The organism is Nitrobacter hamburgensis X14 (assembly GCF_000013885.1).
GTDB classification, from domain to species: Bacteria; Pseudomonadota; Alphaproteobacteria; order Rhizobiales; family Xanthobacteraceae; genus Nitrobacter; species Nitrobacter hamburgensis.
The window spans coordinates 1-115,343 of sequence record NC_007964.1 but is presented as its reverse complement, the minus strand read 5'-3'; the positions used below and the strand labels follow the sequence as shown (position 1 = coordinate 115,343).

At 64.5% G+C, this 115,343-nt stretch carries 97 protein-coding genes, 1 tRNA gene and 2 pseudogenes (1 of these 100 running past the window's edge); 40 read left to right on the top strand and 60 right to left on the bottom strand.

Annotated elements, in window-relative coordinates:
• Together lptE and leuS are read right to left on the bottom strand one after the other, a co-directional pair.
• A protein-coding gene (gene lptE, locus NHAM_RS00495; protein WP_011508707.1) for an LPS assembly lipoprotein LptE crosses the window boundary here: on the bottom strand, positions 1-135 show its 5' end (the start). It extends 450 nt beyond the left edge of the window; the window shows 135 of its 585 coding nt (coding positions 1-135); the start codon lies at positions 133-135; the stop codon falls past the left edge of the window.
• The gene (leuS, locus tag NHAM_RS00490) at positions 122-2,758 is read right to left on the bottom strand and encodes a leucine--tRNA ligase (RefSeq protein ID WP_011508706.1); all 2,637 of its coding nucleotides are present in this window, start codon (positions 2,756-2,758) and stop codon (positions 122-124) included. The genes lptE and leuS overlap by 14 nt, the downstream gene beginning before the upstream one ends.
• Positions 2,759-2,911: 153 nt before the next feature.
• On the opposite strand from leuS, the gene NHAM_RS00485 reads away from it, so the two are divergent.
• Positions 2,912-3,616, top strand: coding sequence for a glutathione S-transferase family protein (locus tag NHAM_RS00485; protein ID WP_011508705.1), 705 nt, complete (start codon positions 2,912-2,914; stop codon positions 3,614-3,616).
• A 33-nt stretch (positions 3,617-3,649) separates the two neighbouring features.
• Complete coding sequence (locus tag NHAM_RS00480) at positions 3,650-4,327, top strand: YggS family pyridoxal phosphate-dependent enzyme (RefSeq protein ID WP_011508704.1); 678 nt, start codon at positions 3,650-3,652, stop codon at positions 4,325-4,327.
• A 119-nt stretch (positions 4,328-4,446) separates the two neighbouring features.
• Here the strand turns inward: NHAM_RS00480 and NHAM_RS00475 are convergent, their stop codons facing one another.
• Positions 4,447-5,019: a L,D-transpeptidase family protein gene (locus NHAM_RS00475; RefSeq protein ID WP_081434923.1), complete on the bottom strand. Its 573-nt coding sequence runs from the start codon at positions 5,017-5,019 to the stop codon at positions 4,447-4,449.
• A 217-nt stretch (positions 5,020-5,236) separates the two neighbouring features.
• Between NHAM_RS00475 and NHAM_RS00470 the strand changes: the two genes are divergently transcribed.
• Positions 5,237-5,923, top strand: a complete 687-nt coding sequence (locus NHAM_RS00470; RefSeq protein WP_011508702.1) for a response regulator transcription factor — start codon at positions 5,237-5,239, stop codon at positions 5,921-5,923.
• A gap of 84 nt (positions 5,924-6,007) precedes the next feature.
• On the top strand, positions 6,008-6,457 hold the full coding sequence (locus NHAM_RS00465; RefSeq protein WP_011508701.1) for a cyclic nucleotide-binding domain-containing protein: 450 nt from the start codon (positions 6,008-6,010) through the stop codon (positions 6,455-6,457).
• A 69-nt stretch (positions 6,458-6,526) separates the two neighbouring features.
• Here the strand turns inward: NHAM_RS00465 and NHAM_RS00460 are convergent, their stop codons facing one another.
• From NHAM_RS00460 to NHAM_RS00440, 5 genes are all read right to left on the bottom strand, one after another.
• Positions 6,527-7,342 carry an exodeoxyribonuclease III gene (locus NHAM_RS00460; RefSeq protein ID WP_041358541.1) on the bottom strand — a complete coding sequence of 272 codons (816 nt, stop codon included), beginning with the start codon at positions 7,340-7,342 and terminating at the stop codon, positions 6,527-6,529.
• Between the two features lie 142 nt (positions 7,343-7,484).
• Positions 7,485-8,234, bottom strand: coding sequence for an outer membrane lipoprotein carrier protein LolA (locus tag NHAM_RS00455; protein WP_430707712.1), 750 nt, complete (start codon positions 8,232-8,234; stop codon positions 7,485-7,487).
• Between the two features lie 512 nt (positions 8,235-8,746).
• Positions 8,747-11,254, bottom strand: coding sequence for a DNA translocase FtsK (locus NHAM_RS00450; protein ID WP_011508698.1), 2,508 nt, complete (start codon positions 11,252-11,254; stop codon positions 8,747-8,749).
• A 12-nt stretch (positions 11,255-11,266) separates the two neighbouring features.
• Entirely contained in the window at positions 11,267-12,538 is a 1,272-nt protein-coding gene (locus tag NHAM_RS00445) for an aminotransferase class I/II-fold pyridoxal phosphate-dependent enzyme (protein ID WP_011508697.1), read from the bottom strand.
• Positions 12,539-12,746: 208 nt separating this feature from the next.
• A complete protein-coding gene (locus NHAM_RS00440; protein WP_011508696.1) occupies positions 12,747-13,967 on the bottom strand; it encodes a ubiquinone biosynthesis hydroxylase in 1,221 nt (406 codons plus the stop codon).
• Positions 13,968-14,125: 158 nt separating this feature from the next.
• On the opposite strand from NHAM_RS00440, the gene tesB reads away from it, so the two are divergent.
• The 4 genes from tesB (at position 14,126) to NHAM_RS00420 (ending at position 17,609) form a co-directional block, all read left to right on the top strand.
• Positions 14,126-14,986 (top strand): acyl-CoA thioesterase II, encoded by an 861-nt coding sequence (gene tesB / locus NHAM_RS00435; protein WP_011508695.1) that lies wholly within the window; start codon positions 14,126-14,128, stop codon positions 14,984-14,986.
• A 147-nt stretch (positions 14,987-15,133) separates the two neighbouring features.
• On the top strand, positions 15,134-15,472 hold the full coding sequence (locus NHAM_RS00430; protein ID WP_011508694.1) for a P-II family nitrogen regulator: 339 nt from the start codon (positions 15,134-15,136) through the stop codon (positions 15,470-15,472).
• 411 nt (positions 15,473-15,883) lie between these two features.
• Positions 15,884-16,222 carry a P-II family nitrogen regulator gene (locus NHAM_RS00425; RefSeq protein WP_011508693.1) on the top strand — a complete coding sequence of 113 codons (339 nt, stop codon included), beginning with the start codon at positions 15,884-15,886 and terminating at the stop codon, positions 16,220-16,222.
• Between the two features lie 37 nt (positions 16,223-16,259).
• On the top strand, positions 16,260-17,609 hold the full coding sequence (locus tag NHAM_RS00420) for an ammonium transporter (RefSeq protein WP_011508692.1): 1,350 nt from the start codon (positions 16,260-16,262) through the stop codon (positions 17,607-17,609).
• Between the two features lie 282 nt (positions 17,610-17,891).
• Here the strand turns inward: NHAM_RS00420 and NHAM_RS00415 are convergent, their stop codons facing one another.
• From NHAM_RS00415 to NHAM_RS00405, 3 genes are read right to left on the bottom strand one after another with little or no spacing between them, the layout of a single operon-like run.
• On the bottom strand, positions 17,892-18,089 hold the full coding sequence (locus NHAM_RS00415; RefSeq protein WP_011508691.1) for a Trm112 family protein: 198 nt from the start codon (positions 18,087-18,089) through the stop codon (positions 17,892-17,894).
• A gap of 41 nt (positions 18,090-18,130) precedes the next feature.
• Entirely contained in the window at positions 18,131-18,805 is a 675-nt protein-coding gene (locus NHAM_RS00410) for an LON peptidase substrate-binding domain-containing protein (protein WP_011508690.1), read from the bottom strand.
• 57 nt (positions 18,806-18,862) lie between these two features.
• Positions 18,863-19,795 (bottom strand): thioredoxin family protein, encoded by a 933-nt coding sequence (locus NHAM_RS00405; protein WP_011508689.1) that lies wholly within the window; start codon positions 19,793-19,795, stop codon positions 18,863-18,865.
• A 96-nt stretch (positions 19,796-19,891) separates the two neighbouring features.
• Between NHAM_RS00405 and NHAM_RS24370 the strand changes: the two genes are divergently transcribed.
• From NHAM_RS24370 to NHAM_RS00390, 4 genes are all read left to right on the top strand, one after another.
• Positions 19,892-20,044, top strand: coding sequence for a hypothetical protein (locus NHAM_RS24370; RefSeq protein ID WP_157043484.1), 153 nt, complete (start codon positions 19,892-19,894; stop codon positions 20,042-20,044).
• Positions 20,035-20,109: transfer RNA gene (locus tag NHAM_RS00400), tRNA-Gly, on the top strand. Before NHAM_RS24370 ends, NHAM_RS00400 begins: the two co-directional genes overlap by 10 nt.
• Before the next feature lie 453 nt (positions 20,110-20,562).
• A complete protein-coding gene (locus tag NHAM_RS00395; protein WP_011508688.1) occupies positions 20,563-22,290 on the top strand; it encodes a PAS domain-containing protein in 1,728 nt (575 codons plus the stop codon).
• Positions 22,291-22,592: 302 nt separating this feature from the next.
• Positions 22,593-24,833, top strand: coding sequence for a DUF2235 domain-containing protein (locus tag NHAM_RS00390; RefSeq protein ID WP_011508687.1), 2,241 nt, complete (start codon positions 22,593-22,595; stop codon positions 24,831-24,833).
• Between the two features lie 61 nt (positions 24,834-24,894).
• Here NHAM_RS00390 and NHAM_RS00385 read toward each other — a convergent pair whose 3' ends face one another.
• On the bottom strand, positions 24,895-25,668 hold the full coding sequence (locus NHAM_RS00385) for an alpha/beta hydrolase (protein WP_011508686.1): 774 nt from the start codon (positions 25,666-25,668) through the stop codon (positions 24,895-24,897).
• 230 nt (positions 25,669-25,898) lie between these two features.
• Between NHAM_RS00385 and infC the strand changes: the two genes are divergently transcribed.
• The 5 genes from infC (at position 25,899) to pheT (ending at position 31,133) form a co-directional block, all read left to right on the top strand.
• Positions 25,899-26,438 (top strand): translation initiation factor IF-3, encoded by a 540-nt coding sequence (gene infC / locus NHAM_RS00380; protein ID WP_086008296.1) that lies wholly within the window; start codon positions 25,899-25,901, stop codon positions 26,436-26,438.
• A gap of 327 nt (positions 26,439-26,765) precedes the next feature.
• Positions 26,766-26,966 (top strand): 50S ribosomal protein L35, encoded by a 201-nt coding sequence (gene rpmI, locus NHAM_RS00375; RefSeq protein ID WP_011508684.1) that lies wholly within the window; start codon positions 26,766-26,768, stop codon positions 26,964-26,966.
• A 69-nt stretch (positions 26,967-27,035) separates the two neighbouring features.
• Complete coding sequence (gene rplT / locus NHAM_RS00370) at positions 27,036-27,395, top strand: 50S ribosomal protein L20 (RefSeq protein ID WP_011508683.1); 360 nt, start codon at positions 27,036-27,038, stop codon at positions 27,393-27,395.
• Positions 27,396-27,576: 181 nt separating this feature from the next.
• Entirely contained in the window at positions 27,577-28,683 is a 1,107-nt protein-coding gene (gene pheS, locus NHAM_RS00365; protein ID WP_011508682.1) for a phenylalanine--tRNA ligase subunit alpha, read from the top strand.
• Entirely contained in the window at positions 28,680-31,133 is a 2,454-nt protein-coding gene (gene pheT / locus NHAM_RS00360; RefSeq protein ID WP_011508681.1) for a phenylalanine--tRNA ligase subunit beta, read from the top strand. Before pheS ends, pheT begins: the two co-directional genes overlap by 4 nt.
• Positions 31,134-31,373: 240 nt before the next feature.
• Here the strand turns inward: pheT and NHAM_RS00355 are convergent, their stop codons facing one another.
• Both NHAM_RS00355 and NHAM_RS00350 read right to left on the bottom strand, forming a co-directional pair.
• Entirely contained in the window at positions 31,374-32,045 is a 672-nt protein-coding gene (locus NHAM_RS00355) for an ATPase (protein ID WP_011508680.1), read from the bottom strand.
• The gene (locus NHAM_RS00350; protein ID WP_041358537.1) at positions 32,042-33,478 is read right to left on the bottom strand and encodes a flavin monoamine oxidase family protein; all 1,437 of its coding nucleotides are present in this window, start codon (positions 33,476-33,478) and stop codon (positions 32,042-32,044) included. The genes NHAM_RS00355 and NHAM_RS00350 overlap by 4 nt, the downstream gene beginning before the upstream one ends.
• A 189-nt stretch (positions 33,479-33,667) precedes the next feature.
• Here NHAM_RS00350 and NHAM_RS00345 point away from each other — a divergent pair, with 189 nt between their 5' ends.
• From NHAM_RS00345 to NHAM_RS00295, 11 genes are all read left to right on the top strand, one after another.
• Positions 33,668-34,603 (top strand): YiiX/YebB-like N1pC/P60 family cysteine hydrolase, encoded by a 936-nt coding sequence (locus NHAM_RS00345; protein WP_011508678.1) that lies wholly within the window; start codon positions 33,668-33,670, stop codon positions 34,601-34,603.
• Entirely contained in the window at positions 34,600-35,094 is a 495-nt protein-coding gene (locus NHAM_RS00340; RefSeq protein ID WP_011508677.1) for a peroxiredoxin family protein, read from the top strand. The genes NHAM_RS00345 and NHAM_RS00340 overlap by 4 nt, the downstream gene beginning before the upstream one ends.
• A 98-nt stretch (positions 35,095-35,192) precedes the next feature.
• Positions 35,193-35,933 (top strand): sulfate transporter family protein, encoded by a 741-nt coding sequence (locus tag NHAM_RS00335; RefSeq protein ID WP_011508676.1) that lies wholly within the window; start codon positions 35,193-35,195, stop codon positions 35,931-35,933.
• Between the two features lie 182 nt (positions 35,934-36,115).
• Entirely contained in the window at positions 36,116-37,093 is a 978-nt protein-coding gene (gene sppA, locus NHAM_RS00330; RefSeq protein WP_011508675.1) for a signal peptide peptidase SppA, read from the top strand.
• Positions 37,094-37,261: 168 nt separating this feature from the next.
• Positions 37,262-37,567 carry an integration host factor subunit beta gene (locus tag NHAM_RS00325; protein WP_011508674.1) on the top strand — a complete coding sequence of 102 codons (306 nt, stop codon included), beginning with the start codon at positions 37,262-37,264 and terminating at the stop codon, positions 37,565-37,567.
• 85 nt (positions 37,568-37,652) lie between these two features.
• Positions 37,653-38,000, top strand: a complete 348-nt coding sequence (locus tag NHAM_RS00320; protein WP_011508673.1) for a lipopolysaccharide assembly protein LapA domain-containing protein — start codon at positions 37,653-37,655, stop codon at positions 37,998-38,000.
• Positions 38,001-38,277: 277 nt separating this feature from the next.
• On the top strand, positions 38,278-38,955 hold the full coding sequence (locus tag NHAM_RS00315; protein ID WP_011508672.1) for a phosphoribosylanthranilate isomerase: 678 nt from the start codon (positions 38,278-38,280) through the stop codon (positions 38,953-38,955).
• A 147-nt stretch (positions 38,956-39,102) separates the two neighbouring features.
• Complete coding sequence (trpB, locus tag NHAM_RS00310) at positions 39,103-40,347, top strand: tryptophan synthase subunit beta (RefSeq protein ID WP_011508671.1); 1,245 nt, start codon at positions 39,103-39,105, stop codon at positions 40,345-40,347.
• The gene (trpA, locus tag NHAM_RS00305) at positions 40,344-41,180 is read left to right on the top strand and encodes a tryptophan synthase subunit alpha (protein ID WP_011508670.1); all 837 of its coding nucleotides are present in this window, start codon (positions 40,344-40,346) and stop codon (positions 41,178-41,180) included. The genes trpB and trpA overlap by 4 nt, the downstream gene beginning before the upstream one ends.
• Before the next feature lie 186 nt (positions 41,181-41,366).
• Positions 41,367-42,311 (top strand): acetyl-CoA carboxylase, carboxyltransferase subunit beta, encoded by a 945-nt coding sequence (gene accD, locus NHAM_RS00300; RefSeq protein ID WP_011508669.1) that lies wholly within the window; start codon positions 41,367-41,369, stop codon positions 42,309-42,311.
• Positions 42,308-43,636 (top strand): bifunctional folylpolyglutamate synthase/dihydrofolate synthase, encoded by a 1,329-nt coding sequence (locus NHAM_RS00295; RefSeq protein WP_011508668.1) that lies wholly within the window; start codon positions 42,308-42,310, stop codon positions 43,634-43,636. The genes accD and NHAM_RS00295 overlap by 4 nt, the downstream gene beginning before the upstream one ends.
• Positions 43,637-43,879: 243 nt before the next feature.
• Here NHAM_RS00295 and trxA read toward each other — a convergent pair whose 3' ends face one another.
• The 11 genes from trxA to ubiE all read right to left on the bottom strand — a co-directional run bounded on the left by trxA (position 43,880) and on the right by ubiE (position 61,142).
• Positions 43,880-44,200 carry a thioredoxin gene (trxA, locus tag NHAM_RS00290; RefSeq protein WP_011508667.1) on the bottom strand — a complete coding sequence of 107 codons (321 nt, stop codon included), beginning with the start codon at positions 44,198-44,200 and terminating at the stop codon, positions 43,880-43,882.
• 98 nt (positions 44,201-44,298) lie between these two features.
• Positions 44,299-47,790, bottom strand: a complete 3,492-nt coding sequence (gene addA, locus NHAM_RS00285) for a double-strand break repair helicase AddA (protein ID WP_041357512.1) — start codon at positions 47,788-47,790, stop codon at positions 44,299-44,301.
• On the bottom strand, positions 47,784-50,933 hold the full coding sequence (gene addB / locus NHAM_RS00280; protein ID WP_011508665.1) for a double-strand break repair protein AddB: 3,150 nt from the start codon (positions 50,931-50,933) through the stop codon (positions 47,784-47,786). The genes addA and addB overlap by 7 nt, the downstream gene beginning before the upstream one ends.
• Before the next feature lie 98 nt (positions 50,934-51,031).
• The gene (locus NHAM_RS00275) at positions 51,032-51,754 is read right to left on the bottom strand and encodes a nucleotidyltransferase family protein (RefSeq protein ID WP_011508664.1); all 723 of its coding nucleotides are present in this window, start codon (positions 51,752-51,754) and stop codon (positions 51,032-51,034) included.
• A gap of 266 nt (positions 51,755-52,020) precedes the next feature.
• Complete coding sequence (locus NHAM_RS00270) at positions 52,021-52,341, bottom strand: PilZ domain-containing protein (RefSeq protein WP_011508663.1); 321 nt, start codon at positions 52,339-52,341, stop codon at positions 52,021-52,023.
• A gap of 99 nt (positions 52,342-52,440) precedes the next feature.
• Complete coding sequence (locus NHAM_RS00265; protein WP_011508662.1) at positions 52,441-53,964, bottom strand: bifunctional tRNA (adenosine(37)-N6)-threonylcarbamoyltransferase complex ATPase subunit type 1 TsaE/phosphotransferase; 1,524 nt, start codon at positions 53,962-53,964, stop codon at positions 52,441-52,443.
• Entirely contained in the window at positions 53,961-56,477 is a 2,517-nt protein-coding gene (locus NHAM_RS00260; protein WP_011508661.1) for a PAS-domain containing protein, read from the bottom strand. The genes NHAM_RS00265 and NHAM_RS00260 overlap by 4 nt, the downstream gene beginning before the upstream one ends.
• A gap of 381 nt (positions 56,478-56,858) precedes the next feature.
• The gene (gene dut, locus NHAM_RS00255; protein ID WP_011508660.1) at positions 56,859-57,317 is read right to left on the bottom strand and encodes a dUTP diphosphatase; all 459 of its coding nucleotides are present in this window, start codon (positions 57,315-57,317) and stop codon (positions 56,859-56,861) included.
• Positions 57,314-58,753 carry a bifunctional phosphopantothenoylcysteine decarboxylase/phosphopantothenate--cysteine ligase CoaBC gene (coaBC, locus tag NHAM_RS00250; RefSeq protein ID WP_011508659.1) on the bottom strand — a complete coding sequence of 480 codons (1,440 nt, stop codon included), beginning with the start codon at positions 58,751-58,753 and terminating at the stop codon, positions 57,314-57,316. Before coaBC ends, dut begins: the two co-directional genes overlap by 4 nt.
• Positions 58,754-58,815: 62 nt before the next feature.
• Positions 58,816-60,384: a 2-polyprenylphenol 6-hydroxylase gene (gene ubiB / locus NHAM_RS00245; RefSeq protein ID WP_041357509.1), complete on the bottom strand. Its 1,569-nt coding sequence runs from the start codon at positions 60,382-60,384 to the stop codon at positions 58,816-58,818.
• Positions 60,381-61,142 (bottom strand): bifunctional demethylmenaquinone methyltransferase/2-methoxy-6-polyprenyl-1,4-benzoquinol methylase UbiE, encoded by a 762-nt coding sequence (gene ubiE / locus NHAM_RS00240; protein WP_011508657.1) that lies wholly within the window; start codon positions 61,140-61,142, stop codon positions 60,381-60,383. The genes ubiB and ubiE overlap by 4 nt, the downstream gene beginning before the upstream one ends.
• Positions 61,143-61,233: 91 nt before the next feature.
• Between ubiE and mutM the strand changes: the two genes are divergently transcribed.
• Positions 61,234-62,115 (top strand): bifunctional DNA-formamidopyrimidine glycosylase/DNA-(apurinic or apyrimidinic site) lyase, encoded by an 882-nt coding sequence (mutM, locus tag NHAM_RS00235; RefSeq protein WP_011508656.1) that lies wholly within the window; start codon positions 61,234-61,236, stop codon positions 62,113-62,115.
• 42 nt (positions 62,116-62,157) lie between these two features.
• Here the strand turns inward: mutM and NHAM_RS00230 are convergent, their stop codons facing one another.
• On the bottom strand, positions 62,158-63,504 hold the full coding sequence (locus tag NHAM_RS00230; protein WP_011508655.1) for a serine protease: 1,347 nt from the start codon (positions 63,502-63,504) through the stop codon (positions 62,158-62,160).
• 221 nt (positions 63,505-63,725) lie between these two features.
• Here NHAM_RS00230 and NHAM_RS00225 point away from each other — a divergent pair, with 221 nt between their 5' ends.
• Complete coding sequence (locus NHAM_RS00225; protein WP_011508654.1) at positions 63,726-64,526, top strand: HesA/MoeB/ThiF family protein; 801 nt, start codon at positions 63,726-63,728, stop codon at positions 64,524-64,526.
• Positions 64,527-64,673: 147 nt separating this feature from the next.
• Here the strand turns inward: NHAM_RS00225 and NHAM_RS00220 are convergent, their stop codons facing one another.
• On the bottom strand, positions 64,674-65,675 hold the full coding sequence (locus NHAM_RS00220) for a 2-hydroxyacid dehydrogenase (RefSeq protein ID WP_011508653.1): 1,002 nt from the start codon (positions 65,673-65,675) through the stop codon (positions 64,674-64,676).
• Positions 65,676-66,233: 558 nt separating this feature from the next.
• On the opposite strand from NHAM_RS00220, the gene NHAM_RS00215 reads away from it, so the two are divergent.
• The gene (locus tag NHAM_RS00215; RefSeq protein WP_430707711.1) at positions 66,234-66,719 is read left to right on the top strand and encodes an SH3 domain-containing protein; all 486 of its coding nucleotides are present in this window, start codon (positions 66,234-66,236) and stop codon (positions 66,717-66,719) included.
• A gap of 96 nt (positions 66,720-66,815) precedes the next feature.
• On the opposite strand, the gene irrA is transcribed toward NHAM_RS00215, so the two are convergent.
• On the bottom strand, positions 66,816-67,295 hold the full coding sequence (gene irrA, locus NHAM_RS00210) for an iron response transcriptional regulator IrrA (protein WP_049769394.1): 480 nt from the start codon (positions 67,293-67,295) through the stop codon (positions 66,816-66,818).
• A gap of 788 nt (positions 67,296-68,083) precedes the next feature.
• Between irrA and fabA the strand changes: the two genes are divergently transcribed.
• The 3 genes from fabA (at position 68,084) to fabI (ending at position 70,931) form a co-directional block, all read left to right on the top strand.
• Positions 68,084-68,608: a bifunctional 3-hydroxydecanoyl-ACP dehydratase/trans-2-decenoyl-ACP isomerase gene (gene fabA / locus NHAM_RS00205; protein WP_011508650.1), complete on the top strand. Its 525-nt coding sequence runs from the start codon at positions 68,084-68,086 to the stop codon at positions 68,606-68,608.
• 85 nt (positions 68,609-68,693) lie between these two features.
• Positions 68,694-69,917, top strand: coding sequence for a beta-ketoacyl-ACP synthase I (fabB, locus tag NHAM_RS00200; protein ID WP_011508649.1), 1,224 nt, complete (start codon positions 68,694-68,696; stop codon positions 69,915-69,917).
• A 180-nt stretch (positions 69,918-70,097) separates the two neighbouring features.
• Positions 70,098-70,931 (top strand): enoyl-ACP reductase FabI, encoded by an 834-nt coding sequence (fabI, locus tag NHAM_RS00195; protein ID WP_041357505.1) that lies wholly within the window; start codon positions 70,098-70,100, stop codon positions 70,929-70,931.
• A 154-nt stretch (positions 70,932-71,085) separates the two neighbouring features.
• On the opposite strand, the gene NHAM_RS00190 is transcribed toward fabI, so the two are convergent.
• The 3 genes and pseudogenes from NHAM_RS00190 to katG all read right to left on the bottom strand — a co-directional run bounded on the left by NHAM_RS00190 (position 71,086) and on the right by katG (position 74,505).
• Positions 71,086-71,682 carry a glutathione S-transferase family protein gene (locus NHAM_RS00190; RefSeq protein WP_011508647.1) on the bottom strand — a complete coding sequence of 199 codons (597 nt, stop codon included), beginning with the start codon at positions 71,680-71,682 and terminating at the stop codon, positions 71,086-71,088.
• A gap of 7 nt (positions 71,683-71,689) precedes the next feature.
• Positions 71,690-72,133: pseudogene (locus NHAM_RS00185) on the bottom strand (GNAT family N-acetyltransferase).
• Between the two features lie 182 nt (positions 72,134-72,315).
• Positions 72,316-74,505, bottom strand: a complete 2,190-nt coding sequence (gene katG, locus NHAM_RS00180) for a catalase/peroxidase HPI (RefSeq protein WP_011508646.1) — start codon at positions 74,503-74,505, stop codon at positions 72,316-72,318.
• A gap of 254 nt (positions 74,506-74,759) precedes the next feature.
• On the opposite strand from katG, the gene NHAM_RS00175 reads away from it, so the two are divergent.
• Positions 74,760-75,665, top strand: a complete 906-nt coding sequence (locus NHAM_RS00175) for a LysR substrate-binding domain-containing protein (protein ID WP_011508645.1) — start codon at positions 74,760-74,762, stop codon at positions 75,663-75,665.
• Positions 75,666-75,878: 213 nt separating this feature from the next.
• Here the strand turns inward: NHAM_RS00175 and pnp are convergent, their stop codons facing one another.
• The 18 genes from pnp to tsaB all read right to left on the bottom strand — a co-directional run bounded on the left by pnp (position 75,879) and on the right by tsaB (position 95,767).
• Complete coding sequence (gene pnp / locus NHAM_RS00170) at positions 75,879-78,041, bottom strand: polyribonucleotide nucleotidyltransferase (RefSeq protein ID WP_041357504.1); 2,163 nt, start codon at positions 78,039-78,041, stop codon at positions 75,879-75,881.
• Between the two features lie 326 nt (positions 78,042-78,367).
• Entirely contained in the window at positions 78,368-78,637 is a 270-nt protein-coding gene (rpsO, locus tag NHAM_RS00165; protein WP_011508643.1) for a 30S ribosomal protein S15, read from the bottom strand.
• A gap of 2 nt (positions 78,638-78,639) precedes the next feature.
• Positions 78,640-79,878, bottom strand: coding sequence for a tRNA pseudouridine(55) synthase TruB (truB, locus tag NHAM_RS00160; RefSeq protein WP_011508642.1), 1,239 nt, complete (start codon positions 79,876-79,878; stop codon positions 78,640-78,642).
• Between the two features lie 5 nt (positions 79,879-79,883).
• Positions 79,884-80,297, bottom strand: coding sequence for a 30S ribosome-binding factor RbfA (gene rbfA / locus NHAM_RS00155; RefSeq protein WP_011508641.1), 414 nt, complete (start codon positions 80,295-80,297; stop codon positions 79,884-79,886).
• Between the two features lie 135 nt (positions 80,298-80,432).
• The gene (gene infB / locus NHAM_RS00150) at positions 80,433-83,039 is read right to left on the bottom strand and encodes a translation initiation factor IF-2 (protein ID WP_011508640.1); all 2,607 of its coding nucleotides are present in this window, start codon (positions 83,037-83,039) and stop codon (positions 80,433-80,435) included.
• Between the two features lie 67 nt (positions 83,040-83,106).
• Positions 83,107-83,772 carry an RNA-binding protein gene (locus tag NHAM_RS00145; RefSeq protein WP_011508639.1) on the bottom strand — a complete coding sequence of 222 codons (666 nt, stop codon included), beginning with the start codon at positions 83,770-83,772 and terminating at the stop codon, positions 83,107-83,109.
• Positions 83,773-83,847: 75 nt separating this feature from the next.
• Complete coding sequence (gene nusA / locus NHAM_RS00140) at positions 83,848-85,458, bottom strand: transcription termination factor NusA (protein ID WP_011508638.1); 1,611 nt, start codon at positions 85,456-85,458, stop codon at positions 83,848-83,850.
• Between the two features lie 3 nt (positions 85,459-85,461).
• Entirely contained in the window at positions 85,462-86,253 is a 792-nt protein-coding gene (gene rimP / locus NHAM_RS00135; RefSeq protein WP_011508637.1) for a ribosome maturation factor RimP, read from the bottom strand.
• A 328-nt stretch (positions 86,254-86,581) separates the two neighbouring features.
• A complete protein-coding gene (gene trmB / locus NHAM_RS00130) occupies positions 86,582-87,349 on the bottom strand; it encodes a tRNA (guanosine(46)-N7)-methyltransferase TrmB (protein WP_011508636.1) in 768 nt (255 codons plus the stop codon).
• 37 nt (positions 87,350-87,386) lie between these two features.
• The gene (locus tag NHAM_RS00125) at positions 87,387-87,806 is read right to left on the bottom strand and encodes a helix-turn-helix domain-containing protein (RefSeq protein WP_011508635.1); all 420 of its coding nucleotides are present in this window, start codon (positions 87,804-87,806) and stop codon (positions 87,387-87,389) included.
• 198 nt (positions 87,807-88,004) lie between these two features.
• Positions 88,005-89,624: an apolipoprotein N-acyltransferase gene (gene lnt / locus NHAM_RS00120; protein WP_041358533.1), complete on the bottom strand. Its 1,620-nt coding sequence runs from the start codon at positions 89,622-89,624 to the stop codon at positions 88,005-88,007.
• Between the two features lie 2 nt (positions 89,625-89,626).
• Entirely contained in the window at positions 89,627-90,751 is a 1,125-nt protein-coding gene (locus NHAM_RS00115) for a hemolysin family protein (protein WP_011508633.1), read from the bottom strand.
• Positions 90,752-91,261: an rRNA maturation RNase YbeY gene (gene ybeY / locus NHAM_RS00110; protein ID WP_041358531.1), complete on the bottom strand. Its 510-nt coding sequence runs from the start codon at positions 91,259-91,261 to the stop codon at positions 90,752-90,754.
• 64 nt (positions 91,262-91,325) lie between these two features.
• Positions 91,326-92,375: a PhoH family protein gene (locus NHAM_RS00105; RefSeq protein ID WP_011508631.1), complete on the bottom strand. Its 1,050-nt coding sequence runs from the start codon at positions 92,373-92,375 to the stop codon at positions 91,326-91,328.
• A 4-nt stretch (positions 92,376-92,379) separates the two neighbouring features.
• A complete protein-coding gene (miaB, locus tag NHAM_RS00100; protein WP_011508630.1) occupies positions 92,380-93,801 on the bottom strand; it encodes a tRNA (N6-isopentenyl adenosine(37)-C2)-methylthiotransferase MiaB in 1,422 nt (473 codons plus the stop codon).
• A gap of 182 nt (positions 93,802-93,983) precedes the next feature.
• Positions 93,984-94,433: a Fur family transcriptional regulator gene (locus NHAM_RS00095; RefSeq protein ID WP_011508629.1), complete on the bottom strand. Its 450-nt coding sequence runs from the start codon at positions 94,431-94,433 to the stop codon at positions 93,984-93,986.
• Between the two features lie 156 nt (positions 94,434-94,589).
• Entirely contained in the window at positions 94,590-95,072 is a 483-nt protein-coding gene (locus tag NHAM_RS00090) for a GNAT family N-acetyltransferase (protein WP_011508628.1), read from the bottom strand.
• Entirely contained in the window at positions 95,069-95,767 is a 699-nt protein-coding gene (gene tsaB, locus NHAM_RS00085) for a tRNA (adenosine(37)-N6)-threonylcarbamoyltransferase complex dimerization subunit type 1 TsaB (protein WP_011508627.1), read from the bottom strand. Before tsaB ends, NHAM_RS00090 begins: the two co-directional genes overlap by 4 nt.
• Positions 95,768-96,070: 303 nt before the next feature.
• On the opposite strand from tsaB, the gene NHAM_RS00080 reads away from it, so the two are divergent.
• A complete protein-coding gene (locus NHAM_RS00080) occupies positions 96,071-97,201 on the top strand; it encodes a DUF2778 domain-containing protein (protein ID WP_011508626.1) in 1,131 nt (376 codons plus the stop codon).
• 29 nt (positions 97,202-97,230) lie between these two features.
• Here the strand turns inward: NHAM_RS00080 and NHAM_RS00075 are convergent, their stop codons facing one another.
• The 5 genes and pseudogenes from NHAM_RS00075 to murJ form a co-directional block, all read right to left on the bottom strand.
• The gene (locus NHAM_RS00075; RefSeq protein WP_011508625.1) at positions 97,231-97,806 is read right to left on the bottom strand and encodes a NifU family protein; all 576 of its coding nucleotides are present in this window, start codon (positions 97,804-97,806) and stop codon (positions 97,231-97,233) included.
• Between the two features lie 178 nt (positions 97,807-97,984).
• Positions 97,985-98,479, bottom strand: coding sequence for a universal stress protein (locus NHAM_RS00070; RefSeq protein WP_011508624.1), 495 nt, complete (start codon positions 98,477-98,479; stop codon positions 97,985-97,987).
• A gap of 243 nt (positions 98,480-98,722) precedes the next feature.
• Positions 98,723-99,833 (bottom strand): annotated as a pseudogene (locus NHAM_RS00065) (IS5-like element ISNha7 family transposase).
• 271 nt (positions 99,834-100,104) lie between these two features.
• Complete coding sequence (gene trpS, locus NHAM_RS00060) at positions 100,105-101,148, bottom strand: tryptophan--tRNA ligase (protein ID WP_011508621.1); 1,044 nt, start codon at positions 101,146-101,148, stop codon at positions 100,105-100,107.
• A 95-nt stretch (positions 101,149-101,243) separates the two neighbouring features.
• Positions 101,244-102,803, bottom strand: a complete 1,560-nt coding sequence (murJ, locus tag NHAM_RS00055; RefSeq protein ID WP_041357499.1) for a murein biosynthesis integral membrane protein MurJ — start codon at positions 102,801-102,803, stop codon at positions 101,244-101,246.
• Between the two features lie 120 nt (positions 102,804-102,923).
• Between murJ and NHAM_RS00050 the strand changes: the two genes are divergently transcribed.
• On the top strand, positions 102,924-103,925 hold the full coding sequence (locus NHAM_RS00050; protein ID WP_011508619.1) for an adenosine kinase: 1,002 nt from the start codon (positions 102,924-102,926) through the stop codon (positions 103,923-103,925).
• 6 nt (positions 103,926-103,931) lie between these two features.
• On the opposite strand, the gene NHAM_RS00045 is transcribed toward NHAM_RS00050, so the two are convergent.
• Positions 103,932-104,852 carry a pirin family protein gene (locus NHAM_RS00045; RefSeq protein WP_011508618.1) on the bottom strand — a complete coding sequence of 307 codons (921 nt, stop codon included), beginning with the start codon at positions 104,850-104,852 and terminating at the stop codon, positions 103,932-103,934.
• 250 nt (positions 104,853-105,102) lie between these two features.
• On the opposite strand from NHAM_RS00045, the gene NHAM_RS00040 reads away from it, so the two are divergent.
• Both NHAM_RS00040 and NHAM_RS00035 read left to right on the top strand, forming a co-directional pair.
• On the top strand, positions 105,103-105,387 hold the full coding sequence (locus tag NHAM_RS00040) for a DUF1330 domain-containing protein (protein WP_011508617.1): 285 nt from the start codon (positions 105,103-105,105) through the stop codon (positions 105,385-105,387).
• Positions 105,388-105,447: 60 nt separating this feature from the next.
• Complete coding sequence (locus NHAM_RS00035; RefSeq protein ID WP_011508616.1) at positions 105,448-106,194, top strand: DUF4336 domain-containing protein; 747 nt, start codon at positions 105,448-105,450, stop codon at positions 106,192-106,194.
• 29 nt (positions 106,195-106,223) lie between these two features.
• On the opposite strand, the gene NHAM_RS00030 is transcribed toward NHAM_RS00035, so the two are convergent.
• A complete protein-coding gene (locus NHAM_RS00030; RefSeq protein WP_245269963.1) occupies positions 106,224-106,742 on the bottom strand; it encodes a hypothetical protein in 519 nt (172 codons plus the stop codon).
• Between the two features lie 373 nt (positions 106,743-107,115).
• Between NHAM_RS00030 and NHAM_RS00025 the strand changes: the two genes are divergently transcribed.
• Complete coding sequence (locus NHAM_RS00025; RefSeq protein ID WP_011508614.1) at positions 107,116-108,249, top strand: FUSC family protein; 1,134 nt, start codon at positions 107,116-107,118, stop codon at positions 108,247-108,249.
• A 194-nt stretch (positions 108,250-108,443) separates the two neighbouring features.
• Here the strand turns inward: NHAM_RS00025 and gyrB are convergent, their stop codons facing one another.
• The 4 genes from gyrB to dnaA all read right to left on the bottom strand — a co-directional run bounded on the left by gyrB (position 108,444) and on the right by dnaA (position 115,237).
• Positions 108,444-110,885, bottom strand: coding sequence for a DNA topoisomerase (ATP-hydrolyzing) subunit B (gyrB, locus tag NHAM_RS00020; RefSeq protein WP_011508613.1), 2,442 nt, complete (start codon positions 110,883-110,885; stop codon positions 108,444-108,446).
• A gap of 298 nt (positions 110,886-111,183) precedes the next feature.
• A complete protein-coding gene (gene recF, locus NHAM_RS00015) occupies positions 111,184-112,323 on the bottom strand; it encodes a DNA replication/repair protein RecF (protein WP_011508612.1) in 1,140 nt (379 codons plus the stop codon).
• Between the two features lie 164 nt (positions 112,324-112,487).
• Positions 112,488-113,606, bottom strand: coding sequence for a DNA polymerase III subunit beta (gene dnaN / locus NHAM_RS00010; RefSeq protein WP_011508611.1), 1,119 nt, complete (start codon positions 113,604-113,606; stop codon positions 112,488-112,490).
• Positions 113,607-113,809: 203 nt separating this feature from the next.
• A complete protein-coding gene (gene dnaA / locus NHAM_RS00005; protein ID WP_011508610.1) occupies positions 113,810-115,237 on the bottom strand; it encodes a chromosomal replication initiator protein DnaA in 1,428 nt (475 codons plus the stop codon).
• Positions 115,238-115,343 lie beyond the last annotated feature (106 nt).

Genomic DNA, 115,343 nt, shown 5'->3' with positions numbered 1-115,343 from the left:
GGCGTGTTCGGCATACATCGGACGGAAGCAACCGGCCGTCAGGGCGGCCAGCACTGCGACGACGCCCAGCCGTGCCGCGATGCGCGGACTAAGCCATGATCGAGCCGGTCGAGCCGACAACCTACCCCACCACATTCACGATCCTCTGCGGGACGATGATGATCTTGCGGGCTGGCTTGCCGCCCAGCGCCTGTCTTACCGCATCGAGCGCCAAAACGGCAGTCTCAATTTCCGGATTCGGCGCGCTGCTCGCCACCGTGACCTCGCCTCGCTTCTTGCCGTTGACCTGCACCGGCAGGGTCACGGTGTCTTCAACCAGCAAATCGCGCTCGATTTGTGGCCAGCGGGCCTCCGAAACCAGGCCGGTGTGCCCCAGCGCGTGCCAACATTCCTCGGAGAGATGCGGCATCATCGGGCTGAACAACTGGACCAGAATGGTGGCCGCCTCGCGCAGGCTCCAGGCGATATCCGGCGCAAGGTCGGAGGTGCGGGTGCCGAAGCGGGCAAGGGTCTCGGCCAGCGTGTTGGCGAACTCGCGGATGTTGGCGAGGCAGACGTTGAAGTGCAGCCGTTCGATGCCGGTGGACACCTTATCCAACGCTCCGTGGGCCGCCTTGCGCAGCGCCAGCGCATCGGTGCCGAACGTTGCCGGCTTGTCCCGTGGCGCGGCCTTGCCGGCCTCGGCCGATTCGTTGACCAGCCGCCACAGCCGCTGCATGAAGCGTGACGCGCCCTGCACGCCTTCCTCGCTCCAGATCACGTCGCGGTCCGGCGGCGAATCCGACAGCATGAACCAGCGCGCGGTATCGGCGCCGTAGCTGCCGATGATGTCGTCGGGATCGACGGTGTTGCGCTTCGACTTCGACATCTTTTCGACCGCGCCGATCTCGACCGGCTCGCCGGTTGAGATCAGCGTGGCGCGGCGGCCGTTGCCGACAGCCTCGATCCCGACCTCGTCGGGCGAGGCCCAGCCGCCGTCGGCCTTGCGGTAGGTCTCGTGCACCACCATTCCTTGCGTGAACATGCCCTTGAACGGCTCGTCCATACTGAGGTGGCCGGTGGCCTTCATCGCGCGGGTGAAGAAGCGCGAATAGAGCAGATGCAGGATCGCGTGCTCGACGCCGCCGATGTATTGATCGACCGGCATCATGCGGTTGGCGATTTCAGGCGTGGTCGGCGCGGTCTCGTTCCACGGATCTGTGAAACGCGCGAAGTACCACGACGAGTCGACGAAGGTATCCATGGTGTCGGTTTCGCGCGTGGCCCTGGCCCCGCATTGCGGACAGGTGACGTGCTTCCATGTCGGATGATGGTCGAGCGCGTTGCCGGGTTTGTCGAACGTCACATCCTCCGGCAGCGTCACCGGCAGATCGTTCTCCGGCACCGGAACCACGTCGCACTTGGGGCAGTGGATCACCGGGATCGGACAGCCCCAGTAGCGCTGCCGCGAGATGCCCCAGTCGCGCAGGCGGAAGTTCACCTTGCGCTCGCCGACCGGCATGTTGCCGCGCATCTCGCTTTCCAGCCGCTTGGCAACCTCCTTCTTCGCCGCCTCAGCGGTCATGCCGTCGAGGAAGCGTGAATTGATCATGCGGCCGTCGCCGTCGTAAGCGGTGTCGGTGATGACGAGCGTCTTCGGGTCCTGCCCCTCGGGGCAGACCACCGGCGTGTTGCCGAGACCGTACTTGTTGACGAAGTCGAGGTCGCGCTGGTCGTGCGCCGGGCAGCCGAAAATGGCGCCGGTGCCGTATTCCATCAGGATGAAATTGGCGACATAGACCGGCAGCGTCCAGTCCGGGTCGAACGGATGAATCGCGCGGATGCCGGTGTCGAAGCCCATCTTCTCCGCGGTGTCGATCTCGGCCTGCGCGGTGCCGCGCCGCTTGCACTCGGCGATGAATTCGGCGAGCGCGGGATTGTCTTTCGCCGCTGCTTGCGCCAGCGGATGATCCGGCGCGATTGCCATGAACTTCGCGCCGAACAGCGTGTCGGGACGCGTGGTGAAAATCTTCAGCTCACCCTCACCGTTCGGCGTCGTTGCCGGGTCGAGCGCGAAGCGGAGCAGCAGGCCCTCGCTGCGGCCGATCCAGTTGCGCTGCATCAGCCGCACCTTGTCCGGCCAGCGGTCCAGCGTGTCGAGCGCCTCTAACAGTTCCTGCGAATACTTCGTGATCTTGAAGACCCACTGGTTCATTTCGCGCTGCTCGACCACGGCGCCGGAACGCCAGCCGCGCCCGTCGATCACCTGCTCGTTGGCGAGCACGGTCATGTCGACCGGATCCCAGTTGATCTTGCGCTTCTCGCGCTCGGCGAGACCGGCGCGAAGGAAGTCCAGAAACATCTTCTGCTGGTGTTTGTAATAAGACGGATCGCAGGTCGCGAATTCCCTCGCCCAGTCGAGCGACAGCCCGATCGACCGGAGCTGCTTCTTCATTGCCTTGATATTGTCGTAGGTCCAGGCCTTGGGCGCGACCTTGCGCTCGATCGCGGCGTTCTCGGCGGGCAGGCCGAAGGCATCCCAGCCCATCGGATGCAGCACATTATAGCCCTTGGCGCGCATGTAGCGCGCGATCACGTCGCCAAGTGTGTAGTTGCGGACATGGCCGATGTGGATGCGCCCGGACGGGTAGGGGAACATCTCCAGCACGTAGTATTTTTCGCGCGGATCGTCGTTTTTGGTCGCGAAGATCGCCTGCTGGTCCCACGCGGCTTGCCAGCGCGGTTCGGCGTCACGGGCGTTGTAACGGTCAGAGGTCATGGAATCGCAGCGTTTTTTCGTGATTTGCGGGCGCTCGACTAGGCCATGAAAGCGGACCGGGGGTCAACGGGGCGGACGCGCGTTGCGGTGCGGTTTGCAACCGGTGTGGTTTTGCGGTGTAAGCGGGAGACCCCCGCCTTCCGGAGTGACCCAATGGCCGACCTCTCAGCTTTTCCGATCACCCGCCGCTGGCCGGCCGCCGATCCGGGTCGCTTGCAGCTCTATTCGCTGCCGACGCCGAATGGCGTGAAGGTCTCGATCATGCTGGAGGAAACCGCGCTGCCCTACGAGCCGCATCTGGTCGATTTCGGCAAGGACGACCAGAAGACGCCGGAGTTCCTGTCGCTCAATCCCAACGGCAAGATCCCGGCTATTGTCGATCCCGATGGCCCCGGCGGCAAGCCGTTCGGCCTGTTCGAGTCCGGGGCGATCCTGCAATATCTCGCCGAGAAGACCGGACAATTCCTGCCGGCTGACCCGGCCCGTCGCTGGCAGACCATCCAGTGGCTGCACTTCCAGATGGGCGGCGTCGGGCCGATGTTCGGGCAGGTCGGGTTTTTTAACAAGTTCGCGGGCAAAAAATTCGAGGACAAGCGACCGCGCGATCGCTACGTGGCGGAATCGAAGCGGCTGCTCGGCGTCATGGACGGGCATTTGGCGAATCGCCAATGGTTCGTCGGCGACGACTACACCATCGCGGATATTGCGATGTTCGGCTGGGTGCGCAATCTGATCGGGTTTTACGAGGCGCGCGAGATCGTCGGGTTCGACCGGTTCGGGAATGTTGCGGACTGGCTGGAGCGGGGTCTGGCGCGGCCGGCGGTGCAGCGCGGCCTCGGGATTCCGGCGCGGGGGTAGGCGGGGCGGCTTGATCAAGGCGGCTGAATTAAAATGACCACTGACAACGCGGCGCCCGCAACAAGCGGTCTTGCTTCGGTTGAAGCCGAGATCGTCCGCGCCTGCCGGGATGCACGGTGCGAACGCTCTTCGGTGACGCTGGTGGCGGTGTCGAAAACCTTCGATACGGACGCGATTGCGCCGGTGATTGCCGCAGGCCAGCAGGTTTTCGGGGAAAATCGCGTGCAGGAGGCCCAGCGTAAGTGGCCCGAGCTGATGGCCGCACATCCCGGCATCGCGCTGCATCTGATCGGACCGCTGCAGTCCAACAAGGCGAAGGACGCCGTCGGATTGTTCGATGCCATCCATTCGGTCGACCGCCCGAGTATTTGCGCGGCGTTGGCCAAAGAAATCGCCAGCCAAAACCGGCGGCCGGATCTGTTCGTGCAGATCAACACGGGGGAGGAACCGCAGAAAGCCGGCGTCGCGCCATCGGATGCCGACGCCTTTATCGCGGCCTGCCGCGATACCTACGGGCTGACGATCTCGGGGCTGATGTGCATTCCGCCGGCCGACGATGCGCCGGCGCCGCACTTCGCGCTCACCGCCAAGATCGCGAAACGCAACGGGTTGACGCAACTTTCGATGGGCATGAGCGCGGACTTTGCCATAGCGATCGCCCTGGGCGCGACCCATGTGCGGGTCGGCTCGGCGATTTTCGGGACGCGGTAGAGACCATATCTTTGATGAAATTCAGTCTTCGTCATGCCCGGACTTGATCCGGGCATCCATCCGCTCTTCAAGCCCGGCAATGACGACGGCAATAGCGTTTCCATCTCAATGTGAATTACTTACCCGATCACAATTTTCGTGCGGGGGCCGATCCGCCGCAGCAGCAGCCGCAGCATCGCCGACCGCGTCATCGCCACGCATCCGGCGGTCGGGCCGAAGTTGTCGCGCGCCAGATGCAGGAACACGGCGCTGCCGCGCCCGGCGATTCGAGGGCGGGTGTTGTGGTCGATCTCAATGATGAAGTCGTAGAGATGATCGTCGCGCGTCAGCCGGTCGCCGCTCGCGTCGCGCGTCAGCCGGATTGGCCGGTTGTAGTGCCGGTCGGCCGGATCTTCACACCAGGCATCAGTGGGCGTGATGGGGCGCACCGGCAGGAACGTGCGCGGCCGCGGGTGCCGGTCGGGGCGCCACCATAGCCGGATAGGCCGGAAAATCCCCCGCGGCGTGCCGCCGTCGCCCTCGCGTTTGTTGGCGCGGATGCCGCCGCGGCCGAGCGCCACCGGAAAAGCCCGACCCTCCGCGATCAGCCAGCCCCGCTCCGGCCGGCCGGCCGCGGCCCGGACATGGATCGCCGCAAGTGGCCGATCACGGGAATGTGTGGTACAAGACGTTGAAAAACCTGAGTTTTGCATGGAATGAGGAGGTCTCGCCCACTCTGCGGCAGAAACATCGGTCCTGCACGTCACCACAGGAACATTCATCCAAATTCCCGCCGGTTCTGGAGTAGACTCCGTTCAGATGGTGAATCGCTACTAGTTCATACGCCCGGCCGAATCACGACTTACACGACCTTATGAAGTGTGGCCGGCGTTTCCGCCGGCTGTTCTCGCCGCCAGGAGGATCGCATAGATGGCTAACGCCCGCAAAATCCTGATCGTGGACGACGATACCGATCTGCGCGACACGCTGGTCGAGCAACTGTCGCTGCATGAGGAATTCGAGGCCTCCGCCGTTGACACGGGCGCGAAGGGCGCCAGCGCCGCCAAGGCTCATTCGCCCGATCTGGTGCTGATGGACGTCGGCCTGCCCGATACCGACGGGCGCGAGGTGGTGCGCAGCCTGCGCAAGGGCGGCTTCAAGGCGCCGATCATCATGCTCACCGGTCACGACACCGACTCGGACACGATTCTGGGCCTTGAATCCGGCGCCAATGACTATATCGCCAAACCGTTCCGCTTCGCGGTGCTTTTGGCGCGCATCCGCGCGCAGTTGCGTCAGCACGAGGCCAGCGAGGACGCGGTGTTTTCGGTCGGGCACTACAGTTTCCGGCCCGGCTCCAAGATGCTGACGACCGCCACCGCCAAGAAGGTGCGGTTGACCGAAAAGGAGACCGCGATCCTGCGCTTCCTGTACCGCGCCGGCCAGATGCCGGTGTCGCGCGAGACGCTGCTGCAGGAGGTGTGGGGCTACAACTCCGGCGTCACCACCCACACGCTGGAAACCCACATTTACCGGTTGCGCCAGAAGATCGAGAAAGACGCCGCCAATCCGGAGATTCTGGTGACGGAAGCGGGTGGCTACAAGCTGGTGCCGTGATACTTTTGGGTTGACGATTCGTATCAGCTCTCGTCAAAACAGCTTTTGGACGGTCCCCCGCATGGATCGCCGCACTGGTCTTGCATGTCGATCGACGATGACGTTGTCCTGCTTGAGCGCGTTCCGACTCTGCGCCTGTTGGGCGCCGAGGCGTTGCGCGTGCTCGCCATCGGCGCCGAACAGCAGCAGTTCGCCCGCGGTTCGATCCTGTTTCGCGCCGGCGACGAGGCGGACGCAGGATACGTCGTTCAGGAAGGCGGCTTTCGCATTCATGTCGAGGACGGCCGCGATCGGGAAGTCGTCGCCGAACGCGGCACGCTCATCGGCGAGTTGGCCCTGATCGTCCCGATGTCGCGGCCGGCCACCGCGACCGCGCTGGAATATTCGATGGCGATCCGCATTCCGCGCACCCTGTTCCTGCGCGTGCTCGACAGCGATCCCGCCGCCGCCCGCCGCCTTCGCGACGAACTCGCCAATCGCACCCGGCAAACGACCGGCGATATCCTGATGGCGTCGGCGAAGCTGAGTGGCTGAAATAGACAGCGCTTCCGCATCTCCCTCCCCGCAAGGGGGAGGGATGCGTGGCGCGCTCTGCTTGCAACGTCATACCTCGATCACCGCCGTCACCGGCACATGATCGGACGGACGCTCCCAGCCGCGGGCGGCGCGGGTGATGCGGAAGTCCCGGATTCCGCCGCGCAGCGCCTCCGAAACCCAGATGTGATCGAGCCTGCGGCCGCGATTGGCGGCAACCCAGTCGGCGGCGCGATAGCTCCACCACGTATAGACTTTCTCCGACATCGGAATCCGCGCGCGCGCGATGTCGACCCAGTTGCCGTGACTCTGCAAGCCGAGCAGCTTCTCGCATTCGACCGGCGTGTGCGAGACGATCTTCAGGAGTTGCTTGTGCGACCAGACGTCGTGCTCATGCGGCGCGACATTGAGGTCGCCGACCAGGACATGGCGGTCGCCGTCGCGCGGATGCAGCGGTGTGCAGGCTTTCATCTCGTCGAGGAATTGCAGCTTGTGGGCGAACTTCGGGTTGAGCGCGGGGTCGGGAATGTCGCCGCCCGCCGGCACATAGAAGTTGTGCAGCACCAGCGGCGCGGCGAGACCCGCCTCGCCGCCGAGGGTCACGCCGACATGGCGTGAATCGATCTTGTCGCAGAAGGTGCGGATGTTGCTGGCGTCGAACGGCAGCTTCGAGACCACGGCGACCCCGTGATAGCCCTTCTGCCCGTTGAGCGCGACGTGCTCATAGCCGAGCCGGCGGAAGCGTTTCAGCGGAAAGGCGTCGTCGGGGCATTTGGTCTCCTGCAGGCACAGCACGTCCGGCCGTTGCGCTTTCAGAAACTTCGCAACGAGATCGATGCGCAGCCGCACCGAATTGACATTCCAGGTCGTGAGGGTGATCTGCATGGATTTCTGGCGAAGCCGTCGACAAGTTTGCTTGCCGTCATACGCGGGCTTGACCCGCGTATCCATCACTATTCGACCCTTGAGATTTTTGGATGGATCACCGGCTCAAGCCCGGTGATGACCCTGTGCGCGTCGCCGCGCTTCAATTGTTCGAGGTCGGATACCGGGTATAGTCGATCTTGAACAAGGCGGGATCGAGCTTCGCCGTGGTGTTCAGATTGTAGATCGCCACCGTGGTGTCGTACCCTTGCGGATCGGTCACGGTCCACTGCTTGAGCTTGCCGTCCTTGGCGCCGACCATCAGCATCAGGCGGGAGGTTCCGATCAGCGCCTGCTTTTCCTCGATGGTGACGCTGATGTAGAGATCGTCCGACGTCACGCTGACGACGTTGGTGTCCTTCATCAGGTCGATGCGGTCCGACAGCAGATAGCGCAGCGGCGTCTGCGACAGCGGATAGATATCCTGGGTCGCGAGCTTGGTGTCGCGAACGACGAGCGACGAACCGTCGGAGATCATCGCGATCGGCGACGGAGGGTCGTATTCGAACCGCACCTTGCCCGGCTTCTGAATGTAGAATTCGCCGGTCGAGCGGCTGCCGTCGGGACCGACCTGCACGAAGTTTCCGGCAAGCGTGCGCAGCGACGACAGATAGGCGCTGACTCGCGCCGCCGCCGCCTTCTGATCGGCGCTGAAGGTTGCGAAAATATTTGCCGGTACGTTGCGGCGCCGGTCGGGAATGATCGGGTCGGGCGGCTGCGTCGTCCCGGTGACCTCCGGTTCGACGGTGTCCAAAAGTTTCGCCACGGGCGCGACGTCGCGCGCCTTGGGGGCCGGTCGCGGAATCGGAATGGCTTGTGCGAGAGCGGGCGGAACTAAAAGACTTGCGGTCAGCGCCGCAGCGAGCCAGACCCTGCCGGGGCGCGCGCGAATGCGGATCGGACGGCGGGCCGCGGATGAATGTGTCACGTGTCTGCTCAATGTCTCGTCCTGTCCGTCCGATGCGGTCCTTTTACAGCGCTTTGCGCCGCCGCGGATATCGCTTTTTCCCGGGCGAGGTCTAACAGATATCGCCGCCGCGCTAGTGTGGTGGTTCAGAAGTTCGCTCATTCCCCTGGCGAGTCCGTCAAGCGAACTTCTGAACCCAAACCACACTAGAATCATAAGGTTGCTAGAGCCTCGCTTCTGATGGAATCAGAAGCGAGGCTCTATGATTTGATTTGACGCGTTTTCTTCACGCGAACCGGTATCCACTTCGCTCGAAAACGCTCTAGTGCCCCTTTGATTCCGAAGTTCGCATCAAAGGTTGCTGCAAGGATATGCGAACTTCGGAATCGGGGCACTAGCGCGGCGCTGTGGCGATTTCGCGACTCCGAAGCGGGAGCACCCATCGTGCCGGTCATGCGTCAGAACTGGCCTTCTTCTTCTTCGATCAGGATTTCGCGCTTTCCTGCGTGATTGGGCTGCCCGACGATGCCTTCCAGTTCCATGCGCTCCATCAGCGAGGCGGCGCGATTGTATCCGATCTGGAGGCGACGCTGGATATAGCTCGTCGAGGCCTTGCGGTCGCGCTTCACGATCGCCACCGCCTGCGAGAACAGATCGCCGCCGCCGTCGCTGCCCATACTGGTCCCATCGAACACCGCGCCGTCCTCGTCGGTCGGCTCTTCTGCTGTGACCGCCTCGAGATATTCCGGCTGACCCTGCGTCTTGAGGTGGCGAACCACCTTCTCGACCTCCTCGTCCGACACGAAAGGTCCGTGCACGCGCGAGATGCGGCCGCCGCCCGCCATGTAGAGCATGTCGCCCTGGCCGAGCAGTTGCTCCGCGCCCATTTCGCCTAGGATGGTGCGGCTGTCGATTTTCGATGTGACCTGGAAGGAAATGCGGGTCGGGAAGTTGGCTTTGATGGTGCCGGTGATGACGTCGACCGACGGGCGCTGCGTCGCGAGGATGACGTGCAGGCCGGCGGCGCGCGCCATCTGCGCCAGCCGCTGCACCGCGCCTTCGATGTCCTTGCCTGCGACCATCATCAGGTCCGCCATTTCATCCACGATGATGACGATATAGGGCAGCGGCTCGAGGTCGAGCTTCTCTTCCTCGTAGATCGCCTTGCCGGTTTCCTTGTCGAAGCCGGTGTGTACCGTGCGCGTCAGCTCTTCGCCCTTGCCCCTGGATTCGACGAGGCGCTGGTTGTAGCCGTCGATGTTGCGCACGCCGAGCTTGGACATTTTCTTGTAGCGCTCTTCCATCTCGCGCACGGCCCACTTCAGCGCCACGACCGCCTTCTTCGGATCGGTCACGACCGGCGTCAACAGATGCGGGATGCCGTCATAGACCGACAGTTCGAGCATCTTCGGATCGACCATGATGAGACGGCATTGATCTGGCCGCAGCCGGTACAGCAGGCTGAGGATCATGGTGTTGATCGCGACCGATTTGCCCGAGCCCGTGGTGCCGGCGATCAGAAGATGCGGCATCCGCGCAAGGTCGACGATGATGGATTCGCCGCCGATATTTTTGCCGAGGCACAGCGGCAACTTGGCGACGGTCTCGCTCGCCTCCTTCGCGGTGAGCAGTTCGCGCAAGTAAACTTTCTCGCGATGCGCGTTCGGCAGCTCGATGCCGATGGCGTTGCGGCCGGCGACCACCGCGACGCGCGCCGACAGTGCGCTCATGGAGCGGGCGATGTCGTCGGCAAGGCCGATGACGCGCGACGACTTGATGCCGGGCGCGGGCTCCAGTTCGTACAGCGTGACGACCGGTCCCGGATTGGCTTTCAGGATTTCGCCGCGCACGCCGAAGTCGCCGAGTACGCCTTCGAGTGCGCGCGAATTGGCTTCCAGTTCGGATTTGCTGAGCGGCTGGCGATCGGCGGCGCGCGGCGCGGACAGGACGTTCACCGACGGCAGATCGAACTTGCCGGATTTTTTCGCCGGCTGACGAGGAGCGGCCTTGCGGCGCGGCGCGCGGACGACCGGCGCATCGTCGTCCTCCGTGTCCTCATCGTCCGTGTCCGTGTCCGTGTCCGTGTCCGTGTCCGCGTCCGCGTCCTCGTCGTCGATACCGCCGTGAGCCGGCACCAGGGATGGCGCGGTGGGTCCGCCGCTGAGGTTCGGTTCGTGGCGCTCGAACGCCAGCGCCGCCGTTTTCCGCGGCGCGCTCGACACCAGCGACTTGTAGGCCAGCGTCAGAAGCGCCCCGAGCCGGAGGCGCTTGAACCGCGCTTTCGCGCTCATCAGCGCATGAACCGCCCAGCCCAGCGAGACCGAGGCGTGGTCGCCGCCGTCATCGAACGGGGCGTCGTCGTCGTCGATCCCGGCGGACTCGTCGCGAGGCCGCGACCCCATTCCGCCGGCCCAAAGGAACGTCGCGGCCATGACCGCCAGAAAAATGGCGCCGAACACGATGCGCTGCAGCACGCTCGCCGGGCCGAACAGAATCGCAGGCGCCCGCACCAGCGCATCGCCGACCACGCCGCCCAGTCCCGTCGGCAGCGGCCATGCGCCGTTATGCGGCCAGCAACTGGCGAAGCCGGCGGCGGCACTGGTGCAGAGAATCCAGCAGGCGAGACGGGTAGCCTCGCGATCGAAGGGGCGATGGGTCAGCATCCGCCAGCCCCAGATCGCCACCGGCAGGATCAGCATGATCGCGCCGAGACCGAGAATCTGCATCAACAGATCGGCGCCGATCGCACCGGGATAGCCGAGGACGTTGTGGATCGCGCGCGAGGTGGCGTGGCTGAGGCTCGGATCCTGCACCGACCATGTCATCAGCGCGGCCGCCGCAGAACCGGACAATCCGATCAGGCCGAGCCCGGTCAGTTCGCGTAAGCGACGCGCGAGCGGGTCGCGGATCGACGGCGGTAAATGATCGACGATGGGAAGGAGGCGTTCGATCGCTGCCATGCTCATGGGGCCCCGCGACTAACCGAGAGTTTTCACCAGCCGGTGCAACGCCTCGGCCGTGGTTTCAGTGTCCGGCACCAGCGCCAGACGGATATATCCTGCGCCGGGATTGCTGCCGTCGGCTTGCGGACGCGCCAGATAGCTGCCGGGCACGACGCGCACGCCGGCCTCTTTGTAGAGCTTGACCGCCGCGGCCTCGTCGCCGCCATGGGCGGACACATCCAGCCAGACGCAGAAGCCGCCGGCGGGTCTGGCATAACCATAGCGATGGCCGAGGATCCGGTCGGCGAGATCGAACTTGATGCGGTAGAGCCTGCGGTTCTCCTCGACATGCGCCTCGTCGCCATAGGCTGCCACGGCGACATGCTGCAGCGGCACCGGCACCTGGGGAGCCGCGACGTTGCGCAGTTCATGAAACGCTGCGAGGAAATTCCGATCGCCGGCGGCGAAGCCGACCCGGATACCCGGCAGGTTCGAGCGTTTCGACAGCGACTGGAACGCGACGACGTTGGCATAGTCCGGTCCCGCGCATTCCAGCGCGCTGCCGGGCGGTGCCTGCGTGTAGATTTCCGAGTAGCATTCGTCCGAGAACACGAGGAAGCCGTGACGGCGCGCCAGCGCTATCAGGCGTGTGAAGTAATCGGATGAGGCCACCGCGCCTTGCGGGTTGGCGGGGGAGGCGAGATAGATCGCGACCGTCCGCGCCAGCGTGGCCTCATCGAGCGCATCGAGGTCGGGCAAAAAACCGTTGGCGCGCGTCGTCGGCAGGAAAATCGTCTCGCAATGGGCGGCGCGGGCGCCGGCGCCATAGGCCGGGTAGAACGGGTTCGGCACCAGAATGGCCGGCACGCCCTTGCGGGTCGCCACGTAGCGGACGGCGGCGATCGCGGCGAGAAACAGTCCCTCCCGACTGCCGTTCAGCACCAGAATCTCGGTTTCGGGATCGACCGCACGGGGCAGGGCGAAGCGCCTCGATAACCAGTTTGCCGCGGCGTGGCGGAACGGCTCGATCCCCCTGGCTATCGGGTATCGTCTGAATTCATTGATATGCTGGGATAATATCGGAGCGACGAAATCGGGCGGGGGGTGCTGCGGCTCGCCCACCGACAACGTGATCGGGGGCTGTCCCGGCTGGTAGGGCGCAAGCAGCTCCGCGGTCCGCGCGAATGGCGACCGCTCGCACGCCGTCGTCGACGCGGCCCTGCTGGCGGCAGACTCGGCCGGGCTGGCGGCGAACTCAGTCGGGCTGGCGGCGCCTTGCGCCGCGCGCGATGAAGCGGTGGTTGCCATCGGTTAAGCGTCAACACTTTCAAGGCGTTCGGCCACACCTTGAGGCCGGACGAAAGACGGATGAGCAGCATAGGTACGGCGAGGTTAAGGCGCGATTAACCATCGGCGGGAGAGCGTGTTTTCCACTCCGTTCTGGTGGTTCCATGGCGGTCATGCATTTCGCAAACCGCCTCCGGATCGCGTTTGCCGGGACACAATTTTGCGAAGCCTACAGCGCCTCGCCCTTCAACAGCCGCGGTACCTCGCCGGTCAGTCCCGCCGCCTGCCGGATGAACGCATTCTTCAGCGGCGGCATCCGGTCGACCAGACCGAGCCCGATATCGCGCACGCCGCGCAGCAGCGTCGATTCGTTCGAGAACAGCACATTGAGCGTGTTGGTGGCGAAGCCCATCGCCACGGTGTCGAAGCGCCGCCAGCGCTGATAGCGCTCCAGCACATCGGCTTGCCCCGGATCGATGCCGAGCCTGACGGCATCGACCACGGTTTCCGCGAGCGCCGCGACATCCTTCAGTCCGAGGTTGAGGCCCTGGCCCGCGATCGGGTGAATCACATGCGCGGCGTCGCCGACCAGCGCCAGTCGCTCCGCTATGAACGAGCGTGCGACGAAATAATGAAGCGGAAAAGCGCGCGGCTTGTCGAGCGCTTTGATCTCGCCGAGGTGTAGGCCGAAGCGCTGTTCCAGCGCGGCATGAAAGTCCTCTTCCGCGAGCGCGACGATGCGCGCGGCGTCCGCCCGCTTCTCGGTCCACACCAGCGACGAGCGGCGGCCGGTCAGCGGCAGGATCGCGAACGGTCCGGCGGGGAGAAAATGTTCTTCGGCGCGGCCCTGATGATCGCGCTCGTGGCCGACGGTGACGACGATGCCGGACTGATCGTACTCCCAGCCGTGGGTGGCGATTCCGGCGCGCTCGCGCAGCCTTGAGCGCGCGCCGTCGGCCGCCACCAGCAGGCTGGCGTCGATCGTCGCGCCGTCGGCGAGCGAGACCATGACGCCGCCGGATCGCAGGTCGGATCCCGTCACCGCCGTGGCGCGCAAATCGACGCCTTCGGCGCTCGCGCGTGACACCAGCGCCTCGATCAGGTGACCGTTCTCGATCATATGCGCGAACGGCTCGCCGGGCTCGACGTCGCCGGCAAATGTCAAAAATACCGGGCGGGTGGCGTCCTCGAGCCTGGAATCCGTGATCACCATGTCGAGGATCGGCTGCGCGGTCCCGGCCACCTCGTCCCAGACCCCGAGCGCCTCGAACAGGCGGCGGCATGCCGCTACGATTGCGGTGGCGCGCGGATCGCGGCTCGACCGGTTCGCCAGCGCGGGATCGGCGACCACGATCGGAACCCCGGCGCCCAACCCCTGGCGCAGCGCCAGCGCCAGCGCCAGGCCCGCGAACCCGCCGCCGCAGATGACAATGCTCCGTTGTGTCGTCATGGTGCGCCTTACTTTCCTGCGCCGGCAGTATAGCCGGGCGAAACAGGTTCACCAAATGGGGCCTGGAACCTCATTCGTCACGCTTCGGGCCTGCGCGTAAAGAACGCGCATCCCGAAATTAATATTGAGACGAATGGGTCCTGATTGAAGGCATCCTGATGTCAAAAAGCCTGATCGACCTGATCTCGATCCTCGATCTGGAACCGATCGAGGAAAACCTGTTCCGCGGCAACAGCCCGAAGACGAGCTGGCAGCGGGTGTTCGGCGGGCAGGTGATCGGGCAGGCGATGGTGGCGGCCTGCCGCACCGTCGAAGGCCGCCTGCCGCACTCGCTGCATTGCTACTTCATCCTGCCGGGCGATCCCGCCATCCCGATCATCTACGAGGTGGAACGGTTGCGCGACGGCAAGAGCTATTCGACACGGCGCGTCACCGCGATCCAGCACGGCCACGCCATTTTCTCGACCATGGTGTCGTTCCATGCGCCGGAGCAAGGCGCCTTCGATCATCAGGACCGGATGCCGGACGTGCCGCCGCCGGAGAAGCTCACGCCGGAGGAATTCGCCAAGCAGCCGATGTTCAAGGAGATGCCGGACTTCATCCGCCGCTACTATGAATCGGACCGGCCGATCGAACTGCGTCCGGTCGAACTCAACCGCTACTTCGGTGAGAGGATCGACGACGGCCGTACCCATGTCTGGATTCGCACCGCGGCGAAACTGCCCGACGATCCGGCGCTGCACATGTGCGCGCTGGCCTATGCGTCGGATTTTTCGTTGCTCGATGCGGTGATGGCGCGCTACGGCCGCACCCTGTTCGACAAGCGCATGATGGCGGCTTCGCTCGATCACGCCATGTGGTTTCACCGCCCCTTCCGCGCCGACGAATGGCTGCTCTACGCGCAGGATTCGCCGAGCGCCCGGGACGGCCGCGCCCTCGCCCGCGGCCTGATCTTTCGGCGGGACGGCACGCTGGTCGCCTCCGTGGTGCAGGAAGGTGCGGTGCGCGAGCGGCGCTAGAGTCTGCCCCAACTGTGTTGAATCCGACTGATTTTTTCTGCAAGTTTCCTGTGCCATCGGCGCGGAAAGATGCCAGATTTGGCCGGGAACGGATCCGGTCAATACCGGGTTGCCGGGGGAATGAAGAGGGGATGAAGAGGTCGGACCATGAAACTCGTCGTCGCCATTATCAAACCCTTCAAGCTTGACGAGGTCCGCCAGGCGCTGACCGCAGTCGGCGCGCACGGCATGACCGTGACCGAGGTCAAGGGTTATGGACGTCAGAAAGGCCATACCGAGATCTATCGCGGTGCCGAATACGTCGTGAACTTCCTGCCCAAGTTGCGGATCGAGGTCGCGGTGGCGTCGGAGCTTGCGGACAAGACCGTCGAGGTCATCACCGCGGCTGCCCGTACCGGCCAGATCGGTGACGGCAAGATTTTCGTGATGCCGATCGATCACGCCCTGCGCATCCGCACCGGCGAGACCGACAACGACGCGCTGTGACGGTTTCGTCATTGCTGATGAAGCCGGCATCATGCCGGAAATCTGACCTGCTGCCGCATTGGGCATGACCGGCCGGTTTTTTAGGCGTCACTTGACCGGGCGATCGACCCGGCTCCTCGCATAGTGCGAAAAGTCTTTAGTTTCAAGGTAGTTACCAGAGCCGAGCCGGTTTGGCACGGCATTTGATTGCATGAGTCCGGCTGTGCTCGCGCCGCGACAATTCTCGGCGCGGCGAGTCCCGGCCGAGACCGCCCGGCATGATGCAGCCGGGTAGTTCCGCTGCTGATGGAATCAGAAGCGGGTCTCTATGATTTTGATCTGACGCGTTTTCTTCACGCGAACCGGTATCCATCCCCGGGTCAAGCCCGAGGACATGTTCGCTCGAAAACGCTCTGAGCGGGAGCCGGACACATGAAAATCGTTATGGCGATCATCAAGCCCTTCAAGCTCGAAGAGGTCCGCGATGCCCTGACCGCGATCGGCGTGCACGGTATGACGGTGACGGAAGTCAAGGGATACGGCCGCCAGAAAGGCCATACGGAAATCTATCGCGGCGCCGAATACGCCGTGAGTTTCCTGCCCAAGGTCAAGATCGAGGTCGCGGTCAATTCCGGCCAGGTCGATACGGTCATCGAAGCCATCGCCTCGGCCGCGCGGACCGGCAGGATCGGCGACGGCAAGATCTTCGTCATCAACCTCGAGCACGCGGTTCGCATCCGCACCGGCGATCTCGATGCCGATGCGATCTGACTTCGCGCTCATCCAGCTTCAATCAGGAGTAAAGCACATGAGGTTCGAACGCCCGGCCCGCGCGGGATTGGCCATCGCAGCGATACTAGGCGCGGCCGGCCTTGCGGGATTCGCCGACACAGCACTGGCCCAGACCGCGGTAGCGGTCGCCCCCGCCGCGACATCGCCGCCGAAAATCGATTCGGGCGACACCGCATGGATGCTGACCGCCACCGCGCTCGTCTTGATGATGACGATCCCTGGCCTGGCGCTGTTTTACGGCGGCATGGTGCGCAAGAAGAACGTGCTTGCCACGGTGATGCAGAGCTTCGCCATCGCCTGCCTTGTTAGCGTGCTCTGGATGGTGATCGGCTATAGCTGGGCGTTCACCGAAGGCACGAATTTTCTCGGCGGCGCCTCGCGGATGCTGCTGATGGGCATGGGCACCGACTCCATCGCCGCCGCCGCGCCGACGATCCCGGAATCGGTGTTCATGTGCTTCCAGATGACGTTCGCGATCATCACGCCGGCGCTGATCTGCGGCGCGATCGCCGATCGCATGAAGTTCTCGGCGATGATGTGGTTCATGGGCCTGTGGTCGCTGCTGGTCTATGCGCCGATCGCGCACTGGGTATGGGGCGGCGGATTCCTCGGTGGTCTCGGCGTGCTCGACTTCGCCGGCGGCACCGTGGTTCACATCAACGCCGGCGTCGCGGGGCTGGTCTGCGCGCTGGTGCTCGGCAAGCGCAAGGGCTACGGCAGCGAGAACATGGCGCCGCACAACCTGGTGCTGACTGTGATCGGCGCGTCGCTATTATGGGTCGGCTGGTTCGGTTTCAACGCCGGTTCGGCGGTGACGGCGGGCGGACAGGCCGGCATGGCGATGGCGGTGACCCAGATCGCGACCGCTGCCGCGGCGCTGGCCTGGATGGCCGTCGAGTGGGGCTTGCGCGGCCAGCCGAGCGTGCTCGGCATCTGCTCCGGCGCGGTCGCCGGTCTCGTCGCCATCACCCCGGCTTCGGGCTTCGTCGATCCAACCGGCGCGCTGGTGATCGGCGCCGCCGCCGGCGTCGGCTGCTACTGGGGCGCCACCGGCCTCAAGCACATGATGGGCTATGACGACAGCCTCGACGCCTTCGGCGTCCACGGCGTCGGCGGCATCATCGGCGCGCTGCTCACCGGCGTGTTCGCCCGCACGGCGATCAACAAGGCAGGGACGGGCCTGATCGACGGCAACGCCCATCAGGTGGTCATTCAGATCTACGGCATCCTCGCAACCGTCGTCTACGACGCCATCGTCACGCTGATCATCCTGCTGGCCATCAAGGCGGTGATCGGCCTGCGCGTCAGCGGCGAGAACGAACGCGAAGGTCTCGACATCACCCAGCACGGCGAGGTCGTGCAATGACGCGAGAACCCGGCCCGCGGCGCTTCGCAGGGCGCGCGCTGCCACCGGCGACGTCAGGACGATGACTGGCGACCTATCCGTCCGCCGCCGCTTCCGTTGAAGCACGAGCCCGGCGCGGCACTCGCTCCGTTGGCCTGGAGCCTTTTCGCTTCTGATGGAATCAGAAGCGGGCTCTATGATTTTGATTTGACGCGTTTTCTTCACGCGAACCGGTATCCGTCCTCGGGTCAAGCCCGAGGACATGCTTCGCATGAAAACGCTCCAGCCGAACCGCCGTCGCCCTCACTCGATTTTCCTGGCCTCTTCCGGCAGCATGATCGGAATGCCCTCGCGGATCGGGTAGGCGAGTTTGGCGGAGCGCGAAATCAGTTCCTGCCGCGCGCCGTCGAATTCCAGCGGCCCCTTGGTCACCGGGCAGACCAGAATCTCCAGAAGCTTTCGATCGACGGTATCTTCGGGGCGATCGGAGGGGGTTGTCATGCGCGGTCTCTTCGAAAGATTGTGGTCGGGATGCTCGCAGCCTACTGCAACCCGGGGTCGCCGCTGGTGCGCTTTTTTGCGAGGTCCATTTCGGTGACGGCGATCAGAATCTCCGCGCGCGTTTTCAGATCGGGCGCTTCCAGCATCGCCTGTTTTTCCGGCGGGCCGTAGGGCGACATCATCGCCAGCGCGTTGACCAGCGCCTCGTTCGGCGCGGTCTCGATGCCCTCCCAATCCACCTTCAGCTCATTGACCTTGAGAAAATCGGTCAGCACCGCGAGCAGCCGCTCGCGGTCGACGGCGTCTTCGCCCTTGCGCGCGGTCAGATCATCGGCATACGCGAAGAAATCCACCTTGCACTGACGATAGGGCGTCAACACCGTCAGCTCTTCCGCGACCCGGAAACGCGAGACGCCGGTGAGTTCGAGAATGTAACGGCCGTCGCCGGATTCGGCGAACTGGGTGATGCGTCCGACACAGCCGACACCGAACAGCTTCGGCCGGTCCTCGCTTGCGGAATTGGTGATATCGGGCTGGATCATGCCGATCAGGCGATGGCCGTCGCGGAACGCGTCGTCGACCATTGCCAGATAACGCATTTCGAAGATATTGAGCGGCATCTGCCCGCGCGGCAGCAGCAGCGCGCCGGGCAGCGGAAATACCGGTATCACTTCGGGAAGGTCACCGGGACCGCGATAGTCGGCATTGATGGGCATGGGCGGATCCGGTGTTTTCGAGAAATCCTTGCGGATGCGAATGTTACAATCAAACCACTAGGAAAACAGGATCGTCGACAGGCGTTTGCGGCCCTCGACGGTGGCTTCGTCGGCGGCGCCCCATGCTTCGAAGAATTGCACGAGCTGCTTGCGGGCGGCGTCGTCGTTCCATTTGCGGTCGCGCTTGACGATTTCGAGCAGGTGACCGGTGGCATCGTTACGGTTGCCGCTGGCGTTCAGCGCGGTCGCGAGGTCGAATCGCGCCTGATGATCGAGCGGGTTTTCTGCCACTTTCCGTTCGAGGTCGGCGACGGGGCCAAGCGAACTCGCCTGTTCGGCGAGGTCGATCATGGCCTGCACGGTTGCCACGGCGGCGTCGCCGCGCTTCGATTCCGGCACCAGCGCCAGTGTCTGCTTGGCTTTGTCGAGCGCGCCGGTGGTTGCATAGCAACGCGCAAGTCCCGCGATCGCTGGAAGATTGGCGGCGTCGAAACCGACAACCTCGGCATAGATCGAGGCCGCAGTGGCCGGATCGCCTGCGACGAGCGCGGCTTCGGCCTCTTGCAGGATTTCCTCGATATTCGGCGCGCCGGGCGCCGCCATGCCCTGCGTCAGCTTGTCGATGAAGGCATTGACCTGACTCTCGGGCGCCGCGCCCGTAAAGTAGTCGACCGGTCTCCCGCCGGTAAAGGCAAAAACCGCCGGTATCGACTGATTGCCGATCTGTGCCGCAAGCTGCTGGAAAATGGCGGGATGCTGGTCGATGTTCATCTTGACCAGCTTGACCTTGCCGCCGCCGGCGAGCACGGCCTTTTCCAGGATCGGGGTGAGCTGGCGGCACGGTCCGCACCACGGCGCCCAGAAATCGACCAGCACCGGCTGGCGCATCGATTCCTCGACAACGTCATTCATGAAGGTCTGGGCCGTCGTCTCTCTGATCAGATTCGACGCCTGCGGTGGCGGCCCGCTGCCTTGCTCGACTATGCTCACATGATCCTCGCCTGATGTCCCCGGAATCGGCCGCTGCTACTGCGGCCCGAACCCTTAATTGGTCCCTGCGTGGAAATTTTGCAATCGGCGGAACGGGTGACCCGGCCATCGGGCACCGGTATCCCGGCGCTGGCCGCACGTCAGGGAACGATCGGCGATATCTGGCTGTTGCATTCGCAAGCTGCATTTGGCATAGGTCTGCGCTCTGGCGACCGGCAATCGGCCACCAGCCATCGGATGCGGGTGTAGCTCAGGGGTAGAGCACGACCTTGCCAAGGTCGGGGTCGAGGGTTCGAATCCCTTCGCCCGCTCCAAGGTTCCAGCGCGTATTCCGCAAAATTGGATACCGATTTTGCGATCGGAATATACGCAAGTTATTGATATAATGTATTTTTCACGCGAGTCGGTTTCCGCTTGGCCGGAACGCGCTCGGGTGTCCGCGTTGCGGGGGACTGGCGTGATCTTCCGTCACTCTCGCGCTTGATGCCGTGCCTGAAGAGACCGGGCGCGAGAAAGTCGAGGGCGGCTTTTAGAGCGTTTTCGAGCGAAGCGGGTACCGGTTCGCGTGAAGAAAATGCGTCAAATCAAAATCATAGAGCCCCGGAGCCCCGCACTTTTGATTTTATCAGAAGCGGTCAGGCTCTAGCAAATCTACGAGGCTTATTAACCTCGCTTTAACCGAACCCGTTCATGGTCAGTAAACCAAGCTTTCGCCCGCGAGTCGGAAGCTTTGATGTTCTTTGGACCTGGTTCTTGGGAGGGGAAGAATGTTTTTCTTCAAAAAATGGTCAATCGCAAAAGAAAATGCCGCGAAAACCGCAGCGATCAGTAAGTCTCAGGCCGTAATCGAGTTCAGACTCGACGGTACGGTCATCACCGCCAACGAGAACTTTCTCAACATCCTCGGTTACGGGCTGGCGGACGTTCAAGGCAAGCACCACAGCATGTTCGTGGAGGCCGACGAACGATCCAGCGCCGCATACCGCGACTTCTGGGCCAGGCTGAATCAGGGCGAGTCGCAATCGGCTGAGTATAAGCGCATCGACAGGGACGGCGAGGAGGTCTGGGTTCAGGCTTCCTATCTTCCAGTGCTGGATGCGAGGGGGAAACCGACAAAAGTCATCGAGATCGCGTCCGACATCACCGCGAAAAAGATCGAGGCCCTGGACCATGCGGGTCAGGTTTCCGCCATCGAACGCACACAGGCGGTGGTCGAATTCAATCTGGACGGCACGATTATTACCGCAAACAAAAACTTCCTCAACGCGTTGGGCTACGCCCTTGGCGAAGTGCAGGGGAAGCATGACCGCATGTTCGTGGAGCCGTCGGAGCGAGCAGGTGCTGCCTATCGCGAATTCTGGGCCAAACTGAATCAGGGTCAGGCTCAGTCGGCTGAATGCAAGCGCATTGGTAAAGCCGGAAACGAAGTCTGGATTCAGGCGACCTATAACCCGATCGCAGACGAGAACGGCAAGCCCTTCAAGGTCGTCACGTTCGCGACTGACGTAACCAGCCAGAAATTGAAGATGGCCAATCTGGAAAGCCAGATCACAGCGATCGGAAAGTCGCAGGCGGTCGTCGAATTCGGCATGGACGGAAAGGTTATTACCGCCAACGATAATTCCCTGAAAACGTTCGGTTACTCCCTCGCCAAGGAGGTCCAGGGCAAGCACCACAGCATGTTCGTGGAGGCGGGCGAGCGAGCCAGCACCGCATACCGCGACTTCTGGGCCAGGCTCAATCGGGGCGAGTCTCAATCGGCCGAGTACAAGCGTATCGGCAAGGATGGCAAAGAGATCTGGGTTCAGGCTTCCTATAATCCGGTCCTGGACTCGAAGGGAAAACCGACGAAAGTTATCCAGCTCGCGACCGATATCACCGCCAGGAAGATCGAGGCTCTCGACAATGCGGGTCAGCTTGCCGCCATCGATCGCGCGCAGGCGGTGGCCGCATTCAACCTGGACGGCACGATTATTGCCGCCAACGATAAGTACCTCAAGGCGATGGGCTACACCCTCGGCGAAGTACGGGGCAAGCATGATGGCATGTTCGTAGAGCCATCAGAGCGGGCAGGTGCTGCTTATCGCGACTTCTGGGCACGCTTGAATCGCGGCGAGTCTCAATCGGCCGAACACAAACGTATCGGCAAGGACGGCAAGGAAGTCTGGATCCAGGCCTCCTACACTCCGATACTCGACCTCAACGGCAAGCCGATCAAGGTTGTCGAATACGCCACGGTGATCGAGTCGGTCGCGGACGGTAGCGAAGAGGGAAGCCTCTCCATCCAGGAGGCACCCGTGTCGGTGGCCAATCAGGCTGCCGATGACATAACCTCAGAGTCCGTCGGGCCGAGCTTGAGCATGAGGCGGCTGGAGGCGAGCCGCAAGAACGCGAGCGCTGGTCCGTCTCTATTCTCCAATCTCCTGGCGAATCTTCGGGACGGATTGAGCAACGCGATGGTTTCCTCGGCGAGAGCTGTGACCAACTTTTTGTGACGGCCGTCAGGCGGTGGCGGGAATGGAGGTCGGCCCGGCTTGGCGATGACCTCGATCCCGTCGCTGAATGTCAACACCGAGAACGAGTTTGGCGACTGGTCGTGTCTGTCGAGCAGCCGCCAACTTTTTCCCGCGATCGGGTGCGCTGGAGCATTTCCCGGTGAAGTGGACACCGGTTCACCGTAAGGAAATGCTACCACTCAACAGTCCAGAGCGCCCGTTCTGATTCCATCAGAACGGGCGCGTTCGTTTTGAATAAAAGGCGAATCAACGTCACGCGACATCGTTTCCGGAGGAAAGGCATGGGCCGGAAAATCGTTCTGCTGTCCGACGGCACCGGAAACTCCGCTGCAAAAGTCTGGCGCACCAATGTCTGGCGCACGTTCGAGGCGATCGATCTTTCGGGGGCGGATCAGGTGGCGTTCTACGACGACGGGGTCGGCACCTCGTCGTTCAAGCCGCTCGCCATTCTCGGCGGCGCTTTCGGCTTCGGGCTGAAACGCAACGTCATCGACATCTACAAGTTCGCCTGCCGCAACTGGCGCGACGACAGCGATGAGTTATTCGGCTTCGGCTTCAGCCGCGGCGGCTTCACCATCCGCGTGGTGATGGGACTGATCCTCAATCAGGGGCTTGTCGCCGCCGACAGCGAGGCCGAATTGTCGCGCAAGGCCAAGGCCGCCTATCGCCAGTATCGGCGCGAGCGCTTCCATACGGTCTGGCACATCGAGGACATCTTCCGCGGCATCCGCGACCTGTTTCTGCGGAAAGGCTACGACAAGCGCGACAATCGCCGGGTGGACCATATCCGCTTCATCGGCGTGTGGGACACCGTCGCCGCCTACGGCCTGCCGCTCGACGAGATGACGCGCGGCGTCAGCAAATGGATCTGGCCGCTGGAGCTGCCCAACCACACGCTCGACTGCACGCGCGTCAGGCGCGCCTGTCAGGCGCTGTCGCTCGACGAGCCGCGCACCACCTTCCATCCCGAATTGTGGGACGAGCGCGGCGCGCCGCCGCTCGCCCCGCGCGACGACGGCAACCGCCATCTCGCGGACGAGCAGATCAGCCAGGTCTGGTTCGCCGGCGTGCATTCCAACGTCGGTGGTGGCTATCCGGACGATGCGCTGGCCTTCATCCCGCTGGTCTGGATGCTGAGGCAGGCGGGGGCCTGCGGTCTGCGCCTCAAGTCGGATCGGGCGACGCCGCCGGCCGATCCCGATCCGCTCAAGAACGCCATCTCGATGTGCGACAAGGACGGGCGGCTGTACGATCCGCGCAAGGGGCTCGGCAGCTACTATCGCTACGGCCCGCGCAAGCTGGCCGAGCTATGCGACTTTCGTTTCTCCAGGAACGACGAAGTCGTCGTCGCGCGACCGAAGGTGCATGTCAGCGCGTTCAAGCGCATCGCCAGCCGCTCGCAAGACTATGCGCCGGTCGGGCTGCCGAAGATTTATGATGTCGTGACCGACGACGGACTGGTGCTGACACCGGATCAATACGGCTTCGAAAGCAGCGCCAGGGCACTCGCGCGCACCGAAACGCAGGAGCATGTCTGGAACGAGATCTGGAAACGGCGGCTGGTCTACTTCGCCACCGTCGGCTCCACCGCATGGCTGTTGCTCTATCCGCTGGCGCGCTCGCTGCCGGCGGCGGATGAATACACCAGCCCGATCCGCTGGGTGTCGGACATCATCCGCATTGTCGGCGGGTTTCTTCCGGGCTTCGCGCAAACCTGGATCAACGCCTATGCGCGCAGTCCGGGCCAGTTCCTTGTCCTGCTCGCGCTCGCGGGTGGTTTGACGTTCTGGGGGACGCGGCTCGCAACCCGCATCTCGGATTCGATGAATGCGATCTGGCAGCGAACGCCGACGGCGCCGACAGGCTTGCCGACCAACTGGATCTACCGGCTGCGCGCGAGCGGGCCCTATATCTGGTTTCACCGGCAGTTGAAGCGCCGCTGGGCGCCGACGTTCTTTGCAGGCTTGTTCGTCTATCTCGGCATCACCCTCGGTAGCCATCTCATCTACAACGTGCAGGACGTCGCCGGCTGGACTTGCAACGAAAGCCCGAAGGTGCGGGGGCTCGCGCGCGGCGAGCAGGCGACGTTCGATTTCAGCACGTCGCACTTCTGCGCCGGCACCGGCATCGCGGTGGACGGGTTCGGCGCGCGCTATCTGGTCCAGGTCGAGACCACGACGCCATGGCAGGACGGAGATATCCCGTCGCCGCTGGGCGGGTTCTACACCACCGATGCGCCGCGCTGGTCGCAACGCGTGTGGCTGATGCTCGGCGTTCCCCTGCGCCGCGAACTGACGCGGCCCTGGTTCCGCCTGGTGCTGCGCTATGGCACGACCGGCGGCGAGGAGGTCTTCCTCGATCCCGATCCCGAGGACGGCAAGGTCGAGACGATGATCCGGCCGACACGCAGCGGCGAACTTTTCATCTTCGTCAACGATGCGGTGCTGGGCATTCCCGGACTCTATGATGTGTTTTATCGCAACAACGAAGGCTCCGCCAAACTGGTGGTGACGCGCAAGTGAAACAGCCGGGTCCGGATGGCGCGCGCTGAGGCGGCGCCCGGGATGACAACGGAACGTTTTTTTAAAACTCCGCCACCGCCGCCAGGATGCGAGCGATGTCCTGCGGGCGCGACAGCCGGTGATCGCCGTCCCGGATCATGGTCAGCACCACGTCGTCGCTCGGCAACCGCTCGGTCAGCGCGAAGGCGTGGCGCCATGGCACATCCAGGTCCTGCGCGCCCTGCAGGATGCGCACCGGACAGCCGGTCGTTATGCTGCCGCCGAGCAGCAGATGGCGGCGGCCGTCCTCAATCAGGTTGCGGGTGATCGGGTAGGGGTCGCCGTAGTCGGACGGCCGCAGCCAGACGCCCTCGGTCTCGATGGCGGATCTCGCTTCCGGCGAAAAGCCCTTCCACATCAACTCCTCGGTGAAGTCGGGCGCCGGCGCGATCAGAACGAGACCCGCGAGCGGCGCGCGCGGGGCCTCGCGTCTGGCCAGCGCACGCGCCAGCAACAGCGCGATCCAGCCGCCCATCGACGAGCCGATCACGACCTGCGGGCCCTCGCAAAAGGCATCGAACACCGCGAGGCTTTCCTCGAGCCAGCGGCCGATCGTGCCGTCGGTGAATGCGCCTGCGCTTTCGCCGTGGCCGGAGTAATCGAACCGCACGCAGGCCCGGCCGCGTTCGGCCGCCCACGCATCGAGCGCGAGCGCCTTGGTGCCCGCCATGTCCGACCTGAAGCCGCCGAGCCAGAACAGGCCGGGGGAGTTGCCGTCCCGCGCGCGCACGGCGATCCGGCGCATCGCATTCCCGCCGCCGACCTCGATGAATTGCGCTGCCGTCCCGTTCGTCATGCCGCCCGTCCCGTTTTGCGTTGTATCTCGCAGCCCGCCGCTACCCGTCAACGAATGTTGGTGCGAGCATGGAACAAGAGGCGGGCTCCGGGGTTTGATCCGGCGTTGATCGGCGTGACCAAATTACCTCGCATTTGATAGTTTTGCCCGCGCGGTGAATTCCGCCGCTTGCCCACAGGCGCTTATTCCTTCAAAATAGGCGCTTCTTTCACAACATTGGAGATCTACCCATTCGCCGTCCCAATAGAGCGCCAATGCCCGTCGCGAAAGACGGGCCGCGCACCAACGATGAAATCCGCAATGCCCAGGTTCAACTGATCGACCAGGAAGGCACCAACCAAGGGACCGTGGAAACGATCTCTGCGATCAAGATGGCCATGGATGCCGGCATGGATCTGGTCGAGATTGCGCCGAACAGCAGCCCTCCCGTCTGCAAGATCATGGACTACGGGAAATACAAGTTTCAGGCCCAGAAGAAAGCCGCCGAAGCCCGCAAGCGCCAGAAGATCGTCGAGATCAAGGAGATCAAGCTCCGTCCGATGATCGACGATCACGATTATAACGTGAAGATGAAGGCGATGCAGCGGTTCTTCGAGGAGGGCGACAAGGTCAAGATCACCCTGCGCTATCGCGGCCGCGAGATGGCTCACCAGGACATCGGCACCAAGCTGCTCGACAAGGTGAAGACCGACGTTGCCGCCTACGCCAAGGTCGAGCAGGACGCCAGGTTCGAAGGCCGTCAGGTCGTCATGGTGCTGGCTCCGCGCTGAGCAGAAGCCTTCGTCGATTTGTGTTCGAGCCGAAATCGACCCGTCAGATATCTGACGGGCCGATTTCGTTTTGGACTTCGAAAAAGCCGCCACCCGCCCATTTCCAACGGAATCGCTATTTCGTTATCTCGCTAAAACGTTGCCAATTCGGCCGTCCTCTGCCATAAGCCGATCTTCGCCGCCCGGCTGATTTAGGGCTGCCGTGGCGACGACCGTGCCGACGACTTTCATCTCAGAAAATAGTCGAGCATCTTCAACGCTCTAGCGAGCATTTCGCCGCAAAAGCGCCCCTCGGGGCGCATTTTTTCGTGGCAACAGGAGAGCCAAATGCCCAAGCTGAAGACCAAATCGGGCGCTAAAAAGCGCTTCAAGGTGACCGGGACCGGCAAGGTGGTGTCCGCCCACGCCGGCAAGCGACATGGCATGATCAAGCGGACCAAGAAGCAGATTCGTCAGCTTCGCGGAACTCGCATCCTGTTCAAGACCGACGGCGACAACATCAAGAAGTATTTCTTGCCCAACGCCTGACGGTCGACCTGTTGCAACCACGCCGTGCCAGCGGCGTCAAATTTCCCAGTCATTTGAAGGAGATCGGTCATGGCTCGCGTCAAGCGCGGTGTGACGGCTCATGCCAAGCACAAAAAAGTCTACAAGATCACCAAGGGCTTTTCCGGCCGCCGGAAGAACACCATTCGCGCCGCCAAGGCGGCCGCCGACAAGGCCGGCCAGTACGCCTTCCGCGATCGCAAGCGCAAGAAGCGCACCTTCCGTGCGTTGTGGATCCAGCGTCTCAACGCCGCGGTGCGGCCGTTCGGCATGACTTACAGCGTGTTCATCAACGGGCTGTCGAAGTCGGGCATCACCGTCGACCGCAAGGTGCTGTCGGACCTCGCCATCAACGAGCCCGCCGCGTTCCAGGCGATCGCCGAGAAGGCCAAGGCCGCGCTCGCGGCCTGATCGTTCATTACCCTCCCCCGGGGGAGGGTCGGCGCCGCATAACGACGCATTGGCTTCAACAATGTCGTCATCGCCGGGCCAAGTGCGCAATTGCGCACAAGGACCTGGCGATCCATCGCTCTTCACAAGATGGATGCCCGGATCAGGTCCGGGCATGACGCTGTGCAGGTGGTGGTCGCCCATGTCTGATCTCGAACAGCTTCAATCCCAAATCCTCGCCGACATCGCGAGCGCCTCCGACGAGGCCGCGCTGGAAGCGGTGCGCGTCGCGACGCTCGGCAAGAAGGGCTCGATCTCGGCGCTGCTCTCAACTCTCGGCAAGATGTCGCCCGACGAGCGCAAGTCTGAGGGCGCGAAGATCAATCTGGCCAAGGATACGGTGACGCAGGCGCTGGCCGCGCGCCGCGAGGTGCTGAAGGCTCTTGCGCTCGATGCCCGCCTCGCCTCGGAAACCATCGACGTCACGCTGCCCTTGCGCGAATCGCCTGCGGAAGCCGGCCGCATCCATCCGCTGAGCCAGGTGTGGGACGAGGTCACCACGATCTTCGCCGACATGGGATTCGCGGTCGCCGAAGGTCCGGACATCGAGACCGACGACTACAATTTCACGCGGCTGAATTTCCCGGAAGGCCATCCGGCGCGGGAGATGCACGACACCTTCTACTTCAACCCGAAGGAGGCAGCCGGCTCGGAGGCCGGAGAAAAGCCTTCGCGCCTCCTGTTGAGGACGCACACCTCCCCGGTGCAGGTACGCACCATGCTGAGTCAAAAGCCGCCGATCCGCGTCATCTGTCCCGGCCGCACCTATCGCAGCGACAGCGACCAGACCCATACGCCGATGTTCCATCAGGTCGAGGGGCTGGTGATCGACAAGTCGTCGCATCTCGGCCACCTCAAATGGATCCTGCACGAGTTCTGCAAGGCGTTCTTCGAGGTCGACAACGTCAACATGCGCTTCCGTCCGTCGTTCTTTCCGTTCACAGAGCCCTCGCTGGAAGTCGACATCCAGTGCCGCCGCGACAAGAACGAGATCCGCTTCGGCGAAGGCGAGGACTGGCTGGAGATCCTCGGCTGCGGCATGGTGCATCCGAACGTGCTGAAGCTGTGCGGTCTCGATCCCGAGGTCTATCAGGGCTTTGCCTGGGGCATGGGCATCGACCGCATCGCCATGCTGAAATACGGTATCGCCGATTTGCGGCAGTTGTTCGAAGGCGACGTGCGCTGGCTCAATCACTACGGCTTCAGGCCGCTCGAGGTCCCGACACTGGCGGGGGGGCTGTCGTCGTGAAATTCACCCTCTCCTGGCTGAAAGAGCATCTCGACACCGACGAGCCGCTCGACAAACTCGCCGACAAGCTCACGATGATCGGGCTTGAGGTCGAGCACATCGACGACAAGGCGAAGGCGCTGGCGCCGTTCACCATCGCGCGCGTGATCTCCGCCGCGCAGCATCCCAACGCGGATCGTCTCAGGGTGTGCATGGTCGATACCGGCGAGACCGACGACAAGGGCGGGCCCGCGCCGATCCAGGTGGTGTGCGGAGCGCCGAACGCGCGCGAGGGTCTCGTCAGCGTGTTCGCGCCGCCCGGCACTCACATTCCCGGCAAAGACATCACGCTCGGCGTCGGCACCATCCGCGGAGTCGAAAGCCGCGGCATGTTGTGTTCCGCCGCCGAGCTTGAAATCTCCGACAATCACGACGGCATCCTGGAATTGCCCGATGATGCGCCGGTCGGCGCCGGCTATGCCGAATGGGCCGGGCTCGGCGATCCCGTGATCGAGATCAACCTGACGCCGAACCGGCAGGACTGCACCGGCGTGCACGGCATCGCGCGCGATTTGTCCGCCGCCGACATGGGCCGCTTCAAGGATCCGACCATCAAGCCGGTCAAGGGTGAATTCCCCTGCCCGGTGAAGGTTACGGTGGAAGACGCCGCGCTGTGTCCCGGCTTCGCGCTGCGACTCGTGCGCGGGGTGACAAACGGTCCGTCGCCGGAATGGCTGCAAAAGCGCCTGACCTCGATCGGCCTGCGCCCGATCAATGCGCTGGTCGACATCACCAACTTCATGACCTACGACCGCGCCCGCCCGCTGCACGTGTTCGACGCGAACAAGGTGCAGGGGAATCTCACGGTGCGCCGCGCCCGCGATGGCGAGACGCTGCTGGCGCTCGACGGCCGCACCTACACGCTCGACCCGAGCATTTGCGTCATCGCCGACGACAAGGGCGTCGAATCGCTCGCCGGCATCATGGGCGGCGAGCAATCCGGTTGCGACGAGACCACTACTGACGTGCTGATCGAATCGGCGCTGTGGAGCGAGATCAACATCGCGCAGACCGGCCGCAAGCTCGGCATCAATTCCGACGCGCGCTACCGCTTCGAGCGCGGCGTCGATCCCGCCTTCATGGTGCCCGGGCTTGAGATGGCAACCAGGCTCGTGATGGAATTGTGCGGCGGCACGCCGTCGGACACTGTCGTGGCCGGACAGGCGCTGCCCGACGACCGGGTGATCGATTTTCCGCTGACGGAGACCAGGCGGCTCGCGGCGATCGACGTGCCGCTGGTCGAGATGCGCCGCATCCTCAGTCATCTCGGTTTCATGGTGGCCGGCAACGGCCCCGTGGTGAAGGTCGCGATTCCCACCTGGCGCACGGATGTTACGGGTAAGGCCGACATCGTCGAGGAGATCGTGCGTATCGTCGGCGTCGACAAGGTGCCGATGACGCCGTTCGATCGCGGCGACGCGCCACGCAAGCCTGTCCTGACCCCGATCCAGTCGCGCACCCGACGCGGGCGGCGCGCGCTGGCGGTACGCGGCATGGTCGAAGCCGTGACGTGGTCGTTCATCGCAAAGCCGCAGGCCGAACTGTTCGGCGGCGGAGCTAAGGAACTGGCGCTCGCCAACCCGATTGCGTCCGACCTCTCCGACATGCGGCCGAGCCTGCTGCCGGGTCTTGTCGCCATCGCGCAGGCCAATGCCGACCGCGGCTTCCCGGACGTGGCGCTGTTCGAGGTCGGACAGATCTTCCGCGGCGACGGTCCGCAGGATCAGTTCATGGCTGCCGCGGGGATTCGCCGCGGCGTTGCCTCGTCGGCAGGCATCGGGCGGCACTGGTCGGGCTCGGCCACGGCGGATGGGCTTGACGCCAATACCTTCGATGTAAAGGCCGATGCGCTCGCCGTGCTGGCAGCCGCCGGCGCGCCGGTGCAAGCGTTGCAGATCGCAGCCGGCAGCGAATCGAAGAACTTTCCGGCATGGCTGCATCCCGGACGCTCGGCTGCGATCCAGATCGGACCGCAGAATGTGCTCGGCTATTTCGGCGAACTGCATCCCCGCGTGCTCGAAGCCCTGAGGGCCGACGGTTCGCTGCTCGCATTCGAGGTGATCCTCGACCGTATTCCGGAAGGCAAACAGAAGCCGACGCGCGCCAAACCGGTGCTGGAGCTGCCGGCGTTCCAGCCGGTATCGCGCGACTTCGCCTTCATCGTCGATCGCTGTGTGAAAGCGGCCGATATCGTGCGCGCGGCGCAAGGCGTGGACAGGAAACTGGTCTCCGGTGTCACCGTGTTCGATATCTACGAAGGCAAGGGCATCGAGGCGAACAAGAAGTCGGTCGCCATCGCGGTGACGTTGCAGCCGCGCGACAAGACCCTCACCGATCAGGAGATCGAGGCGGTGGCGGCGAAGGTCGTTGCCGAGGTCGCGAAGCGAACCGGCGGGAGCTTACGCGGCTAGTCTAGCTGTCTTCTATGACGGAAGCACTTTGAAACGTCATTGCCGGGCATAGCCGTTCGAAGAACGGCGTCGCTTCCGCTTGCCTATGCCCGGCAATCCATCGTCAAAAAGCTGGATGCGCGGATCAAGTCCGCGCACGACGGATCATTGATTTCGCCAAAAGTAGAAAGACTCCAGCCTTATTCCTTGATTGAGCATGCTCTGATCCGGAAATCGGTTTCCACGTTTCGGGATCATGCTCTATTCCGCCAGCAAGAGATCGCAATACGCAAATCCGTCGCGCTCGACGACCTCGCCGGACGCGACCTCGATCGGTTGCGAAAACACGGGTGCGGCTGTGACGCAGGTGTGGAACTCGCCGTTTTCGCCGCACGGATCGATCCCGGCCGGAAGGTCGGCCAGCAACGTCCGATCGAAGCTGCGGCCGGCAAATGAAAGGTCGAGCTTGGCCCGGTCGACCGAGACGAGACGCGTCTCCAGTCCGCTTGCGATCATCTCGCACGCCAGCGCCGCGGTCGGCCGGCCCCACAGCGGAAAAACCGGCGCGATGCCGGTGCCGGCGAGCTTCTGCTCGCGATAGGCGCGCACATCAGTCAGAAACAGATCGCCGAAGATGATATGCGTGATGTTGTCGCGCATCGCGTCCGCCATCGCGGCCCCCATCCGGGCTTCATATACTTCGTTGGAGCAGGGATAGGGTATCGGCACGCGCCACGCGGGCAGTCCTGCGGCCGCGAGTTGAGCGCACAAGACCTCCTCGCGCACGCCGTGGATGGAGACGCGGCCGAAGGTCTCGTTCACCGTGGTCAGCGCGCCGACGACATCGAACGCGCCCGCGCGGCGAACCTCATGCAGCGCAAAGGCGCTGTCCTTGCCTGACGACCATGAAATCAGCGCCCTCGGTCGCATCATCTGGGCAGCGGAAAGCCGTAGGCGTCCTGCGAACGCCGCGACGGCGCCCGTCTGTGGTGTCGCGACGGCTTGCGCGTTGACGCTGAGGGCTGTGCCGGCTCCTTGGTCGCTCCGACCTTCCGCAGCGCCGCGTCGGCCGCTCGCTCGCCGCTCTCCCATGCGCCGCCGACTGTGCCCCACAGCGTCTCGTGCGCGGCCTCGCCGGCAAGGAATAGACTGCCCAGCGGCTCCATCAGAACTTTCCGCGACGGCTGCCCGCCGGGTTCCGCCGCCGACATCGCGCCGAGCACATGGGGCGCGGCGTTCCAGCGGGTCGCGGCGGACCGCTTCACCGCAGCCGCCGCATCGCTGCCGAACAGTTTCGCCAGCCATTCCGTGGCGAACGCGACCATCGCGCCCTCGCCCTGCGCCGAGAGATCGCGGCCGAAGCTGCCCGCGACATCGATCGTGCACAGCGACGATCCACTGGCGTTCGCCGCGAGCAGCGCGGTCTTTCCGTCGCTGCTCTGCTCGATCATGGTCTCGTTGCGCCCGAGCCCGAGCGGATTATCGGGCAGCCACAGCGCGACGCGGTCGTAGCTGCCGAGCGACAGCCTTGCTGCGGCATCGAGCTGGCGCTTCGGCAACTCGGGCGTGAAGCGGATGTTGCCGGAGGTCAGCACGTTGGTCGAGACGGTGACGATGACGGCGCGCGCACTGATGCGTCCCGCGGGCGTCTCGACTCCGATGTCGCGGCCGGCCCACGACACCCGGCTGGCGGGCGTCAACAAGCTCGTGGGCAGGCTTTGGCCGAGCGCCGCGAGCAACGCGCCGAGGCCCTGTTTGCAGCCGATCGCGGCGTTGCGCTCGGCCGCGCGCGCCCGGTCCATCGCCGAGAGGTCTTTCAGGTCCTTTCCGGTGGCGCCGGCGCCGAGCACGAAGTCGATCGTCCCGGTCCAGACATCGAGATCGCCGGGCAGGACCGAGGCGCAGGCGACGTCGGTCCTGCCGTGCGCGGCCTCTCCGATGGCGCGCTTGGCGCGCACCAGCGCTGCAAGGAATTGCTCGGTTTCGCCGGCGCGCGCGTTACGCCGTCCGATGCGGATTTTCTGGCCGGGCGGTGCCGCAAACACGCCGGTCCCCGCGCTTCGCGCCAGCCCGGCCATCGGGTTGGTGTCGGGGTCGTAGAGCCAGCGCGCGCCGCGATCGAACGGCGTACCGAACGTCTTCATATCGGTGTGACAGCGTCCGCCGATCCGGTCCGCCGCTTCGATCATGATCACTTTGCGGTTCGCGGCCTGAATCCGCCGCGCCGCCGCGATACCCGCAGCCCCCGCGCCGATCACGACCACGTCAGCCTCGCGCGGCAGCGGCGCGGTGCGTGCGCGGCCGATCCCTATTCCTGTCGCAAAGGCGGCGGACGCCGACAGGAAATCGCGGCGCGTCATTCTCATGGCATGGTTTCCGAAGCATTGAAAATGCAGGAACGACTCACGAACTTGCCGCATCGATGCGCCTGCGGCAACCCTCATGGTGAATCGATCGTAATTTCGCAATTGTCAGCATGAACCAAATTGCAATGGCTTTTGACCATGATAAGGAGGGGAAAAACCGGTCAGGACGAACGGCGGAGAGAGACTGCCATGGGCCTCGTGCTCGATACGGTCGGAAAATGGATTGCGGCGTACCTCCAGAAGGAGGTGCGGGGGTATGAGCCGTTCACGCCGAGCGATCCGGAGCATCTGCGCGATACCATTCGGGAGGGCGATGTTCTCCTGATCGAAGGCAACAGCCGCATCTCCGGCATCATCAAGTATCTCACGCAATCGACATGGTCGCACTCCGCGCTCTATGTCGGCCCGGTCGACGGCGCCGTCGAGCCCGACGGCGAGCCGCATGTGCTGATCGAGGCCGATATCGGCGAGGGCGTCACCTCCGCGCCGCTGTCGAAATATTTCCCGTATCACACCCGGCTGTGCCGCCCGGTCGGCCTGTCCCACGAGGACCGCGTCACGGTGTGCCGCTATGCCATCAACCGGATCGGCTTCGGCTACGACACCAAGAACATCGTCGATCTGATGCGTTACCTGATTCCGCTGCCTGTGCCGCAGCGCTGGCGGCGGCGCATGATCGCGTTCGGCTCGGGCGATCCGACCAAGATCATCTGCTCGGCGCTGATCGCGCAGGCGTTCGAGGCAGTGCGCTATCCGATCCTGCCGAAGATCACCCGCGCCGGCAGCCGCAAAGCGCGGCGCGAGATTCTGCACATCCGTGATTCCTCGCTCTACATGCCGCGCGATTTCGACATCTCGCCCTATTTCGAGATCGTCAAGCCTACGATCGAGCGGGGTTTCGACTACCTCTCGCTTCATTGGGCCGACAGGCAGAAGCCGCTCGCGGAGGGAGCGGGCGTTTTCGGCCCGTTTCAAGCCGAGGGCTTATCGCCGCCGTCGGTTCCTGCGTCGCATGATGCGGCGCCGGCTCCGGTCGAAGAGGTGAGCGCGATCGAGCGCGCCGCCGTCGCGGAGCATCAGTTGCGCGTCGAACGGGCGCCGCAGCCCGTGCGAGGCAATCCATGACCGGCGCCGACGTCCCCGCTCCCGAACTTGCCGTGTCGCAATGGTTCAACACCGGCGAACCGCTGACGCTGGCCGCGCTGCGCGGCCGCCCGGTGCTGCTCCATGCCTTCCAGATGCTGTGTCCCGGCTGCGTCGCGCATGGCACGCCGCAGACGCAGCGCGCCTTTGAGCTGTTCAAGGCGACCGACCTCCAGGTGATCGGCCTGCACACGGTGTTCGAACATCACGCCGCGATGACGCCGGTTTCGCTTCAAGCCTTCATTCACGAATATGGGCTGACGTTTCCGATCGGTGTCGACGCCGCCGGCGAAGGCACCCCGCTGCCGGTCACCATGAGCCGCTATCGGATGCAGGGCACGCCGACCAGCATCCTGATCGGCCGCGACGGCCGCATCGTTCATCACGGCTTCGGCCAGCAGAGCGACATGGCGCTCGGCGCCATGATCGCGGCCGAACTTGCGGGCGCGCAGACCTATGCCGCCAAGGCGTGACCGCTGAGTCCGGCTGCGGCATCCGCGCCGATCCGCGCCCTTGCCGGCGCGAGCCGCGGCGTTTATCTGAGCGCAGGGTTCACCGGAAACTGACCATCATGATCGGCGCCGCTGTCAAGGCCCTCGCGCAGATTCTGTCGCCGCCGATGCGAGCCATCCTGTGGCGCGTCATCGGGCTCGCGCTGGTGCTGATCGCCGTGTCCGCGGTCGGGCTGCAGCGGCTTTTGAGCTGGCTTGCCGGCTCCGGCGAGCTTTGGGCCGAGACCGTGCTCGGGCCGACCTTCCACACGCCGCTCAACATCCTGGCCTGGATCGTTTCGATCGCCGCGGGCTTCGGCATCGTGTTCGGCGCGGTGTTTCTGATGCCGACGATCAGCTCGCTGGTCGCGGGCGTGTTTGTCGACGACGTCGGCGAGATCGTCGAGCGCGAGCATTATCCGGCTGAGCATTCAGGCGCGCCGCTGCCGTTCGGCCTCGCCATGACCGAGGGCGTCAAGACCGCGCTGCTGACGCTGCTCGTCTACCTGATCGCGCTGCCGTTCGTGTTCGTGGCCGGCGCCGGCTTCATCGCCTTCTTCATCGCCACCGCGTGGCTGCTCGGCCGGGAATATTTCGAACTTGCGGCGATGCGGTTTCGCTCGCCGGCGGAGGCCAAGGCGATGCGCCGCGACAACGCCTCTACGGTGTTCCTGGGTGGCCTCATCATCGCGGCCTTCGTGGCGATTCCGATCGTCAACCTGGCAACGCCGCTGTTCGGCATGGCTTTCATGGTCCACATGCACAAGCGGTTGTCGGGACCGCGGCCCGAGCTGATCGCGCCGGATCGGCGCAGCCGGTAGCGTTTCCGGCCTTTGCGGCGACGGCCCGGGATCGGCCTTGCTTTCTTCATATTGCGCCGCAATTGGTATAGCCTGGTCAGCTCAAATCCTGGTTGGTTCAAGTCCGGGTTGGTTCAAGTCAACGCCATCCATGCGCACGTCACGGTGCGAGCCCTGGTCGCAGTCCTTGAGGAGAATTTTCGATGTCGATTGAGTCCGATGTGATCGTCGATCGCCGCAGGTTGCGCCGCAAGCTCACCTTTTGGCGCGTGGCGTCGGTATTGATCGCGATCGCCGCGGTTGTCGCGGTCGGGGCCTATGCCACGCCGTGGGGCCGCGCGCTGACCGGCGCGAGCGCGATTCAGCGCGTCAATATCGAGGGTCTGATCCGCAACGATCAGAATCGCGTCGAGGCGCTGGAGCGGTTGGGTAAGTCGAACGCGCCCGCGGTCATCGTGCACATCAATTCGCCGGGTGGCACCACCGCCGGGTCCGAACAACTCTACGATGCCCTGATGCGCCTGAAGGCGAAGAAGCCGATGGTCGTGGTGGTGGATGGGCTCTGCGCGTCGGGCGGATATATCGCCGCGCTCGCCTCCGATCACATCATCGCACAGCAGACGGCGCTGGTGGGCTCGATCGGCGTGCTGTTTCAGTATCCGAATTTCACCGATCTTCTGAAAACGGTCGGGGTCAAGGTCGAAGAAGTGAAATCGTCGCCGCTGAAGGCGGCCCCGAACGGCTTTGAGCCGACCAGCCCGGAGGCGCGGGCCGCCCTCGATGCCCTGGTGAAGGATTCCTACGCCTGGTTCCGCGGTCTGGTACAGACGCGGCGCGGCATGGACAACGGGCAACTCGAAAAGGTCGCCGACGGCCGTGTTTTCACCGGACGGCAGGCGGTCGACCTCAAGTTGATCGATCAACTCGGCGACGAGAAGGCCGCGATCGCGTGGCTTGTGGCCGAGAAGAAGATCACGCCCGACCTTCCGGTGCGCGATTTCAAGCTGTCGCCGCGCTTCGGCGACATGACGTTTCTGCGCACCGCCGCCTCAGTGACCTTCGATGCGCTGGGATTGAGCAGCATCGCGCGGCAGGTCGAGCAGACCGGCATCGTGCGAGCGGCAGATCGACTGGGCCTCGACGGAATGCTGGCGTTATGGCAGCCTGCGCCGTCGAATTGAGGCTCGAATCGCGCGCGTGCGGGCATTTTTCGCGCTGCGAAAAACCTTCGCTGCTGCGGCGCGGGCCGTCGCGGCGGCTTCGCTAACTGTCCGAATCGCATTTAGCGGCTTGACAGTCCTGACCATTTTCACGGAAATGGGCTCTCCCACGCACGGGTCCCAGTCTTGATGATCAAATCCGAACTCGTTCAGCGCATCGCCGAGCACAACCCGCACCTCTATCAGAGGGATGTGGAGAACATCGTGAACGCGATTCTCGACGAGATTGTTACCGCGCTGGCGCGGGGTGATCGCGTCGAGCTGCGTGGTTTCGGTGCGTTCTCGGTCAAACATCGTCCCGCGCGCGCGGGTCGCAATCCGCGCACGGGAGAACACGTCCCGGTCGATCAGAAGAGTGTACCGTTTTTCAAGACCGGCAAGGAAATGCGCGAGCGGCTCAATCGCGAGAATGCGACGAGCGAAGCGAGCGCATAGGAACATTCACCAGAGTGGCCCCATGAATCGGCAAGCGAATCTGCCGGCATGAGTGTTGCTTGATACTGCCGTCGCGAGAGAGATCATGCGCAAATTCCTGACCGGCTTGGTCCTGATTCCGCTTGGTGTCCTTTTCATCGTGTTTGCGTTCGCGAACCGTCATCTGGTGACAGTGACGTTCGATCCCTTCGATGCGAGCGACCCGCTGGCCGGCGTCACGCTGCCGCTGTTCGTCCTCATCATTGCGGTTGCGATTTTCGGCGTGGTGGCCGGGAGCGTCGCGACCTGGTTCGGGCAGCGCCGCTGGCGTCACACGGCGCGCCAGTACGAGACCGATGCGCGGGAGGCACGCGTGGAACTGGCCGATTTGCGATCACGCTGGGAGTCGCGCGATACGCAGCGGCTGCCGGACCTGACGCGCCGGGCCGGATAGCGACCCTGGAGCGGGATGAGGAAAAGTGTGTAGCGGTTTTCCGCCGCATCCCGCTTCTCAAAATACTGGGATCGATCACGTTCATGATTTTGGATCGATTCGATCCAGAATCATCGTGATCGAGTATCCAGCCGCAAGGGAAGAGATCGTCCGAGAGGTCCCCACGCGTGGGCGAGACAAGCCGCGCGCGACGTTGTAGAACCCGCCCATCGCGCCTGATGCCCGAAACCGGCCGGTTTCCGCCGGTTGTCAGGCTTGCGCCGGATCGTTCGAGACCATGTCCCTGATCGTCAAGATATGCGGCCTGTCCACCCCTGCGACGCTCGACGTGACGCTGCAGGGCGGCGCCGATATGGTGGGCTTCGTATTCTTTCCGCCGTCGCCGCGGCATCTCGATCTTTCGCGCGCGCGCGAACTCGGTGCGCAGGTGCGCGGCCGTGCTGGCAAGGTCGCGCTGACCGTCGATGCCGACGACGCGACGCTGGGCGGCATCATTGAGGCCTTGCGGCCGGATCTGCTGCAATTGCACGGCAAGGAAACCGTGGCCCGCATCCGCGAGATCAAGCGGACCTTCGGGCTGCCGATTATGAAAGCGATCGGTATTGAGACCGCCGGCGATCTTGCGGCGCTGCCCGGCTATGCCGCCGTCGCCGACCGCGTTTTGTTCGATGCGCATCCGCCGAAGGACGCCACCCGCCCCGGCGGACTCGGCGTGCCCTTCGACTGGCGCCTTCTGGAAAATCTGGCTCCCGGAATTCCGTTCATGCTGTCGGGTGGGCTCACTGCAGGCAACGTCGACGCCGCGGTCCGGACCACCCGCGCCGGCGGCGTCGATGTCTCCTCGGGCGTGGAAAGCGCGCCGGGGGTCAAGGATGCCGGAATGATCGGGGATTTCATCCGCGCCGCGCGCGCGGCGGAAATCAACCTGCGCGAAGCGACCTCGCATGTGGGGTAGTCTCGCAGAACGACAGCAGTCGTCATGTCCGGCCATAGCAGTTGCAAACGACGTAGAATTGTCTGCGTACTGGGCACCGTCTGTCGGGATTCACAACAAGCAAGACGTGGATGGCCGGAATAAATCCGGCCATGACGAAGGGTGACAATGAATTCTCTCCCCAATTCCTTCCGCTCCGGTCCCGATGCGCGCGGGCACTTCGGCATTTTCGGCGGCCGCTTCGTCGCGGAAACGCTGATGCCGCTGATCCTCGATCTGGAGAAGGCCTATACTGAGGCCAGGGCCGATGCCGCGTTCCAGCGCGACATGGCCGGCTATCGCAAGGACTACATCGGCCGTCCGTCGCCGCTGTATTTCGCCGAGCGTCTGACCGAGCATCTTCGGGACATCTCCGCGGCTTCCGGCCGCGCCGGCGGCGCGAAGGTCTACCTCAAGCGCGAAGAGCTCAATCACACCGGTTCGCACAAGGTCAACAATGTGCTCGGCCAGATTCTGGTGGCGCGGCGCATGGGCAAGAAGCGGATCATCGCCGAGACCGGTGCCGGCCAGCACGGCGTGGCGACCGCGACGCTATGCGCGCGCTTCGGTCTCGAATGCGTGGTCTACATGGGCGCGGTGGACGTGGCGCGGCAGGAGCCCAACGTCATCCGCATGGAAATGCTGGGCGCCAAAGTGGTGCCGGTGCAGTCCGGTACCCGCACGCTGAAGGATGCGATGAACGAGGCGCTGCGCGACTGGGTCACCAACGTGCATAACACCTTCTATTGCATCGGCACGGTGGCGGGGCCGCATCCCTATCCGATGATGGTGCGCGACTTCCAGTCGATCATCGGCGACGAGACGCGCGCACAGATGCAGGAGGCCGAGGGACGGCTGCCGGATTCGCTGATCGCCTGCATCGGCGGCGGCTCCAATGCGATGGGACTGTTCCATCCCTTCCTCGACGATTCCTCGGTGGAGATTTTCGGCGTCGAGGCGGCGGGCCACGGCCTCGACAAGCTGCACGCGGCCTCGCTCACCGGGGGGCGGCCCGGCGTGCTGCACGGCAACCGCACCTATCTTTTGATGAATGACGACGGCCAGATCCAGGACGCGCATTCGATTTCCGCAGGATTGGATTATCCCGGCATCGGGCCGGAACATTCATGGCTGCACGAAACCGGCCGCGTGACATATCTTTCCGCGACCGACGAGGAAGCGCTCAGCGCGTTTCAGTTGCTGTCGCGGCTGGAGGGCATCATCCCGGCGCTGGAATCGGCGCATGCGATCGCGCGCGTCGTCGAACTCGCGCCCGAACGGCCGAAGGATCACCTGATGGTGGTCAATCTCTCGGGCCGCGGCGACAAGGACGTGCCGCAGGTCGGCGATATCCTGAAGGGCAGAAGAAAGTGACCACCCGCATCGACACGCGTTTTGCCGAACTGAAAAAGCAGGGCCGTTCGGCCTTCGTTACCTTTCTGATGGGCGGCGACCCGGACCCCGCGACCTCGCTCGCCATCATCAAGGCGCTGCCGAAGGCCGGCGCCGACATCATTGAAATCGGAATGCCCTTCACCGATCCGATGGCGGACGGTCCGGCGGTCCAGGCCGCCGGCCGTCGCGCGCTCAATGCGGGCATGACCGTGACCAGGACGCTGCAGATGATCCACGACTTCCGCAAAGGCGAGGGTTCGACGCCGGTCGTGCTGATGGGCTATTACAACCCGATCTACATCTATGGCGTCGAGAAGTTTCTCACCGATGCGAAGGCTGCCGGCGTCGACGGCCTCATCGTCGTCGATCTGCCGCCGGAGGAAGACTCCGAGCTGTGCATCCCGGCGATGAAGGCCGGGCTGAACTTCATTCGCCTCGCGACACCGACCACCGACGACAAGCGGCTGCCGGCGGTGCTCGCGAATACGTCCGGCTTCGTTTACTACGTTTCCATCACCGGGATCACCGGCAGTGCGGCGGCGGATTCGACAGCCGTCGGCGCGGCCGTTGCCCGCATCAAGCGCCATACCACTTTGCCGGTTTGCGTCGGCTTCGGCATCCGCACCGCCGATGCCGCGCGCGGCATCGCCGAGCGCTCCGACGGCGCGGTGGTCGGCTCGGCGCTGGTCGACGCCCTCAGCGGCAGCCTCGACGCTGAGGGCAAGGCGACGGCCAAAACGGTTAACGCGGTCGCCGATCTCGCGGCGGCGCTGGCCGCGGGCGTACGGTCCGCCAGACAGGCAGCGGAATAGCCGGTTTCGACCCTCCGCCCCTTGCGGGAGAGGGAGCCGAGCCGCATCTATGCAGCGTCCCGAATTCGAAGTTCACCCGGGGTTGACGCTGATTCTGTAAGGGGTCGCTTCCTCGCCATAATCGCGATAGAAACCCTTCACCCGGTTCGGACCGTCGCTTGATGGTGCGACGTTACGGAGCAAAGCATGAACTGGTTGACCAACGTCGTCCGACCAAAAATCCGCAACATCCTCAAGCGGGAGACGCCGGAGAATCTCTGGATCAAGTGTCCGGATACCGGACAGCTCGTGTTCTACAAGGACGTCGAGAGCAACCAGTTCGTCATCCCCGGCTCCAACTATCACATGCGCATGAGCGCGGACGCGCGGTTGAGGTCGATCTTCGATAACGAGACTTGGTACGACGTCGCGTTGCCCGAGGTGACCGCCGATCCGCTGAAATTCCGCGACGAGCGCAAGTATGTCGACCGCATCAAGGATGCACGCACCAAGACCGGGCTCCATGATTCCGTGAAGGTCGGCTTCGGCAAGCTGGAAGGCGCCGGCGTCGTGGTCGCGGTGCAGGATTTCGACTTCATGGGAGGCTCGCTCGGAATGGCGGCGGGCGAGGCGATCGTGCGCGGCCTCGAACTCGCGGTCGAGAAGCAATGCCCGTTTATCGTGTTCGCGGCGTCCGGCGGCGCACGGATGCAGGAAGGCGTTCTATCGCTGATGCAACTGCCACGCACCACGGTCGCGGTGCAGATGCTGCGCGAGGCCGGCCAGCCCTACATCGTGGTGCTGACGAATCCGACCACCGGCGGCGTCACGGCGTCCTATGCGATGCTCGGTGACGTCCAGATCGCGGAACCCGGCGCGCTGATCGGCTTCGCCGGAGCGCGTGTCATCGAGCAGACCATCCGCGAAAAACTGCCGAACGGTTTTCAGCGCGCCGAATATCTCAGGGACCACGGCATGGTCGACATGGTGGTGCATCGTCACGATTTGCGGCCGACGCTGGCGCGGCTGTGCCGGCTGTTGACCAAGGCGCCGGAGATCGATGCGGCGCCGGAACCGTCGCCCGCCGCGGAGGAGCCGGCCGAGCCGATGCCCGCCCCGGAAGCGGCCGCGCCATCCGCGCCCCCCGCGTGAGCGCTGCTCTGCCCCAACAAACGCCGCTTGGCGACGTCGTCGCGCGGATCTCGAAGCTGCATCCGAAAAAGATCGATCTCACGCTCGATCGGATGTGGCGCATCCTCGGACAGCTCGATCACCCCGAACGCAGGCTGCCGCCGGTCATTCATGTCGCCGGCACTAACGGCAAGGGCTCGACGGTCGCGTACCTGCGCGCGATCCTCGAAGCGGCCGGCTTGCGCGTGCATGTCTTTACGTCGCCCTATCTGGTGCGGCTCAACGAATGCGTGCGGCTGGCTGGAACGCTGGTCGGCGACGACGACTTGCGCGACGCGCTGCTTGAATGCGAGCGCGTCAACGGCGGCGAGCCCCTCACCCAATTCGAGATCAAGACCGCGGCGGCTTTTCTGCTGTTTACGAAAATTCCCGCCGACGCGCTGCTGCTGGAGGTCGGCCTCGGCGGCCGGCTCGACAGCACCAACGTGGTCGAGACGCCGCTTGCGAGCGTCATCACGCCGATCGGCATCGACCACACCGAATTTCTCGGCGACACGCTGGCGCAGATTGCCGGCGAGAAGGCCGGCATCATCAAGCGCGGCGTGCCCGTGATCTCTGCGGAGCAAATGCCGGAGGCGCAGGCCGTGATCGAGCAGCGGGCGAAGCAGATGCGCGGCCCTCTGCACGCAGCCGGCCAGGACTGGCATGTCAGTGTGGAGCACGGGCGGCTGGTCTATCAGGATGAGCGCGGCCTGCTCGACCTCGCCGCGCCGCGGCTGTTCGGGCGGCATCAGTTCGACAACGCCGGTCTCGCGATTGCGACGCTGCGGGCGCAGGACCGCTTCAGCATCGACACCGCGGCGTTCGAGCGCGGCGTCACTGGCGCCGAATGGCCGGCGCGGATGCAGCGGCTGACGTCAGGCCGGCTGGTGGATCAGGCGCCACGCGACGCCGAACTCTGGCTCGACGGCGGGCACAATGTCGACGGTGGTCGGGTGGCGGCGGCGGCGCTCGGCGACCTCGAGGAGCGGGTGTCGCGGCCGCTGGTGGTGATAGCAGGCATGATGGGCAACAAGGATGCGAAGGGCTTTCTCGCCAACTTCACCGGCCTGACACGCCACGTCATCGCCGTGCCGATTCCGGATATGGAGAACGCGATGCCGCCGGACGTGCTGGCGGATGCGGTGCGCGCGCTCGACATGCGCGCCGAAACCGCGGCGGACGTCAAGGCCGCGCTGCAATCGCTGGCACGGCTCGCCTATGAAATCCCGCCGCGCATCCTGATCGCAGGATCGCTGTATCTCGCCGGGCACGTGCTGGCGGAGAACGGGACGCAGCCGAGCTAAAGTTTATTGAATTCAGGTTGGATCGAACCCACCGTCATTGCGAGTTCGCGACAAATTGGCTTTTGCCAATTTTGCGCTGAGCGAAGCAATCCAGGAAACAGTAAGAGCTGGATTGCTTCGTCGCTTGCGCTCCTCGCAATGACGCCGATAAAACACCCTCTCCCACAAGGGAGAAAGAAAGCAGGCGCAAATAAAAACGGCCGGCGATGAGCCGGCCGTTTGCTGAATTCCAATGCCGCGAAATCAGACCGTGGCGGTGATCCACTGCTCCAGTTTCTGCTTCGGCGCGGCGCCGACCTGACGCGAGGCCAGTTCGCCGCCCTTGAAGATCATCAGGGTGGGAATCGACATCACGCCGTATTTCGAGGCCGTCCGCGGGCTCTCGTCGACGTTCAGCTTCACGATCTTGACCTTGTCGCCCATCGCGCCGGAAATCTCGTCCAGCACCGGACCGATCATGCGGCAGGGGCCGCACCACTCGGCCCAGAAATCGACCACGACCGGGCCAGTCGCCTTGAGCACTTCCGCTTCGAAATTGGCGTCCGAAACCTTGCCAACAGCCATGGAATACCTCGTTGCCTTGATGAGATCGCGCACTGCAAAAGAATGCGCCTGAAACTATCTGCCAAGTTAAGAATGCGACCTTGCCGGGTCAAGGTTTCTCACATCGAGATGATCGCTTCCAGCCCGGCATCGAGCGCTAGGGCCGAAATCTCCATCATTTCAGGCGTCTCGGTCCAGAGCAGCGCCGCTTTGACCGGTAATTCCGGGTACAGCCTGGCCAGCACCGCGCGATAGAGCGCGAGCTGTCGGACATAGGCCGGCGGTGCGTCGGCGGGGTTTCGGGGCGGGGCATGGTTGGTCTTGAAATCCACGATCAGAACCGCTTCCCGCGTTACCACGAGCCGGTCGATCTGGCCGGACACCAGCACGGGATCGCCCCGTCGCGTCGTCAGCCGTCCTGCAATCGCCACCTCGGCCCGGCTGCCGTCCGTGAACACCGGCGCGAATTGGGAGTCGCCGATCAACGCCAGCACCTGCGCCGCCAGTGCGTCGCGCTCGGCCTCGCTCCAGTCGCGCGCATTGCGCCCGAGATAGGCCAGCGCGGTGTCCCCGCGGCGATCGACCGGCACATCAGGCAGCGATTGCAGCAGGCGGTGCACCAGCGTGCCGCGCAACAGCGCGCGGCGGCGCTGGTCCGGGGACTCGCCGGGCCAGATGCGGTGATGCGCGTTGTCATCTGCATCCGATGGCCGCAGCGATGGCCCGGCGGGCGCTTCCGGCGCGGCCATGCTGTGCAGCCACGGCGGCAGCGCGATCGGTGCGGCGGCAACCGGCGTTGCGGGACCGGCGGCATCCGGTTCGGTTTCCCCCGGCCGCGTGAAACGCTTGACCGTGCCGGCGGCGGTCTCGATCTCCCGCATCGCGAGGCCGGATTTGCCAAGGCCCTTGTCGATCAGGTCGTACCATGCGTGCTCGCGCACGTCCTTGCGGTTGCCGGGTTTGCAGCCGCCGACGATCAGGCGGTCCGCCGCCCGCGTCATCGCCACGTAAAGCAGGCGGCGATATTCGTGTTCGGTCTCGGCGATCATGGCCGCGCGGGCGTTCACCACGTCAGGCGGATCTTCAGCCTTTCTGCCGGCCCAGACCGTGACGCCTGCTGCATGGGCGGGCGCGTTGCCGCGCGACATACGGATCAGGTTGAGGCGCTCGGTATCGGCCGGCGACGTCACGGTATCGGCGAGAAACACCACGGAGGCCTCGAGCCCCTTGGCGCCGTGCACCGTCATCACCCGCACCTCGTCGCGCGAAATCTCCATGTCGCGCTTCACGTCCGTGTCGGCGGCGCGCAGCCACGCCATGAACCCCTGCTGGGATGCCGGCGCCTTGCGCTCGTAAGTCAGCGCCAGTTCGAGGAATTCGTCGAGCGCGTCGTTGGCCTCGTGGCCGAGCCGGCGCAGGATTCGCCGCCGCCCGCCATCTCCGCCCAGCAGCCACGCATAGAACGCGAACGGCGATTCGTGTGCGGCGCGGGTTTCGCACATCTTCAGGCGCTCGAATGCGTCGCGGAATTTGTCGTTGGCCGTCGCGTGATCCGCGAGTGCGTCGCGCAGCGAGCCCTTGCGATTGTGTGCGATGGCAAACAGGTCGTCGTCGTCAAGGCCGAACAGCGGACTCTTCAGCGCCACCGCCAGCGCCAGATCGTCCCGCGGCAACAGCAGCGCGTCGGCGAGGTTCATCAGATCGATGATCGCGATGTGCTCGGTCAGCTTGAGGCGGTCGGCGCCGGCGACGGGAATGCCGGATTGCTTCAGCGCCTGGATGATGGCGTCGAACGCGTTGCCGCGCCGCCGCACCAGCACCAGAATGTCGCCATAGCGGAGCGGGCGGCGGTCACCCAGATGCCCCGTCATGGTGCCCTGCGCGATCAGCGTCTTGACCTCGTTGCGGATGCGGCGGGCGAGCTTGACCTCGGAGCTGGTTGCGGAGACCGCATCGAACGGCGCGCGCCAGCCCTCGATCTGCTGTCGCGCATCTCGCTCTTCCAGACTCCAGAGATCGACCACGCCCGGTGCTGCGTCCGCCAGCGATTCATGCACCGGATGGGCGCCGACCGCATGGATGCTGGTATAGATCGCGGCATCGCGGAACACGTAATCGACGGACTCCAGGATCGTCTTCCCCGAGCGGAACGAGTAGATGAAATCCTCCTTGCGAAACGGAAGTTCGGCGTCCCTGAATTTCCGCTCCAGCTTGCTTCGCCGTTCGTCGAACTCGCGCGGGGCCGCGCCCTGGAACGAGAAGATCGACTGCTTCTCGTCGCCGACCGCGAACACCGTCCGCCTGACGCCCTCGCGCGCCCCTTCCCCGGTGGTGAAGTCCGCGATGATGCGCTCGACGATGTCCCATTGCTTCGGGCTGGTATCCTGCGCCTCGTCGATCAGCACATGGTCGACGCCGCGGTCGAGCTTGTAATGCACCCAACCGGGCGAGGTCTGGTCCAGCATCGCCAGCGTCTTATCGATCAGGTCGTCGTAATCGAGCAGGCCGCGCTCCTGCTTCTCGCGCCGGTAGTTGGCGGCGACCGCGGTTGCGATGACGAGAAGGGATTGCGTGCGGTCGCGGATGGTCAGCGCGCGGCGGCGTTCGAGCAGCGCGATCACACGCTGGCTCTCCCGGTCGAGCATCGCGGCGATGTCGGGTCTGACATCGCTGATCTTCTTGGTGACGAAGGATTTGCGCAAGACGGAATCGCCGGTCAGGAAGACATCGAGATAGCGATCGGCTTGCGCCGCCTCGCCGATCATGGCGTGCGCCTCGCGCAAGCGTCTGGCCTGCTCGATGTCGGATTTGTTGCCTGTTTCCAGAATCGCGGCGAGCGCTTCCCATTCAGATATTGGCAGGTTCGGCCCGTCGACGATCTCGCGTTCGACATCCTCGACGCGCTCGGCGGGATCGACGTCGAGCGCGTCGGCCACATCGCTGATCGCCTGCTCGATGCCGCGATCCTCGGTCCAGGCCATGAAGTGATCGCGGCTGAGACAGGCCTGGTTGACCACGTCACGCAGCGTCGTGTCGGCGGCCGCGCCCATGGCGTATTGCAGCGCGCGGCCGGCGGGGCTGTCGGGATTCTGCGATGCATCGAGCATGACACTGATGCTCGCGCGCTCCATCATCCCGGTCTGGTCGCGCTCGTCGAGCACGCTGAAACGCGCCGGCACCCGCGCCTCGAACGGAAACTGCTGCAACAGCCGCGTGCAGAGTGCGTGGATGGTCTGCACCTTCAGCCCGCCCGGCGTTTCCAGTGCTGCCGCGAACAGTTTGCGCGCGCGCTGGCGCGACCAGGCATCGGGCTGCGCGATACCGGTGTCGCGCAGCGCCGCGTTCAGGGCTTCATCGTCGAGCGTGACCCAGTGTCCCAGCGTCGAGAACACCCGCTCCGACATGTTGGCGGCGGCGGCCTTGGTGAAGGTGATGCAGAGGATGCGCGCCGGATCAACGCCATTGAGCAGCAGGCGGATCACGCGTTGCACCAGCACATGGGTCTTGCCCGATCCGGCATTGGCCGAGACGAAAACCGACGTCGCCGGGTCGGACGCGCGCTGCTGACGCGCGCTGGCGTCGGGATGAACGGGGCGAGGCGCTTTCACCATTCCTCGATTCCCAACCCGCCCGCCGCCGACCATTCCTTGATTCGGGCGAGATCGTCGTAAGCGCCGTAGCGCGTCTTCCACATCGGCAGGTCCAGCGATGGATAGCCCTGCTGCTCGTTGTCGAAAGCGCGGATCAGGGCGTTGAGTTCTTCAAGGGCGCGATCGGCGGCCTGATCCGGCGATTGCATGTCGGTCTTGCCATTGTCGAGATTGACTTGCAGCGGCTCGCCGGGCGGGTTGTTGCCGCTGAGCCGGACATAGACCAGTTCGCTGACCGACGCGCCGGCCGGGATGCCCTCGAAGCCGCCTTCGCGCAGGATCGCGGATTCCAGCGTGAGCTGCGGGGACAGCCCGAGCCGCACCTGCTTGCTGCTCGGCGGGCTGCCGGTCTTGTAGTCGAGGATAGTAAAGCGGCCGTCGCCGAGATGCTCGATGCGATCGGCGCGCGCCGACAAATGGAATGTGCGATCGCTTGCGACAGGAATCGAAATCTCGCCGCGGATCTCGGCATCGATTGTCTCAAGTTGTGGCCGGCGCGACTGTTCCCATTCCGCGAACCACGCCGCGATGCGTTGAAAGCGCGGCCACCACAGCGCGCGCGCTTCGGGCCGCTGCATCAGCGGCGCGAAACGGCTCTCGCCGATGGCGCGCAACACGTCCGCGGGGTTCTCCGGCAAGGCTGCTGGATATTGTTTGGTGAAATCGCCGAGCGAATTGTGGATCGCAGAGCCGCGATCGGCCGCCGACAGCGGCATATCGACGGCCTCTAACGGCAAGAGCTTCAGAATGTGTTTGGCATAGATGGTGTAGGGGTCGCGCAGCCAGTCCTCGATCGCGGTCACCGACAATCGCGTCGGCCGCGCCGCGCGCGGTGGTTTTGGCTCGGGCTGGGCGACGGGGGTGACCTGCTCCGGCCGGTCGATCGCTTCGGCGTATTGAACGTAGCGCGTGCCGGCTTGCAGCGCGGTTGCCCAGCGTTCCGGGCCGGCGACGGCTTTGAGCCGGTGCAGGAAGCGCGAGGCCACCGCCGGCGAACCGCCGGCCTTGGCGGCATGACTGAGGATGACATCATCGGCGCCGAGCAGTTGCGCGAAGTCGTGCGCGGAAAGACCGATGCGTCGCTCCGGAAGATCGAGCCCGAGTTCGTGCCGCATCGGGCGGCTGAGCCAGGGATCGCTTGGCGGCGCGGGCGGCCAGACGCTTTCATTGAGCCCGCCGAGGATGACGCGGTCGCATTGGGTGAGACGCGCTTCGAGCGGACCGTAGATCCTCAAGCTTGCCGCTGTAGCCTGCGGCCGGCGCACGATGCGGTCGCCGAACGCGGTCTCGAACACCTCGGGATAGTCGGCGATCTTGACTGTCAGACCGCTGCGCTCGCCCGCCTTGCGCAAATCATCGAACGCGGCGGCGAGCGCAAGGCCGTGCTGACCCTCGAAGGCGGCGGCAACACCTTGGTCGTCGCGCGACAGCACGTCGATCGCCTCGCGATGCTGTGCGGCGAAAGCGGTGAAGTCCGCCGACCTCGATGCGCCGTCGCCTTCGAGCGGCGCGAGCGCGTCCCGCAAGGCCGCGATCAACGCGCGAGATTCGTCAAGCCGATGGAGTTTCAGCGCTGCGCGGGGCTCGGTGCGATGCAGCGACGAACTCTCGCCGCGATCGAGCTTGTCCAGTTCGCCGCAAAATCGCGCGAACTCGTCGGCCAAACCCTTGCTGCCCGGCGGCGGCCGGGTGCCGCGCAGGATCGCAAGCTCCAGCGTCGCGACGGCGCGCGACCATCCGCCGGCCACCCGGCCGAGCCGGCACAGCGGATGCTTCAGCAAGGCCAACAGCGTCGGCGGCTCCAGGCCGTTGCAGGCCGTGCCTGCGACGAGCCGCGCGAATATTCCCGCAGGCGTGTCCATCAGCGCGTCGCCGCCGGAATCGTCGAACGCCAGATTCCAGCGGCCGAGCGCGGCCATCACCCGCCGCGCCAGCGCCCGGTCGAAGGTCACCAGCGCCGCCGTCTTGTTCAGTTCGCGCGCCTCGCGCATGGCGGCGGCGATGCTGAGCGCTTCCACTTCCGGATTGGCGGCGGCGATCACCGCGAGGTTCTTCATGCCGGCGGCGATTTTCTCCGCGACCTCGGGCTCGGCAAGCCGCGTGTGCCACCGCGCCGTCGCCTCGGATGGCCGCATCGCCTCCGACGTCAGCATCTCGCGCCCGTATGGCGCGGGAACGCCGAGCGTTTCCACGTCGCGGCGCGCGATGCCGAAGCGCCTGAGCAGTCCATGCAGCGCGAACTGCGGATGGCCGGCGGCGGGCGGCGCGGTGAATGCGCCGTTGCCGTCCCTCATGCCGCCGATCAGTTGCCACGCCTCGTCATCGAGGTCGGTGTCAAGCCCCGGCAACACCACCGCGCCGTGCGGCAGCCTGGCGATGACATGCAGCAGTTTCGCGGTCGACGGCATCGAACCGGTGGAGCCGGCCGCGATCACCGGCCCGCCATGATGGGCGGCGAGACGCGCGGCTTCGGCATCGATCAGGCGGTCGCGCCGCACCGCCGGTTCGATCCGGCCGGCTTCCTCAAGATGAGCCGGCCAGTAGTCCCGGGCGATCTTCAGGAAATCGAGCGTGAGCTGCCAGTATTTGTCGAGCGCGTCGGGCACCAGGGCGTCGAGCGCGCGCCAGTCCACGCCGCGCGTGGCCATGTCGTCCATCAGCCGCGCGAGGTCGTCGGCAAGCGCCAGCGTCGAGGCCGGGCCGCCGAGGACGAGTGGCGCCTGCGCCGGGTCGCCGGGCTTCAACTGCCTCGCCCATGCTTCGATGAGCTGCGCGAGCGCAAGGCGGCGTGCCAGCCCGTCGAGCGCCGGAGGCAGTTGCAACGCCTCCGCCGACGAAGCCGCTTGTGCAAAGGCCAGTTCATCCTCGTCGATATCGCCAAGCGCGACGATGCGCGGCAGGATCACGGCATCGACATTCAGCACATCGAGGAAGATGTCGCGCGCCATGCGGCCGGCGCGGCGGGTTGGCAGATAGAGCGTGGCCTCGGCGAGCCGCTCGGGCTGCGCGCGCGGGCGAAACCCCTCGATCAGTGCGCCGTCGACCAGTGCGGTGATGACGGTGCGCAGAAACGGCACTGACGTGGGGACGTTGCGGACGCGCATGAAAGACCCTGATTCGAGATCAGGCATATCATGCACGAGCAGGCATGGGCAGCGATCGGCTGCAAGTTCGGCTGCAAGGCTTCGCCGGAAGACAGATGTCAGGCGACGCTGACGAGGACCGCTTGCTCGGCGGCCTGGACGGCATCGGGGGTTCCGACATGCATCCAGACGCCGTCGAGTCGCAGCCCGAACAGGCGCTCCCGTTCGTTGGCGCGATCGAACATTGTCGTCAGCGAAAACTCGCCGCTGGGTGCGCCGGCGAACAGCGCGGGCGACATGATGGCGGCGCCGGCATAGACGAACGGCACCACCTGATTCTCTTTCCGCCTGCGCAACGCGCCGTCGGGGAGCATAGCGTAGTCACCGCTGCCGCCATAGCCGATGCTGCTCGCCGTCGGCGCCATCAGCAGCAGGATGTCCATGCGCGCGGGATCGAAAGCCTCGGTCATCCGCGTCAGATTGGGACGCGCGCCGTCGATCCACATGGTGTCGGCATTGAGATGGAAGAACGGCGCGTCGCCGAGCAGCGGCAGCGCCTTCACCACGGCGCCGCCGGTACCCAGCACCTCATCGCGCTCGTCGGAAATGATGACCCGTGGCCGGCTGCGGCGCGCCACGTGATCGATGATCTGATCCGGCAGATAGCGTACGTTGACGACCGCTTCACTGATGCCCGCATCCGCCAGCCTGTCGAGCACGTGATCGAGCAGCGGCTTGCCGGCCACGGGCACCATCGGCTTCGGCATCCGCTCCGTCAGCGGCCGCATCCGCAGGCCGAGGCCCGCGGCGAGCACCATGGCTTTGGTCGGGGTGACGGGCATCGTCGTCCTCATAGCGTTTTCCAGCGAAGCATGTCCTCGGGCTTGACCCGAGGATGGAATCCGGTTCGCGTGAAGAAAACGCGTCAGATCAAAATCATAGAGCCTCGCTTCTGATTCCATCAGAAGCGAAAAGGCTCTAGCAGTCCGCGCTTCTGGTCGGTTCAGTGAATCATATCACGACACGGGCGAATCGCATCGATCGCTCAGGCGATAGCCGCCCGGCATGACAGACTCGTGACATGAAGATGGCGTAACGGCGGTGCGGATCAGGCGTCCGCGGTGGCGTCGTTGCGCCGGCCGGTCTTTTTCTTCTTGTCGTTCTGCTTCAGGAAATTGACGCCGACCTGATCGCCATTGACCCAGGCCAGCTCGCAGCGGCGATAGGCGAGGCCCGTGGATGACAGTAGCAGGAAGAATTCCTTCAGATGCAGGCCTTCGATGGAACCTTCGACGGTCAGCTTGGCGCCGGTTTCCGATACATCCTCCATGGTGCAGTTGCGGCGCCAGGTGCCGTCGATGCCCATCATGTGCGCGCCGTATCCGCGCTCGAAGGTGACGCGTTCGCCCTTGCGTCGTTCCGCACCCATGATTCGCTCCGTCTTGGAAGACTGTGCCGCGGACCCACGGATAGATCCAATGCCTGGAGGCTACGGCGCGATTTCTAACAAGCCGTAAAATAAAACGGTTCAGTCCGACGGAGGTGGAACGTGAGCCTGATGCCAGGCCCTGATCGCTGACAATGCGGGGTGGGCCAGCGAGCGGGTAAGATAGGTCCAGATCCGGGGTTGATGACGCAGATAATGCGGCTTGCCGTCGCGACGGTTGAGCCGCGCGAACGTGCCCAGCAGCCGCGTGTTGCGCTGCGCCGACATGATGGCGTAAAGCTCGGCAAAGCCGGCGGGGTCGAACGGCTGGCCCGATCCCAGCCGCGCCTTCATGTAGCGGGTCAAAAGGGCGAGTTCGAGCGATTCCGGCACGTCCACCCGCGCGTCCTGCAAAAGCGAGACCAGATCGTAGGCTGCGGGACCGAGCACGGTATCCTGAAAGTCGATGACGCCGACCTTTCCGGTGTCGCGCCGCTGCTCCAGCCAGATCAGGTTGGGCGAATGGAAATCGCGCAACACCCAGGTTTTGGGCGCCGCGGCTAGTTTCGCCAGCAAAACGCGCCACATCGCCATGAATTCCGCGCGCAGATCGTCGCTCGGCTCAACGCCGCGGTCGGTCAGATACCAGTCCAGCATCAGGCCCACCTCGACCAGCATCGCCTCGGTGTCGAACACCGGAATGGTGTAGGGGATATGCGGCGCGACGGGGAGGATTTCGGGCAACGTCCGGCAATGCAATGCCGCCAGCATGTCGGTGGCGACCTGGTAGCGCTCGGCGATCGGCGCCGGCGGCGTGCCTTCGACGAAGCCCGCACTGCCGAAATCTTCGGTGATCAGGAATCCCGACTCCAGATCGGCATGATGGATCGCCGGCGCGGAAAAGCCGTGGTCGCGCAAGCCGCGCGCGATGGCGACGAAGGGCTTCACGTCTTCGGCGAGGTGAACTGCGGCGCTGTAGGACTTGCCGTCGTGGATCGCGGGTCCGTCGGGCCGCCTCGGCGCGTTCATCAGGATGAAGCGGCCGTCGCTGCGGATCAACCGGGCATAGGAGCGCGTCGAGGCATCGCCCGCCATGTGCTGCCGTGTGGCGTCGAGATATCCGGCGTCGTCGAGAAACCGCCGCAGCGCCGCCAGCCGCGCGACCTGCGCCGCGGCGTTGCCGTAGCCGGTGATTTCGGCGGCGCGCGCAGCCGATCCGAGCGCCGGGCGGTGGCTGATGGCGATGTCGATGCGATCAGTGGGCAAGGCGCCGGCGGCGCGCTCCGGCCATTCGATCAGCACCACCGTGGCGTCGGGCAGCGGCGCAAGGCCGATCTCCTCGAGTTCGCCGGGGCCATTGATGCGATAGAGATCGGCATGGAGCAGCGGATAGCACGGCAGATCGTAATGCTGCGCCAGCGTGAAGGTCGGGCTCGGCACCTCGACCGTGTCGTCGCCGGCAAGATAGCGGATCATGGCGCGGGCGGCGGCGGTCTTGCCCGCGCCGAGATCGCCCGACAGCGTGATGACGTCGCCGGGGCCGATCAGCAGTGCGAGGTCGGCCATCAGGTGCGCGGTCGCGGTCTCGTTGGCGAGCGCGGTTGCGAATGTCGACGGCCCGGTCATTCCGCGGCGTTGCGATGCGCGGTCTGGTCGAGCGGAAAGTCGCAGACGACCCTGGTGCCGCGCTTGACGGTCGGGTCGAAATGCACGCGCCCGCCATGGAGTTCCACAAAGGAGCGCACCAGCGACAGGCCGAGGCCCGCGCCGCGATGTCGCGAGCCGTTGGCGCGGCTCTCGAACCAGTCGAATACCTTGTCCTTGACCTCAGGCGGAATGCCGGGGCCGTCGTCCGTGACGGCAAAGCTGACGCTGTGCGCGGTGCGCCGGGCGCTCACCGCGATCACGGCGCCCTGCGGCGAGAAGCCGGCGGCGTTGGCAAGCAGGTTATAGAGGACCTGAATGATACGGCGCTCGTCGCCGATGAAGTTGCCGATGTCCGGATCGACATCGACCTCCAGGACGATTCGCTCGCGGGTCAGGCGGTCCTGAATGCCCTCCGTTGCCGCCGCGATGGTTTTGCGGACATCGACCGGCCCGAGCTCGAGCGTCATCGCGCCGGCGTCGATGGTGGCGAGGTCGAGAATATTGTTGGTCAGCGCCAGCAGCGCGTCGGTCGACGAGGTAATGTAGTCGATATACTGGGCCTGCTTTTCGGTGAGCGGCCCGGTGCCGGGATCGTTCATGAGGTGCGCGAAGCCGATGATGGTGGTCAAAGGCGAACGCAGCTCGTACGAGACGTGATGGACGAAATCGACCTTCATCTGGTCGGCGGTCTCGAGCGCATCGTTGCGCTCGCGCAGCGCGCGTTCCACATTCTCGCTGTCGGTGATGTCGTGGAACGTCAGCATGGTGGCGCCGTCGGGCAGCGGCATGGTCATGCAGTCCAGCACGCTGCCGTCCTTGCGCTCGAGCTTGAGCCGCACCGCGCTTCGATTGTCGATGCCGGTGACGGCGTTGCGGATCGTCTGCCACGCGTCGTCGTCGTCGAATAGCGGCTTGCACCAGCCCTCGACGGTATCGATATGCGGCTGCTGCGAGAGCGCCTCGGGCGAAAGCTTCCACATCCGGGCGAAGGCCGGGTTGAAAAGCTGCGCGCGGCCGTTGCTGCCGAACACCGCGACGGCTTCGGTCAGGCTGTCCAGGGTCTCGCGTTGCACGGTGATGAGTCGGTCGTAACGCCGCGCAAGCTCGAGACTTTCCGTGACATCGTCGAACAGATAGGTGACGCCGCCTTCGGGGTTCGGCGTTGTGACGATGCTGAGCGCGCGTCCGTCCGGCAGATACCAGACGTCCTTGGCGGCTTCGTTGGCGCGATAGGCTTCGTGCAGGCGGGCCTTCCAGGCGCGGAAGTCCGGCTGCTCCGGCAATTTGCGCGCGGCGCGCAGCCGATCGAGCACGCTGGAATCGTTGGGATTGCCGTCGAGAAAGGCGCGGTCGAGGTCCCACAGCCGGCGATAGGAATCGTTGTAGAACGCAAGCCGCCGCTGGCCGTCGAACACGGCGACACCGGATGACAACTGGTCGAGGGTACGGCGATGCGCGTCCGCCATCCGCTCCAGTGCCTGGCTCAGCGCCGCGGTCTCGCTGGCGTCGAGCGCGATGCCGGCGCTTCCGCCTGCAGCCCGGAGCGCGTGAACGTCATACATCCGTCGCTCGCCGCCGATCACGACCGGCAATCGCGCGGCAAAGGCGGCATGGTCGTTCAGCGCCCGCGCCATCGCGATGCGGTCGTCGCTGTCGAGCAGTTCGAGATTGCGCTGGATTGCATCGGTGGCGCTCGCAGCTTCCGTGGCGCGCGCATAGGCGGCATTGGCGAAATTGAGGTTGCCGTCTTCGCCGCGGGCCCAGAGCGGCCATGGCGCCGCGGCTGCGAAGGCCCGCAGCATCCCGGTTTCTGCCAGCAGGCTGTTGTGGCGCAGCGTCGTCTCGGCGAGGTCGCGCCGCAATCCGCCGAGGTCGCGGATACGCACGATGGCCTGGCCGCCGATGGCGCGGCCCATGGCTTCCACGGTCCGCCCCGCCGACGTGACCAGATTGAGCAGAAAACCTTCCCCGGCGTTACGCAGCGCATCGACCGCATGATCCATCTGCAACGCCGGTTCGGGTGGCAGCCAGGTGCCGAACGCAAGAATCCGCAAAGGCGGTTTTGCATCCTGCGGCAACAGCAGCGCGATGTCGCCGCTGATTTGGGGGCGGTCCTCGCCCGCACCCCAGGAAATCAAAACCTGCGGTTCTGCGAACAATAGCGCGCGAAAGCGGTCGGCGTCCGATTGAAGTTCGCGGATTTCGGTGCGCAGCCGCTGTTCGTTCGCGGCGGCGCGGATGCGCGTGCGCATCAGGAGGATAGCGGCGACCACCGAGAAACCGAGCACGCCCAGCGCCAGCGCCAGCGCAGTCAGATCCGGCCTGCTGAGATTCGTGAAGGTCTGGATCAGCCGCTCGGACAAGCCCGGTTCCGTGGCCCATGCGGGCGATATGTCGACGAGGCATGCCGCGCCAGCACCGGCGATGCCGCCCGGCACCAGCGAAGTGCATGACAGCAAGGTCCGACGCATCACCGCGACTACGTCCGACATGTTTGCCCCAAAACCGCACGACGATATACGACCGGGAAAAATGCTCGCCGTTCGCGAATCGACCAACATTATGCTTAACCGGACTCGAGGGGTAAGAGTCCAGACCGTGAACGGGAATTCGGCGATGGAAAAATGCGTGGCCGCGACATTTCCGAAACGATTTTCGTAAAAGTTGCGACAAATGAGCCCAAAGGGTTTCACGCTTGGGCGGAAACATCATCCCGATTATCCGTCATCGCCGGGCTTGACCTGGCAATCCATCATCTCTGAAAGAAGATGGATACGCGGGTCATAGGCGAACGGAAGCAACGCCGTTCTTCGGACGGCTATGCCGCGGATGGCGCCGGATATCGTGTTGATTCAGCGTAATCGAGAACGGCTTTAGCGCCCGGTCGAGCCGAATCCGCCGCTGCCGCGTGAAGTGGCCGACAGCGATACCGCGCGCGCGAGTTCCACGCGCGTCACCGGCGCCACGATCATCTGCGCGATGCGCTCGCCGCGCCGGATCGTGAACGGCGCATTGCCGAGGTTGACGAGGAGCACGTTGATCTCGCCCCGATAGTCGGCGTCCACGGTGCCGGGCGAATTCAGCACGGTGACGCCGTGCTTGGCGGCGAGGCCGGAGCGCGGCCGCACCTGCGCCTCGAACCCATCGGGCAATGCGATGATCAGCCCGGTCGGGACCATCGCGTATTGTCCGGCTGCGAGAACCAGCGGCGTCTGTTCTGGAACTGCGGCCATGAGGTCGAGACCGGCGGCCTGGCTGCTGTGGTAGGCCGGCAGCGGAAGACCCTCGGCGTGAGGCAGTTGCTGGGCGTCGATTCTGATCGCACCGCTCATGTCGGCTGATCCGTCACGGTCGAGACGATGCGTTCGATCAGCATTGCGGCAACATCTTCCTTGGTCATGACGGGAAAGGACTCGGCCTTGATCTCGTCGCCGACCCCGTCACGCGTCAGCAAATGCACCGTGTTGCGATCGCCGCCCATCACGCCGGTCCCGGGCGAGACGTCGTTGGCGACCATCCAGTCGCAGCCCTTGCGCGCGAATTTTGCCCTGGCGTTGTCGATGAGATGCTCGGTTTCGGCGGCGAAACCGATAACGAGAGGCGGACGCGTGTCGCGCAGCTTCGAGATCGTTGCCAGAATGTCGGGGTTCTCGACCAGTTGCAGCGGCGGCATCCCGGCCGCGGTCTTCTTCAGTTTCTGCGCGCCTTCGTGGGCGACCCGCCAGTCGGCGACCGCGGCCGTGAAGATCGCGATGTCGGCGGGCAGTGCCGCTTCGACCGCCGCCAGCATCTCTCGCGCCGATTCGACGTGCGCCACCGTGACGCCTGCGGGATCGTCGAGATCGACCGGCCCCGAAATCAGCGTCACCTCGGCCCCGGCCGCCTGCGCCGCCGCAGCAATGGCAAACCCCTGCTTGCCGGAAGAACGGTTGGCGATATAGCGCACCGGATCGATCGGCTCGCGGGTTGGACCGGCCGTGACCAGCACACGCTTGCCCTCGAGCGGTTGCGGTCGCGCGGGTCCGAGAATCCGCGCGGCCGCTGTCGCGATCTCCGTCGGCTCGGCCATGCGGCCGACGCCGGCCTCGCCGGCTTCCGCCATCTTGCCGGCATTGGGGCCGATCATCGCGACGCCGTCGCGCGCGAGCTGCGCCACGTTGCGGCGTGTCGCCGGGTTGTTCCACATCAGCGGGTTCATCGCCGGCGCCAGCAGGATCGGCTTGTCGGCGGCGAGCAGGATCGCGGTGGCGAGATCGGAGGCCAACCCGTGCGCCATCTTTGCCATCAGGTCGGCGGTGGCGGGCGCCACCACGATCAGGTCGCAGTCGCGCGCGAGCCGGATATGGCCGGCATCGAATTCGCTGCCGGGATCGAACAGGTCGGTGTAGGCGTGGGTGCCGGCCAGCGCGCCGGCGCTCAGCGGGGTGACGAATTGCTGCGCAGCATTCGTCATGACGCACCGCACAATAAAGCCGCGCTCCTTCAGCCGCCGGATCAGATCGAGCGCCTTGTAGGCGGCAATACCGCCGCCGATGATCAGCGTTATGTTACGCAAGCCATTGGACTGATGGAATGAATTTCGGCCGGCTGGGATTGCTGCATTGCGGGCGGCGCGATTGCCCGTGGCGACGGTCGAGGACGTGACGGTTGCCGCCTCCCTCAGGATAACGCGGACCTCATCCTCGACCGAACGGCCGTTGCGGGCGGCGCGCAGTCGCAGCTCGGCCTTGATGGCGTCGTCGAGTTTGCGGACGGTGAGACTGGCCATGATTCTTTCGATATCACATTCGATAGCATCGATATCATCATATTGATTGCATCGCGATCAAATCAATGGGTTGTCCAGAGCAGTCCCACCAGCGCAGCCGCAATCACCCAGAGCGCCAGGATACTCCAGCGGTGACTGCGCGCCTCGGCCCGCTTGATCTCCGCGATGGTGGCAGGTCCCAATGTCAGCCCTTCGCGAGCCATCGTCTCGAATTGCTCGATAAGAGAGACCGTTCGCGAGGCGAGTGCGGGCAGCCCGCCGAGCAGGCGGCCAAGCTCGCCGGCGCCGGCCAGCGCGCCCTGCACCCGTCCGAGCGGACCGAGGTTTTGCGTGATCCATTCGCGGACCACGGGATCGGCCACCGTCCAGATGTCCAGCTTGGGATCGAAGCTGCGCGCCACGCCTTCGACCACCACCATGGTTTTTTGCAGCAGGATCAGTTCGGGGCGCGTCTGCATGTCGAACAGGCCGGTGACCTCGAGCAGCAGCGTCAGCAGCTTGGCCATCGAGATTTCCTCGGCGGTGCGACTGTGAATCGGCTCGCCGATGGCGCGGATGGCTTGCGCGAAATTTTCCACCGAGTGATGGCCCGGCACGTAGCCGGCCTCGAAGTGCACCTCGGCGACGCGGCGGTAGTCGCGGGTGATGAAGCCGAGCAGGATCTCCGCCAGGAAGCGCCGCTCCTTTAACCCAAGCCGCCCCATGATGCCGAAGTCGACGGCGACTAGACGGCCCGAATCGTCGACGAACAGGTTGCCGGGATGCATGTCGGCGTGGAAGAAGCCGTCGCGCAGCGCATGGCGCAGAAAGCTCTGGATCACGTTGCGGCCCAGCTCGGGCAGGTCGATCTGCGATTGCGCAAGGCGGGCATGATCGTTCAGCGCGATGCCCTCGATCCACTCCATGGTCAGCACGTTGTGGGTGGTGCGGTCCCAGTCCACCGTGGGGACGCGGAAGTCGGGATCGTCGCGGGTGTTCTCCGCCATTTCCGACAGCGCGGCCGCTTCCAGCCGCAAGTCCATTTCCATCGCCACCGATCGCGACATGGTGTTGATGACTTCGACGAGGCGCAGCCGCCGCGCTTCGGCGGAATGCGCTTCGGCCTTGTTGGCGACGAAAAAGAAATCCGAGAGGTCGCGTCGGAAGCGCGAGGCGACGTTGGGCCTCAGCACCTTGACCGCAACCTGTTTGCGGACGCCGCCCTTCTCGACCTCGCCACGATGGACCTGCGCGATCGAGGCCGCCGCCACCGACGGTCCGAAACTTGCGAAGGCCTGTGCCACGGGCCTTTCCAGCGCCGCCGCGACCACCGCTTCGGCCTCGGCCTGCGAAAACGGCGGCAGCCGGTCCTGCAGGCTTTCCAGATCGCGGGCCATGGCGACGCCAATGACATCGGGACGCGTGGCCAGGAACTGCCCGAGCTTGAGATAGGCCGGCCCGAGCCGCGTCAGCGCGCGCGTCAGCCGCGGTCCGGATTTCGCGCCGCGGCGCTCGATCAGCCGGGCCATGCGCAGCGCGAGTTGTCCGGGCGGCGGCACCAGCGAGGGATCGACGACGCCGAACACGCCCTCGCGCGCGAACACGAACGCGGCGCGGGCCAGCCGCGCGGCATGAGTCAATGCGGAGATCACAAACGCCAGCCCGAGTGCAGTGCGACGATGCCGCCCGAGAGGACTTGCCAGGTAACGCGCGCGAAGCCGGCGTCACGGATCATGTCGGCGAAGGCATTCGGTTTCGGAAACTTGCGGATCGACTCGACCAGATACTGATAGGAGTCGGCGTCGCCGGTAACGGCGCGGCCGAGCGGCGGGATCACCTTGAAGGAAAACAGGTCGTAGATTTTGTCGAGCCCGGGCACATCGACCGTCGAGAATTCGAGGCAGAGAAACCGGCCGCCCGGTTTCAGCACGCGAAACGCCTCGCGCAGCGCGCTGTCGATCCGCGGCACGTTGCGGATGCCGAAGGCGATGGTGTAGGCGTCAAAACTGCGGTCTGCGAACGCCAGCGTCTCGGCGTTGCCTTCGACGAACGACACCTGATGATCGAGATGCTGCTTGATCGCGCGCTCGTGGCCGACCGCAAGCATGTCCGGATTGATGTCGCAGACGGTGGCCCGAAATCCAAGCCCTGCGGCTTTTGCCGCGCGGAAGGCGATGTCCCCGGTGCCGCCGGCGACGTCGAGCAGCGCGAACGGCGTATCGTTGCGCGGCGGGTTGAGGGCCGTGATGGTCGCGTCTTTCCAGACCCGGTGCAGCCCTGCGGACATCAGATCGTTCATCAGGTCGTAGCGCTGCGCCACGTTGTGAAACACGCCGTTCACCAGCGTCTGCTTGTCCCCCAGGGGGACGTCCCTGAAGCCGAAATGCGTGGTGTCGCCCGGCTGATCCATACTCATTAATCCCGTTGCTCTGACTGGGCGGACCATAGCGCGCCTGCCGCAATGGCGCTATCACGTCCATCCCCCAAGGTGAACGCCGACGATGCCCGAACTCCCCGAAGTCGAAACCGTTCGTCGCGGCTTGCAGCCTGCCATGGAGGGCGCGACCATCGTTCGCGCTGAGACCCGTCGCAAGGACCTGCGGTTTCCGTTCCAGACCGATTTTGTCGCCCGCCTGGAGGGCCAGACCGTGACCGGGCTCGGGCGGCGGGCCAAATACCTGTTGGCGGACCTCGCCTCCGGCGACGTGCTGTTGATGCATCTCGGCATGTCCGGCTCGTTCCGCGTGATTGATGCGGCCGGTGCCACGGCTCCGGGCGATTGTCACCATCCGCGCAACGAGGACCGCGCCCACGACCATGTGAGTTTTACGATGTCGTCGGGCGCCAGCGTGATCTTCAACGATCCGCGCCGGTTCGGCTACATGAAGGTCATCGCCCGCACGGTGCTCAACGACGAGCCGCTGCTGAAAGGGCTCGGCCCGGAGCCGCTCGGCAACGAATTCGACGCGGCGATGCTGGCGCGCGCGTGCCGCGACAAAAAGACCAGCCTCAAGGCCGCGCTGCTCGACCAGCGCGTGGTCGCGGGGCTGGGCAACATCTATGTGTGCGAGGCGCTGTTTCGCGCACACCTGTCGCCGCGTCGTCTCGCCGCGACGCTGGCTTCGAAAACGGGGGGGCCGGCCGATCGTGCCGGACGGTTGGTCGAGGCCATTCACGACGTGCTCAATCAGGCGATCAAGGCCGGCGGATCGTCGCTGCGCGATCATCGCCAGACCACGGGCGAACTGGGTTACTTCCAGCATTCGTTTCGGGTCTACGACCGCGAGGGCGAAAAATGCCGGACGCCGACATGCAGGGGCACGGTAAAGCGTTTTACGCAGAACGGACGTTCGACGTTCTGGTGTCCGGTTTGTCAGAAGTAGCCTGGTTCGGCCAGCCAACGCCGACCGAGCGAACGCGACGACTTACTTCCGCACACAGATGACGCGGACCACCGCGGCATTCGCGTTGGATGATCCGCTTGCAGGCGTCACTTTGTTCGCTTTCAGAAAGGCCTGCACGGCCTCGACTGGTGCGAGCACGGCCTGCGCTGCGGGCGCCGAACCCGAAAGCCCGGCGACGTCCGTCGGCTTCAGTAGCGCAAGGCCCGCGAACTTTCCGTTGGTATCGAGCGCCGCTGCGCCGGAAAAGCCCAATGCGGGCGCCGGCGACAGCGCCGGTTCGCCGCCGTCCGCTCCTTGCGCAACCGATGCCTTGACCTGGCTCACGGCCGCGCCGCCGCCCTGGTTTTGCGGGTCTGCGATGCCGACAAGTGCGAGACCGCCTTTGGTCGCGCCGCCATCGAGCGCGATCGGCTGCAATCCGTGCGCGCCGTAGATGCGCAGCAGGGCGAGGCCGTGATCCTTGTCGTCGGCGATCCTGTCGGCGTTGCCGTGGCCCGCGACGACAATCGATTTGCATCCGTCGGTGACGTCGCCACCGGTGAGGATCGCGCCGTCGCGGCTGACGGTCACGCCCGTTGCGTATTCCACGATCTTGCGCGGCGGCGGACCGTTCGCGGGGAACGGGTCGAACGCGCTCGACATCGCGATCACCACGGGCTCCATGGTGCCTTCGGTGGCCTGATCGTAGAGGACGGTCAGGATGCGCGCCTCGTTGCCGCGGAGTTGGCCGCGCGTGTAGAATTTCTTCAGGCCCTGCGTGCCCGAGAGCACGAAGACATCCGGCTTGATCGCGCTGTAGGCGATCTTGCGGCCGGCGGGCTGCTTTCGTTCGTGCTCGGCGAGTTTCGCGGTCGTGAGGTCGGCGTCCTTGCGGCGCGTCAGCAGGATCTGGATGGTGCCGGTGGACGAACTCCATTTGGTGTCGTCGCCCTCGCTCGAGCGCTGCGGCACCAGCCGGGCCGGCAGGCCGAGCCGAACGCCGGTGCTGGCATCGCTCACCGTCTTCCAGCCGACATTGCTCCGCGATTTCCGCGCGACCGAGGCGAGCGCGCCGCGTTCCTGCGGGTTGAGCACGCCGGTCTGCTTGCCGCCCTGATCCTTCTGGAACGCCTTGATCGCAGCGATCAGCCGGTCGCTGACCTCGCCGTTGATGATGCCGTTATAGTGACCGGTCCATGCCAGGTCAGACTGCAGCGCCTGCCGCGCCGCCTGCGTCATCGCGCTCGCGGTATCGGCTGGAGTTTGCACCGCGGGGTGGGCCGGTGGGGACGGCTTCGTCCCGGCGCGCCCATTGGTGCCGGCGGGCTGCGCCTCGGCGTAAATCGCGGTGGTCACGATCATCAATGCCGCGGCGATCGTCGCTCGCATGACAGCTTTCGTCCCCGTTGAAACGGCGCTATTGAAACACATCTGCCTGGTCGGTAACAGCGGCTAGAGCTATTCCGGCTTTGATGGAATCAAAGCCGGGCTCCAGCTTTATGATTTGACGCGTTTTCTTGACGCGAACCGGGACCCACTTCGCTCGAAAACGCTCTAACTGGTTCAGGCCACGTTGCGGCGCTGGACCGAGATACGAGAACGACAGGACGATGCTGAGCGCTGACGAACTTGAACGCTATGCCCGCCACATCGTGATGCGCGAGGTCGGCGGCCCCGGCCAGAACGCGCTGCGCAACGCGCGCGTGCTGATGATCGGAGCCGGGGGGCTCGGCGCGCCGGCGCTGATGTATCTGGCCGCCGCCGGCGTCGGTACGCTCGGCGTGATCGACGACGACGTGGTGACGCTGTCGAATTTGCAGCGCCAGATCATTCACGCGACGTCCGATATCGGTAGCCCCAAGGTCGAGAGCGCCGCGGACAAAATCCGCGCGCTCAACCCGCACGTCGCATTCCGCGCGCACAATATGCGGCTGGATGCGGCGAACGCGGTGGCGCTTTTTGCCGACTACGACATTGTCGCCGACGGCTCGGATAATTTTACCACGCGCTATCTGGTGGCGGATGCGTGCTTTCTCGCAAAAAAGCCGCTGGTGACCGCCGCGTTAGGGGTGTTCGACGGATCGCTGACGACGATCCGCGGCCACGAAAAAAATGCCGACGGCGAGTTCAACCCGACCTATCGTTGCCTGTTCCCCGAACCGCCGCCGGAGGGCACGGTGCCAAGCTGCCAGCAAGCGGGCATCCTCGGCGCGCTGGCCGGCGTGCTGGGCTCGATGACGGCGCTGGAGGTCATTCGCGAGATCGTCGGATTCGGCGAGGGGCTGGTCGGACGCCTGCTGATGGTGGACGCGCGCGCGATGCGGTTCGAGACGCTGAACTACAGGCGCGATCCGTCAAATCCGCTCAACGGCGATCACCCGACCATCAGGGATCTGAGCGGATATCGCTGACGGATGATGGCGCAGGTTCGCGTGCCGTCATTGCGAGGAGGCGAATCCGACGAAGCAATCCAATCCTTTATGCGGCCCTGGATTGCTTCGCCTGACGCAAACCCGGCACGCCGGCCTTTGCGGCAACGGGTTTTGCGGAAGCGCTTCTTACAACATGTTCGGCAGCACGCGGTCCGGCGGCTTGTGGGCGTCGAGGAAGGTGCGGATGTTGATGATGACCTTCTCGCCCATCTCGACCCGGCCCTCGATGGTGGCGGAGCCCATATGCGGCAGCAGCACGACCTTGCCGGCCTTGGCGAGGCGGACCAGCCTCGGGTTGACCGCGGGTTCGTGCTCGAACACGTCGAGGGCCGCGCCGGCGATCTCGCCGGCCTCGATCAGCCTGGTCAGCGTGTCCTCGTCGATTACCGTGCCGCGCGCGGTGTTGACGACATAGGCGTCCCTGCGGATCAGCTTGAGGCGGCGCGCCGACAGCAGATGGAAGGTGGCCGGGGTATGCGGACAGTTCACCGAGATGATGTCCATCCGCGCCAGCATCTGATCGAGCGAATCCCAATAGGTCGCGCCGAGTTCGTCGGCGATCTTCGGCGCCACCGGCTTGCGGTTGTGGTAGTGAATCTGCAGGCCGAAGGCGCGGGCGCGGCGTGCCACCGCCTGGCCGATACGGCCCATGCCGATGATGCCGAGCCGCTTGCCCCCTAACCGACGGCCGAGCATCCAGGTCGGCGACCAGCCCGGCCAGTCGCCGCCGGCGGTCAGCATGGCGGCGCCCTCGATGAAGCGGCGCGGCACCGCGAGAATCAGCGCCATGGTCATGTCGGCGGTGTCTTCGGTGAGAACGTTCGGCGTGTTGGTGACGGTGATGCCGCGCTCGTGCGCGGCGACGACATCGATATTGTCGACGCCGTTGCCGAACTGCGCGATCAGCTTCACCTTGCAGTCCGGCTGTTTCAGGACGTTTCCGGTGATCTCGTCGGTTACCGTCGAAACCAGGATATCCGCGGTGCGGACGGCCTCCATGAGTTGTTCGGGCGTCATCGGCTGGTCGTCGAGATTGAGCCGCGCGTCGAACAGTTCGCGCATGCGGGTCTCGATCGAGTCCGGCAGCTTGCGCGTGACGACAACCAGAGGCTTCTTCTTCACCGGCATCTCTTGCCCTCTAGCGTTCCGATTTTCGAGTCCGCACGTCCTTGCAGCAACCTAGAGCGTTTTCGAGCGAAGTGGATACCGGTTCGCGTGAAGAAAACGCGTCAAATCAAAATCAGAGCCCGCTTCTGATTCCATCAGAAGCGAAAAGGCTCTGGTTCGGGTGCAGACGTTCGCCAGAGACGCTTTGCAGAGACAATGAAGCGAACGTCTGAACCGCCACACTCCGAAACGGCTCCGGGATAGCCGCGCAATCCGGCGAATTCAGCTTCGGCCGACGGACCGTTCAGCCGTCGTTAACCCGCTTGTTCGAAACTGCAAGCCGCCTGCAGATCTCAGCGTCTGTCTCCCTGGTTTCCTGGGTCCCTCGCATTTTCCGTGCAGTTTCCCGGGCTCCCCGGTCGCCCGGTGTTTGGTCCTCTCTAGCAGAAGGCCGGGCCAAGACAAGAACCCCGGCCCCGGAACACGGGCTGGCCGGGATCGGGCGGCATGGTGGGTTTCCGCAGGGGGCGGGTGATGATGGTGAAACGGCTTTTCGCTTCCATGGTGTTCGCGGCTGCGATGCTGAATGCGGTCGGAATCGAAGCGACCGCTAACGCCAAGGACTCCGCACTGTCCGCGAGCGGGCTCCCGGTTCCGCGTTATGTGAGCCTGAAGTCCGACCATGTGAACGTCCGCGCCGGTCCGACCAAGGACAACGACGTCGCCTGGGTCTATACCAAGGCCGGACTCCCCGTCGAAATCACTGCGGAATTCGAGAACTGGCGCCGCATCCGCGATTCCGAGGGAGCCGAGGGCTGGGTCTATCACTCGCTGCTGTCGGGCCGCCGCACCGCGGTCGTCACGATGAAGCACAAGGACGACCTGGCGCAGTTGTATTCCAGCGCCGACACCGAGAGTGCGGTGGCAGCCCGTTTGCAGGCCGGCGTCGTCGCGCAGGTCAAGCATTGCGCCGCGGGATGGTGCCATGTCGCGGGCGACGGCTTTGACGGCTGGATCCAGCAGCAGCGGCTCTGGGGCGTCTACGCCGACGAAAAAATCAACTGAAGGCAGTCTCCGATCGTGATCGCCGGGATCGTCTGGTCAGGTCGCCTGCCACAAAACAGATGCCCGGCACAATGAACATCGACCGGATCGAACGGGTCAGCGCTTCTTGCGCAGCCGCACCACCATGTCGATGCGGCTGATCTCGTAACCCTCCGGCACGTTCGGCATCTTCTGCAATACGAGATGCGGGTCCGGGATGTCGACCAGCTCGTGATTGTTCTCGAGATAGAAGTGGTGGTGCGCGGTAACGTTGGTATCGAAATAGGTCTTGGTGCCGTCAACGCTGACCTGCCGCAGCAGTCCGGCGTCGGTCAACTGGTTGAGCGTGTTGTAGACCGTGGCGAGGGAGACCGGAACCTTGGCGATGGTCGCTTCTTCGTAGAGCATTTCCGCCGTGAGATGGCGCGCACCCTTGCCGAACAGCAGCCAGCCCAGCGCCATGCGCTGCCGAGTCGGCCGCAGACCCACCGATTGCAGCATTTCATTGACGTCGTGCCACGGACAACCCGTTAGCGTGGGCTGCCGTCCGTGGCGGATCGCCGCGACGTCAACGTCTTTTTCGGCCACAATCACGATGTTCTCGTTCGTACTCACGCCATGCACCTGAAGCTCATTATCGCGTATAGGTTTTTCGCCCCGAACTATAGGAAAAAAGGCGCTTAGATGCAAGTTTTTCGCAACTAGAACGGCTCCAAACTCATTCGCGGCGAAGGAATTTCGCCCGATGTCGGGCAGCGTAATGATAAAATTATCTATATAAATCAATCATTTCAATTTTCTCATAAGCCCGGACCGTAGGCGAGGCGGCTGCGACGCCCGCCATATTTTCTCTGCAAATTCCTCAACCGAACGCCCGAACCGGGCCGCACGCGAAGCGGAAGCCTGCCGGCGTCTGCCTGATTCGAAGCTTTGCATCACGAAGATTGCCCCCAGCACATGCAAGCTGCGGTATGGGGGCTAGTGGAGTGAATTTGACATTCGGTCCCCCTTTCCGGCAACCCGGCGAGCGAATGCCAAATTCAAAACTCCACTAGAGCGTTTTCGAGCGAAGTGGATACCGGTTCGCGTGAAGAAAACGCGTCAAATCAAAATCATAGAGCCCACTTCTGATTCCATCAGAAGCGAAAGGCTCTAGAAACTTAATGGTTGCTGGTGGTCCTTTGATTCCAACATTTGCAAGAACTCCTGCCGTAACGGATGCAAATATTGGAATCGGACCACCAGCCTCGCTTTGCCCCCTCCAGACCCTGTGTTAGAGAGCCTCCGCGGCGCCGATCCCCAGGACCGGCGCCGTCCAGGCAAAAGCGCAAGTTTCGTTGCGCCTTTCGAACCGTCATTGCTCGAAAAGAGAAAGGCTACCCAGAATGCAGGACCGGCGCAGCAGCTATGACTATGAGGGTTTGCTGGCCTGCGGCCGGGGCGAGCTGTTTGGACCGGGAAACGCCCAGTTGCCGTTGCCGCCGATGCTGATGTTCGACCGGATCACCGAAATCACCGAAGATGGCGGGGAGTTCGGCAAGGGATTGATCCGCGCCGAGCTCGATGTGAAATCCGACCTCTGGTTCTTCGGCTGCCACTTCAAGGGCGATCCGGTGATGCCCGGCTGCCTCGGCCTCGACGCGCTGTGGCAGATGGTCGGATTTTATCTCGGTTGGACCGGCGGCGAAGGCCGGGGCCGCGCACTCGGTCTCGGTGACCTCAAGTTTTCCGGTCAGGTGCTGCCGCACGTCCGCAAGGTCGTGTACAACGTCGATATCAAGCGCGTGATGCGCTCGAAGCTGGTGCTCGGGATCGCGGACGGGTGGCTTTCCACCGACGGCGATATTATCTATCGCGCGAAAGACCTGAAGGTCGGTCTGTTCAAGCAGGATGCCGCGCCGGGGACATGAGCCGATGACACCGGCCGGTCGATGCAGATTTCGGTTTTTGGCGAGGGCGCTTCATGAGACAGCGTAACTATCGTGCGAGGAGATCATGAGGCGGGTTGTCGTCACGGGGATGGGTATTGTCTCGTCCATCGGAAACAACACTCAGGAAGTGCTGTCCAGTCTCTTTGAGGCGAAGTCCGGCATCACGCGCGCGGACAAGTATGCGGAGCTTGGCTTTCGCTCTCAGGTGCAGGGTGCGCCGACGCTGAATCCGGCCGATGTGATCGATCGCCGCGCAATGCGCTTTTTGGCGGAGGGCGCGGCGTGGAATCACGTCGCGATGGAGCAGGCCATTCGCGACTCGGGCCTGGAACCCACTGACATCTCCAACGAGCGCACCGGAATCATCATGGGCTCCGGCGGCCCGTCCGCGCGCACGATTGTGGAAGCGGCCGACATCACCCGCAGCAAGGGACCCAAGCGCGTCGGTCCGTTCGCGGTGCCGAAGGCGATGTCGTCCACCGCGTCGGCGACGCTCGCCACCTGGTTCAAGATCAAGGGTGTCAACTACTCGATCTCGTCGGCCTGCGCGACCTCCAATCATTGCATCGGCAATGCCTTTGAGACCATTCAGATCGGCAAGCAGGACATCGTTTTCGCCGGCGGCTGCGAGGAACTCGACTGGTCGCTGTCGGTGCTGTTCGACGCCATGGGTGCGATGTCCTCGAAATACAACGACACGCCGGCGACGGCCTCGCGGGCCTATGACGTCAGTCGCGATGGCTTCGTGATCGCCGGCGGCGCCGGCGTGGTGGTTCTGGAAGAACTCGAACACGCCAAGGCCCGCGGCGCGCGCATCTACGGAGAGGTCGTCGGCTATGGCGCGACCTCGGACGGCTACGACATGGTCGCGCCGTCGGGCGAGGGCGCCGAGCGCTGCATGAGGATGGCGATGTCGACGGTGAAAACGAAAGTCGACTACATCAACCCGCACGCGACCTCGACGCCAGCCGGCGATCCGCCGGAAATCGAGGCGATCCGCAAGGTGTTCGGTACCGGCGAGAAGTGTCCGCCGATTTCCGCCACCAAGTCGCTGACGGGGCATTCGCTCGGCGCGACCGGCGTGCAGGAGGCGATTTATTCGCTGCTGATGATGAACAACGGCTTCATCTGCGAAAGCGCCAACATCACCGAACTCGATCCGGCGTTCGCGGACATGCCGATCGTGCGTAAGCGTATCGATAACGCCAGGGTTGGCACGGTGATGTCGAATTCGTTCGGTTTCGGCGGGACCAATGCCACGCTGGTGTTCAAACGACTGGATGCGTGATCTGTACTTGCGGCAGCCCGGAAGACTGGCGGCGGTCGCAGCAATACCGATTTTGTCAAGACCGGGGTAAAGCGTGAAGCGCGACTTTGCGCAGATGTCCCGGCCATCCATACCTTCTAACCTGTCCACGTCGTCAAGACGTGGATGCCCGGCTCGGGACCGGGCATGACGGAGTCTCGCATGACACACCTGATGCAAGGTAAGCGCGGCCTGATCATGGGGGTCGCCAACGACCACTCGATCGCCTGGGGCATCGCCAAGACACTGGCCGCACATGGCGCGGAACTGGCCTTCACCTACCAGGGCGAGGCGCTGGCCAAGCGGGTCAGGCCGCTCGCCGAATCGGTCGGCGCCCATCTGGTGCTGCCCTGCGATGTCGAAGACATCGCCTCCGTCGACAAGGTGTTCGCCGATATCGGCAAGGCCTGGGGCAAGATGGATTTCCTGGTCCACGCCATCGCGTTCTCCGACAAGAGCGAACTGAATGGCCGCTATGCCGACACCACGCGCGGGAATTTCGAGCGCACCATGTTGATCTCGTGCTTTGCCTTCACCGAAGCCGCGAAACGCGCCGCTGCGCTGATGCCGGACGGCGGCAGCATGCTGACGCTGACCTATAACGGCGGCGACCGCGCGATGCCGAACTACAACGTGATGGGGGTGGCCAAGGCGGGGCTCGAAGCGTCGGTGCGCTACCTGGCGGTCGATTTCGGCGAGCAGAACATCCGCGTCAATGCGATTTCGGCCGGCCCGATCCGCACGCTGGCCGGCGCCGGCATCGGCGATGCGCGCTTCATGTTCGCGTTCCAGCAGAAGCATTCGCCCCGGCGGCGCGGCGTCAGTCTCGACGAGCTCGGCGGCGCCGGGCTTTATTTGTTGTCGGATCTGTCCGGCGGCGTTACCGGCGAGATTCATTTCGTCGATTCCGGCTACAACATCATCGCGATGCCGCAGCCGGACGCGTTGCGCAGCGATGGCTTGGGCAACGGCACGCCGAACGACGCCGCGAAGTAGACTCAGACGCCAATCTTGCGTACCGACGCAGCAATGCTGAATCTTGCGGCTATTCCCGCGAAAGCCGGAATCCAGTAAACTCGAGGCTCGTAGTTCATTCTCACATGCAGTGATTACTGGGTCCCCGCTTTCGCGGGGACGACGCCACGGTTTGCTAACCCGCTGCGATTGTCTCCGCGCGTTGAAACGCCGCCCGCGCCATGCAGGCGTCGATGTAGCGGTCGAAGGTTGGGCGCGGCGGCACCATCTTGAATTGCCGCACGGCATAGTAAAGCGCTGACCCGATTACGATATCGGCGGCTGAAAAGTCGCTGCCGAGAATCCACGGTCCCTTTTCCAGCGCCTTGTCGAGCACGTCGAACACCTGTGTGGCGTTGCCCCACGCTGCCGTGCTCGATGGCACCTCGAGCTTGGTGAAAATCTGGATCATCGCCGGTTCGATGCAACTCGGTCCGAAGAACAGCCATTGCAGATATTTCGCCCGGCGCGCATCGCCGAGCGGCGGGGCCAGCTTCGCATCCGGAAAACGCTCGGCGACGTAGGCGCAGATCGCCGCCGCCTCGGCGGTCGCGGCATTGCCGTCGGTCAGCGCGGGCACCTTGCCCATCGGATTGATGGCGAGGAACTCCGGCGTCTTCTGCGCGCCGGTGGAGATGTCGGTCAGGACCCGCTCGTAGGGCTGCCCGGTTTCCTCCAGCAGCCAGAGCGCTGTGAACGAACGCGAGCGCGGCGACCAGTAGAGTTTCATCATCGAACAATCATCCTTTGTTCCAGCGATAATATTTCATCATGAAGTCCGTGCCGTGCTCGATGGATTCCTTTTCGAACACAAAACCCTCGCGTTCGTACCAGCGCCAGGCCTTTTCGTTTTCGTGAACGCAGCGCAACCAGATTTCATCCGGCAATCTCTGACGCGTAAATGCAAGCAGCCGTCGTCCGAGGCCGTGGCCTTGATACTCCGGCGCGACGAACAACTGATCGAGGTAGTTGTCTCGCGCCTGCAAGGCCAGCATTGCCGCGAGGCGCTCGCCGTCCTTGGCAACGAACAGGTCCCATCCGCCTTCGATCTCGCGTGCAATCCGCGCGCGAAGATTGGCCAGCAGAAAATTGCTGGCTTCGGCGAGACCGGTCGAAACTCAGCTCTCCATCCAGACCCGGGCAACGTTGTCGTATTCGTCCTGCCGTGCCGGGCAGATGTCCATGGATCGCGCTCCTTCCGGAAATTCAGATCCTCACACAGATTACAAGGAGACAGGCCGTGTGGCGGATTTGCGGACACGGAGCCATGCCCCGGGGCAAATGAAAAGCCCCCGCGACGGATCGCGGGGGCCTTGGTTTGGCGTGGTTCGTGATCGCCACGTCGTGGCGAAGACGCGATTACGCATCAGCGATGGAGATCGAAGCGGTCGGCATTCATCACCTTGGTCCATGCGGCGACGAAGTCCCGGGCGAACTTTTCCTTGGCATCAGTGCACGCATAGACTTCCGCGAAGGCGCGGAGCTGGGAGTGCGAGCCGAAGATCAGGTCGACGCGGGTTCCGGTCCACTGCACGGCATTGGTCTTGCGATCGCGGCCCTCGTAGACGTCGTCCTGACCAGCGACCGGCTGCCACACCGTATCCATGGTGAGCAGGTTGGCGAAGAAGTCGTTCGTCAGCGTGCCGGGCTGTTTGGTGAAGACGCCGTGCCTGGAGTCTGCGGCATTGGCGCCGAGCACGCGCAGGCCGCCGACGAGAACCGTCATTTCCGGTCCGGTCAGATTCAGCAATTGCGCGCGATCCACCAGCGCCTCCTCGGGGGTCATGAACTGGTGCCTGCTGCCGATGTAATTGCGGAAGCCGTCGGCGCGGGGCTCCAGCGGCGCGAAGGAGTCGACGTCGGTCTGGTCCTGCGACGCGTCCATGCGGCCCGGCGTAAACGGCACCTTCAGATCGATGCCGACGTCGTTGGCGGCCTTCTCGACCGCGAAGCAGCCGGCGAGCACGATCAGGTCGGCGAGCGAGACTTTCTTGCCGCCGGTCTGCGCGCCGTTGAATTCGCTCTGGATCGCTTCGAGCCTCGCCAGCACCGTTTTCAGTTGGGCCGGCTGGTTGACCTCCCAGTCCTTCTGGGGAGCAAGCCGGATGCGCGCGCCGTTGGCGCCGCCGCGCTTGTCGGAGCCGCGGAACGTCGAGGCCGAGGCCCAGGCGGTCGAGACCAGTTGCGGCACCGTGAGGCCGGAGGCAAGAACCTTCGCCTTCAGTTCGGCGATGTCCTTGTCGTCGACCAGCGCATGGTCCACGGCCGGAATCGGGTCCTGCCAGATCAGCGTTTCCTTCGGCACCAGCGGGCCGAGATAACGCTCGCGCGGTCCCATGTCGCGATGCGTGAGCTTGTACCAGGCGCGGGCGAATGCGTCCGCGAACTGGTCCGGATTCTCGTGGAAGTGCTTCGAGATCTTTCCGTAGGCCGGATCGAAGCGCAGCGACAGGTCCGTCGTCAGCATCGTCGGCACATGCTTCTTCGACGTGTCGTGAGCGTCCGGGGTGATGGCGGGGGCGTCTTTCGCCTGCCACTGATAGGCACCGGCCGGGCTCTTGGTCAGCTCCCATTCGTACTTGAACAGCGTATCGAAGAAGTTGTTGTCCCACGTCGTCGGCGTCTGCGTCCAGGTGACCTCTAAGCCGCTGCCGATCGAATCGCCTCCTTTGCCTGTGCCGAATTTGCTGTTCCAGCCGAGACCCTGATCCTCGATGGGGGCGGATTCCGGCGCCGGTCCGACCAGCGACGCATCGCCGGCGCCGTGGGTTTTGCCGAAGGTGTGGCCGCCGGCGATCAGCGCGACGGTCTCCTCGTCATTCATCGCCATGCGGAAGAACGTTTCGCGGATGTCCGTGGCCGCAGCGATCGGGTCCGGCTTGCCGTTCGGTCCTTCCGGATTGACGTAGATCAGGCCCATCTGCACGGCGGCGAGCGGTTCGGCCAACTGGCGTTCACCGCTGTAGCGCTCGTCGCCCAGCCACGTTCCTTCCGGACCCCAGTAGAGTTCTTCCGGCTCCCACACGTCGGCACGGCCGCCGGCAAAGCCGAAGGTCTTGAAGCCCATCGATTCCAGCGCGACGTTGCCACTAAGCACCAACAGGTCGGCCCAGGAGATCTTGCGGCCGTATTTCTGCTTGATCGGCCACAACAGGCGGCGTCCCCTGTCGAGCAGCACGTTGTCCGGCCACGAGTTCAGCGGCGCGAAGCGCTGCTGGCCGGCACCAGCGCCGCCGCGGCCGTCGGTGATGCGGTAGGTCCCGGCGCTGTGCCATGCCAGGCGGATCATCAGTCCGCCGTAGTGACCGAAATCAGCCGGCCACCAATCCTGCGAGTCCGTCATCAGCGCCGTCAGGTCCTTGATGACGGCGTTCAGATCGAGACTCTCGAATTCCCTGGCATAGTCGAAGTCCTCGTCCATCGGATCGGACAGATTCGAGTTGTGATGGAGGACCTGAACGTCCAGTTGGCCCGGCCACCAGTCGCGGATTCGGTGGCTGCGGCCGCTTGTGAACGGGCATTTGCCAGCGCTTTTGTCGTTCGTCTTTGCGTCCATGATTGTCTCCGATGCTGTGCTGTCGCGTTGCCGAATGGCCGCCGTGGCGACACCGAAGCTGCCGCTGCCCGCGATGGAGACGTCAGCGCGAGGCTGCGTCCGCCTGTCCGGGCACGGCGCCGGTGCGCGATAGGGGTGGGTCAGCCAAGGCCGCAGTCCTTTCGGCAACGCGAGGGTGACCTGAGTCTGGGAAATATCGAAGATAAGGTCCAGTCGTATTGTCTTCGCATCATGATAAGTTTATCTGATCAAGCATGGTCACGCTCAAACAGCTCCGCTACCTCGCCGCGCTCGCCCGCCACGGCCATTTCGGACGCGCCGCGGAGGCCTGCGCCATCTCCCAGCCGGCGCTGTCGATGCAGATTCGGGAGCTGGAGCAATTCCTCGGCGTCACCCTGGTGGAGCGGAGGCCGGGCGAGGTGATGCTGACCGAAATCGGCCGGGAGATTTCCCGCCGCGCCGAAGATGTGCTGGCGTCGGCGCGCGATCTCGCCGATTTCGCCCGCCATCGGTCCAGACCGCTGACGGGACGGCTGACCCTCGGCATTATCCCTTCGCTCGCGCCGTACCTGCTGCCGCGCATGCTGCCGGCGCTGCAATCGCAGTTCCCAGATTTACAACTGGAATTGCGCGAGACGCAGACCCGGCTGCTGGTCGAGGAGGTCAAGGGCGGCGCGCTCGATGCCGCGATGCTGGCGCTGCCGCTCGGCGAGCCCGACATCGACACCATGGAGCTGTTCGACGATCTGTTCCTGCTGGCGGTCCCGGCGAGCGATCCGCGGCCCTGCGAACGCCGGGTGGCGGCGCGCGACATCGATCAGTCGCGCCTGATCCTGCTCGAGGACGGCCACTGCTTGCGCGACCAGGCTTTGGCCTTCTGCGCCACGATCCCGCGGACACCGGCGCCGGGCAGCACCGGCATGACGTTCGGCGCATCCAGCCTCGCCACCGTGATGCAGATGGTGGCCGGCGGCTACGGCGTGACGCTGATCCCGCAGATCGCCGCCGATGTCGAGGCGCGCGACGATCGCATCAAGGTCTTGCGGCTGGAAGAACCGCAGCCCGGACGCAGCATCGGGCTGGCGTTTCGCAGAACCTCGCCGCGCAAGGCCGATTTCGCGGCGCTCGGCGAGGTGGTGAAGGGATGTACGAAAACATAGCAAGACACGGACGTCATACTCCGCGAAAGCGAAGTATCCAGGACGCTGCGGCTTCGCTGTAAATGCTTGCGAATACTGGATCGCCCGCTGGGGCCTGTCATCGGGCCGGCGAAGCCGGACCCGTTGGCGGGCGATCCAGTTGCGAATCGAAGTGCTGGAAACAAAAAGGGCGGCTCGAAAGCCGCCCTTTTGCAATTCACCATTTCGCAGCAATTACTCGCCCGCAGCCTCGCGCGGCGCGTCGGCTTTTTCTGCCTTGTGCCCGGCTGCCTCGAGGTCCTCGCCGGTCTGCTGATCGACCGCCTTCATCGACAGCCGCGTCTTGCCGCGATCGTCGAAGCCGAGCAGCTTGACCTTGACCTTGTCGCCTTCCTTGACGATGTCGGAGCTCTTCTGCACGCGGTTGGCGGCGAGCTGGCTGATGTGGACGAGGCCGTCCTTGGCGCCGAAGAAGTTCACGAAAGCGCCGAACTCCATCACCTTGACCACGGTGCCCTCATAGATCTGGCCGACCTCCGGATCGGAGGCGATCGACTTGATCCACTTGATCGCGGCCTTCATCGCCTCGCCGTCGTTCGACGCCACCTTCACGGTACCGTCGTCCTCGATGTTGATCTTGGCGCCGGTCTTCTCGACGATCTCGCGGATCACCTTGCCGCCGGTGCCGATCACTTCGCGGATCTTGTCGGTCGGGATCTTGAAGGTTTCGATACGCGGCGCGTATTCGCCAAGCTCGGCGCGGGCGTTGGTCAGGGCTTTGGCCATTTCGCCGAGGATGTGGATGCGCCCCTCCCTGGCCTGGGCGAGCGCGACCTTCATGATCTCCTCGGTGATCCCCGCGATCTTGATGTCCATCTGCAGCGAGCTGATGCCGACCTCGGTGCCCGCCACCTTGAAGTCCATGTCGCCGAGATGGTCCTCGTCGCCGAGAATGTCGGACAGCACCGCATAGCGGCTGCCTTCGAGAATGAGGCCCATGGCGATGCCCGCCGTCGGCCGCTTCAAGGGAACGCCCGCATCCATCAGCGACAGCGAGGCGCCGCAGACCGAGGCCATCGACGACGAGCCGTTGGATTCGGTGATCTCCGAAACCACGCGGATGGTGTAGGGAAACTCGTGGTGCGGCGGCAGTACCGGATGGATCGCGCGCCACGCCAGCTTGCCGTGGCCGATCTCGCGGCGCTTGGTGCTGCCGAGGCGGCCGGTCTCGCCGACCGAGTAGGGCGGGAAGTTATAGTGCAGCAGGAACGTCTCCTTGTACGTTCCCGACAACGCATCGATGTATTGCTCGTCCTCGCCGGTGCCGAGCGTGGTCACGACCATCGCCTGGGTCTCGCCGCGGGTGAACAGCGCCGAGCCGTGGGCGCGCGGCAGCACGCCGACTTCGGCGAGGATGTTGCGCACGGTCTTGGCGTCGCGGCCGTCGATGCGCTTGCCGGTATCGAGAATGTTCCAGCGGACGATCTTGGCCTCGAGGTGCTTGAATACGGCGGCGATGCGGAGCTTGTCGTATTTCGGCTCCTGGCCTTCCGGGAAGTAATGCGCGATGACCTTGGCCTTGGCCGCGGCAACGGCATTCTGGCGCTGCTGCTTGTCGGCGATGGCGTAGGCCGGGCGCAGCTCGCCTTCGATCAGGCCGAGCATCTCCTTTTCGAGCGCGCTGTCGTCGGCCTGGCTGACTTCGCGCGGCTCCTTCGCGGCCTTCTCGGCGAGCTCGATGATCGCGTTGATGACCGGCTGGAAGTGACGGTGGCCGAACATCACGGCGCCGAGCATGATGTCCTCGCTCAGCTCCTTGGCTTCCGATTCGACCATCAGAACGGCGTCCGCGGTGCCGGCGACCACCAGCTCGAGCTGGGTGTCGACCATTTCGTCGAGCGTCGGGTTGAGCACGTATTCGTCGTTCATGAAGCCGACGCGGGCGGCGCCGATCGGGCCCCTGAACGGTGCGCCGGACAGCGTCAGCGCCGCGGAGGCGGCCACCATCGCCAGCACATCGGGATCGTTCTCCATGTCGTGCGAGAGCACGGTGACGATCACCTGGGTCTCATTGCGCCAGCCGTCGGCGAACAGCGGACGGACCGGGCGGTCGATCAGGCGGGAGACCAGCGTCTCCTTCTCGCTCGGGCGGCCTTCGCGCTTGAAATAGCCGCCGGGAATGCGGCCCGCTGCGTAGGTCTTCTCCTGATAATCGACGGTGAGCGGCAGGAAATCGACGCCTTCGCGCGGCGTCTTGGCGGCGACGACGGTGGCGAGCACGACGGTCTCGCCGTAGGTAGCCACCACGGCGCCGTCGGCCTGGCGGGCGATCTTGCCGGTTTCGAGTTTGAGCGGACGCCCGCCCCAGTCGATCTCGACTGAATGCTTGTTGAACATCTTGTTGTTGTCTTTCTGGGGTTCACAAAAGCACGGACGCCAGACGCAAAAACCATGCGCAAGATTGCCGGACGCTGGCCACAACGATGGTTGCGGCGTCGGCGTCCGGCGATCCTGCCATGGTTTTCACGTCTTGAATGGCGTCCATCCTTCCGATGGTACGGGCATTTGACCCGTCATCGCCCAGCCGCCGGATTGCTGCTGGACACGCTCTCCTTTGGGCATGATCTGTTTGCGAAAACCGGATTTCGCTTTTTGCAGATCACATATGGCGCGGACATTGACGTCCACGCATTACAGCGCGCAGAGATGCGCGCGGACTTTGCTCAGCGGCGGATGTTGTGCTTTTCGAGCAGAGCCCGGTAACGCGCCTCGTCCTTCTTCTTGACGTAATCGAGAAGGGAACGACGCGTGGAGACGAGCTTCAAAAGACCACGGCGCGAATGGTTGTCCTTGCCATGGCTCTTGAAATGGTTCGTGAGGTTGACGATGCGTTCCGACAGGATCGCGACCTGAACCTCCGGCGAACCGGTATCACCCGACTTGCGGGCATTGGTTTTAATGACTTCCGCTTTGCGTTCGGCGGTAATCGACATCGTCAAGCTCTTTCGTTGCGGCCGGAACTGGCTGTCAGCCCGGTCAGGTTGAACACGCGCTTGGGGATGAGTTCGCCGTGCCCTAGTTCGGCGAGAGCCAGCAAACGGCCCGCCACCGTGACATAGACAGTGCCGCTACTCTGGGGCGCATCCCGTCCGCGCAACAAGACGGCCTGGCCCCGATGGAGCCTTGCCGCATCAGCCCGAGTGACGGCCAGCGCCGGGATGTCGTCCAGCGCGGTCTCAACGGGCAAAAGCGCGTCGGCGAGGCTTCCCTCGCCGGATGCCGCTCTATTGCACAAAGCCTCCAGTTCTTCCAGCGGAATCATGTCGGCTTCGTCGAACGGGCCGACCAGCGTCCGCCGCAGCGCGCTGATATGGCCGTAACAGCCGAGAATCCGGCCGATATCGCGAGCCAGCGCCCGCACATAGGTTCCCTTGCCGCACTCGGCCTCGAACAGCGAGCGACCGTCATCTGTATGTTCGACCAGGGTAAAGTGATGAATCTCGACCGGTCGCGGCTGCAGCGCGACGGTCTCGCCGTCGCGGGCGAGGTCATAGGCCCGTTCGCCCTGGATCTTGATCGCCGAATATTGCGGCGGGATCTGCTCGATCACGCCGGTAAAGCGCGGCAGCAGCGCCCGGACTGCGTCCGCGGCGGGACGGCTCTCGCTGGTCGCCGTGACCCGGCCCTCGGTATCGTCGGTATCGCGCTCTTCGCCCCATTGCACCGTGAAGCGGTAGCGCTTGCGGCCGTCCATGACGAAAGGAACGGTTTTGGTGGCTTCGCCGAGCGCGATCGGCAGGCCGCCCGAGGCCAGCGGATCCAGCGTACCGGCGTGGCCGGCGCGCTTCGCCGAAAACAGCCGTTTCACGACCGCCACCGCATGGGTCGAGGTCATGCCGACAGGCTTGTCGAGAACGACCCAGCCGTGCACGTCGCGCTTGTCACGGCGCGGCTGATTGTTCTGTTTCTTTCTTCCCTCTCCCGCTTGCCGGGGAGGGGGGTGGCGAGCCTCGCTCGCCGGGTGGGCGCTCGCCTGGTTGGTCTGCGAGGAAAATCCCTCCACCTCAACCCTCTCGGAGCCACCTCCGCTCGTCTCTGCCTGCAAGCGGGAGAGGGAGCCGTCCTCGTGATGTGGCGGTGTGTCGGAAAAATTATTTCCGCGATCAGAATTATTTTTTTCAGGCGCGTCCGGTTCGGCGATGGGCGAATCGAATGCGCTGTTTTGCGTCGTCATGATCGTCAGCTTTCGTCCGAATCCGGTGCGAGGTCTCTCTGTACCGCGGGTGTTCGCAATAATTTCTCGATACGTTCCGCTTCGTCGAATCGTTCGTCGGCCCGGAAGCGGATGTCAGGTGCAAATTTCAGGTTAACGCGCCGCGCGATTTCGCCGCGCAAGAATTTCCTGTTGTGATCGAGCGCATCGATCACGTCGGTGGTGTCGCGGCCGCCGAGCGGCATCACGTAGATCGTCGCGAGCTTTAGGTCGGCGGACATGCGGACTTCCGGCACGGTGATGAGATGCCCTTCGAGTACGGGATCATGAACGTGCCCCTGCGCGAGAATATCGGCGATGGCGTGGCGCACGGTCTCCGCGACGCGCAACTGGCGCTGCGAGGCGCCGGACGTGGAATCTTTTTTGTTGTGGCGCGGCATTCAAGTCACCGGGGTCATGCCCGGGCTTGACCCGGGCATCCATCGTTCATTTTCAAGAGTCCGCCTTCGGCGGATGGATTGCCGGATCAAGTCCGGCAATGACGAAAGGAGACTAACGCGCTGCGAGAATCGGACTCACAGCGAGCGCTGAATGGTCTCCACGCGATAGCACTCGATGACATCGCCGACGCGCATATCGTGATAGCTCTCGAACGCCATGCCGCATTCCTGGCCCGACTGCACTTCCTTCACTTCGTCCTTGAAACGCTTCAGCGTCGATAGCTTGCCTTCGTGCACCACGACGTTTTCGCGAATCAGGCGGACGTTGGCGCCGCGTTCCACGTTGCCGTCAGTGACACGGCAACCCGCCACCTTGCCGACCTTGGAGATGTTGAACACTTCCAGGATCTCCGCGTTGCCCAGCATGGTTTCGCGCAGCGTCGGCGCGAGCAGGCCGCTCATCGCCTTCTTCACGTCGTCCACGAGGTCGTAGATGATGTTGTAGTAGCGGATTTCGATGCCGTTGCGCTTGGCGGCGGCCGCGGCTTCCTTGTTGGCGCGAACGCTGAAGCCGATGATCGCGGCGTTGAAGCCCTCCGCCAGCGTGACGTCGGATTCGCTGATGCCGCCGACGCCGGCATGGAGGATGCGCGCGGCGACTTCCTCGGTGCCGAGCTTCTCCAGCGAGCCGAGGATAGCCTCCAGCGAACCCTGCACGTCGGCCTTGATGACCAGCGGGAAATCCTTGCGGCCCGCGGTTTTGAGCTGCGACATCATCTGCTCGAGCGAGCCGCGCATCCCGGAGCTGCTGGCCGCGGCGTTTTCGCGCTTCTGGTGGGCGCGATAGCTCGTGACCTGGCGGGCGCGGGCTTCGTTCTCGACCACGGCAAGCCGGTCGCCGGCCTCCGGCGGCCCATTGAAGCCCAGCACCTCGACCGGCACCGACGGGCCGGCCTCGTCGACCGTCTCGCCCTGATCCGAAATCAGCGCGCGGACGCGGCCCATTTCGGCGCCGGCCACGATGATGTCGCCGACCCGCAGCGTGCCGCGCTGGACCAGCACGGTGGCGACGGGGCCGCGGCCGCGATCCAGCTTGGCTTCGATCACGGTGCCTTCGGCAGGCCGCGAGGCATTGGTCTTGAGATCGAGCAGGTCGGCCTGCAGGGAGATCATTTCCAGCAGCTTGTCGAGATTGGTCTTGTTCTTGGCCGAGACCTCGACGTCGATCACCTGGCCGCCCATCGATTCGACCTGCACCTCGTGCTGCAACAGTTCGGTGCGCACCCGCTCCGGCTTCGCGTCGGGCTTGTCGATCTTGTTGATCGCGATGATCATCGGCACCTTCGCGGCCTTGGCGTGATTGATGGCCTCGACGGTCTGCGGCATCACCCCGTCATCGGCTGCGACCACCAGAACGACGATGTCGGTGACCTTGGCGCCGCGGGCGCGCATCGCGGTGAACGCCGCATGGCCCGGGGTGTCGATGAAGGTGATCTTCTTGCCGTCCGGCGAGGTGACCTGATAGGCGCCGATGTGCTGGGTGATGCCGCCGGCTTCGCCCGACACCACATTGGCGTGGCGCACGGCATCGAGCAGCGAGGTCTTGCCGTGGTCGACGTGACCCATCACGGTGACGACCGGCGAGCGCGGTTCGACAACGGTGGAATCGTCATCCGCATCGAACAGGCCTTCCTCGACGTCGCTCGCGGCGACGCGCTTGACGGTGTGGCCCAGTTCTTCGGCGATCAACTGCGCGGTATCGGCATCGATCACGTCGGTGATCTTGTGCATCGCGCCCTGCTTCATCAGCATCCGGATCACGTCCACTGCGCGCTCCGCCATGCGGTTGGCGAGCTCCTGGATGGTGATCGCTTCCGGCACGATGACCTCGCGGATCAGCTTTTCCTTCGGTTCGTTCGAGGCATGGCCCTTCAGGCGCTGGGTGCGGCGGCGGAACGAGGCGATCGATCGCTCGCGCACGTCGTCGGCGCTCAACGCCGTCACCAGCGTCAGACGGCCGCGCTGCTTGGCGGGCGCCGGCTTGGCGGCCGGCTTCGGTGCGACGACGGGACGTGCGGGGCCGCCACCGGGACGGCGGACCAGGCGCGGAGCCTCTTCCTCGTCGCTGCCGTCGGCGGCGACAGCAGCCGGGCGCGCCGGGGGTGCCGCGCGCGTGGTCGTGGTCGTGGTTTTGGCCGGTGCGGCCTTGGTCTCGGATTCGCCGAAACGACGCTTGGCTTCGAGTTCGGCCTTGCGTTTGGCTTCCTCTTCCTGACGGTGACGCTCTTCCTCGGCCTTGCGGCGGGCCTCGGCGGCCTCGCGCTCTGCCTGTTCGATGCCTTCCTTGCTGTTGCGGCGCGCAGCCTCGGCTTCGGCGATCCGGCGCTCTTCCTCGGCACGGATCTTGGCTTCGGCCAGCGCGCTTGCGCGCGCGGTGCGCTCGTCCTCGGTCAACGTCCGCAGCACCACGCCCGAATTGGCGCGCGAAGCGGCGGGCGGCGCGGGACGGACCGGAATCCTGGGCGCTCTCGCGACTGTCGGCTCCGAGGCCGCCACCGGTTCCGCGGCGGGAGCGTCGCCACCGATCCGGCGCTTGCCTCGTTTCTCGACCACCACCTGCTTGGTACGGCCGTGGCTGAAGCTCTGGCGCACGGTGCCCTGCTCGACACGCGGCTTGAGCGTCAAGGTCTTGCTCGGGCCGACGCTCAGAGTCTTGTCGCCAGGATTTTTCGTATCAACCATTCAGCGGTCCCAATCTTGTTGCGCTGTACGCGTTCGCACAGGTCGTGTCGTTAGAGTTCTGCCGTGTTCAACTGCCTTGCCGCTGCCCGCCATCCCGGTATCGGACCAGGGTCTGGCTGCGCGACAGGAACGTTCTGCCCGCCGGGCCTGCGAGCACGGCTGCATGTATCACATTTGACCGGCAAAGTGCCAAATCCAATTCTGCCGACGCCAGCGCGCTGATTACCGGGATTTCCCGCGTTTCGCGGGACTCCGCGGCTGTTTTCTTAACGATAGCGTCCAATTTCCGGATTCCGTCGGCGGCGCCGTCCGCGGCGTGGAGCAGGGCGACCGCCTGACGCCGAAGCAGTGCGTCCTCGACCTTGGCAAAACCGGCGACGACCTGCCCGGCCTTGGCGACCACAGCCAGCGCGTCGATCGCGCTGCGGGCCAGCGACTGCCCGGTCTCGTCGGCGAGAGACGCCGATACGCGCACGTCCCGCTTGAAGCCCTTGCTAAAGTGGTGACGACGGGCCGCTTCCGCAACGGTGGCGTGGGAGGCCGAAATCCACAGGCCCCGGCCCGGCAGTTTGCGTTTCAGGTCGGCGATAACCTCGCCCGAGGGCGACACCACAAACCGGATCAATTCGCCGATCGGACGCACCTCGCGCGTGACCGCGCACATCCGCGTCGTCGCGGGCCTGTTGGTCCGCGGTCCGTCATCAAGATCTGCCGGGTCGGCGATGGCGAGCATGTTCGGGGCATTCTCCTTGTCATTGGCGCGAGGTCTTCGCGCCAAGCCGATGTCTTCTTTCGCGGAACACGGGCCTCAAGCCGGCTGATCTTCGGCGGCGGGGGCTTCCTCCGCCGATTTCGCAAGGTCGGCTTCGGTGATCCAGCCGGCGATCAGGCGCGCCTGCATGATAATGGCCTCGGCGTCCTCGCGCGAGACCTCGATGCCGTCGAGATAGCCGGCGTGCTTGACCGCTTCGCCGTCCTTGCGCTCGGTCCAACCGACCAGATCGTCGGTGGCGCAGCCGGCCAGATCCTCGACGGTCCTGACCTCGTTCTCGCCGAGTTTCACCAGCATCTTCGAGGTCACGCCGGGCACCGTCTTCAGGGCATCGTCCACGCCAAGCTCCTTGCGCCTGTTGTCCAGTTCGGCCTCGAGCTGCTCCAGATATTCGCGGGCGCGGCTCTGCAGCTCGTTTGCGGTTTCGTCGTCGAATCCCTCGATGCCGGCGAGTTCCCGCGTTTCGACCAGCGTCAGCTCTTCAACCGACATAAACCCTTCCGACGCCAGCAACTGGCCCACGACCTCGTCGACGTTGAGCGCTTCCATGAACATGCGGGTCGCGTTCTCGAAGTCGGCCTGGCGCCGCTCCGATTCCTCCTGCTCGGTCAGGATGTCGATGTCCCAGCCGGTCAGTTGCGAGGCGAGGCGCACGTTCTGTCCGCGCCGTCCGATCGCCAGCGACAACTGGTTGTTGGTGTCGGGGACCACGACCTCGATCCGCTCACGGTCCTCGTCGATCACGACCTTCGCGACTTCCGCCGGCGCCAGCGCGTTGACGACGAACGTCGCGATGTCCGGCGACCACGGTATGATGTCGATCTTCTCGCCCTGCAGTTCGTTGACGACCGCCTGAACCCGCGAGCCGCGCATGCCGACACAGGCGCCAACGGGATCGACCGAGGAATCCCGGGAAATCACGCCGATCTTCGCGCGAGAACCGGGATCGCGCGCCACCGCCTTGATCTCGACAATGCCGTCGTAGATTTCCGGCACTTCCTGCGTGAACAGCTTCACCATGAATTGCGGATGGGTGCGCGACAGGAAGATCTGCGGACCGCGGGTTTCGCGCCGCACGTCGAAAATATAGGCGCGGACGCGGTCGCCGTTGCGGAACACCTCGCGCGGCAGCATCTCGTCGCGCCGCACCACGGCCTCGCCGCGGCCGAGGTCGACGATGACGCTGCCATATTCGACACGCTTGACGATGCCGTTGACGATGTCGCCGATGCGGTCCTTGAATTCCTGATACTGCCGGTCGCGCTCGGCCTCGCGCACCTTCTGCACGATCACCTGTTTGGCGGACTGCGCGGCGATGCGGCCATATTCCAGCGGCGGCAGCGTGTCGGCGATGGTGTCGCCGATCTGTGCGCCCGGGTTGGCCCTCTGGGCGTCCTTCAGCGAGATCTGGTTCGCGGCATTCTCGATCTCATCGACCACCAGCATGTGGCGGGTGAGCTGGAGCTGCCCGGTCTTCGGGTGAATCTCCGCATGAACATCGGTCTCGCTGCCGTAGCGCGCCCGCGCCGCCTTGGCGATGGCGTCCTCCATCGCGGCGATCACGATGCCGCGGTCGATGGACTTTTCCCGCGCCACCGCATCTGCAATCTGCAGCAGTTCGAGTTTATTGGCGCTGACAGCGGCCATGACTTATTCTCCTTCGATGGGATCGATCTCGCCGCGCCGCAGTCTTTCCGCGGCCAGACGATGTTCCTTGGTGTTCTTCGGCGGCTTCTTCTCGTGGGCTTTCGCCGTGCTCTTGAGTTTCGGTTTCGGCGCGTTACGCCTCGCCGGGCTCCTGGCCGGATCGTTTTTCGCGTGCGGCGGAGGCGGGGGCAGAATGCCGAGATCCCGCTTCATCTCGCGTTCCGCGATCTTGCCCCGCCGCATCGATTCCGCAATCAACTCGTCGGTCAGAACCAGCCGGGCGTCGGCGATATCCTCCATGACCAGCAGGACCTCGCTTTCGTCGACATTTTGCACGTCGTCCCGATGCAGGCGTATCGCGTTGTCCTTGACGCCCTGAAGGATGCCGCGGAACCGCTTGCGGCCCTGGTGAGCGACGGCCATCTCGACCTTCACGAGGTGGCCGGCGTGGCGTTCGAAGTCGGACCGGCGCACCAGCGGCCGGTCGATGCCGGGCGAGGAGATTTCCAGCCGATAGGCCTTGTCGATCGGATCGGCGACATCGAGCACCGGCGACAGGGCCTTCGAGATCGCCTCGCAATCCTCTATCTGCATCGATCCGTCAGGCCGCTCGGCCATGATCTGGACCGTGCAGCCGTATTCGCCCGACACCTTGATGCGGACCAGGCGGTATCCCATGCCTTGCAGGACCGGGGCGACGACCGACGAGACGCGCGCGGCGACGCCGGGCTCGACCACCAGACGCGGCTCGTCGAGCAGCTCATGGTCGGGGATCTGGTCAACGGGATCGGTCATATCCAGGGTCAAGGATCGGTCTGCAAGGGTTGGCCCGACTGTCGCGGGCTGTGCCGGACCATGTTGTCGTCCGGTCGGCGGTTGCTGACTGAAAGGAACCTGGATGCGCCGCGGCGCATGAGGTCCGTTCAGGTAATAAAAAAGAGCGGGTCCCGACGGGCCCCACTCTCGATACGTGGTCGTATGAGAAAAGTTACCACCGATATAGCCGTTTTCGCGCTCCTCGGCAAGGCCCGGCGAAGCCATGAGGGGCGGATTTCGTCGCTGCAGCCGCGGCGTCGGGGGTTGCCGCGATGCGAAGAGGCGGCGGGCACCGGTCTGAAAGAGGTCAGGCCTGTGCGGCGTCGCTTTCGCGTCGAAACCGCAGATACGCGGCGCGGCGGCCTTCGCGCTCGGCTTTGCGGCCGTAGCGCGTCATGGTGTAGTCCGGCCACGGATTGTGCCAGTCGGTGGCGCGTTCGGCGAGCCAAAGGAAACCCGGCGATCGCGCCAGATGCGACAGCGTCCATGCGCAGTAGTCGGCGATATCGCTGACGAAGCGGAATTCGCCGCCGGGCCGAAGCACGCGCGCCATCTCCGCAACCGTCGCGTCCTGAACGAAACGGCGCTTCCAGTGACGGCGCTTGGGCCACGGGTCGGGATGGATCAGGTCGATCCGCGCCAGCGATGCGCGCGGCAGCCACGCCAGCAGCTCCGATGCATCGCCGGCGAGCAGGCGGATGTTGCCGATATCGTGCGCCTCGATCTGAGAGAGGATCTTGGCCATGCCGTTGACGTAGGGTTCGCAGCCGATGAAGCCGGTGCGCGGAAACGCCAGCGCCTCGGCGACAAGATGCTCGCCGCCGCCGAAGCCGATCTCGATACGCATCTCCTTAACCGGCCGGCCGAACAGCGTAGCCGGGTCCGATGGTCCGCTCGCGCCGGGATCGAGGCTGAGACGCGGCAGCAGATGCTCGATCAGCCCGTTCTGGTGCGGCCGCAGCTTGTGTCCCTTGCGGCGCCCGAAAAATGAGCCTTGACCGGACTCGCAGCGAGGCGATGCGGTGTCATCGGCAGAAGAGCGAGGGTTGTGAGGATCGGAAGCGGCAGCCGTCATCGCAACGTTCGGTGGTGGCGGGTGCAAGGGCCGACGCCTAGCGCCGGTCGGGCGGTTCGCGGGCCGCGATCTGCTCGACCAGGTCGACGATGCTGCGGCGGAGTTTCGCGTCGGTGATCCGCGTGAATGCGCGGGTTAGCGCGAGACCTTCGGAGGTCGCGAGAAAGTCGGAGACGTAGGCAGGGGATGGCGCCTCGCTCAGACCGCCGGCCACGGCGATGCCTGTGCCTGGGCTGCCCTCGAACAGAAACGAGACCGGAACCTGCAGGATGTCGGAAATCTGCTGGATGCGGCTCGCGCCGACGCGATTAGTGCCCTTCTCGTACTTCTGAACCTGCTGGAATGTCAGCCCCAGAGCCTCGCCGAGCTTTTCCTGGCTCATGCCCAGCATGATGCGGCGCATGCGCACACGGCTGCCGACATGCTTGTCAACAGGATTGGGCGCCTTGGTCGACATCTCGTTGGTCTCCTCGGATGGGGCCACGATCCATGAGATACGTTCCCCGTGCCATTATCGTCAAACTCAGCTCGATCACGTAATAAAGTTCGTATTCAATATCGGGCGGTTTCAACCCCCCACATTATACCAGTCGTGCAAATAGTTACACGAATTATATCGATCGTGCGAAAGCGCGCATCAAGTTTCCATCGGCGTCTATACGCGTCGTCGCTCGTGCTCGCGCCGCCGTCGAATCACCACCACAAGCGCGATGGTCACCATGATTGCGGCGGGAATATCCCCCGCGCGGGCGTAGGGCGTCGGCGCAATCGCAACGGGCAGGCGGGAATCCAGCACGCCTTCGACGCCGAGATCGAGCTGTGCAACAATACGCCCTACGGGATCGGTGACCACCGAAATACCGGTGTTCGCCGCGCGCACAAGGGGTAGTCCTTCCTCGATCGCCCGCATCCGCGCCTGCTGAAGGTGCTGATGGGGCCCGGTGCTGATCCCGAACCAGCCGTCGTTGGTGAGGTTGACGATCCAGCCGGGCCGGCCGCCGCGGGATTCGATGTCGCCCGGGAAGATCGCCTCATAGCAGATCAGCGGGAGCACGCTCGGCGCGTTCGGAAGTGCGATGGTCCGCCGCCCCGTCCCCGGAATGAAGCCGCCCTGAACCTTGGTGAGCTGAACGAAGCCGAGCTTTTCCATCAGGCCTTGGAACGGCAAAAATTCGCCGAACGGCACCAGGTGGAGCTTGTCGTAAGTTGAAAGGATAGTTCCGTCGTCGTCGATGACATAGATCGAGTTGTAGGCCCGGGTGATCCTGACGCCCGGCGGCAGGTCGGGCGCGCGCACCGCGCCGGTAATCAGGATCGTGCCCTTCGGCAAGAGGTCGGCGATCTCGGCCATGGCGTCGGCTTCGCGGGTGAGAAAAAACGGGAACGCCGATTCCGGCCAGATCAGGATGGTGGCGCTGCTGACGCCGGTCGAATGCGGTCCGGTGGCGCGGTCGGAGAGCGTCAGATATTTGTGCATCACCGCCGCCTTGGCGGAATAGTTGAAGCGAACGTCCTGCGCCAGATTGGGCTGCATGATGCGCAGTTTGACGTTGTCTGTGAACTCCGTCGGATGACGCGACAGCCTGACCGCGCCGTAGACACCCATGGCGAGGAGCAGACTGACGGCGGTGACCGGGGCGATCCATGGTCTTTGGCTGCGGCTGCGTCCGTCGATCAGCACGGCGGGGCTTGCGAAGATCGCGACGCTGAGGAATGTCAGACCCCACAGTCCGATCAGCGACGCGGTTTGCGCCAGCGCCAGCGGTTCGGTCAGCGCATAGCCGAATGCATTCCACGGGAATCCCGTCAGGACATGCCCGCGCAGCCATTCGCCGACCGTGAGCGCCACGGCGAGCGCGAGAATGCGCGAGGCGTCCCGGGTCCAGATCAAGCGCGCCAGGGCGAAACCGAGCGCCGTAAAGAGTGCGAGATAGGCCGGCAGGCCGATGACGGCGAACGGCATCAGCCATGCGAAGGTCTGGGCATCGACCAGAAAGGCGTTGCCGATCCAGTACAGCCCCGGAACGAAATAGCCGAAGCCGAACAGCCATCCCGCCAGCGCCGCGGCCGGCACGCCGCCGATGCGCCCAGCGCCGGCGCCGTCGATCAGCCAGATCGCGATCGGAAAGGTGACGAACAGCAACGGCCAGGCATTGAACGGTTCCATCGCAAGCGAAGACGCAGCGCCGGCGAGAAGCGCAATGACGGCGCGCTTCCAGCCCCATGACAGCGTGACGGCAAGGCCCGTGGTCCGGGCGCTGCCTGCAAGGCTCAGGCTCACGGGGTTTCGCCTCCATCGTCCGGCAATGACGGAGAGGCCGGGTCGCCTTGCGGTTGCGAGGGCGCATCCGGCGCGGCCTCGCGCCGCCGCCCGTCGCGCGGGCGGACGGCGGGCCGCTCCTTGCGCAACCCGATCCGCAGCCGCTTGACGCGGCGCGGGTCGGCATCGAGCACTTCGATCTCGAACGGGCCCGGTCCTGAAATGACCTCGCCCCGCACCGGCAGGCGGCCGACATGGGTGACGAGAAAGCCGCCGAGCGTATCGACGTCCTCGCCCGCTTCACCGATCACGAACTCGTCGCCGATCATGGCGCGGACGTCCTCCAGGCTGGCGCGCGCATCGGCGATGAAGGAATGGTCGGCCTGGCGCACGATGGAGGGCGGCTCGTCGCCGTCGTGCTCGTCGTCGATTTCGCCGACGATCTGCTCGACGATGTCCTCGAGCGACACCAGGCCGTCGGTGCCGCCATATTCATCGACCACGAGCGCCAGATGGATGCGCGTCGCCTGCATCTGCGCCAGCAGGTCGATCGCCGGCATCGACGGCGGCACGTAGAGCAGCTTGCGGGTGATGTTGGCTTCGCACAGCGGCAGCGCCAGATCGATCGCGCGCAGGTCGAGGCCGGCCGGCGGCGCCTTTTTGCGCTTCGCTTTTGACGGCATCGCGGTGCGCGCCCTCGCGGCCATGAACGCGAGCAGGTCGCGGATATGAACGATGCCTTCGGGATCGTCGAGGTTTTCGTGGTAGACGACGAGACGGGAATGCGCCGCGCTCTCGAACAGGTTGATCAGCTCGCCGAGCGGGATGTCGCGCTTGACCGCGACGATATCGGCGCGGTGGACCATGACATCGGCGATGCGTCGTTCGTGCAGGTTGAGGATATTGCGCAGCATGGCGCGCTCGACGGCGGTGAAGCTGGTCTCGTCCGGCGTCGAGGCGTCGAGCACCACCTGAAGGTCGGCGCGGACCGATCCCGCCTTCCATCCGAACAGCGAGCGGATCGCCCGCATCAGCCAGCGCTCGGAGGCCGGGCGCAACACCTCGCCGTTGTGGACCGGCACCGGCAGGTTGCGGTTGTCCTGCGGCGGCCTGATATCGCTGGGTTCTTCCTCCGGAGACACTCAGGCCATCCGTTCTTGCGGCGCATAGGGGTCGGGTATGCCGAGCCGCGCCAGAATTTTGCGCTCGAGGTTTTCCATTTCCCCGGCCTCTTCATCGGTTTCGTGGTCGTAACCGATCAGATGCAGAAACCCGTGGATGGTCAGATGACTCAGGTGGTGATCGAACGGCTTGTGCTCGTCGCAGGCCTCGCGGCGCAGGGTTTCATAGGCGATCGCGATGTCCCCGAGCATGCGCGGCGCATCGTCGGGCGACGGTGCGCCGGTCGGCTGCAACGCCGGGAACGATAGCACATTGGTTGGCTTGTCGATGCCGCGCCAGTTGGCGTTGAGCGTGCGGATGCCGGCGTCGTCGGTCAGCATGATCGCGAGTTCGGCGTCGCCGGTGTCGGTATCGACCATCCCGGCGGCGGTCTCGACGGCGCGATGAATGATCGCCTCGGCACCCGCCTCCGCCCGCCAGCATTCGGCGACCACGAGAACTTCGGTTGCAGGTAAAGCAGGGTAGATCATCGTTCCGGAATTTCTTTCGCCGGCAGCGCCGCGTCGCGGCGGCCGGTCGTTTTCGACATCCATGTCATGGCTTGCCGGCTGCCGGCCGCGGCGGCAATCCTTCATAGGCGGCGACAATCCGCGCCACCAGTTCATGACGGATCACGTCCCCGGCCGTGAATTTCACCTGAGCCACGCCCTCGACGCCATCGAGCAGCCGCGTCGCTTCCGCCAGTCCCGACGTCTGGCCGTTCGGCAGATCGACCTGCGAGGGGTCGCCGGTGACGATCATGCGGCTGTTTTCGCCCAGTCGCGTCAGGAACATCTTCATCTGCATCGAGGTGGTGTTCTGCGCCTCGTCGAGGATGATCGCGGCGTTGGTCAGGGTGCGGCCGCGCATGAAGGCGAGTGGCGCGATCTCGATTTCGCCGCTTTGCAGCGCGCGTTCGACGATGCGGGAGTCCATCAGGTCATACAGCGCATCATAGATCGGCCGCAGATAGGGATCGACCTTTTCGCGCAGATCCCCCGGCAGGAAGCCGAGCCGCTCGCCGGCCTCGACCGCGGGCCGCGTCAGGATGATGCGATCGACTTCCTTGCGCTCGAACAGTTGCGCGGCCTGGGCCACCGCGAGCCAGGTCTTGCCGGTGCCGGCGGGGCCGATGCCGAAGACCAGTTCATGGCGTTTCAGGGCGCGGATATAGAGGTCCTGCGCGGCGGTGCGCGCGCGCACCGGACGCTTGCGCAGGTTGATGGCCTCAAATGTCGAGCGCGGCGCCTTGGCGTCGTATTCGAACAGCGAGCCTTGTGCGATCACGGCGCGAATCGCGCCCTCGACCTCGCCCTGCGAGAGATCATGGCCCTGCGCCGCCTGGGTATAGAGCGTTTCCAGCACGCGCCGTCCCGCGTCGCAGCCGTCGCGTGATCCGGCGATGGTGATGTGGTTGCCGCGCGAATCGACGACCACTCCGAGCCGCCGTTCGAGTTGCGCGAGATTCTGTCCGTAAGGGCCGACCAGCGCTGACACCGCGCGATTGTCGTCGAAATCGATGACGACTTGCGTTTCGGGCGGGGCTTGCATGTCGAGTTTCCGACTGGGGGCGAGTGAAGGCGAATCCGATGCGCTCTTGGGCAAGGGTTCAGACTCCCATGATCGCCGGAGACGACGCGCCCACCGGCGGAGCATCGTCGGCAGACGCACGCGATGCCGGCGCTGACGCCAGCGAGCCGAGCAGGCTGTAGCGCTCGAGGCTTGCGACCGTCACAGGCAGGATCTGTCCGATAATGTCCGCTGAGGCCACGACATGCGCGGGTTGCAGATAGGCGGTGCGTCCGACGATCTGTCCGGGATTGCGCGCGGCGCGTTCGAACAGCACATCAACCGTCGTGCCAACCGCAGCCCTGTTGAAGGCGGATTGCTGGCTGTCGATCAGGTTCTGAAGCCGCACCAGTCGCTCGTCCATGTCGGCCGTTGACACCGTCTCCTTCATCTCCGCCGCTGGCGTTCCGGGCCGCGGCGAATACTTGAACGAATAGGCGCCAGCGTATCCGATTTGCGTGACAAGCGCGAGGGTCGCGGTAAAATCTTGCTCGGTTTCGCCCGGGAAGCCGACGATAAAGTCCGATGAGAACGCGATATCCTGCCGGACGTGGCGAAACCGGTCGACAACGCGGCGGTAGTCATCAGCGGTATGTCTGCGATTCATGGCCTCGAGGATGCGGTCGGAGCCGGACTGCACCGGCAGATGCACGAACGGCATCAGCGCGCCGAGATCGCGGTGCGCCTCGATCAGCGAGTCCTCGACGTCGCGGGGATGGCTGGTCGAGTAGCGCAGCCGGACGATCCCCGGAATGTCGGCGAGGCGATGCAGCAGCTTGCCGAACGGCCAGGGCCGTCCGTCCGGGCCGTCGCCATGATAGGCGTTGACGTTCTGTCCGATCAGGGTGATCTCGCGCACGCCATTGTCGGCGAGGCGCTGCACGTCCTCGACGATCTTCGCCACCGGACGCGACACCTCGGCGCCGCGCGTATAGGGCACGACGCAGAAGGTGCAGAACTTGTCGCAGCCTTCCTGCACCGTCACGAATGCGGAGATGCCGCGGGCGCGTATCGCCTGCCGTGATGGCTGCGGCAGGAAGCCGAACTTGTCCTCGACCGGAAATTCGGTCTCGAGCGCGCGGCCGTCGGCCTTGGCGCGCGCCAGAAGTTGCGGCAGATGATGATAGCTTTGCGGGCCGACCACCACATCGACCACCGGCGCGCGGCGAATGATCTCGTCGCCTTCGGCCTGCGCGACGCAGCCGGCGACGACAACGCTCATCTCGCGGCCGTCGCGTGCCGCCTGGTCCTTGGCGGCGCGCAGCCTGCCGAGTTCGGAATAGACCTTCTCGGACGCCTTCTCGCGGATGTGGCAGGTGTTGAGAATGACGAGATCCGCCTCCTCGGCGCTCGCGGTCTCGACGAAACCTTCCGCCGCCAGCGTATCCACCATGCGCTGGGCGTCGTAGACGTTCATCTGGCAACCGTAGGACTTGATATGCAGCTTGCGCGGCGGCGTCATGGAACCTGGCTCGGTGGATGGGACGCGCCATCGGCGCTTAGTTCACTTATAGGCGGGGGCACGGAAAATCCAGCATCCGGCCAGCCGTCCCGGCGCGGGCACAGCCTCTGGTCCGGGGCCGCCTGCCTCTGCGTCAGCACCGCACTGACGAGCAAGCGACTTTGCGGCATGTCGACAGGCGGTCAGGACTTGTCGTCGTCCATCGGGACGCAATAGAGTTCGAGCCGGTGATCGACCAGCCTGTAGCCGAGTTTGCGAGCGATTTCGGCTTGCAGTTTCTCGATTTCATCCGATGTGAATTCGATCACCGTGCCGTCACGCAGGTTGATCAGATGATCGTGGTGACTGTCGCGCATCGTCTCATAGCGCGCGCGACCTTCGCGAAAGTCGTGCCGCTCGATGATGCCGGCGTCCTCGAACAGCTTGACTGTGCGATAGACCGTCGAGATCGAGATCTTGTCATCCACCGCGACGCAGCGGCGATAGAGTTCCTCGACGTCCGGATGATCGGAGGCTTCCGCCAGCACCCGCGCGATAACCCGGCGCTGTTCGGTCATGCGCATTCCGGTGGCGGCGCAACGCGCCTCGATCGTGGTGGATGTCTGCGCAGACGTCGGTTTCAGGGCCGTCATGACGTGTCCGGTTCCGATGGCGCATGATTCGCCGGGTGTAACTCGCTTGGCGTGAAGATAATGCGCGCGAATGACGTTCGGGAGGCCGACCGGACGCAAAACCGATTCGACTTTTGGCCGATCGTCTTCCAGGCTCCTTTTGCCACTGCGCACAGACTACGACAAGTCGCGGCGCATCACCAATGCGTTCAATTCCTGGCCGCCGGCCTCGCGATAATAGCGTTCGCGGCGTCCGGTGACGGCAAAGCCGGCGCGTTCATAGAGGCGCCGGGCCGGCTGATTATTTTCCTCGACTTCGAGAAACACCGTGCGTACGCCGCGCCCGGCGAGGTAGCCGAGGTGCGTGAACAACAGATCGCGCGAGAATCGCTGGCCGCGGTGGCCGGCGTCGATTGCGATCGAGAGGATTTCGGCCTCATCCGCCCCGATGCGCGACACCGCGAAGCCGATCACGGTCGTTCGCAGCCGCAGCCGCTGAACCAGCGTGTTGCGCTCCGCGATCATGAGTTCGAATTCGCCTTCGCCCCATCCGCGGTGAAACGATGCACCGTGAATCGCCGCAAGGCGCGCGGCGTCGTGCGGGCTAGCTGCCTCGACCACGGGCGTTGCGCGCTCCTTGCCTGTGAACCAGGTCATCATGATGCGGCCGGCTTCGCTGTTTTGCGCAGGAGATCGCCGGCCGGCTTGGCGTCGGGCGCGCGCAGGTAGTACGGGCGCGGCGGTGCGGTATCCGGACTGACCGCCGCTCCGAGCCATGCCACCCAGGCGATATCGGGCGCTGCTTGCGGATCGACCGCGACCGGCGGCGGGGCGTGCGCGGGCCAGCGGTCGGCGAGAAGCTTCGCGGCGTTGCCGACCAGATGCGGCGCGCCGAAACGCGATGCGGCGAGGGCCTCCTCGACCGGCGCGACGTGCGGCCGCACCAGCGTCGAGCCGTTGCCGCTCACCGCCTGGAAATAAACGTGGTCGTGGCGGGCATCGATCGCTGAGATCACCGGCGCCTCGCGGTTCTCGCCGACAACCGGCGCGGCATAGGCCATGAGGGTCGTCACGCCGACCGCCGGTTTGTTGGCGGCCAGCGCGATGCCGCGCGCGGCCGACAGTCCGACGCGCAGGCCGGTGAAACTGCCGGGGCCGGTGGTCACGGCGATGCGGTCCAGCGCCGCGAAGGCGATACCGGCGGATTCGACGACGCGGGCAATCAGCGGCATCAGCGCTTCGGCGTGCCCGCGCTTCATCGGCAGCGATTCATGGGCGATAAGCCGGCCGGCTTTGGTGTCCAGCACGCCGGCGGCGCAGGCATCGAGCGCGGTATCGATCGCAAGGACAAGCATCGGGAGCCAGATTAGCACCGTTCCCGGCGGATTACCTGCGGTTCCGGGAGACGAAGCCGGGTTTTAGACACCAGATTGCAGCGAACCCGGCATTTTTCGGTGTGCCTGAGTTCCGCCCAACACTTAATCCGCATTTAACTAAAAGTCGCCTTAATGGCTCCGCAAGTCTGCGACAGGTTCGCCGGAACTTTGGGGTCAGCGAATCAGCCATGCAGTCTTGAATCCGCATTTGCCGGCGGCATGCAGTCCTTCGGGCTGCCGCCTGCAAAGATCGGGCATTGAGCGACTGTGGACGTGGGGCGAATGACGGACGTTACGGGCACGCGTTATTATGATGGGGCGGTTTATTCCGCCGGATCGCCCCGTAAGGCCGTTCCACAAAATATTCTCGGCGCTGCCGCGCTCGGTTGCATCGCGCTTGCCTGCGCCTGGACGCTCTACGCCAACGTTTCCGGCGGAGACCCGGAACTGGTCACGGCATCGCTGCCGCCGGCCACATCCATCCGCTCGGTGGAACCGGCCGATCGCATCGCGGCCGCGTACGAGGCGTTGCGCGAGATGCCCGCGCCGCAAGCCGTACAAGGGACGACCGAAGCCCGCACGGCGGCTGCCGCCAGCATCGACGATCCCGCCGCGCGGGCCCGCACGGCATTGCTCTACGGTCCGCGCTTCCTCGGCCCGCCGCCGGGAACCTTCCGGCTGTCGGCGGAGCCGGCTCAGGCTGCGCGAGAGGTTGCCTCGCTTCCCGCGCAGGCTGGACCGGAGACCCTGCCGCTTCCGCGCGCGCCGCAGCTCGTCGCGGTGGTCGTGCCGATGCCGGCGCCTCGTCCGGCCGAACTGCGTCAGGTGCAGGTTGCTGCCGGTCCATCCCGCCGCGAGGTCGCGCAGGCCAGCGCCGCTGCCGCGCTGGAGCCGGAGCCGAAAAAGCCATCCATCTTCGAGAGGCTGTTCGGCAAACCCGCATCCGGTGGTCTGCAACTCGCGTTCGCTGCGCCCGACGGCGGGGTGACGAGCGAGGGTGAGAGCCTGACGCTCGGTCGCATCCCGCAATACGACCAGTTCACCGCCGTCTACGATATTTCCGCGCGCACGGTCTATCTACCGGACGGCACCAAACTCGAGGCGCATTCGGGGCTCGGCAAAATGATGGACGATCCGCGCTATGCCGACAGGAAAATGCGCGGCGTGACGCCGCCGCACACCTACGAGCTGTCGCTGCGCGAGCGCCCTTTCCACGGCGTCGAAGCGATCCGGCTGAAACCGGTCGGCGGCGAGGACAAGATATACGGGCGCACCGGGCTGCTCGCGCATACCTACATGCTCGGGCCGAACGGTGATTCCAACGGCTGCGTGTCGTTCAGGAACTACAACGCTTTCCTGCGCGCCTACAAGAGCGGCCGGGTCAAGCGGATGGTTGTCGTCGCAAAACTCTGAAACCGGCCTCGCCGCCAGAAAACGCGACGCTACACCGGCCGGACTTCGACCACTTCGGGCACGAAATGTTTCAGCAGGTTCTGGATGCCGTTCCGCAAGGTCACGGTCGATGACGGGCATCCGGAGCACGAACCCTTCATGTTCACATAGACGACGCCATCCTTGAAGCCGCGGAAGGTGATATCGCCGCCGTCATCGGCGACCCCCGGCCGCACCCGCGTTTCGATCAGGTCCTTGATCAAGGTCACGGTCTCGGCGTCTGCTTCGTCGAAGAATTCAACGGCCTCATCTTTGTTGGCCTCGTCATTCCCCGCAGTTTCGCCGTCCGCCAACAGCGGCGCGCCCGACATGTAGTGTTCCATAATCACGCCGAGGATGGCCGGCTTGAGATGCTGCCAGTCGCTGGCGTCCTTCGTCACCGTGATGAAGTCCGAGCCATAGAACACGCCGGTGACGCCGTGCACGGCGAACAGCCTTACGGCGAGCTGCGAGCGGCCGGCCGTGTCGGGGCCGTTGAATTCCATCGTGCCTTTGCCGAGTACGGTGCGGCCCGGAAGGAACTTCAAGGTGGCGGGATTGGGGGTGACTTCGGTCTGAATGAACATCGATCTCTCCGTCGTCGCCGGTTCAAGGCCGGCGCGTAGGTTCCCTTAGCAGATAGCCATCGCAAAAGCACGATCAAGGGCGCGCGGGGCGGCCGTTTTCGGCCGAATGGGATCTAGAGTCTATTACGGTCGTTCCTTGCCTCTCCCCATGGGGGAGGAGTTCTCATCGCCGCAGGCGCTAGGACAGCGCATCGACCTCGTCGTCGGTCAGGCTGCCCGGCACGATCGTCACCGGAATCGGGAAGTTCCCGGCGGTTTTGGCCAGCGTCGTGATGATCGGGCCAGGGCCTTCGGGACCGCCGGCGGCGGCCAGCACCAGCATCGAAATATCGACGTCCTGGACGATGACATCGAGAATCTGTTCGAGCGGATTGCCCTCGCGAATGACGCGTTCCGGCGTGATCGCGGCAATGCCGTTGGCCCGGCCGGCGGCGCGATCGAGCGCGGCGTTGGCGCCTTCATAGGCCTCGGCACGCATCACCTCCGCGACGCCGAGCCATTCCTGATTGCGGTCTTCCGTCTCGATCACCCGCAACATGACGATGCCGCCGCCGACACGGATGGCGCGGCGGCTCGCATAGTAGACCGCGCGGTCCCATTCCGCGCTGTCATCGACGACAACCAGATACTTCGGCTTGTGGCCCGTCTCGTAGCTTCTACGTTGTGCGCTCATGCATGTCCCGCTGCTGAATCACGCCAAACCCCGCTATGCTGCCACGGCGCGGGCGCCCGGGACAAGCGGCTTGGACGTTGACTTTGTGGCCGCAACGATTGTGGCGGGCGTAAGGATTCAGTTCTAGCAGGCTGTTGAAGAAGTTTCCCACGGAGACGGATATGGAATGGAGTCAGCGTGATCTGCGGGCGGCGCCACCATCAGGGTCCTGATCGAGCATCTTGACGGTGCACGACTTGTGTTTCACGCGGCGGCTGCCAGGAGTTTGGGCAAGCGGATCAGGTTGTAGGCCGCCAGCGCCAGGGTGAAGGTGGCGTTGACGCGGTCGCGGCCTCGCAGCTTGATCTTGGCAAGTCCGGCGGAGGCCTTGATCCAGCCGAACACCTCCTCGATGCGCTTGCGACAGCGTTGGCTGACGGCATATCCGGCATGACGGAGAGTCCTCTGGTCGATCGCGGTCTTGCGCGGCTTTCCGGTCTTGCTCAAATGCCCGTCGATGGCGATGTGCGGCGTGACCGAACGCCGTCTTAAGTCCTCGACGAATGCGGTGACGTCATAGGCCTTGTCGGCGCCCAGCGTGATCCGCCGCTCGCTTTGGCCGCGGTGGCAGTCGATCAGCGCCAACGCCTGATCCCGCTCCGCCGTTCCGGTCGCCCGGCTCACGCCACCCAGCACCGCCAGTCCGTTGCGGTTCTCCATCAGGGCATGGCCGATGTAGCAAAGCTTCGCCGGCTGGCCGCCGCCCTTCTTATAGAGCCGTGCCTCGGGATCGGTCGTGCTCTGATGCGTCTCGTTGCAGCGCTTCTCGTTGTGGAAACTGCGCTCGGCGTTGCGTCCCGGTCCATCACTGTCCTGGTCACCGCCGTCCTTGCGCCGGAAGCTCTTGATCGATGCCCACGCCTCGATCAGCGTGCCGTCGACCGAAAAATGCTCGCTTGATAACAGCCGCTTGACCTGGTGCTGCCCCATCAGCGCGTTCAAGAACTTCGCGGCGATCTCACCTTCAAGCAATCGGTCGCGGTTCTTCGAGAAGGTCGAGTGGTCCCCACACCGGGTCGTCCACGCCCAAGCCCACGAACCAGCGCAACAGCAGGTCGAACTCCAGCCGCTCCATCAACTGCCGTTCCGAGCGGATCCCGTAGAATGCCTGCAGCAGCATTGCCCGAAGCAGCTTCTCCGGTGCGATCGAGGGACGGCCGAACGCCGTGTAGAGCTTGTCAAAGTCCCTCGACAGATCATTCAACGCCGCGTTCGCGATCTGTCGGATCGTTCGCAGCGGATGGTCGGAGCGAATCCGAGCCTCCAAGTCCACATAGCTGAACAGCGAGCCTGACCGTTCGTCGCTTCCCCGCATCGCTCCCCCCTCGACGCATCCGCATCAAGAGAATCATGCCCAGAACCGCTGCGCCAGAGACTTCTTCAACAGCCTGCTAGAGCGTTTTCGAGCGAAGTGGATACCGGTTCGCGTGAAGAAAACGCGTCAAATCAAAATCATAGAGCCCGCTTCTGATTCCATCAGAAGCGGAAAGGCTCTGGGCTGTGTAAAACGACAGCCGCGCAAGACGTGGATGGCCGCGGGACAAGCCCGTATGACGCTGCTGGAAAACTGCCTGTGCGAAGACGCTTTATCGTTTGCGGATGAAACCGACGATGTCCTTCACCGCATTCATGGTTTCGGAGGCGATGGCGCGGGCGCGGTCGGCGCCCTCGATCAGAATCCCCTCGACATAGGCCGGATCGTCGGTCAGCCGTTTCATTTCTGCTGCGATCGGCGACAGCTTTGCGACCGCGAGATCGACGAGGTTGGACTTGAAGCCCGAGAACTGCGCGCCGCCGAATTGCGCGAGCACCTCGGGTTTGGGTTTCCCTGACAATGCCGCATAGATGCCGACGAGATTGTCGGCTTCGGGGCGGCTTTCCAGCCCCTTTTCCTCCGACGGCAGCGGCTCCGGGTCGGTCTTGGCTTTGCGGATCTTTTGCGCGATGGTGTCGGCATCGTCGGTGAGGTTGATGCGCGAATAATCCGACGGATCCGACTTCGACATCTTCTTGGTGCCGTCGCGCAGGCTCATCACGCGCGTCGCGGGTCCGGTAATCACGGGCTCCGGCAGCGGAAAGAAACCGTCGCCATGGCCGTTGCCGGCAATTGAAGCGGAAAAGTCGTTGTTGAATTTCTGCGCGATGTCGCGGCTGAGTTCGAGGTGCTGTTTCTGGTCCTCGCCGACCGGAACGTGCGTGGCGCGATAGAGCAGGATGTCCGAGGCCATCAGCACCGGATAATCGTACAGGCCGATCGACGCGTTCTCGCGATCCTTGCCGGCCTTTTCCTTGAACTGGGTCATGCGGTTGAGCCAGCCGAGCCGCGCCACGCAGTTGAACACCCAGGTCAGTTCGGCATGGCCCGCCACCTGACTCTGGTTGAAGATGATGTGCTGCTTCGGATCGATACCGCTGGCGATGAAGGCTGCGGTCACCTCGCGGGTGTTGCGGCGCAATTCATCCGGGCCGCCCCAGACGGCGACGGGAACGGTGATGGCGTGGAGATCGACCACGCAATAGAGGCACTGGTGGTCGGCCTGCAATTTCACGAAATTGACGATGGCGCCGAGATAGTTGCCGAGATGCAGATTGCCGGTCGGCTGAACGCCCGAAAAAACCCGTGTCGTCATCGCTTTAGTTCCTGCCTGCCGCGCGGTCCGTCGAAGCGCTGCGAAACGCGGCGCGATGCCGTCGGCGCGTCGCGTCGTCCATTGCCACGCGCGCGCTAGGTGTGCAAGTCGCTGGAGCGGGATTGCGCCAGCGCGGCTTGCATGTCGCTCCAGACGATCACCCGAAACGCCAGCAAAAGCAGGCCATAGACAGCGATGCCGGCAACGATCAGGACAACGAGCATGGCCGCCTGTAGCAATTCGTGCGCATCCGGCATCGGGGGCAGCAACCGAACGGCAAGCCACAAAAGCCCGCCCATCAACAACGCGGCCAGCACGATGCGCGGCAACCGCCGCCGCGCTTCGGCATCGATGGAAAATCCGAACGTCGCGGCAACGCTGCGGGCCAGGCTCGCGGCATTGCTCCATGCGCCGACCGCCACGGCGACGGCGATACCGCCTATACCGAACAGCCGTCCGAATACGAGTGCGAGAACGATCGCGACCGCAATCCCGGTCAGCGCCGCCAGAAGCGGCGTCATTGTATTGCCGCGCGCGAAGAAGGCCGGAGACAGCGCCTTGATCAGGACATAAGCGGGCAGGCCGAGGCCGAGACAACCAAGCGCCAGCGCCGTGGCTTGAGTGTCCGCCGCGGTAAACGCGCCGTGCTCGAACAGCACCCGCACGATCGGCTCGCTGAGGACGATCAGACCGAACGTCGCGGGCAAGGCGAGGGCCGCCGCCAGTTCAATCCCTCGCGACTCGGCATGGACCAGCGCAAGCCTATCACCCTTGTTGAGGGCGCGGCTCATTTCCGGCACCAGCACGGTGCCGATGGCGACGCCGACCATCCCCAGCGGCAACTCGATCAAGCGATTGGCGAAGTAAAGCCACGCCACGGCCGACGGCGATACGGAGGCGACGATCGCGCCGGCCACGATGAGCAGTTGCGGTCCTGAATTCGCGATCATGCCGGGGACGGCCTTGCGGGCAAAATCCCGCATCCCGGTATCGAACGATAGTCGCAAGGGACTTGCGATGTTGTCGCGGCGACCTGGGATCGAAAGAACCAGCAGTTGCAGCAGGCCCGCGGCGCCCACGGTTGCCGCCATCATCATGGCGGCGGAGTGCGAGTCCTGATGCAACAGAAGCAGCACCGAGATGACGAGAATCAGGGCGACGTTGAACAGCAGCGGCGAGAAGGAGGTGATCGCGAAGCGATGTCGGGCGTTCATCAGGCTCATGATGACGGCCGCCGGACCCGCGAAAGCCAGATAGGGCAGCATCAGCCGCGCATCGGTGACCGCGAGCTGCAGGCTGTCGCGGCCGGCGAAACCCGGCGCCAGCAGCGTCATGAGAAGCGGCATTGCCACGCCGACGATCACGGCTAACGCGATCAGGGTTGCGCTCACGGTCCCGAGCACCGCGCCTGCGAAGGCCGATGCCGCGGCAAGGCCGCTGCCGTCGCGCATGCGCATCCATGCCGGCACCAGCGCCGCATTCAGGGCGCCTTCACTGAGCATCCGGCGGATCACGTTGATGAGCTGAAACGCCATCAGAAAAGCATCGGCGACCGGGCCCGCGCCGAGCAGCGCCGCGGTCAGGGCATCGCGCGCAAATCCGAGCAGACGCGACGCCAGCGTGCCCGAGGAGACGGTGAGGACGGAGCGGATCATGGCAATGTCGGGTGCCGCGCTTGATGGCATGGAGGTGCCGTGATAGGCGGCACCTTCACTGGCCGGGGAGTCTGACCGGATTCCTCGCTCCACCGCAATCGCCGCGACGGGATATTCTTAATGACTTCAGCGAAATACGACGTGCTCGGGATCGGCAATGCGATTTTCGACGTTCTGGTGCGGACCGACGAGGGCTTTCTTGCTGCCCACGGCATGGTCAAGGGCGGCATGGCGCTGATCGACGAGGCGCGCGCCGCATCGATCTATGCTGATATGGGGCCTGCGACCGAAATGTCGGGCGGCTCGGCCGCCAACACCATTGTCGGTCTCGCTGGATTCGGCGCGCGCGCCGCCTATGTCGGCAAGGTGAAGGACGATCAGATCGGCCGTCTCTATACCCATGACATTCGCGCCGCGAAGGTGGCGTTCGATACGCCGCCTGCATCCGGCGGTCCGGCCACCGGCTGCTCCTACATTCTGGTGACGCCGGACGGCGAGCGCACCATGAACACCTATCTCGGCGCCGCGCAGGATCTGTCGCCGGCGGATATCGATGCGGAGACCGTCGCCGCCGCATCGATCCTCTATCTCGAGGGCTATCTGTGGGATCCCAAGGCCGCCAAGGACGCGTTCCTCAAGGCGTCGCAGATCGCGCATGGGGCGAATCGCCAAGTGGCGCTGACGCTGTCGGATGCGTTTTGCGTCGATCGCTACCGTGACGAGTTTTTGCAGTTGATGCGAAGCGACGCCGTCGATCTGGTCTTCGCCAACGAGACTGAGCTGCGTTCGCTTTATCAGACCTCGGACTTCGACACCGCGCTGGCGCAATTGCGCAAGGATGTCGCGCTCGGCGTCGTCACCCGCAGCGAGAAGGGCTGTGTGGTTGCAACGAAAGACGACGTCGTCGCGGTGCCGGCGTGTCCGATCGACGGGCTGGTCGATACCACCGGCGCCGGTGATCTGTTCGCCGCCGGGTTTCTGTTCGGCCTGGTGCGCGGCACGAGCCATGAAAACGCGGGCCGGCTCGGTGCGCTCGCCGCTGCCGAAGTGATCCAGCACATCGGCGCGCGGCCGCAGGTGTCGCTGAAAGAGTTGGCGCAGGCCAACGGGCTGCCGGCGTGAGACGGGTCAGTTTTCCGGAAGCGGAATGAACTCGTGCTCGTTCGGGACAGGCGCGAAGCGGCCGGTTTTCCAGTCTTCTTTCGCCTGCTCGATGCGTTCCTTGCTGGAGGAGACGAAATTCCACCAGATGTGGCGCGGCCCCTCCAGCGCGTCGCCGCCGAGGAACATCATTCGCGTGGGCTTTGTCGCCCGCACCGTGATGCGGTCGCCGGGACGGAAGATCAGAAGCTGCGGCGCTTCGTGACGGTCGCCCGCGATCTCGATCTCGCCGTCGACGACATAGATCGCGCGCTCCTCGTGATCCGCATCCAGCGGCGCGCTCATGCCGGCGTCGAGTGAGACCTCGACGTAGAACCACGGCGACACCATCTCGACCGGCGAGGCCGCGCCGAACGAATTGCCGGCGATGACGCGGGCGCGGAATCCCTTGTCCTGCACGGTCGGCAGGCTGTCGGCGCCGTAGTGCTGGAACGATGGCGCTATTTCCTCGCGCCCCGCCGGCAGCGCGATCCAGCTTTGCAGGCCGAGCATCTTTTGTCCGCTTGCGCGCTGGGTATCGGGCGTGCGTTCGGAATGCGCGATGCCGCGTCCGGCGGTCATCAGGTTCATGGCGCCCGGCTGGATTTCCTGGATGTTGCCCTCGCTGTCGCGGTGCATGATGCTGCCGTCGAACAGATAGGTGACGGTGGCGAGCCCGATATGGGGATGCGGCCGCACGTCCATGCCCTTGCCGGAGACGAACTGCACCGGACCGAAATGGTCGAAGAAGATGAACGGGCCGACCATCTGCCGCTTGCCATGCGGCAGCGCGCGGCGAACGGCGAAGCCGTCGCCGAGGTCGCGAATGCGCGGCACGATGACAAGCTCCAGCGCGTCGCATGTCAGGGGATCGCCGAGAACGGGATCGTTGGAGGGAAACCAGCTCATGTTGCCTCCGTGAAAGCATGACGGTTGAACCTTATTATCGTGCGCGACTGCTGTGCTGACAACAGCGTTCACCGGACGCCGCCCGGTTCCGGCTTCACGAAGTCGTCGCAGTGCTTGCCGAAAGCCGTGGGTAGAGGGATTTCGCGAGGCGCGGCGCGAAGCTGCTCGATCCCATCATACCCCATCATAAAGTCGGAGCGCCTTCGGCAGGCCGTTTTGATACAAACCTGCATCAAACGGAGAACCGATCATGGCAAAAGGTTATTGGGTCGTGCGCGTCTCGGTTCACGATTCCGAGCGCTATCCCGACTATCTCGCCGCGGCGCAGCCCGCGTTTGAAAAGTTCCGCGCCAACTTCATCGTGGGCGGCGGTCCATTCGATTCGATGGAAGGTACCTCGCGCGCCCGCAATGTGGTGGTCGAGTTCAAGGACCTCGCCACCGCGAAAGCGTGCTATCAAAGTCCCGAATATCAGGCCGCGAAGGCGATCCGCCAGACATGTTCGGAAGCCGACTTCATTATCATCGAAGGTTGATCCGCCGCGCGCCGGCGCGGTGCGGCGGCGTTGGGGTGGTCGTGCCGCAGGGCCGGTCGCATGATGAAACACGATTCGCTCGCTACCTATCCGCCGCTCAACACGCTCAAGCGCGTGGCCGACGATGTCTGGATCGTCGACGGCCCGACGATCGCCTTCGGCCAGCCGTTGCTGAAGATGCCGTTTTCAACCCGCATGACGATCATCCGCATCGGTGGCGATTTGCTGATTCATTCGCCGACGCCGCTGACGGCTGAACTCAAGACGGAAGTCGAAGGCCGCGGTCGCCCGCGCTGGATCGTCGGGCCGAACCGAATCCATTACTGGTGGATTCCGGATTGGCATACGGCTTTTCCCGACACCGAGGTCTATCTGGCGCCGCGCATCCGCGAGCAGGCAGCCGGCCGCATCGATTTCGATTGTCAGGCGCTTGATCGCGACCGGGGTTATTCCTGGGACAAGGATGTCGCCACGCTTCCGGTCGAGGGCAGCTACATGACGGAAGTCGTCTTCTTCCATCGCAAAAGCCGGACGCTGGTGCTGACCGACCTGATCGAGAATTTCGAGCCGCGCAAACTGGGCTCATTGCTTACGCGCGTGCTGACGTGGCTCGGCGGCGTGCAGCATCCGGACGGATCGATGCCGCGCGACATGCGCCTATCCTATCGCGACAAGGCGGGACTGAGGGGTGCGGTCGAAACCATGATCGGCTGGAATCCGGAACGGATCGTTTTGGCCCACGGCCGCTGGTACGATCGCAACGGCACGGACGAACTGCGCCGCGCATTCCGCTGGCTGTTAGGATAGGTCTGGCGCGGCTCCCGGGAGACCCTCGATCAGTCGAACAGGCCGAACGGATTCCAGCCGGTGTTGCGAGCGTAGCGGGGAGGCGGAGGCCGCTCGACGTTTGCTATAACCCTCGCGCGGCTGCGGGCGTGAGCGATATGCTTGCGCGGAGGCCTGGTCTTCTCAGCGACCTTCGGGGCTTCGGCCTTCGGCATTTCCGCCCGCGCTTCGTAGACGTGATTCGCCGGCAGATAGCGGAGCTGGCGTTCCCATTGCAGACGGTCGGCGGTGGGAGCGAGAGTAGCAATATCCGGATAGACGATGGGTTGGGGATCGTGCTTCGACCGCTCGAAGCGTTTCTCGGAGCGGCGCCAGTCATCGATCGAACTGAGAACCGCCGATGCCGCCCCCAAATCCGTGGACGCCGGATCCTTTGGTACCGAGTCCTTTGGTACCAAGTCCTCGGATTTCAGGCCGGCCGATCCCGCGGATGCAACGGTCGCCGGATGCGCGTCGGTACCCGCGTTGCCGGGCCATATCCAGTCTGCGACAAAAAGCAGGCCGAGCAAACAGCAACCCATTACCAGAAAATAACGAAAAACCGGCATCACAACACCAAACGCCTACTCAAACAAACTAAACGCCACCCGCAGCAGTAAGTTCCCCGAAAGCGGGTTCAGGTTCAAGCCAATGTCAGGAATATGGTTCACGCACACGAATTCGCAAATATCTTGCCGCCGGTCGCCACGAAGATGTGACTGCGAGCGCCATCCTTGACGGGCGCCGGGGCGTTGTCCCGGTTTCGATCGGGTCGATCGGTGTGAGTGCGGTCCGAATACGAATACGGAGTTCAGGCGTTCCGATCGGTAAGTCGTGCTGTTGCGGAAAGATGCGGGACCGGCTTTAACGTCAGAACGGCTGGATAACCCAACCCTGCGGTGCATGATCTCATACCTGAAACGCACGGCAACGCAGCTGTGGTCGCGAAAGGTGGAATTGGGCCTGGGCGTCCGGGTCACGGCGGCCGCCTTCGCCGCGCTCGTCGTCGCGATCGCGCTGCATCTGCGGTTGCCGCTGTGGGCCGTGCTGACGGCGATCATCGTGACGCAGATGAGCGTCGGACGTTCGCTGAAAGCAACGCGCGACTATCTCATCGGCACCATCGGCGGTGCGCTCTACGGCGGGGCGATCGCGATCCTGATCCCGCATTCCGGCGAAAGCGGCCTGCTCGCGGTGCTGGTGCTGGCGGTGGCGCCGCTGGCCTTCCTGGCCGCGATCAATCCGAGCCTGAACGTCGCGACCGTGACCGCGATCATCGTGCTGCTGCTGCCGACGATGGGGCAGATGTCGCCGCTCGAATCCGCCATCGACCGCATATTGGAGGTAACGGTCGGGGCCATCACCGGGATGCTGGTGTCGTTTCTGGTGCTGCCGTCCCGTGCCTACGGCCAGATTCGCGTCAATGCGGCGCGCGTGCTGAACCTCCTTGCCGACGCACTGCAGGAGTTGCTCGCGGGCCTCACGCGCGGCCGTGACAATGACGCGCTTCATGCGCTTCAGGATGGAATAGGGCATGCCATCAGCGAGCTGAACGCAATCGGCATCGAGGCCGAACGCGAACGTTCGGCGCGGCTGTCCCATGGGCCGGACACCGGCCCGTTGTTGCGAACCGTGTTGCGGCTGCGGCATGACGTCGTGATGATCGGACGCGCCACGGTGACGCCGCTGCCAATCAATCTTCAGTTGCGGCTCGCCCAGCCGCTCGCGAGGCTTAGCGATACCATGAACAATTATCTGAAGGCCTCTGCCGAGGCATTGCGGCTTGGCGCGCCCGCGCCGGCGCTCTTGCCGGTGCAGACGGCGCTCGAGGCCTATGCCGCGGAGATCGCGGCGATGCGTCGGGAGGGACTGACGCGCGGATTGCCGGGCGACATGACCGAGCGATTTTTCGCGCTGGGCTTTTCGCTGGAACAGATGCGGCAGAATCTGGGGGACCTCGAACGATACATCCGGGAATGGACCGACCGGCCGAAATCATCGGCCGGAAACGATGAGGGCGCTGCGGGGACGGGATAGCCTTCGGCCTTTCGGCCAGACAATGACGACGACCGGGATGCGTGTGGCGGTGCTAGAGCATTTCCCGGTGAAGTGGACACCGGTTCACCGTAAGGAAATGCGACCACTCAACAACTTTGAGCGCCGGTTCTGATTCCATCAGAACGGTAAGCGCTCTAAAGGGGCCGGCGCGACAACAGGTGCCGCGGGCCGCCTCACACGTCCACGTTGGCGCTGAGCGAGTTTTCCTGGATGAACTCGCGGCGCGGCTCGACCACGTCGCCCATCAGCTTGGTGAAGATGTCGTCGGCCTCGTCGACCTCCTTGATCTTCACCTGCAGCAGCGAACGCTCGCTGGCATCGAGCGTGGTTTCCCAGAGCTGGTCCGGGTTCATCTCGCCGAGACCTTTGTAGCGTTGCAGCGCCACGCCCTTGCGGCCGGCGTCGGTTACCGCCTCGAACAGGCCGACCGGGCCGTGGATCGGGGTTTCGGTATCCTTGCGGCGCAAGAGGCCCGGCCGCGGATAGGCTTCCTGTAGCTTCGCAGCGTATTCGTCGAGCTTGCGCGCATCGGCCGAGCCGAGCAGCGCGTCGTCGATCATGGCAATGTCCTTGACGCCGCGCACGGTGCGCTCGAAAGAAAAACCCTCGCCCTCTGTGAAACGTCCGATCCAGCCACGCTCGACTTCGTCGGCCAGCGCATCCATCCGCCTGGCGATGTAATCGGCCGCGGCGTTGGCGGTCGCGACGTCCGCCGTCACCCGCGGGTTCAGCACACCGGCAATCGCCGCCTGTTCGATGACGCTGCGGTTGTACCGGCCGTGCATGTTGTGCAGCACATTGCGGATGACGCGGGCGTCTTCCACCAGTGCCTGCAGGTCGCGGCCGCTGCGGTCTTCGCCGGTGGCGAGCTTGAACACGCAGTCGTCGAGCCCGGTCTCGATCAGATAGTCTTCCAGCGCGCGCTCGTCCTTCAGATACTGCTCGGACTTGCCGCGGGTCACCTTGTAGAGCGGCGGCTGGGCGATATAGAGATGGCCGGCCTCGATCAGCGTCGGCATCTGCCGGAAGAAGAACGTCAGCAGCAGCGTGCGGATATGCGCGCCGTCGACGTCGGCGTCGGTCATCACGATGATCTTGTGATAGCGCAGCTTCGACAGGTCGAAATCCTCGCGACCGATGCCGGTGCCGAGCGCGGTGATCAGCGTGCCGATCTGCTCGGACGACAGCATCTTGTCGAAGCGCGCGCGCTCGACGTTCAGGATCTTGCCACGGAGTGGCAAGACGGCCTGGAATTCGCGGTTGCGGCCCTGCTTGGCGCTGCCTCCGGCCGAGTCGCCCTCGACGATGAACAACTCCGACTTCGCCGGGTCGCGTTCCTGGCAGTCGGCGAGCTTGCCGGGAAGCGAAGCGACGTCGAGCGCGCCCTTGCGCCGCGTCAGTTCGCGCGCCTTGCGCGCGGCCTCGCGGGCCGCCGCCGCCTCGACCACCTTGCCGACAATGAGCTTCGCCTCGGTCGGATGTTCCTCGAACCACGCAGCCAAGGCTTCGTTGATGACATTCTCGACCACCGGCCGCACTTCCGAGGACACCAGCTTGTCCTTGGTCTGCGACGAGAATTTCGGGTCCGGTACTTTCACCGAAAGCACCGCGGTCAGGCCCTCGCGGCAATCGTCGCCGGTCAGCGCGATCCTCTCCTTCCTGGCCATGGCGTCGGCATAGCCGTTGACCTGCCGCGTCAGCGCGCCGCGGAAACCGGCGAGATGGGTGCCGCCGTCGCGCTGCGGAATGTTGTTGGTGAAGCAGAGCACGTTTTCATGATAGCTGTCGTTCCACCACAGCGCCGCCTCGACACCGAGGCCGTTCATGTCGGCGCGGATCATGATCGGCTCCGGCACCATCGCCTTCTTGTTGCGGTCGAGGTATTTGACGAATTCGACGACGCCGCCGTCGTACATCATCTGCTCGCGCTTCTCGACGGCACGACGCAGGTCCGAGAGCAGGATGTTGACGCCGGAGTTCAGAAACGCGAGTTCGCGCAGGCGATGCTCCAGCGTGGCGAAATCGTATTCGACGTTGGTGAAGGTCTCCCTCGAGGCAAGAAAAGTGACTTCGGTGCCGCGCTTGCCGTTGGCCTCGCCGACGACTTTCAACGGCGCCACGGCGTCGCCATGGGCGAATTCGATCAGGTGCTCCTTGTCCTTGCGCCAGATGCGCAGGATCAGCTTGCTCGACAGCGCGTTCACCACCGAGACGCCGACGCCGTGCAATCCGCCGGAGACCTTGTAGGAGTTCTGGTCGAACTTACCGCCGGCATGGAGCTGGGTCATGATGACCTCGGCCGCGGAGATGCCTTCGCCCTTGTGAATGTCGACGGGAATGCCGCGGCCGTCGTCGCGCACCGTGACCGAATTGTCGGCGTTGAGGATCACCTCGACGCGGGTGGCGTGTCCCGCCAGGGCTTCGTCGATGGCGTTGTCGACGACTTCATACACCATGTGATGCAGGCCGGATCCGTCATCGGTGTCCCCGATATACATGCCGGGCCGCTTGCGCACGGCGTCGAGGCCCTTGAGAACCCGGATCGATTCCGCGCCGTATTCGACGGGCGCGGCAGGTTCTGTATCGGCAAGTTGCTGCCCGGCGGATTCGTTCATGAAAAGCCTTCAGAGGGTGTCTTCGAATCAGCGCGGACACACGCGGCTGAGACGGTCCATTTCTGACATGAAAGCGGCAGTCCGCCTAGCGCAAAGTGACCTCTTTCAAGTCATTGAATAGATGTGATTTTTAGACGGTTTTTCAAGGACGGAAACGAGCAATTCGTGGGCCCTTCAAAACCGCGGTTTGCAACCCTGAAAGCAGTTGCTCCAAAGCCGGTCGTTGCGGGCCTTTCCGGGCTCCGATCGGGGCTTCCGGGCTATCGGGTATCCTGACAAATTTCCGCAGGTGTTACGATCATTGTCTTTGGGCGATCCGTCCCGCGTCGACGTCGAAAATCTCGCTGCCGGCGCCAACGTTCGCGAACGCGGCCGGGTCGGCTCCGCTCATCCAGACCTGGGCGCCGAGGCCTTTGAGTTCGCCGAACAGCGCGCCGCGGCGGTCGGGATCGAGGTGTGCCACGACTTCGTCGAGCAGCAGCAGCGGTGCGATTCCCGTCATCTCGGCGACGAGACCAGCATGGGCGAGCACCAGTCCGATCAAGAGCGCTTTCTGCTCGCCGGTGGAGGCGTCGCGCGCCGGCATGGATTTCGGGGCGTAGATCACCTCGAGGTCGGTGAGATGCGGGCCATCGAGCGTGCGGCCGGCGGCGGCATCGCGGGCGCGGTTGGCGCGCAGGATCTCGCGGTAGCGGTCCTCCACCGCCGTCGCCGGCTCGGTGAGCAGCGCATTTTCCATCCAGCCGTCGAGCCCGATCCTTGCCGATGGGAATGCGGAGGCCGCGCCGCGCGCCTCCAGCGCGGCCGCAAGGCGCGTCACGGTTTGCGCGCGCATCGCCGCGACCGCAACCGCAAGCTCTGCGGTCTGGCGCTCGACGGCGTCGCACCAATGGTCGTCGGAGTTGCGTGTCTCGAGCAGACGGTTGCGCGAGCGCAGGCTGCGCTCCAGCGCCGAGACGCGGCCGGAATGGTCGCTGTCGATCGCCAGCACCAAGCGGTCGAAGAAGCGCCGCCGTTCCGACGCTGCGCCACCGAACAGGCCGTCCATCGAAGGCGTCAGCCACACCATGCGTAGGTGATCGCCAAACGCCGCCGCGGAGCCTGCTGGCTCGCGGTCGATCCGGCAGCGCCGGCCGCTCGATGCCGCGTCGCTGCCCGGTGCGTCGATGCCGGTGCCGAGCGTCGCCAGACCGAGCGCGCCTTCCACCTCGGCCGAAACCGCCCAGGAGCCGTCGCCCCGATGATCCGCGACCTCCTCGCGCGTGGCGCGCCGCAATCCGCGTCCCGGCGACAGCAGCGATATCGCCTCAAGGCAATTGGTCTTGCCGGCGCCGTTAGGCCCGACCAGCACGACCACGTCGCTGCGCGTCTCGAGCGCAGCCGCGCGGTAGTTGCGGAAGTGGGTGAGGCTCAAACGGCGAATGCGGGAGGGGATCATGGGCAAGGATTATCACATCCCCGGTCATCACCCGCGAAGGCGGATGATCCAGTAGGCCGTAAGGCGCGATGCGGACAATGGATGTGCAACGGGTACTGGATGCCCGCCTTCGCGGGGATGACTTTGATGTTGGTTCGCTGTCGCCGAGCGTGGCTAAAGGACCTTCACACCCGCATCGGCATCAGCACGTAGAGCGCGCCTTTGGAATCCTTGTCGTGCACCAGCGTCGGCGAACCGGGGTCGGCGAGCTTCAGCACCGCGCCCTCGCCCTCGATCTGCGCGGCGATGTCCAGCAGGTAGCGCGAATTGAACCCGATATCGAGCGGCTCAGAAGCGTATTCGACCTCGAGCTCCTCGGTGGCGCTGCCGGAATCGGGGTTGGTCACGGACAGAACGAGCTTGCCCGCCGATAGCGCCAGCTTCACGGCGCGGCCGCGCTCGCTGGAAATCGTCGAGACGCGATCGACCGCCGCCTCGAAATCCTTTTTGTCGACGATCAGTTCCTTGTCGTTGTTCTGCGGGATCACCCGGCCGTAGTCCGGGAAGGTGCCGTCGATCAACTTCGAGGTCAGCACGACGTTGCCGATGGTGAACCGGATCTTGCCCTGCGACAGTTCGATTCCAACCTCGGCTTCGTTGTCCTCGATCAGCCGCTGCACCTCGCCGACCGTCTTGCGCGGGATGATGACGCCAGGCATTCCCTCAGCGCCGTTGGGTAGCGCGAGATCGACCTGCGCGAGGCGGTGACCGTCGGTGGCGACGCCGCGCAGCGTTGCGTTTTTGGCGCTGCCGGCGCTGTGCAGGTAGATACCGTTGAGATAATAGCGGGTCTCCTCGGTCGAGATCGCAAATTGAGTACGATCGATCAGTCGCTTGATGTCGGCGGCTGCGAGCTTGAAGGAATGCGTCATCTCGCCAGCCGCGAGATCGGGGAAATCGTTTTCAGGCAGCGTCTGCAAGGTGAAGCGCGAGCGTCCGGCGCGGATCGCCAGCACCGAGCGGTCGCCGTCGCCCTCCAGTACGATTTGCGCGCCGTCGGGCAGTTTGCGGACGATGTCGTAGAATATGTGCGCCGGAACCGTGGTCGCGCCGCCGGTTGCGGTTTCCGCCGCCAGCGTTTCCGTCACCTCCAGATCGAGATCGGTGGCCTTCAGCGACAACCTGGCGTTTTCGGCGCGAACCAGCACGTTTCCCAAAATCGGGATCGTGTTCCGCCGTTCGACCACGCGATGTACGTGGCCAAGCGATTTCAGCAGTTGTGCGCGTTCGACGGTGACCTTCATAGCAAATCCGTCCGATCCAAATTCACGGCGTCGGATGATAATGCCGGCTGGACCGCGGCACCGAGACCCCGAAGCTCATGGCCGATTTTGCTTAAATCCGGCGGACCGCAAGGTGACGCGGATGGCCGTCCGGTGCAAGCCTGCGGCTCGCCCCGGTCCGGCCTTTTCCCGCCATTTTGATGGAGAATTGCCCGGCGCCGCGCCTATTCCTGAAGCTGGCGTTTCAGCAACTCGACCTCGTCCGAGAGGGTCGTGTCCTTTGACACCAGCGCCTCGATCTTGCGCACCGCATGCAGCACGGTGGTATGATCGCGGCCTCCGAACCGGCGGCCGATTTCGGGCAGCGAACGCAACGTCAGCGTCTTCGCCAGATACATCGCGACCTGCCGCGGCCGCACCACGTTGGCGGTCCGGCGCGAGGATAGAAGGTCGGAGCGGCTCACATTGTATTGCCGGGCGACCACCCGCTGGATGTCCTCGATCTTGATGCGCCTGGGCTCCTGCGGACGGATCAGGTCGCGGACCTCGCGCTCCGCCATCTCCAGGGTGACCGGCTGGGCGTTGAGCTTGCTGTGCGCCAGTAGCCGGTTGATCGCGCCTTCGAGGTCGCGTCCGTTATGGGTGATCGCCTTCGCCAGATAATCCAGCACCGGCTCCGGCACGGAGAAACTCGCATGGTGCGCCCGCGCGACCTCGATACGCGATTTCAGGATGCCGAGCCGGAGTTCCTCGCCGAGCGAGCCCATTTCGACCACGAGCCCGCCGGCGAGCCGGGAGCGCACGCGATCGTCGAGGCTTTCCAGGTCGGACGGTGGCCGGTCGGCTGCGACCACCACCTGGCGGCCGGCATCGATCAGCGCGTTCAGCGTGTGGCAGAATTCGGCCTGCGTCGATTTACCTTGCAGGAATTGCAAGTCGTCGATGACCAGAACGTCGATGCCGCGGAGCGCTTCCTTGAAGGCCAGCGCCGTCTGCGACTTGAGCGCGGCGACGAAGCCGTACATGAACTTCTCGGCGGTCAGATAGAGCACCTTGCGCTCGGTTCCGGCGTTGCCGGCCCAGGTGACGGCTTGCAGCAGATGGGTTTTGCCGAGACCGACGCCGGCATGGATGTAAAGCGGATTGAACATGATGCTGTCGCCGCGTCGGCCTTCGGCCACCTGACGCGCCGCCGCGTGGGCGAGCGTGTTGGAGCGGCCGGTGACGAAGCTTGCGAACGTCAGCCGCGGATCGAGCGGCGACCCGCCCAGCGCGTCGTGGTTCGCGGACGCCGGCGCGGTTGCAACCATCTTCAATTCAGTGCTGGCCCGGCCGTCGCCATGCTCGGGACGCCGCGGATCGGCGGCCGGCGCTTCCTTGGCGGGCGCGGCGCAGCGCATGGCCGAGCGCACCATAAGATCGATGCGGTGAACGTCCGGCAGTTCGGCCTGCCAGCAGGCCAGCACCCGCTCGGCATAATGCGCCTGGATCCAGCTCTTCAGGAACCGGGTCGGGACCGACATGCGGACGCTTTCCCCGTGGACGCTCTCCAGATCCATTCTCGCGAACCAGCTCGAGTAGATGTCCTCTCCGACGGTCGAGCGCAACCGGCCCTTCACCCGCGACCAGCGTTCCTGTTCAATGTCTGACATTTTTTGCGACTTTTCTGATTGAATGAGGTTGCGATGCGACTGCTCTGCGTGGAGGTCGCGCGTTTTCGTCGTGGCCCTCCGGCGCGCTTCGTTTCAGCCATGACCA

Bases quoted from the DNA above. Each gene is read 5' to 3' on its own strand.
- leuS (WP_011508706.1), bottom strand. From the start codon at position 2,758: ATGACCTCTGACCGTTACAACGCCCGTGACGCCGAACCGCGCTGGCAA.
- NHAM_RS00485 (WP_011508705.1), top strand. From the start codon at position 2,912: ATGGCCGACCTCTCAGCTTTTCCGATCACCCGCCGCTGGCCGGCCGCC.
- NHAM_RS00480 (WP_011508704.1), top strand. From the start codon at position 3,650: ATGACCACTGACAACGCGGCGCCCGCAACAAGCGGTCTTGCTTCGGTT.
- NHAM_RS00475 (WP_081434923.1), bottom strand. From the start codon at position 5,019: ATGCAAAACTCAGGTTTTTCAACGTCTTGTACCACACATTCCCGTGAT.
- NHAM_RS00470 (WP_011508702.1), top strand. From the start codon at position 5,237: ATGGCTAACGCCCGCAAAATCCTGATCGTGGACGACGATACCGATCTG.
- NHAM_RS00465 (WP_011508701.1), top strand. From the start codon at position 6,008: ATGTCGATCGACGATGACGTTGTCCTGCTTGAGCGCGTTCCGACTCTG.
- NHAM_RS00460 (WP_041358541.1), bottom strand. From the start codon at position 7,342: ATGCAGATCACCCTCACGACCTGGAATGTCAATTCGGTGCGGCTGCGC.
- NHAM_RS00450 (WP_011508698.1), bottom strand. From the start codon at position 11,254: ATGAGCATGGCAGCGATCGAACGCCTCCTTCCCATCGTCGATCATTTA.
- NHAM_RS00445 (WP_011508697.1), bottom strand. From the start codon at position 12,538: ATGGCAACCACCGCTTCATCGCGCGCGGCGCAAGGCGCCGCCAGCCCG.
- NHAM_RS00440 (WP_011508696.1), bottom strand. From the start codon at position 13,967: ATGACGACACAACGGAGCATTGTCATCTGCGGCGGCGGGTTCGCGGGC.
- tesB (WP_011508695.1), top strand. From the start codon at position 14,126: ATGTCAAAAAGCCTGATCGACCTGATCTCGATCCTCGATCTGGAACCG.
- NHAM_RS00430 (WP_011508694.1), top strand. From the start codon at position 15,134: ATGAAACTCGTCGTCGCCATTATCAAACCCTTCAAGCTTGACGAGGTC.
- NHAM_RS00425 (WP_011508693.1), top strand. From the start codon at position 15,884: ATGAAAATCGTTATGGCGATCATCAAGCCCTTCAAGCTCGAAGAGGTC.
- NHAM_RS00420 (WP_011508692.1), top strand. From the start codon at position 16,260: ATGAGGTTCGAACGCCCGGCCCGCGCGGGATTGGCCATCGCAGCGATA.
- NHAM_RS00415 (WP_011508691.1), bottom strand. From the start codon at position 18,089: ATGACAACCCCCTCCGATCGCCCCGAAGATACCGTCGATCGAAAGCTT.
- NHAM_RS00410 (WP_011508690.1), bottom strand. From the start codon at position 18,805: ATGCCCATCAATGCCGACTATCGCGGTCCCGGTGACCTTCCCGAAGTG.
- NHAM_RS00395 (WP_011508688.1), top strand. From the start codon at position 20,563: ATGTTTTTCTTCAAAAAATGGTCAATCGCAAAAGAAAATGCCGCGAAA.
- NHAM_RS00390 (WP_011508687.1), top strand. From the start codon at position 22,593: ATGGGCCGGAAAATCGTTCTGCTGTCCGACGGCACCGGAAACTCCGCT.
- NHAM_RS00385 (WP_011508686.1), bottom strand. From the start codon at position 25,668: ATGACGAACGGGACGGCAGCGCAATTCATCGAGGTCGGCGGCGGGAAT.
- rpmI (WP_011508684.1), top strand. From the start codon at position 26,766: ATGCCCAAGCTGAAGACCAAATCGGGCGCTAAAAAGCGCTTCAAGGTG.
- rplT (WP_011508683.1), top strand. From the start codon at position 27,036: ATGGCTCGCGTCAAGCGCGGTGTGACGGCTCATGCCAAGCACAAAAAA.
- pheS (WP_011508682.1), top strand. From the start codon at position 27,577: ATGTCTGATCTCGAACAGCTTCAATCCCAAATCCTCGCCGACATCGCG.
- NHAM_RS00355 (WP_011508680.1), bottom strand. From the start codon at position 32,045: ATGATGCGACCGAGGGCGCTGATTTCATGGTCGTCAGGCAAGGACAGC.
- NHAM_RS00350 (WP_041358537.1), bottom strand. From the start codon at position 33,478: ATGAGAATGACGCGCCGCGATTTCCTGTCGGCGTCCGCCGCCTTTGCG.
- NHAM_RS00345 (WP_011508678.1), top strand. From the start codon at position 33,668: ATGGGCCTCGTGCTCGATACGGTCGGAAAATGGATTGCGGCGTACCTC.
- NHAM_RS00340 (WP_011508677.1), top strand. From the start codon at position 34,600: ATGACCGGCGCCGACGTCCCCGCTCCCGAACTTGCCGTGTCGCAATGG.
- NHAM_RS00335 (WP_011508676.1), top strand. From the start codon at position 35,193: ATGATCGGCGCCGCTGTCAAGGCCCTCGCGCAGATTCTGTCGCCGCCG.
- sppA (WP_011508675.1), top strand. From the start codon at position 36,116: ATGTCGATTGAGTCCGATGTGATCGTCGATCGCCGCAGGTTGCGCCGC.
- NHAM_RS00325 (WP_011508674.1), top strand. From the start codon at position 37,262: ATGATCAAATCCGAACTCGTTCAGCGCATCGCCGAGCACAACCCGCAC.
- NHAM_RS00320 (WP_011508673.1), top strand. From the start codon at position 37,653: ATGCGCAAATTCCTGACCGGCTTGGTCCTGATTCCGCTTGGTGTCCTT.
- NHAM_RS00315 (WP_011508672.1), top strand. From the start codon at position 38,278: ATGTCCCTGATCGTCAAGATATGCGGCCTGTCCACCCCTGCGACGCTC.
- trpB (WP_011508671.1), top strand. From the start codon at position 39,103: ATGAATTCTCTCCCCAATTCCTTCCGCTCCGGTCCCGATGCGCGCGGG.
- accD (WP_011508669.1), top strand. From the start codon at position 41,367: ATGAACTGGTTGACCAACGTCGTCCGACCAAAAATCCGCAACATCCTC.
- trxA (WP_011508667.1), bottom strand. From the start codon at position 44,200: ATGGCTGTTGGCAAGGTTTCGGACGCCAATTTCGAAGCGGAAGTGCTC.
- addA (WP_041357512.1), bottom strand. From the start codon at position 47,790: ATGGTGAAAGCGCCTCGCCCCGTTCATCCCGACGCCAGCGCGCGTCAG.
- addB (WP_011508665.1), bottom strand. From the start codon at position 50,933: ATGCGCGTCCGCAACGTCCCCACGTCAGTGCCGTTTCTGCGCACCGTC.
- NHAM_RS00275 (WP_011508664.1), bottom strand. From the start codon at position 51,754: ATGCCCGTCACCCCGACCAAAGCCATGGTGCTCGCCGCGGGCCTCGGC.
- NHAM_RS00270 (WP_011508663.1), bottom strand. From the start codon at position 52,341: ATGGGTGCGGAACGACGCAAGGGCGAACGCGTCACCTTCGAGCGCGGA.
- NHAM_RS00265 (WP_011508662.1), bottom strand. From the start codon at position 53,964: ATGACCGGGCCGTCGACATTCGCAACCGCGCTCGCCAACGAGACCGCG.
- NHAM_RS00260 (WP_011508661.1), bottom strand. From the start codon at position 56,477: ATGTCGGACGTAGTCGCGGTGATGCGTCGGACCTTGCTGTCATGCACT.
- dut (WP_011508660.1), bottom strand. From the start codon at position 57,317: ATGAGCGGTGCGATCAGAATCGACGCCCAGCAACTGCCTCACGCCGAG.
- coaBC (WP_011508659.1), bottom strand. From the start codon at position 58,753: ATGGCCAGTCTCACCGTCCGCAAACTCGACGACGCCATCAAGGCCGAG.
- ubiE (WP_011508657.1), bottom strand. From the start codon at position 61,142: ATGGATCAGCCGGGCGACACCACGCATTTCGGCTTCAGGGACGTCCCC.
- mutM (WP_011508656.1), top strand. From the start codon at position 61,234: ATGCCCGAACTCCCCGAAGTCGAAACCGTTCGTCGCGGCTTGCAGCCT.
- NHAM_RS00230 (WP_011508655.1), bottom strand. From the start codon at position 63,504: ATGCGAGCGACGATCGCCGCGGCATTGATGATCGTGACCACCGCGATT.
- NHAM_RS00225 (WP_011508654.1), top strand. From the start codon at position 63,726: ATGCTGAGCGCTGACGAACTTGAACGCTATGCCCGCCACATCGTGATG.
- NHAM_RS00220 (WP_011508653.1), bottom strand. From the start codon at position 65,675: ATGCCGGTGAAGAAGAAGCCTCTGGTTGTCGTCACGCGCAAGCTGCCG.
- NHAM_RS00215 (WP_430707711.1), top strand. From the start codon at position 66,234: ATGCTGAATGCGGTCGGAATCGAAGCGACCGCTAACGCCAAGGACTCC.
- fabA (WP_011508650.1), top strand. From the start codon at position 68,084: ATGCAGGACCGGCGCAGCAGCTATGACTATGAGGGTTTGCTGGCCTGC.
- fabB (WP_011508649.1), top strand. From the start codon at position 68,694: ATGAGGCGGGTTGTCGTCACGGGGATGGGTATTGTCTCGTCCATCGGA.
- fabI (WP_041357505.1), top strand. From the start codon at position 70,098: ATGACACACCTGATGCAAGGTAAGCGCGGCCTGATCATGGGGGTCGCC.
- NHAM_RS00190 (WP_011508647.1), bottom strand. From the start codon at position 71,682: ATGATGAAACTCTACTGGTCGCCGCGCTCGCGTTCGTTCACAGCGCTC.
- katG (WP_011508646.1), bottom strand. From the start codon at position 74,505: ATGGACGCAAAGACGAACGACAAAAGCGCTGGCAAATGCCCGTTCACA.
- NHAM_RS00175 (WP_011508645.1), top strand. From the start codon at position 74,760: ATGGTCACGCTCAAACAGCTCCGCTACCTCGCCGCGCTCGCCCGCCAC.
- pnp (WP_041357504.1), bottom strand. From the start codon at position 78,041: ATGTTCAACAAGCATTCAGTCGAGATCGACTGGGGCGGGCGTCCGCTC.
- rpsO (WP_011508643.1), bottom strand. From the start codon at position 78,637: ATGTCGATTACCGCCGAACGCAAAGCGGAAGTCATTAAAACCAATGCC.
- truB (WP_011508642.1), bottom strand. From the start codon at position 79,878: ATGACGACGCAAAACAGCGCATTCGATTCGCCCATCGCCGAACCGGAC.
- rbfA (WP_011508641.1), bottom strand. From the start codon at position 80,297: ATGCCGCGCCACAACAAAAAAGATTCCACGTCCGGCGCCTCGCAGCGC.
- infB (WP_011508640.1), bottom strand. From the start codon at position 83,039: ATGGTTGATACGAAAAATCCTGGCGACAAGACTCTGAGCGTCGGCCCG.
- NHAM_RS00145 (WP_011508639.1), bottom strand. From the start codon at position 83,772: ATGCTCGCCATCGCCGACCCGGCAGATCTTGATGACGGACCGCGGACC.
- nusA (WP_011508638.1), bottom strand. From the start codon at position 85,458: ATGGCCGCTGTCAGCGCCAATAAACTCGAACTGCTGCAGATTGCAGAT.
- rimP (WP_011508637.1), bottom strand. From the start codon at position 86,253: ATGACCGATCCCGTTGACCAGATCCCCGACCATGAGCTGCTCGACGAG.
- trmB (WP_011508636.1), bottom strand. From the start codon at position 87,349: ATGACGGCTGCCGCTTCCGATCCTCACAACCCTCGCTCTTCTGCCGAT.
- NHAM_RS00125 (WP_011508635.1), bottom strand. From the start codon at position 87,806: ATGTCGACCAAGGCGCCCAATCCTGTTGACAAGCATGTCGGCAGCCGT.
- ybeY (WP_041358531.1), bottom strand. From the start codon at position 91,261: ATGATCTACCCTGCTTTACCTGCAACCGAAGTTCTCGTGGTCGCCGAA.
- miaB (WP_011508630.1), bottom strand. From the start codon at position 93,801: ATGACGCCGCCGCGCAAGCTGCATATCAAGTCCTACGGTTGCCAGATG.
- NHAM_RS00095 (WP_011508629.1), bottom strand. From the start codon at position 94,433: ATGACGGCCCTGAAACCGACGTCTGCGCAGACATCCACCACGATCGAG.
- NHAM_RS00090 (WP_011508628.1), bottom strand. From the start codon at position 95,072: ATGATGACCTGGTTCACAGGCAAGGAGCGCGCAACGCCCGTGGTCGAG.
- tsaB (WP_011508627.1), bottom strand. From the start codon at position 95,767: ATGCTTGTCCTTGCGATCGATACCGCGCTCGATGCCTGCGCCGCCGGC.
- NHAM_RS00080 (WP_011508626.1), top strand. From the start codon at position 96,071: ATGACGGACGTTACGGGCACGCGTTATTATGATGGGGCGGTTTATTCC.
- NHAM_RS00075 (WP_011508625.1), bottom strand. From the start codon at position 97,806: ATGTTCATTCAGACCGAAGTCACCCCCAATCCCGCCACCTTGAAGTTC.
- NHAM_RS00070 (WP_011508624.1), bottom strand. From the start codon at position 98,479: ATGAGCGCACAACGTAGAAGCTACGAGACGGGCCACAAGCCGAAGTAT.
- trpS (WP_011508621.1), bottom strand. From the start codon at position 101,148: ATGACGACACGGGTTTTTTCGGGCGTTCAGCCGACCGGCAATCTGCAT.
- murJ (WP_041357499.1), bottom strand. From the start codon at position 102,803: ATGATCCGCTCCGTCCTCACCGTCTCCTCGGGCACGCTGGCGTCGCGT.
- NHAM_RS00050 (WP_011508619.1), top strand. From the start codon at position 102,924: ATGACTTCAGCGAAATACGACGTGCTCGGGATCGGCAATGCGATTTTC.
- NHAM_RS00045 (WP_011508618.1), bottom strand. From the start codon at position 104,852: ATGAGCTGGTTTCCCTCCAACGATCCCGTTCTCGGCGATCCCCTGACA.
- NHAM_RS00040 (WP_011508617.1), top strand. From the start codon at position 105,103: ATGGCAAAAGGTTATTGGGTCGTGCGCGTCTCGGTTCACGATTCCGAG.
- NHAM_RS00035 (WP_011508616.1), top strand. From the start codon at position 105,448: ATGATGAAACACGATTCGCTCGCTACCTATCCGCCGCTCAACACGCTC.
- NHAM_RS00025 (WP_011508614.1), top strand. From the start codon at position 107,116: ATGATCTCATACCTGAAACGCACGGCAACGCAGCTGTGGTCGCGAAAG.
- gyrB (WP_011508613.1), bottom strand. From the start codon at position 110,885: ATGAACGAATCCGCCGGGCAGCAACTTGCCGATACAGAACCTGCCGCG.
- recF (WP_011508612.1), bottom strand. From the start codon at position 112,323: ATGATCCCCTCCCGCATTCGCCGTTTGAGCCTCACCCACTTCCGCAAC.
- dnaN (WP_011508611.1), bottom strand. From the start codon at position 113,606: ATGAAGGTCACCGTCGAACGCGCACAACTGCTGAAATCGCTTGGCCAC.
- dnaA (WP_011508610.1), bottom strand. From the start codon at position 115,237: ATGTCAGACATTGAACAGGAACGCTGGTCGCGGGTGAAGGGCCGGTTG.